General features: G+C 34.6%; 87 protein-coding genes, 4 pseudogenes and 1 riboswitch (1 of these 92 cut by a window edge). Of the genes and pseudogenes, 80 read left to right on the top strand and 11 right to left on the bottom strand.

All coding sequences use genetic code 11. The features are described from left to right. Positions 1 to 1,805, bottom strand: the 5' portion of a protein-coding gene (locus JHK62_RS00835; protein ID WP_199574793.1) for a sulfatase-like hydrolase/transferase. It extends 361 nt beyond the left edge of the window; 1,805 of the gene's 2,166 nt are visible here — the first part of the coding sequence; its start codon is at positions 1,803 to 1,805; its stop codon lies beyond the left edge, outside the window. Between the two features lie 236 nt (positions 1,806 to 2,041). On the opposite strand from JHK62_RS00835, the gene JHK62_RS00840 reads away from it, so the two are divergent. The 18 genes and pseudogenes from JHK62_RS00840 to JHK62_RS00930 all read left to right on the top strand — a co-directional run bounded on the left by JHK62_RS00840 (position 2,042) and on the right by JHK62_RS00930 (position 18,299). After that, a complete protein-coding gene (locus tag JHK62_RS00840; RefSeq protein ID WP_199574794.1) occupies positions 2,042 to 3,205 on the top strand; it encodes a class I SAM-dependent rRNA methyltransferase in 1,164 nt (387 codons plus the stop codon). Then, a complete protein-coding gene (gene aroD, locus JHK62_RS00845; RefSeq protein WP_199574795.1) occupies positions 3,202 to 3,879 on the top strand; it encodes a type I 3-dehydroquinate dehydratase in 678 nt (225 codons plus the stop codon). Before JHK62_RS00840 ends, aroD begins: the two co-directional genes overlap by 4 nt. Further along, the gene (aroE, locus tag JHK62_RS00850; protein WP_199574796.1) at positions 3,869 to 4,741 is read left to right on the top strand and encodes a shikimate dehydrogenase; all 873 of its coding nucleotides are present in this window, start codon (positions 3,869 to 3,871) and stop codon (positions 4,739 to 4,741) included. The genes aroD and aroE overlap by 11 nt, the downstream gene beginning before the upstream one ends. A gap of 11 nt (positions 4,742 to 4,752) precedes the next feature. After that, positions 4,753 to 5,823: a 3-dehydroquinate synthase gene (aroB, locus tag JHK62_RS00855; protein ID WP_199574797.1), complete on the top strand. Its 1,071-nt coding sequence runs from the start codon at positions 4,753 to 4,755 to the stop codon at positions 5,821 to 5,823. Next, the gene (gene aroC / locus JHK62_RS00860) at positions 5,820 to 6,986 is read left to right on the top strand and encodes a chorismate synthase (protein WP_199574798.1); all 1,167 of its coding nucleotides are present in this window, start codon (positions 5,820 to 5,822) and stop codon (positions 6,984 to 6,986) included. The genes aroB and aroC overlap by 4 nt, the downstream gene beginning before the upstream one ends. A gap of 134 nt (positions 6,987 to 7,120) precedes the next feature. Next, positions 7,121 to 7,462 (top strand): YlbF/YmcA family competence regulator, encoded by a 342-nt coding sequence (locus tag JHK62_RS00865; RefSeq protein WP_199574799.1) that lies wholly within the window; start codon positions 7,121 to 7,123, stop codon positions 7,460 to 7,462. Positions 7,463 to 7,585: 123 nt separating this feature from the next. Further along, on the top strand, positions 7,586 to 8,869 hold the full coding sequence (gene aroA, locus JHK62_RS00870; protein ID WP_199574800.1) for a 3-phosphoshikimate 1-carboxyvinyltransferase: 1,284 nt from the start codon (positions 7,586 to 7,588) through the stop codon (positions 8,867 to 8,869). Then, on the top strand, positions 8,862 to 9,344 hold the full coding sequence (locus JHK62_RS00875; protein WP_199574801.1) for a shikimate kinase: 483 nt from the start codon (positions 8,862 to 8,864) through the stop codon (positions 9,342 to 9,344). Before aroA ends, JHK62_RS00875 begins: the two co-directional genes overlap by 8 nt. 165 nt (positions 9,345 to 9,509) lie before the next feature. Next, on the top strand, positions 9,510 to 10,994 hold the full coding sequence (locus JHK62_RS00880; protein WP_199574802.1) for an LCP family protein: 1,485 nt from the start codon (positions 9,510 to 9,512) through the stop codon (positions 10,992 to 10,994). A 77-nt stretch (positions 10,995 to 11,071) separates the two neighbouring features. After that, complete coding sequence (rlmD, locus tag JHK62_RS00885; protein WP_199574803.1) at positions 11,072 to 12,427, top strand: 23S rRNA (uracil(1939)-C(5))-methyltransferase RlmD; 1,356 nt, start codon at positions 11,072 to 11,074, stop codon at positions 12,425 to 12,427. 316 nt (positions 12,428 to 12,743) lie between these two features. Continuing rightward, a pseudogene (locus JHK62_RS00890) lies at positions 12,744 to 12,932 on the top strand (replication initiator protein A); the annotation flags it as partial. Positions 12,933 to 12,978: 46 nt separating this feature from the next. Beyond that, positions 12,979 to 13,333: pseudogene (locus JHK62_RS08010) on the top strand (DNA-binding protein); the annotation flags it as partial. Positions 13,334 to 13,501: 168 nt separating this feature from the next. Further along, a pseudogene (locus JHK62_RS08015) lies at positions 13,502 to 13,615 on the top strand (DNA-binding protein); the annotation flags it as partial. A 148-nt stretch (positions 13,616 to 13,763) separates the two neighbouring features. After that, positions 13,764 to 13,979 carry a helix-turn-helix domain-containing protein gene (locus tag JHK62_RS00910; protein WP_199575231.1) on the top strand — a complete coding sequence of 72 codons (216 nt, stop codon included), beginning with the start codon at positions 13,764 to 13,766 and terminating at the stop codon, positions 13,977 to 13,979. Then, positions 13,963 to 15,459 (top strand): Eco57I restriction-modification methylase domain-containing protein, encoded by a 1,497-nt coding sequence (locus JHK62_RS00915; protein WP_199574804.1) that lies wholly within the window; start codon positions 13,963 to 13,965, stop codon positions 15,457 to 15,459. The genes JHK62_RS00910 and JHK62_RS00915 overlap by 17 nt, the downstream gene beginning before the upstream one ends. Beyond that, positions 15,452 to 16,372 (top strand): BsuBI/PstI family type II restriction endonuclease, encoded by a 921-nt coding sequence (locus JHK62_RS00920; RefSeq protein WP_199574805.1) that lies wholly within the window; start codon positions 15,452 to 15,454, stop codon positions 16,370 to 16,372. Before JHK62_RS00915 ends, JHK62_RS00920 begins: the two co-directional genes overlap by 8 nt. A 7-nt stretch (positions 16,373 to 16,379) precedes the next feature. After that, the gene (locus JHK62_RS00925) at positions 16,380 to 17,801 is read left to right on the top strand and encodes an SIR2 family protein (RefSeq protein WP_199574806.1); all 1,422 of its coding nucleotides are present in this window, start codon (positions 16,380 to 16,382) and stop codon (positions 17,799 to 17,801) included. After that, positions 17,802 to 18,299 carry a TIR domain-containing protein gene (locus JHK62_RS00930; RefSeq protein WP_199574807.1) on the top strand — a complete coding sequence of 166 codons (498 nt, stop codon included), beginning with the start codon at positions 17,802 to 17,804 and terminating at the stop codon, positions 18,297 to 18,299. Between the two features lie 165 nt (positions 18,300 to 18,464). Here JHK62_RS00930 and JHK62_RS00935 read toward each other — a convergent pair. The 4 genes and pseudogenes from JHK62_RS00935 to JHK62_RS00950 form a co-directional block, all read right to left on the bottom strand. After that, positions 18,465 to 19,768 (bottom strand): ISL3 family transposase gene (locus tag JHK62_RS00935; protein WP_213087383.1). Its coding sequence is split into 2 segments (ribosomal slippage): positions 18,465 to 19,402 and positions 19,402 to 19,768, totalling 1,305 coding nucleotides; the frame shifts between segments, so codons are not numbered across the junction. Positions 19,769 to 20,172: 404 nt separating this feature from the next. Next, positions 20,173 to 22,029 carry an AAA family ATPase gene (locus JHK62_RS00940; protein ID WP_199574808.1) on the bottom strand — a complete coding sequence of 619 codons (1,857 nt, stop codon included), beginning with the start codon at positions 22,027 to 22,029 and terminating at the stop codon, positions 20,173 to 20,175. 3 nt (positions 22,030 to 22,032) lie between these two features. After that, positions 22,033 to 22,965 (bottom strand): HNH endonuclease, encoded by a 933-nt coding sequence (locus JHK62_RS00945; RefSeq protein WP_213087384.1) that lies wholly within the window; start codon positions 22,963 to 22,965, stop codon positions 22,033 to 22,035. Positions 22,966 to 23,107: 142 nt separating this feature from the next. Then, a pseudogene (locus JHK62_RS00950) lies at positions 23,108 to 24,213 on the bottom strand (IS3 family transposase). Positions 24,214 to 24,320: 107 nt separating this feature from the next. Here JHK62_RS00950 and JHK62_RS00955 point away from each other — a divergent pair. The 23 genes from JHK62_RS00955 (at position 24,321) to buk (ending at position 60,697) form a co-directional block, all read left to right on the top strand. Next, complete coding sequence (locus tag JHK62_RS00955; protein ID WP_199574809.1) at positions 24,321 to 24,614, top strand: hypothetical protein; 294 nt, start codon at positions 24,321 to 24,323, stop codon at positions 24,612 to 24,614. A 312-nt stretch (positions 24,615 to 24,926) separates the two neighbouring features. Beyond that, the gene (locus tag JHK62_RS00960) at positions 24,927 to 31,328 is read left to right on the top strand and encodes a ZmpA/ZmpB/ZmpC family metallo-endopeptidase (protein ID WP_199574810.1); all 6,402 of its coding nucleotides are present in this window, start codon (positions 24,927 to 24,929) and stop codon (positions 31,326 to 31,328) included. A gap of 551 nt (positions 31,329 to 31,879) precedes the next feature. Further along, on the top strand, positions 31,880 to 32,599 hold the full coding sequence (locus JHK62_RS00965) for a pseudouridine synthase (RefSeq protein WP_199575234.1): 720 nt from the start codon (positions 31,880 to 31,882) through the stop codon (positions 32,597 to 32,599). A gap of 696 nt (positions 32,600 to 33,295) precedes the next feature. Next, the gene (locus JHK62_RS00970; protein WP_199574811.1) at positions 33,296 to 34,591 is read left to right on the top strand and encodes a DUF7834 domain-containing protein; all 1,296 of its coding nucleotides are present in this window, start codon (positions 33,296 to 33,298) and stop codon (positions 34,589 to 34,591) included. Between the two features lie 2 nt (positions 34,592 to 34,593). Next, complete coding sequence (locus JHK62_RS00975) at positions 34,594 to 36,387, top strand: DUF262 domain-containing protein (RefSeq protein ID WP_199574812.1); 1,794 nt, start codon at positions 34,594 to 34,596, stop codon at positions 36,385 to 36,387. Between the two features lie 150 nt (positions 36,388 to 36,537). Next, positions 36,538 to 37,362 (top strand): hypothetical protein, encoded by an 825-nt coding sequence (locus JHK62_RS00980; protein ID WP_199574813.1) that lies wholly within the window; start codon positions 36,538 to 36,540, stop codon positions 37,360 to 37,362. A gap of 217 nt (positions 37,363 to 37,579) precedes the next feature. Further along, positions 37,580 to 38,401: a hypothetical protein gene (locus tag JHK62_RS00985; RefSeq protein WP_199574814.1), complete on the top strand. Its 822-nt coding sequence runs from the start codon at positions 37,580 to 37,582 to the stop codon at positions 38,399 to 38,401. Next, positions 38,398 to 38,826 carry a hypothetical protein gene (locus JHK62_RS00990; protein WP_199574815.1) on the top strand — a complete coding sequence of 143 codons (429 nt, stop codon included), beginning with the start codon at positions 38,398 to 38,400 and terminating at the stop codon, positions 38,824 to 38,826. Before JHK62_RS00985 ends, JHK62_RS00990 begins: the two co-directional genes overlap by 4 nt. Before the next feature lie 366 nt (positions 38,827 to 39,192). After that, positions 39,193 to 39,822, top strand: coding sequence for a hypothetical protein (locus tag JHK62_RS00995; protein WP_199574816.1), 630 nt, complete (start codon positions 39,193 to 39,195; stop codon positions 39,820 to 39,822). A 13-nt stretch (positions 39,823 to 39,835) separates the two neighbouring features. Further along, the gene (locus tag JHK62_RS01000; protein ID WP_199574817.1) at positions 39,836 to 40,873 is read left to right on the top strand and encodes a hypothetical protein; all 1,038 of its coding nucleotides are present in this window, start codon (positions 39,836 to 39,838) and stop codon (positions 40,871 to 40,873) included. 9 nt (positions 40,874 to 40,882) lie between these two features. After that, positions 40,883 to 42,277: an AAA family ATPase gene (locus JHK62_RS01005; RefSeq protein ID WP_199574818.1), complete on the top strand. Its 1,395-nt coding sequence runs from the start codon at positions 40,883 to 40,885 to the stop codon at positions 42,275 to 42,277. Between the two features lie 988 nt (positions 42,278 to 43,265). Beyond that, positions 43,266 to 45,893, top strand: coding sequence for a pyruvate, phosphate dikinase (gene ppdK, locus JHK62_RS01010; protein ID WP_199574819.1), 2,628 nt, complete (start codon positions 43,266 to 43,268; stop codon positions 45,891 to 45,893). A gap of 353 nt (positions 45,894 to 46,246) precedes the next feature. Next, entirely contained in the window at positions 46,247 to 48,706 is a 2,460-nt protein-coding gene (locus JHK62_RS01015; protein WP_199574820.1) for an FAD-dependent oxidoreductase, read from the top strand. Positions 48,707 to 48,877: 171 nt separating this feature from the next. After that, entirely contained in the window at positions 48,878 to 49,282 is a 405-nt protein-coding gene (locus JHK62_RS01020) for an arsenate reductase ArsC (RefSeq protein ID WP_199574821.1), read from the top strand. A gap of 67 nt (positions 49,283 to 49,349) precedes the next feature. Then, complete coding sequence (locus JHK62_RS01025) at positions 49,350 to 49,760, top strand: PaaI family thioesterase (protein WP_199574822.1); 411 nt, start codon at positions 49,350 to 49,352, stop codon at positions 49,758 to 49,760. A gap of 348 nt (positions 49,761 to 50,108) precedes the next feature. Continuing rightward, on the top strand, positions 50,109 to 52,388 hold the full coding sequence (locus tag JHK62_RS01030) for a C69 family dipeptidase (RefSeq protein WP_199574823.1): 2,280 nt from the start codon (positions 50,109 to 50,111) through the stop codon (positions 52,386 to 52,388). A gap of 348 nt (positions 52,389 to 52,736) precedes the next feature. Further along, on the top strand, positions 52,737 to 53,834 hold the full coding sequence (locus JHK62_RS01035; protein ID WP_199574824.1) for a thiamine pyrophosphate-dependent dehydrogenase E1 component subunit alpha: 1,098 nt from the start codon (positions 52,737 to 52,739) through the stop codon (positions 53,832 to 53,834). Position 53,835: 1 nt separating this feature from the next. Then, positions 53,836 to 54,813 (top strand): alpha-ketoacid dehydrogenase subunit beta, encoded by a 978-nt coding sequence (locus JHK62_RS01040; RefSeq protein ID WP_199574825.1) that lies wholly within the window; start codon positions 53,836 to 53,838, stop codon positions 54,811 to 54,813. Between the two features lie 11 nt (positions 54,814 to 54,824). Then, complete coding sequence (locus JHK62_RS01045) at positions 54,825 to 56,159, top strand: dihydrolipoamide acetyltransferase family protein (RefSeq protein ID WP_199574826.1); 1,335 nt, start codon at positions 54,825 to 54,827, stop codon at positions 56,157 to 56,159. Between the two features lie 4 nt (positions 56,160 to 56,163). After that, entirely contained in the window at positions 56,164 to 57,576 is a 1,413-nt protein-coding gene (lpdA, locus tag JHK62_RS01050; RefSeq protein ID WP_199574827.1) for a dihydrolipoyl dehydrogenase, read from the top strand. Between the two features lie 9 nt (positions 57,577 to 57,585). Next, complete coding sequence (locus tag JHK62_RS01055; protein ID WP_199574828.1) at positions 57,586 to 58,635, top strand: PTS sugar transporter subunit IIC; 1,050 nt, start codon at positions 57,586 to 57,588, stop codon at positions 58,633 to 58,635. A gap of 73 nt (positions 58,636 to 58,708) precedes the next feature. Next, positions 58,709 to 59,620 carry a phosphate acyltransferase gene (locus JHK62_RS01060; protein WP_199574829.1) on the top strand — a complete coding sequence of 304 codons (912 nt, stop codon included), beginning with the start codon at positions 58,709 to 58,711 and terminating at the stop codon, positions 59,618 to 59,620. Positions 59,621 to 59,638: 18 nt separating this feature from the next. After that, complete coding sequence (gene buk / locus JHK62_RS01065) at positions 59,639 to 60,697, top strand: butyrate kinase (RefSeq protein WP_199574830.1); 1,059 nt, start codon at positions 59,639 to 59,641, stop codon at positions 60,695 to 60,697. Position 60,698: 1 nt separating this feature from the next. On the opposite strand, the gene JHK62_RS01070 is transcribed toward buk, so the two are convergent. Continuing rightward, entirely contained in the window at positions 60,699 to 61,586 is an 888-nt protein-coding gene (locus JHK62_RS01070; protein ID WP_199574831.1) for a LysR family transcriptional regulator, read from the bottom strand. Between the two features lie 81 nt (positions 61,587 to 61,667). Here JHK62_RS01070 and JHK62_RS01075 point away from each other — a divergent pair, with 81 nt between their 5' ends. The 8 genes from JHK62_RS01075 to JHK62_RS01110 all read left to right on the top strand — a co-directional run bounded on the left by JHK62_RS01075 (position 61,668) and on the right by JHK62_RS01110 (position 69,715). Further along, entirely contained in the window at positions 61,668 to 62,720 is a 1,053-nt protein-coding gene (locus JHK62_RS01075; protein ID WP_199574832.1) for a serine hydrolase domain-containing protein, read from the top strand. Between the two features lie 9 nt (positions 62,721 to 62,729). After that, positions 62,730 to 63,029 (top strand): hypothetical protein, encoded by a 300-nt coding sequence (locus tag JHK62_RS01080; RefSeq protein WP_199574833.1) that lies wholly within the window; start codon positions 62,730 to 62,732, stop codon positions 63,027 to 63,029. Positions 63,030 to 63,529: 500 nt separating this feature from the next. Beyond that, entirely contained in the window at positions 63,530 to 65,266 is a 1,737-nt protein-coding gene (gene spxB, locus JHK62_RS01085) for a pyruvate oxidase (RefSeq protein WP_199574834.1), read from the top strand. A gap of 117 nt (positions 65,267 to 65,383) precedes the next feature. After that, positions 65,384 to 66,043 carry an oxygen-insensitive NAD(P)H nitroreductase gene (gene nfsB, locus JHK62_RS01090; protein ID WP_199574835.1) on the top strand — a complete coding sequence of 220 codons (660 nt, stop codon included), beginning with the start codon at positions 65,384 to 65,386 and terminating at the stop codon, positions 66,041 to 66,043. A gap of 109 nt (positions 66,044 to 66,152) precedes the next feature. Continuing rightward, positions 66,153 to 67,319 carry a MalY/PatB family protein gene (locus JHK62_RS01095; RefSeq protein WP_199574836.1) on the top strand — a complete coding sequence of 389 codons (1,167 nt, stop codon included), beginning with the start codon at positions 66,153 to 66,155 and terminating at the stop codon, positions 67,317 to 67,319. Between the two features lie 85 nt (positions 67,320 to 67,404). Continuing rightward, positions 67,405 to 68,946, top strand: a complete 1,542-nt coding sequence (locus tag JHK62_RS01100) for an ABC-F family ATP-binding cassette domain-containing protein (RefSeq protein WP_199574837.1) — start codon at positions 67,405 to 67,407, stop codon at positions 68,944 to 68,946. A 268-nt stretch (positions 68,947 to 69,214) separates the two neighbouring features. After that, the gene (locus tag JHK62_RS01105) at positions 69,215 to 69,424 is read left to right on the top strand and encodes a (4Fe-4S)-binding protein (RefSeq protein ID WP_199574838.1); all 210 of its coding nucleotides are present in this window, start codon (positions 69,215 to 69,217) and stop codon (positions 69,422 to 69,424) included. Between the two features lie 15 nt (positions 69,425 to 69,439). Beyond that, positions 69,440 to 69,715 (top strand): GNAT family N-acetyltransferase, encoded by a 276-nt coding sequence (locus JHK62_RS01110; protein ID WP_199567023.1) that lies wholly within the window; start codon positions 69,440 to 69,442, stop codon positions 69,713 to 69,715. 123 nt (positions 69,716 to 69,838) lie between these two features. Here the strand turns inward: JHK62_RS01110 and JHK62_RS01115 are convergent, their stop codons facing one another. Further along, a complete protein-coding gene (locus tag JHK62_RS01115; RefSeq protein WP_199574839.1) occupies positions 69,839 to 70,360 on the bottom strand; it encodes a Gx transporter family protein in 522 nt (173 codons plus the stop codon). Between the two features lie 230 nt (positions 70,361 to 70,590). Between JHK62_RS01115 and JHK62_RS01120 the strand changes: the two genes are divergently transcribed. The 9 genes from JHK62_RS01120 (at position 70,591) to JHK62_RS07950 (ending at position 84,057) form a co-directional block, all read left to right on the top strand. Then, on the top strand, positions 70,591 to 72,489 hold the full coding sequence (locus tag JHK62_RS01120) for an NAD(P)/FAD-dependent oxidoreductase (protein ID WP_199574840.1): 1,899 nt from the start codon (positions 70,591 to 70,593) through the stop codon (positions 72,487 to 72,489). Between the two features lie 98 nt (positions 72,490 to 72,587). After that, positions 72,588 to 73,589, top strand: coding sequence for a polyprenyl synthetase family protein (locus JHK62_RS01125; RefSeq protein ID WP_199574841.1), 1,002 nt, complete (start codon positions 72,588 to 72,590; stop codon positions 73,587 to 73,589). Between the two features lie 92 nt (positions 73,590 to 73,681). Then, positions 73,682 to 74,209, top strand: coding sequence for an FMN-binding protein (locus JHK62_RS01130; RefSeq protein ID WP_199574842.1), 528 nt, complete (start codon positions 73,682 to 73,684; stop codon positions 74,207 to 74,209). Positions 74,210 to 74,304: 95 nt separating this feature from the next. Further along, positions 74,305 to 75,363, top strand: a complete 1,059-nt coding sequence (locus JHK62_RS01135) for an FAD:protein FMN transferase (protein WP_199574843.1) — start codon at positions 74,305 to 74,307, stop codon at positions 75,361 to 75,363. Then, positions 75,353 to 76,303 carry a 1,4-dihydroxy-2-naphthoate polyprenyltransferase gene (locus JHK62_RS01140; RefSeq protein ID WP_199574844.1) on the top strand — a complete coding sequence of 317 codons (951 nt, stop codon included), beginning with the start codon at positions 75,353 to 75,355 and terminating at the stop codon, positions 76,301 to 76,303. Before JHK62_RS01135 ends, JHK62_RS01140 begins: the two co-directional genes overlap by 11 nt. A 250-nt stretch (positions 76,304 to 76,553) precedes the next feature. After that, positions 76,554 to 77,108: a DivIVA domain-containing protein gene (locus JHK62_RS01145; protein ID WP_199574845.1), complete on the top strand. Its 555-nt coding sequence runs from the start codon at positions 76,554 to 76,556 to the stop codon at positions 77,106 to 77,108. Between the two features lie 13 nt (positions 77,109 to 77,121). Next, the gene (locus JHK62_RS01150; protein ID WP_199574846.1) at positions 77,122 to 77,559 is read left to right on the top strand and encodes a hypothetical protein; all 438 of its coding nucleotides are present in this window, start codon (positions 77,122 to 77,124) and stop codon (positions 77,557 to 77,559) included. Positions 77,560 to 77,584: 25 nt separating this feature from the next. Continuing rightward, a complete protein-coding gene (locus JHK62_RS01155) occupies positions 77,585 to 83,206 on the top strand; it encodes a putative Ig domain-containing protein (RefSeq protein WP_199574847.1) in 5,622 nt (1,873 codons plus the stop codon). Positions 83,207 to 83,499: 293 nt separating this feature from the next. Beyond that, a complete protein-coding gene (locus JHK62_RS07950) occupies positions 83,500 to 84,057 on the top strand; it encodes an LPXTG cell wall anchor domain-containing protein (protein ID WP_199574848.1) in 558 nt (185 codons plus the stop codon). A 145-nt stretch (positions 84,058 to 84,202) separates the two neighbouring features. On the opposite strand, the gene JHK62_RS01165 is transcribed toward JHK62_RS07950, so the two are convergent. Both JHK62_RS01165 and JHK62_RS01170 read right to left on the bottom strand, forming a co-directional pair. After that, the gene (locus JHK62_RS01165; RefSeq protein WP_199574849.1) at positions 84,203 to 84,628 is read right to left on the bottom strand and encodes a NusG domain II-containing protein; all 426 of its coding nucleotides are present in this window, start codon (positions 84,626 to 84,628) and stop codon (positions 84,203 to 84,205) included. A gap of 55 nt (positions 84,629 to 84,683) precedes the next feature. Then, complete coding sequence (locus JHK62_RS01170) at positions 84,684 to 85,529, bottom strand: AraC family transcriptional regulator (RefSeq protein WP_199574850.1); 846 nt, start codon at positions 85,527 to 85,529, stop codon at positions 84,684 to 84,686. A gap of 222 nt (positions 85,530 to 85,751) precedes the next feature. Here JHK62_RS01170 and JHK62_RS01175 point away from each other — a divergent pair, with 222 nt between their 5' ends. From JHK62_RS01175 to JHK62_RS01265, 19 genes are all read left to right on the top strand, one after another. Then, complete coding sequence (locus JHK62_RS01175; RefSeq protein ID WP_199574851.1) at positions 85,752 to 87,026, top strand: ABC transporter substrate-binding protein; 1,275 nt, start codon at positions 85,752 to 85,754, stop codon at positions 87,024 to 87,026. A gap of 83 nt (positions 87,027 to 87,109) precedes the next feature. After that, a complete protein-coding gene (locus JHK62_RS01180) occupies positions 87,110 to 88,000 on the top strand; it encodes a carbohydrate ABC transporter permease (protein WP_199574852.1) in 891 nt (296 codons plus the stop codon). A gap of 10 nt (positions 88,001 to 88,010) precedes the next feature. Further along, positions 88,011 to 88,838, top strand: a complete 828-nt coding sequence (locus JHK62_RS01185) for a carbohydrate ABC transporter permease (RefSeq protein WP_199574853.1) — start codon at positions 88,011 to 88,013, stop codon at positions 88,836 to 88,838. 9 nt (positions 88,839 to 88,847) lie between these two features. Continuing rightward, on the top strand, positions 88,848 to 91,070 hold the full coding sequence (locus tag JHK62_RS01190; RefSeq protein WP_199574854.1) for an alpha-galactosidase: 2,223 nt from the start codon (positions 88,848 to 88,850) through the stop codon (positions 91,068 to 91,070). After that, on the top strand, positions 91,051 to 92,163 hold the full coding sequence (locus JHK62_RS01195; protein WP_199575235.1) for an ABC transporter ATP-binding protein: 1,113 nt from the start codon (positions 91,051 to 91,053) through the stop codon (positions 92,161 to 92,163). Before JHK62_RS01190 ends, JHK62_RS01195 begins: the two co-directional genes overlap by 20 nt. A gap of 138 nt (positions 92,164 to 92,301) precedes the next feature. Continuing rightward, positions 92,302 to 93,981: an acetolactate synthase AlsS gene (gene alsS / locus JHK62_RS01200; protein ID WP_199574855.1), complete on the top strand. Its 1,680-nt coding sequence runs from the start codon at positions 92,302 to 92,304 to the stop codon at positions 93,979 to 93,981. Between the two features lie 13 nt (positions 93,982 to 93,994). After that, positions 93,995 to 94,711, top strand: a complete 717-nt coding sequence (gene budA, locus JHK62_RS01205; protein WP_199575236.1) for an acetolactate decarboxylase — start codon at positions 93,995 to 93,997, stop codon at positions 94,709 to 94,711. A gap of 215 nt (positions 94,712 to 94,926) precedes the next feature. Then, positions 94,927 to 96,330 (top strand): glycoside hydrolase family 1 protein, encoded by a 1,404-nt coding sequence (locus JHK62_RS01210; protein WP_199574856.1) that lies wholly within the window; start codon positions 94,927 to 94,929, stop codon positions 96,328 to 96,330. Positions 96,331 to 96,346: 16 nt separating this feature from the next. Beyond that, positions 96,347 to 97,441, top strand: coding sequence for a DUF871 domain-containing protein (locus JHK62_RS01215; RefSeq protein ID WP_199574857.1), 1,095 nt, complete (start codon positions 96,347 to 96,349; stop codon positions 97,439 to 97,441). A 110-nt stretch (positions 97,442 to 97,551) separates the two neighbouring features. Next, positions 97,552 to 99,546, top strand: coding sequence for a BglG family transcription antiterminator (locus JHK62_RS01220; RefSeq protein ID WP_199574858.1), 1,995 nt, complete (start codon positions 97,552 to 97,554; stop codon positions 99,544 to 99,546). Positions 99,547 to 99,557: 11 nt separating this feature from the next. After that, positions 99,558 to 99,872: a PTS sugar transporter subunit IIB gene (locus JHK62_RS01225; RefSeq protein ID WP_199574859.1), complete on the top strand. Its 315-nt coding sequence runs from the start codon at positions 99,558 to 99,560 to the stop codon at positions 99,870 to 99,872. Then, on the top strand, positions 99,872 to 100,195 hold the full coding sequence (locus JHK62_RS01230) for a PTS sugar transporter subunit IIA (protein WP_199574860.1): 324 nt from the start codon (positions 99,872 to 99,874) through the stop codon (positions 100,193 to 100,195). The genes JHK62_RS01225 and JHK62_RS01230 overlap by 1 nt, the downstream gene beginning before the upstream one ends. A gap of 9 nt (positions 100,196 to 100,204) precedes the next feature. After that, positions 100,205 to 100,654: a DUF3284 domain-containing protein gene (locus JHK62_RS01235; protein WP_199574861.1), complete on the top strand. Its 450-nt coding sequence runs from the start codon at positions 100,205 to 100,207 to the stop codon at positions 100,652 to 100,654. Positions 100,655 to 100,710: 56 nt separating this feature from the next. Continuing rightward, entirely contained in the window at positions 100,711 to 102,084 is a 1,374-nt protein-coding gene (locus JHK62_RS01240; RefSeq protein WP_199574862.1) for a PTS sugar transporter subunit IIC, read from the top strand. A 1-nt stretch (position 102,085) separates the two neighbouring features. Next, positions 102,086 to 102,235 (top strand): hypothetical protein, encoded by a 150-nt coding sequence (locus JHK62_RS01245; RefSeq protein ID WP_199574863.1) that lies wholly within the window; start codon positions 102,086 to 102,088, stop codon positions 102,233 to 102,235. Positions 102,236 to 102,406: 171 nt separating this feature from the next. Continuing rightward, positions 102,407 to 103,105, top strand: coding sequence for a DUF6287 domain-containing protein (locus JHK62_RS01250; protein ID WP_199574864.1), 699 nt, complete (start codon positions 102,407 to 102,409; stop codon positions 103,103 to 103,105). A gap of 14 nt (positions 103,106 to 103,119) precedes the next feature. Next, positions 103,120 to 103,539, top strand: coding sequence for a hypothetical protein (locus JHK62_RS01255; RefSeq protein WP_199574865.1), 420 nt, complete (start codon positions 103,120 to 103,122; stop codon positions 103,537 to 103,539). Between the two features lie 160 nt (positions 103,540 to 103,699). After that, on the top strand, positions 103,700 to 104,662 hold the full coding sequence (locus JHK62_RS01260) for a hypothetical protein (protein ID WP_199574866.1): 963 nt from the start codon (positions 103,700 to 103,702) through the stop codon (positions 104,660 to 104,662). 78 nt (positions 104,663 to 104,740) lie between these two features. Continuing rightward, positions 104,741 to 105,163 (top strand): hypothetical protein, encoded by a 423-nt coding sequence (locus JHK62_RS01265; RefSeq protein WP_199574867.1) that lies wholly within the window; start codon positions 104,741 to 104,743, stop codon positions 105,161 to 105,163. A gap of 29 nt (positions 105,164 to 105,192) precedes the next feature. Here the strand turns inward: JHK62_RS01265 and JHK62_RS01270 are convergent, their stop codons facing one another. Continuing rightward, entirely contained in the window at positions 105,193 to 106,410 is a 1,218-nt protein-coding gene (locus JHK62_RS01270) for an ABC transporter permease (protein ID WP_199574868.1), read from the bottom strand. Further along, positions 106,407 to 107,300 (bottom strand): ABC transporter ATP-binding protein, encoded by an 894-nt coding sequence (locus JHK62_RS01275; RefSeq protein ID WP_199574869.1) that lies wholly within the window; start codon positions 107,298 to 107,300, stop codon positions 106,407 to 106,409. Before JHK62_RS01275 ends, JHK62_RS01270 begins: the two co-directional genes overlap by 4 nt. Positions 107,301 to 107,483: 183 nt before the next feature. Next, positions 107,484 to 107,579: riboswitch (purine riboswitch) on the top strand. A 103-nt stretch (positions 107,580 to 107,682) separates the two neighbouring features. On the opposite strand from JHK62_RS01275, the gene JHK62_RS01280 reads away from it, so the two are divergent. The 3 genes from JHK62_RS01280 (at position 107,683) to JHK62_RS01290 (ending at position 115,296) form a co-directional block, all read left to right on the top strand. Beyond that, entirely contained in the window at positions 107,683 to 108,264 is a 582-nt protein-coding gene (locus JHK62_RS01280) for a xanthine phosphoribosyltransferase (protein WP_199574870.1), read from the top strand. Continuing rightward, positions 108,265 to 109,533, top strand: coding sequence for a nucleobase:cation symporter-2 family protein (locus JHK62_RS01285; RefSeq protein ID WP_199574871.1), 1,269 nt, complete (start codon positions 108,265 to 108,267; stop codon positions 109,531 to 109,533). Positions 109,534 to 109,821: 288 nt separating this feature from the next. Next, a complete protein-coding gene (locus JHK62_RS01290; protein ID WP_199574872.1) occupies positions 109,822 to 115,296 on the top strand; it encodes a beta-N-acetylglucosaminidase domain-containing protein in 5,475 nt (1,824 codons plus the stop codon). Positions 115,297 to 115,343: the final 47 nt, after the last annotated feature.

Here is a 115,343-nt window from a genome sequence, read left to right on the forward strand (position 1 = left end):
GTGATAGTATTATAAAGTCTACCACCATAGCTGGTATAGTGTGGTGTGATAAAGTAACCAGACGTTCTTAGAGCAACAATTTGACTGTTGTCTTTTGAAAGTAAGTCTTGTCCCAATTGGATGTATTGTTTAGTATCAATCCCTAATAAGTGAAGTAGGGTTGGCAAATTATCAACTTCACCACCGTAAGTTTCACTGATAAAGCCTTTATCAGTTCCCGGAACATGAATCATATAAGGAACTCTTTGAAGCATGGCATTATCATATTCAGACCAAGTTTCTGAATCTTTGCCCAGTAATTCAGCAAGACTTGGATTACGGGAATTAGAAATACCATAATGATCGCCATATAATAAAATGATGGAATTATCATAGAGACCACTTGCTTTTAAATAGTCAAAGAAACTTTTAACAGCAGAGTCAAGGTAATTGGCTGTAGCAAAATAGCCGTTAATGGTTTCATCATCTGTTTGAGCAAGTGGGAAGCCAACTTCATCACCGGAAAGATTTTGATAAGGATAATGATTAGACACGGTAATAAATTTGGTATAAAAAGGTTGCTGCATGTGTTCTAAGTATTTAATGGAGTCAGAAAACATGATTTTATCATTTAAGCCGTATTGGAAAGAATTTTCATCGGTTGCTTTTGACATGTAAGACTGATCAAAAAAGTAGTCATAATCAAGCGCTTTATAGACATTATTTCTATTCCAAAAAGTGGCGATGTTACCGTGAAAAACAGCGCTAGTATAGTTCCCATTTTCAGCTAAAATATGAGGCGCAGCCTGTTGTGTGTTATCTCCTCCGTACTGAACAAAAAACGACCCTTGGTTGAGACCAAATAAAGAGGTTTCCATCAAGGTTTCAGCATCAGAAGTTTTTCCAGCTTTTACTTGATGAAAGAAATTAGCAAATGAAAAAGTCTGATTCGAGTGGTATAAAGAGTTGATAAAAGGGGTCACTTCGTACTCTTTATCATCTACATTTAGCTTATAATCAATTAAGAATTGTTGAAAACTTTCAAGGTGAATGATAATCACATTACGCCCTTTAGCAATTCCAAAATAGTTAGGGTCTGGTGTCGCATAGTGTTGATCAACATACGCTTTAACATCTTCAATTTCTTCTGGTTTTGCTTCTGCTCTTACTTTTTGAGTTTGATAGGTTTGGTTGGCATCATAACCCAAAAAGGCATTGATACCAAGCGCTCTAACCACATAAGTATTTGAAAAACCACGTGATAGGAGTTCTGGTCTATCAATTTCGGCTAGAAAAAGATTGATTGAAAACAATAAAGCTGATAAAGCAGTTACTGCAAAGCTAGCTCTCTTATTGAAGGGGCGTGAGTCTAAGGTAATATGTTTTCTTACAAATAAGAAGATTAGTAAAAAAACATCTAATAGATATACCAAATCCCATGGACGCAAGAGATTGATGGCAGAGTCACCAAGCCCTGCTGATACTTTACTAGTTGCAAGCATGGTATTGATGGTAATGAAATCAGAAAATTCTCTAAAGTAGATAGCATTAGCAATTAAAAGCAAGTTGATTAGAGTATATATGATTAAGGTGAGACTATAAAATAGTTTAGTATTTTTAATATAAAGTGCCAATCCAATAAGTAGTAAACTAATAGGAATTGGATTGATAAAGGTTAAAAAGAGTTGATAAGGATTTTCTAATCCAAGGTCAAAATCTGCAGTATTTGCCCACATTGTTTTTAACCAGTAAAAAACAATTAATGTGAAGATAAACCCCAATCTAGTACTCATGATGTTTAAAATATTTTTTTTCATTTTTTTCACAAAATTATTTCCTCGTTCGATCTATTCATAAAAGAGTTTCACTCTAAATTATAACATAAATGAGAATAGTTGAAAAAGGAAAACCATTTCTTAGCATTCTGTCATCATTTTGTCATTATTTAGAAGTGTTATAGAATAGTTTGAAAAATCAAACTATTGCCGTTTTATAGGGATTTCAACAGGAAGTCAAGAATTTTTTGTAGGAAAAATATTAAATTTCTGTTATAATATAGAGTATGAATAAACTGATTGTTAACACTTTTATTGAGAAAAAAATTAACAATGGCATTCAACTCTTGGATGGACATGATTTTAAAGACTTATCAATTGATAATCAATTAGTTGAAGTGTTTTCAAAAACACAACATTTTCTTGGGATGGCTTATCTTTCTAAGCAAAACAAAGGGATTGGTTGGTTCCTTTCTCATCAGAAAATTACTCTTGATGAAACCTATTTTAAAGTGCTTTTTGACAAAGCCAAAAAAGAGCGGAGCTACTATTTTCAATCTGATTTAACAACGGCTTTTCGTGTCTTTAATCAAGATGGTGATAATTTTGGTGGTTTAACCGTTGATTTATATGATGATTATGCTGTTTTTTCTTGGTACAATCTATTTGTTTATCAGATAAGAGAACAGATAGTCGCAGCGTTTAAAGAAATCTTTCCTGAAATCAAGGGAGCCTATGAAAAAATTCGCTTTAAAGGCATTGATTATCAATCAGCCCATCTTTACGGTCAAGAAGCACCTGAAACATTTACTATTTTAGAAAATGGCGTCAGCTACCAAGTCTTTTTAAATAAGGGCTTGATGACTGGTATCTTCTTAGATCAGCATGAGGTGAGAGAAGCGCTAATCAGTCATCTCTCTAGTGGCAAAAAAATATTAAACCTCTTTTCTTATACGGCAGCTTTTTCTGTTGCTGCTAGTATGGGTGGTGCTGTTGAGACAACATCAGTTGATTTGGCTAATCGTTCTAAGGAAATGTCTATAGCGCATTTTAAAGCCAATCATTTCGAGCTAGTGAATCATCGGTTTATTGTGATGGACGTGTTTGACTTTTTCAAGTACGCGAAACGACATCAACTCACTTATGATGTTGTTATTATAGACCCGCCTAGCTTTGCTAAAAATAAAAAAAAGGTTTTTTCTGTCGCCAAAGATTATCACCAACTTATTAGTCAGTCGCTGCCATTATTAAATGAGCAAGGCCTAATTATTGCTTCAACTAATGCTGCTAATCTTAGCTTGACACAATTTAAAAAAGAATTAGAAAAAGGGTTTGGTGCTCAAAAACATAGTTATGAGACCCTCTACCAACTTCCATCTGATTTTAAAATAAACAAAAATGATGAAAGAAGTAATTATTTAAAAGTATTTACAATAAAGGTGAACAAATGAAAACAGTAGTAACAATTACCCCAAAAGGGTTTGAAGAAGTCCAGCAAATGGACATTGAAAAATTCTCAGGAGCAGATGTTATTGAGTGGCGAGCAGATTTTATATCAAAAGACAGTGTTCTTGATGTTGCTCCTGCAATTTTTGAAAAATTTTCAGGCTTTGAAATTCTTTTTACCTTACGAACTCAAAAAGAAGGTGGAATGGTAAATCTTTCACCTGAAGAGTATGTTGCCATTTTAAAAGAAATTCAAGCGCTTTATTCACCGGATTATATCGACTTTGAGTATTTCTCTTATAAGGAAATCTTTGAAGAGATGTTAGAGTTTTCAAATCTGGTCTTGTCTTATCATAATTATGAAGAAACACCAGAAAACATTATGGAATTGTTTTCCGAGCTAACAACCTTAGGTCCACGAATGGTTAAGATTGCTGTTACTCCTAAGAGTGAGCAAGATGTTTTAGATCTTATGAATCTGACAAGAGGGTTTAAAACTCTAAATCCTGAACAAGATTATGTAACGATTTCAATGGGAAAATTAGGGCAACTAACGCGTTTGGCTGGTCATTTGACAGGAAGTTCTTGGACATTTACCTTTATGGATGCTCAAACCGCTTCTGGTCAAATCTCACTTATTCATTATAAAAAAATTAGGGAGATGTTAGATGCTGATTGATGGGAAAACCCGTCTAGCTGCAGTGATAGGAAATCCTATAAAACATTCCTTATCACCTTTCATTCATAATCTCAGCTTTCAAAAGACAGGTATTAATGGGATGTACCTTGCTTTTGAATTGCTTTCTTCTGATATTGAAATAACATTAGAAACCATCAAACGCTTTGATATGTTTGGTTTAAATGTTTCTATGCCTTATAAGCAGGCAGTTCTTCCTTTTCTTGACAGTATTTCTAATGAAGCACAATTAATGGGTGCTGTGAATACGATTTGTTTAAAAGAGGGACAGCTGATTGGTTATAATACAGATGGTTTAGGTTTTTTAAAAAGCCTAGAAGATCAGGTTCATTTCCTTATTAAAGAAAAAACAATGGTTATAATAGGTAGCGGTAGCGCAGCTACCGCTATTATTGTGCAAGCAGCTATTGAGGGTGTGACAAAAATTATTATTTTTACCAAGGAGTCTTACCTGGATGAAACAAAACAAAGGATGACGTTACTGGCTAAAAAGACAAAAACAACCATTTTAACCTACTCTTTAGCTGAAAAAGAATTATTTGAAGAGATTATTTTAAGTGCTGATTTATTGGTCAATGCTACTCGTATAGGTATGGATGGTAAAAGCTTAGCGCTCCCAAGTCATAAAATGCGATTGCCCAAAAAACTCTTGGTGGCTGATGTTATCTATCATCCACTAGAAACCCCGTTAATTGCTTATGCAAAACAACAAGGGTTAACAACTTTAAATGGTTTAGGAATGCTGTTATATCAGGCGGCCCTTTCTTTTGAATTATGGACGGGGGGAAAAATGCCTGTAGAAGAGATTTGGCCCTTATTAGAAAGTCATTGTCAAACACATTAAGGAGTCTGCATATGAAAATAGAGGTAAATCTTCCTAGTCATCCTTATGAGATTCTCATTGAACGAAATGGTCTTTACCGTGTGGGTGAATGGGTGAAAACACTATGGGATAAACAAAAAATTGTCATTATTTCAGATAATCGTGTGGCTAGTCTCTATGCTGAACATGTGAAACTACAGTTGGAAAGTCAGGGATTTCAAGTCGCTGTTTTTGATTTTTTAGCTGGTGAACAGCAAAAAAATCTCACTACCGTTGAGAAGATTTATGACTTTTTATCTCGTTTTGGCATGACTAGAACTGATGGCATTATTGCTCTTGGTGGCGGTGTTGTTGGCGATATCGCAGGATTTGTTGCGTCAACTTATATGAGAGGACTTCATTTTTTACAAATTCCAACCAGTCTTATCGCTCAAGTTGATGCTTCTATTGGTGGTAAAACGGGTGTCAATACAAAAAATGCAAAAAATTTACTGGGCACTTTTTACCAACCTGATGGGGTTTTCATTGACCCAGAAGTTTTAAACACTCTAGGTGAGCGTGAATTGGTTGAAGGAATGGGTGAAGTCATTAAGTGTGCCTTGATAGCTGATACCACATTGTGGCAATTATTAGAGGAAATGTCGGGGACAAGAGAAGACATCTTAGAAGCATCTGACCAATTGATTTATCATTCCTGTTTAGTTAAAAAAGAATTGGTACTGGCTGATGAATACGACACTGGATTAAGACACTTGCTTAATTTTGGTCATACAATCGGTCATGCTTTAGAACAAACGGCCGGGTATGGTGAGATTTATCACGGTGAGGCTGTTGCGTTAGGGATGATACAGGTCACTAGAATAGCAGAAAAAAAAGGACTGGCAGCAACGGGGCTTAGTGAAGAAATTGAAGCCATGTGTCATAAATTTGGCTTACCACTTGTGACATCCAATTGGGATCAAGAAACCCTTTATCAAGCCATCACGCATGATAAAAAAGTTTCTGGTAATCGGTTGAAACTGGTTGTCGTCCCAGAAATAGGTCAGGCAAGGATTGAGTCAATGGCAATAGAAGAAGTTAGAGACTATTTGGAGAGAAGATGAGATATTTTACAGCAGGTGAGTCTCATGGCCCACGTTTAACTGCAATTATTGAAGGGATTCCTTCGGGACTTTCATTGAGTGTTGCTGATATTAATAAGGAATTAAAAAGACGGCAAAAGGGCTATGGTAGAGGCGCTCGAATGTTGATTGAGTCTGATCAGATTGAAATCACATCTGGTGTTAGGCATGGTCTTACCTTGGGAAGCCCAATCACTTTAACCTTGACTAATAAGGATTTTGACCATTGGTCTGAGGTCATGGCTATTCATGAGATTGATGAACGTAAAAAGCACTTACGTCAGTTAACCAAGCCTCGACCTGGTCATGCTGACTTAGTCGGCGGGATGAAGTATGGTTTTTCTGATTTAAGAAATACACTAGAGCGTTCTAGTGCGCGTGAAACAGCGATGAGAGTGGCGATTGGTGCGGTAGCTAAACGCCTTTTAGAAGAATTGTCAATAACGGTATTTCATCATGTTACTGTTTTTGGAGGGATCACGATTGACCTTTCAGATGACTTGACCTATCAAGAGATAAAAACCCAGGCAAGACAATCAGACCTATCCATCACTAATCCTGATTATGAAACCACTATTAAAGACCATATTGACAAGATCAAGAAAAAAGGCGACACTCTTGGTGGTGTTATTGAAACCATTGTTTTAGGTGCACCAGCTGGACTTGGTTCTTATGTTCAGTGGGACCGAAAACTAGATGGGAAAATAGCACAGGCAGTACTCTCGATTAATGCCTTTAAAGGGGTGGCATTTGGGCTTGGTTTTGAAACCGCTCATCTCACTGGTAGTCAGGTAATGGATGAGATTATTTGGGAAAAAGAAACCGGTTATCGCCGTAAAACCAATCGCTTGGGTGGTTTTGAAGGTGGAATGACTAATGGTCAACCCTTAATTATAAAGGGAGTGATGAAACCTATTCCAACCCTTTATAAGCCCCTAATGACAGTTGATATCGACACCCATGAACCTTATAAGGCCAGTGTTGAACGAAGTGATACAACGGCACTACCAGCGGCTGGAGTGGTTATGGAAAATGTCATTGCAACCGTTCTTGCCACTGAAATTTTAGAACAATTTTCTTCCGATAATATGACAGCATTAAAGAAGGCCTTTAAATGCTATCAAGATGGCTTAACATCATTTTAAAGGGATGATGACGATAAAAAATGAAAATAATCACTAAAAACCGAATGAAATCGGTTAAAATGGTATGTTTATGATATAATGGAGACAGATTATTAATCATTTGATTAATCAGACTTATCATAAAGGAGAACAACATGTCAGTAAATATTTATGACCTTGCTAATTCGCTTGAGAGAGGTATTCGTGATTTAGACGAATACAAAGCAGTCGTTGCTGCAAAAAAAGAAGTGGATGCTAATGCAGATGCTAAAGCGCTATGGGAAGAATTTTTAGAAGCCCAACAAAAAATTCAAGCCATGATGACAACTGGTCAAATGCCTGGTGAAGAAGAGCAAAAGGCTATGCAAGAATTAGGAGAAAGAATTGAAAAAAATGATCTCCTTAAAAACTTCTTTGACAATCAACAACGATTATCTGTTTATATTCAAGACATTGAAAAAATTATCTTTAAACCATTACAAGAATTAGCAGAATAAAAAAGACATGAAAACATCTTAATGTTTGAGTTTTTCTCTCACATTTTAGGTGTTTTTGTTTATCATCTCCAAAATAGTAAGTAAAAAAGATAAGTCATCTTAAATAACAACAAGGAAATAGCGATGAAATTAAAAACAAATGTTTTATCTTTAAAAGGGAACTTGAGCGTTCCTGGTGATAAATCAATCAGTCACAGAGCCATTATGTTTGGAAGCATCAGTCATGGGACAACGCTTGTTAAAGGATTATTAGAAAGTGAAGATGTGTTAGCAACCATCAAAGCCTTTCAAGAGATGGGAGTTTCTATCATTAAAGAAGGTCAACTCATCAAGATTATTGGTAACGGTTTTGAAAGTTTGAAACAACCTGATGTTTCATTAGATATGGGCAATTCAGGAACATCCATGCGTCTAATCGCTGGAATTTTAGCTGGTTCTCCTTTTGAGGTTGACTTGGTTGGAGATGAGAGTTTATCGAGACGTCCGATGGATAGAATTGTGACCCCATTAAAGCAAATGGGAGTTTCTATCTCTGGTCATGAAAAAAAACAGTTTCCTCCTTTGACCCTTAAAGGGTCAAGAAATCTCTCCAAGATAACCTATCACTTGCCAGTTGCCTCTGCCCAAGTCAAATCAGCCCTGATTTTTGCTGCTCTTCAAGCCCAAGGTGAGAGTGTGATTGTTGAAAAAGAACTGACGAGAAATCACACGGAGGAGATGTTACAGCAATTTGGTGGCAGAATTGATTGTGAGGGGAAAACTATTCGTGTCTATGGTAAAGAGAAACTAAAAGGACAAGAAGTAACAATACCTGGTGATATTTCAAGTGCGGCATTTTGGTTGGTAGCGGGTTTAATTGTTCCAAATAGTCAAATCAGATTAGACAATGTTGGGATTAACCCAACAAGAACGGGTATTTTGGATGTTATTAAAGATATGGGTGGCAAGCTCTTTATCTCACATCATGATGAGAAAAATCAATCTGCAAGCCTAACAGTTTCATCCTCATCGTTAATAGCCACCACTATTTCTGGAGCCATCATTCCACGTTTGATTGATGAATTGCCAATTATTGCATTATTGGCAACTCAAGCCCAGGGGCAAACGATTATTAAAGATGCAAAAGAACTAAAAGTCAAAGAGAGTAATCGCCTTGCACTTATTGTCTCTTCTTTGAAAGCTCTGGGAGCTGATATTTATGCCACTGATGATGGTATGGTGATTAATGGTCCAACAGCTTTACATGGTGCGACACTTGATAGCCATAAAGACCACCGGATTGCCATGATGATTGTGATTGCTACTTTGATTGTTTCATCTGGACAGGTTCATTTAACAGGAGAAGATGCTATTAAAACCAGCTATCCTAATTTTTTCAATGATTTGGAGGGTTTAATTGATGGCTAAGTTTTTAATTGGTTTTATGGGATCGGGAAAAACAACCCTAGCTAAAGCTTGGTCAAAAGATGCTATTGACATGGATGATTATCTGGAAGAAAGATATGGACGTCCTATTTGTGATTACTTTGATCAAGGAGAAGAAGACCTATTTAGACAAAGAGAATCAGAAATCCTACAAGAATTGTTAACAACAGATCAGATTATTGCTACTGGTGGCGGAATTGTTGAAAAAGCCATTAATCGAAAACTTTTAAAACAGGCAGAGGCTGTTATTTTTCTACGATTAGATTTTGAATCCCTTTATGACCGTTTAAAACAAGATAGTAAGACTAATCGTCCTTTATTTTTATCACTGAAAAAAGAAGAGCTTTATCATCTCTTTTTAAAAAGACAAGCCTTATATGAAGAGGTGGCAACGACGATTATTGAGGTGGGAGGTAGAATGCCTAGTCAATTAATCAAGGATTTTCTTAGTCAATAAATGATACTTAAAAAGAAAAATCTGTCAAAAACCTTTTAGAAATCGCCTATTTTACTGTGAATAGTTGACAGTTGCTTAAAATCAGTATAAAATTTTAGATGATTGTGTGATAAAGAATATCACAAATGATTTGTTACAGAAAAAAAGTACAGATAGGAAAAAGCAATGGCAAGAAAAAGAGATATTGGCTTGACCCACCATGAAGAACTGCGCTATCAGTACCTCTTAAAAAATATTCATTATTTAAATCAAAGAGAAGAAGAGGAATTTAATTATCTTCATAGTAAATTCCAAACTTATAGAGCACAAAGTGGCAGTTCTAATCAATTTACACAGGAACGTCAAGCACCACAACGAACATCAAGAAGAAGACAAGACGCCTACAGACCTTCTGAGTATGATAGGAGTTCTCAGTACGCTAGACAAAGACATTTCGAGCAAGATGACTATAATCAATACGATGATTATGACAATGATAATCATTACGATAGTTATGAGGATGTTGAAGATGATAACTACGTGATTGATGGCTTACCCAAATATCGCGCCAGTGAAAAGAGACGCTCAAGAAAACAAAAGCGACTTGTACAACGGGATATGGTTGAACCTACTGCACCACTTGCTAAGAAAAAACCAAGGAGACGTCGTTTTCGTTTTAAGACCTTTCTTAAACTCCTTTTAGCCCTCATTTTTTTAACTTTTATCGGCATGGTCATCATGTTTTTTAAAGGCATGAATGATGTCTCTTCTGATAGTGCCAACTTTAGTCCTGCAGTAGAAGAATTTTTTGATGGGCAGGACACTTTTGATGGTACCAATATCTTAGTTTTAGGTAGTGATAGACGTGTTAGTCAAGGGTCTGATGAAGCAAGAACCGACACGATTATGGTGGTTAATATTGGTAATGAATCAGGTCAGGTTAAGATGGTCAGCTTCATGCGTGATATTTTGGTCAATATTGAAGGCGTTAGCTATGATGACTATAGTTATGATAGCAAGCTCAATTCAGCTTTTGCGATTGGTGAACAAAATGACAATCAAGGTGCTGAGTTTATGCGTCAGACGCTCAAACGTAATTTTGATATTGATATCAAATATTATGTCATGATTGACTTTGAAACCTTCGCAGAAGCGATTGACACGCTCTTTCCTAATGGTGTTGCCATCGATGCTCAATTTTCTACTATTAATGGTGAAGTCGTTGAGTCTGTTGATGTGCCTGATGATTTAAGGATGGAAAATGGAATTGTTCCAGACCAGACGATTGCTGTTGGAAAACAACGGATGGACGGTAGAACCCTCCTCAACTATGCCCGTTTTCGTAAAGATGATGAAGGGGATTTTGGGAGAACGAAACGTCAGCAACAAGTGATGGCTGCTGTCATAGACCAAATCAAAGATCCGACGAAACTATTTACAGGGTCTGCTGCCATAGGAAAAATCTATGCCCTCACCTCAACCAATGTCTCTTATCCTTTCCTTATTAGTAATGGTCTATCTGTTGTGACTAGTGGTAAGGAAGGCATCCAACAAGAAACCATACCTGAGTTTGGAGATTGGATTGACGACTATGACATGTATGGGGGCCAAGGCTTAGCCATTGATTTTGATAAGTACCAAAATCGTCTTTCTGAATTAGGTTTACGATAATATGATATAATAGAGTGGCTTGCCACTCTTTTTTTTTGTGGAATGAAAGAAATGCTTAAAAGAAAGTAGTCTTAATAATGTTGAAAAAAAATGATTTAGTTGATGTGGAAATAGTTGATTTAAGCCATCAGGGAGAAGGTATCGCTAAACACGATGGTCTTGTCTTTTTTGTTGAAAATGCTCTACCTGGTGAAAAAATCACCATGCGTGTCTTAAAAATGACTAAAAAAATAGGTTATGGTAAGGTTGAAAGCTATCAAACATACTCGCCTCATCGCAAAAAAAATATTCAGGTTGATTATTTAAGAACTGGCATTGCTGATTTGGCCCATCTGTCGTATGAAGAGCAATTAAAGTTCAAGCAAAAACAGGTGGCAGATAATCTTCACAAGATAGCTAAACTTCCGGATGTTCCAGTTTTTGAAACCCTTGGTATGAACAACCCCAAGCACTATCGTAACAAGGCACAAATCCCTGTTCGTCGTATTGCTGGTCAAATCGAAACTGGTTTTTTTAGGAAACAGTCTCACGACCTAGTGCCGATTTCTGATTATTTCATCCAAGAGCCAGAGATTGACAAGCTTATCAATTATTTAAGAGATTTGTTTAGACGATTTGAGTTGACACCATACGATGAAACGAGTCAAACAGGTTTGATACGTCACATTCTCATTCGTCGAGGGCACTATACGGGTGAAATGATGCTTGTTCTTGTCACCACACGCCCTAAGATTTTTAGGATTGAACAAGTGATTGATGCGATTGTTTCAGAATTTCCTCAGGTTAAGTCCATTATTCAAAATATTAATGATCAAAAAGGCAATGCCATCCTTGGCAAAACCTATAAAACGCTTTATGGCAAGGACACGATTACAGATACCATGCTAGGACATGAGTTTTCGATATCAGCACCGGCCTTTTATCAGGTCAATACAGAAATGGCTGAAAAACTCTATCAGATTGCCATTGATTTTTCTGATTTGTCTCCTGATGATGTGGTGATTGATGCCTACTCTGGCATTGGGACAATTGGTTTGTCTGTGGCCAATCACGTCAAGCACGTTTATGGCGTTGAAGTGATAAAAGAAGCCGTCAAAGATGCGCAAACTAACGCCAAAAAAAATGGCATTACAAACACCACCTATGTCTGTGATAGCGCAGAAAATGCCATGGCCAAATGGGTGGCAGAAGGGATTAAGCCAGATGTGATTATGGTCGATCCACCAAGAAAAGGCTTGGCAGAGAGCTTTATCGAAGCCAGCGCCAAAACAAAAGCTCGTAAAATCACCTACATCTCATGTAACCCGAGCACCATGGCGCGTGATGTCAAACGTTATGAAGAATTAGGCTATCACCTTGAAAAAGTGCAACCGGTGGACTTGTTCCCACAAACGCACCACGTGGAGTGTGTTGGAGTGTTGGTGAGGGAGTAGAATTTAAAAAAATAAACTTTAAATGATTGATGTATTATGGAAAAGGAATCTGTTAATGATTATGTGTATCGTTGTTGGGAATGTATCATTGTTTCAAAAGGATTTTTCAATAGGCATGGAAGCATTCATATTACGATTCTTGTTAAGCTAACATGGAATACCGATGGTTGGATTCATAATTATAGCTTTTTTACGAGATATCAACGCAGCAATAAAATCAATTTTAAAAATTTTATAAAAATGGTTACCAAAGGCGATAGGAGAAAAATCTATCGTCTTTTTCTTTGCAAATATTTAAGGAGGGAGGTGATTTTATATGGACTTTGACTATTTCAATAATCGTGAAGCAGAACGATTTAATTTTTTGAAAGTGCCAGAGGTATTGGTGGACGGAGAAGAATTTAAAGGACTGTCTGCTGAAGCAATTATTTATTTTATGCTTTTGAAACGAACAGGAATCTCATTTAATAATAATCGGTTAGATAAGGAAAGTAGAGTATTCCTATGATCCTGAAACAGAGCATATCAAAGATGGACATTCATACTGTAAAGAGTGTCATGAAAAAAATGACACAATAAATTTACTTTATGAGGTATTTGATTATATGATTGATGATTTGATGGATCAGGGACAGATAAAAAATCTGCCATATGTTCAGGAAGAAAAGGATATTCTTATCAATATAGTGGGAAATATCGTTGGAGAGGTCGATGTAGCTCTCCGGAAAAAAAGGAATGGAGAAGTCTTTAAGGTGGCGAATTTTTCTGTAGTATTTAAAGATAACGAAGGAAATAAGATGTGTCATCATTGCTCGGCTTATGGAGAAAAAAGTGATATTCCAAAGGACTTTAAGCAAGGAGCATAGCAATGTAAGGATACTATTTTCAAAGCTCTTAAAAGTAAAATAACAGATGAAAAGTCAAGATAAAAGTCAAGAGATTGCTAAACTCAAAAGTGAGATAACAGAAAGAGAAAAAGATTTATATTATGCAGATTCATGGGAACAATCCGGACAAATTTGAGCAGATATTGAGAGAATGGAAGCTAAATTAAATTCTTTAATCCACTCTGAAAAAGGTCAAGAAAATGGTAAAAAATCCATAATAGGTGCTATAAAAGAATATCAGGCAGAAGATAAGCAAAAGCCTAAAGAAAAGAAAGACACAAGCAAAGAAGCTGAGAGATAATATTATAGTCGGTGTGGTCTTAGGACTGCACCGACTCTTTTTTTGCTTTTAGAAAGAAAAATGTTTGCGCAAAAGGAAGTTTGTGATGAAAAAAGTGAATAAATATGATATAATAATAAAAAAAGATTATGAAGATGGGAGGTTAGTTATGTCGAAAATAAGTTATAAAAAGCTATTTAAAAAAATGATAGATTTAGATATGAAAAATTCTGAGTTAATGGAAAAGGCAGAAGTTAGTCGAAGTACTTTTTATAAAATGAAGAACAGTGAAAATATTACTACTGATGTGATTATCAGAATATGCGATAGTTTGAATTGCGGTATAAATGAAATCATGGAGTTGGTGGATGATGAAAATAATTGATTATGTAATAGAATCGACAAATAAATACATTGAACAGATGCCAAAAGAAATTCGCAAGAAAAATGGGCAATTTTTCACAAGCAAAGAAACAGCTCTTTTTATGGCATCATTATTTGATTTATCAGCGTTTTCAAAAGAAATTTCTATACTTGATCCGGGAGCGGGTTCAGGGATACTGACGGCAGCTCTTATTCAAAGAATTATTGATACTGATAAGATTAAAAAAATAAAAATAACTTGTTATGAAACCAATGATGACATTTTAGAACTCTTAAATGCAAATTTAGCATGGATAAGTGAGAATACATCGCTAAAAATTGAATACAAAGTGATTAAAGATAATTACATAACAAGTCAAACGCTTGAATATAACAATATGCTGGGTGCATGTACTGAACCTGAAAAATACGATGTAATTATAGGAAATCCACCTTATTTAAAGATTGGGAAAATGGCTAATGAAGCTTTATCTATGCCTGATGTTTGCTATGGATCGCCGAACTTGTATTTTCTTTTTATGGAGATGGCAAGTTTTAATTTAGTTGATAATGGAGAATTGGTATTCATTGTTCCAAGATCATGGACTTCTGGAGCTTATTTTAAAAAGTTTCGTGAGAAGTTTTTGAGCGAAGTGGCTTTAAAACATATTCATTTATTTGTAAGCAGGGATAAAGTTTTTGATAAAGAGTCTGTTTTGCAAGAAACCATAATTATTAAGGCTACGAAAGAAACAATTAAGTCTAAGAATATTATTATAACAACAACAAACACTAATTTTGATTTCGATAGCAAGACTGTTTTTAAAGCTCCTTATGATATGGTTGTTTCTGGAGAACATAAATATGTTTTTTTGATAACTGATAAAGAAGAAGCCAATACGATTGAAAAAGTAAATGAATGGAAAGACACCCTACCAACCCTTGGTTTAAAAATGAAAACAGGCTTGACAGTTGATTTTAGAAATCGAGAAGCTCTAAGAGATGATGCGGTGGAAAAAGCAGTTCCCTTATTTTATTCACAACATATAAAAGATGGTGAAGTGATTTTTCCTATTGGAAAAGATAATGAGTATATATTAACGGAGCAAAAAGGACTATTGCAAGAGAACACGAATTACTTATTTGTAAAAAGATTTACAGCGAAGGAAGAGAAGCGTAGATTGCAATGTGGCGTTTATTTAGCAAAAAAATATCCAACATACAAAGTAATTAGTACACAGAATAAAATAAATTTTATTACAGGGTTACAAGGAATATCAGATTGTTTGGTTTATGGTTTGTATGTTGTAATGAACTCTACACTTTATGATAATTACTACAGGATTTTAAATGGATCAACTCAAGTTAATGCTACTGAAATTAACTCGATGCCAATCCCACCACTGAGTTGTATTGAGAATATGGGGAAAGAACTGATTAAATTAAAGGATATGTCTGAAGAAAAGTGTGATGAAATATTAGGGAGATTTATGTATGTCTAAATTAGAAGAAGCAAAGAATATTTTAAAGGAGCTGAAAGTTCCACAAAAACAGCAGTCGGATCTATGTGGATATGTTATTTTGGCAATGGCAGATATCAAAAAGAATGATAAATGGGCTCATGCAACTAATAAATGGATAAGAATACATGATGTTATTGCTTTTATTAGAGAGTTTTATGAAGTTTCATATGCAGAGAATAGTAGAGAAACAATCCGTAAGCAGGCAATGCATCATTTTAGAAATGCAGCATTTATTGAAGATAATGGAAAAGCAACAAATAGCCCTAATTATAGGTATCGATTAACTGATGAAATGTTAATATTAGTAAAAACATTTCAATCAAATCTTTGGGAAGAACATAGAAATAAATTTTTGGAATCTCATCAGAACTTAATTGATTTATATAGCTCTAAAAAGACGGTAAGAAAGATGCCTGTTAAAATAAACGGTGACGATTTCACATTTTCTCCCGGAAAACACAATCAATTACAGAAATTTATTATTGAAGAATTTGCTCCACGATTCGCTGAGAACTCTGAATGTTTGTATGTTGGTGATACAATTCAAAAGGATTTGGTGAAGAATGAGGAGAAACTAAAAGAACTCGGCTTTGAGATAACACTACATGACAAAATGCCGGATGTTGTTTTATATTCAGAAGATAAGAACTGGATTTACTTTATCGAGTCTGTAACTTCTGTGGGTGCAATGGAGCCAAAGCGAATAAAAGAAATTGAAGAAATGACGGAAAATGTTTCAGCTGGAAAAATATATGTAACAGCATTTTTAGACTTTAAAACATTTAAAAAATTCTCAGAGTCTTTAGCTTGGGAAACGGAAGTATGGATTGCGGATATGCCAGACCATATGATTCATTTAAACGGAGATAAATTTCTAGGACCAAGAAGATAAAGGGGAGGTGATTATTATTAAAGGTGAAGTATCAAGAAAAGATTTGATTAGAGAAATTGAAAAAGCTATTAAAAGTGATGAATTAGGAGCATTTATTGGAGCAGGATTATCAATTCCTGCTGGATTTTGTAGTTGGAAAGAACTTCTAAGAGAACCTGCAGAAGAAATTGGATTAGATGTTGAAAAAGAAAACGATTTAGTCAACTTAGCTCAGTATTATTCTAATTCAAAAAAGAGAACATCGATAGATGACTTAATCAAAGGTCAATTTTCTAAATTAGTAAATCCTACTGAAAATCATAAACTATTATCGCAGCTGCCTATTTCAACTTTTTGGACAACAAATTATGATAAGTTAATAGAAAAAGCTTTAGAAAATAATATGAAAAAGCCTTATGTAAAAGCAAAGGATGAACAATTAAGAGGTACAAATCATAATTTTGATGCGATAGTATATAAGCTGCATGGTGATGTAGAAACTCCTGAAGATGCAGTAATAACAAGAAGTGATTATGAAGAGTTTGGATATAACAAAAGAAAATTATTTAGAGAGGTTTTAGAGGGAGACCTGCTTACTAAAACATTTCTATTTTTGGGGTTCAGCTTTGAAGATCCAAATTTTAACTATGTAATTGGAAGGTTAAGGGTATTACTTGACGAAAAAAATACAAGAAAGCATTATTGTATTATGAAAAGAGTTAAAGATACAGATAATAACTCAGAATACGAAACAGTAAGGCAAGAACTACAAATTGAAGATTTGAATAGGTATGGTATTTTTACTTGCTTGGTTAATGACTATAATGAAATTACTGAAATATTAAGTACACTTGTAGATAGATATAGAAGAAAAACAATATTTATATCGGGCAGTGCATCTAGTTATCCGGGCTATTCTAATAAAATCGCTCAAAATTTTATTCATAAACTTTCTTTTGAATTATCGAAGAATGGTTATCATATTGAGAATGGATATGGTAAAGGTGTAGGTGAATTTATATTAAATGGTGTTGCTGATTATTGCTTGACTCACAATTCTAAAATAAACGACTTTTTAACACTTATGCCTTTTCCTCAAGAGAGTTCGTTGGGTATAGATTTGGATACATTGTATAAAGAGAACAGAGAACAGATGATTGAAAATTGTGGCATAGCAATATTTGTTTTTGGAAATAATGAAACAGAAAATATTGCAAGTGGAGTTATGGACGAATATGAGTTATCTAAAGAGCATGGATTAGTATGTTTGCCTATTGAATATACTGGTGGAGCAGCTAAAGAAATATATAATAAAACAACTAAAGAAGTTTCAGATGAAATTACAATAAGTGCAATTGAACAGGCAAATAAACAATGCGATGGAGATATCGATAAGTCTGTTAAAAACATAGTACAAGCAATCAAAATATTAAATAAGGAGGATTTTTAAATGACAAAAAGACAAGTATTTTTCAGTTTTCATTATGACAATGATAATTGGAGAGCAGGACAGGTACGCAATATGGGAAAGGTAGATAGTAGCTCTACTTTTTCTGATAATGATTGGGAGGAAGTAAAGGAAAAAACAGATAGTAAAATCAAAGCTTGGATTGATGAACAATTAAATAAGCGTTCATGTTTAGTTGTTTTGATTGGAGAAAAAACAGCGAACAGAAAATGGATAAATTATGAAATAAAAAAAGCATATGAGTTAAATAAAGGTATTGTGGGAATTTATATCCACAAGTTGGAGAATTCAATGGGAGAGCAAGATGATAAGGGTAATAATCCTTTTGATTATTTAACATTAGAAGGTGAAAAACTTTCAAAGTATGTTAAATGTTTTGATTCCAGCTATTCATCAAGTAAATATGTTTATAGCGATATTAAAGATAATATTGAAGATTTAATTGAGTATGGAATAAATCATAAACCATCAACTTGGTAATAAATGATTATGGAGAGAAACTATCTCTCCATCTCCTTACCCATATAGATACCATAGTTTTTTCGTATTTGGTAAAGCCCGTCCATTGTAGTTTTTGAAGAAGAATATTCTTGCATTAGGGTATTCTTTTTTGGCTCTTTGTCAACTGTAGTGGGTGACTAGTCATCAAGTTCGGGAGAGAATCAATTTGATTCTCTCCCTTTTAATGTTCAAAGCGATGAGAATTTTTGTTTTAAAGTTGTTAAAGTTTCTAAAACCAAACGCTTGTCTCTTGATATCTTTGATTAATTTATTTGTCGCTTCTAGTTTAGCGTTCGAATAAGGAAACTCAAGTGCATTTGCGATGTATTCCTTATATTTTTTAAACGTTCTAAAGATTGTTTTGAAGGCATGATTGACCAAGTGGTAGTTGTCTTCTATCAATGCCATAAACTGGTGAGTATTCTTCTGTTGGAAATGAAAGAGTAAGAGTTGATAAAGATTGTAGTAATAACGAAGCTCATCAGAGAACTGGAGAGTCTTATGTACAATTTCTTTAGGCGTTAAGGTTTGTCTAAAGGTTCTTGAGTAAAACAGTTTAAGAGATAGTTTTCTGCTGTCTTTATGAAGGATACGCCAATGATTTTTCATGGCACGATAAGGTAGAGACTTCTTGTCATATCTCTTCATAATGGCGATTCTAGTTGACATCATGGCACGGTTTAGGTGTTGAATGATATGAAAGCGATCCAAGACAATTTTAGCCTTTGGAAAGAGTTGCTTGATAAGTGGAATATAACTTCCCGACATATCTACAGTCACCACCTTGACGAATTCTCGGACCTTTCTAGGGTATTTGTAGAAATAGTTCTTGATAGTTATTTTTCTATTGTTTTCTAGAATAGTGACAATTTTCTTAGTGTTATAGTCCTGAGCAATAAAAGCTAGTTTTCCTTTATTTCGAGCAAATTCGTCCCAAGATAAGACTTGAGGAAGATGGTGATATCTTTCTTTGAAAGTAAACTGAGTTAGTTTTCTTTGTACAGTAGAGACAGAGATGTGAAGTTGATTAGCGATATCAGAGTTGGTTAGTTTTTGGGTATGAGCTTGTGTTATTTTTTTCAGACCGGTTCAGAAATTTGACAGTTTTTCTTAACGAGAGATGTTCTAGCCACTGATACTTTATGACAGTCTTTACATTGAAACCGTCTCTTTTTTAATTTAAGAAGAGTAGGCATTCCTTGGACATCAAGGATAGGGATAGTGGAAGTTTTTTGGAAATCATATTTGATCATTTTTCCATGACAATGAGGACATAAAGGGGGCTGATAATCTAGTTTGGCCCGTATTTCAATATGAGACTGATGTTTGAGAACAAGTAATATAGTGATATTTGGGTCTTTTATTCCTAATAATTTTGTGGTATCCCTTAAGATGTTCCATATGATTCTTTCTAATGAGTGGTTTTGTCGCTTTTCATTATAAGTCATATGGGACTTTTTGTTTACATTGAAAAAGCCCTATAACATCTGTCGTGGACTTACCCACTACAGATATTATAGAGTCGTTTATTTTCAGTTGAGCATTTCTAATTCTATTTGCCATGTTTGTTACTTCCTTTCATAAAATCTGGGGTCTTAGGGTACTCCCTAACAAGCTAAAATTGATAAAAAAAGAAGCAACTCCACGAGGGGCTGCTTCATCGATTTTTCGTAAGTGGGTACACACTTACTGTACTTGCTACATAAGAATGATTTGTAAAACAAGCGTTAAGTGAGATATAAGTTTGTATCTTAATTATACCAAGCATAGAAGATAATGTCAGCGTATTTAAGAAACTATTTCTAAAAAAATTGAAATAGTTATTGAGTTTAGTTTCTATTCTGATGTTTTGCTACTGTGATAAGCTATCTTTTAGTAATGCAAGTTCCTCATCTGTTAGATTAGAAATCAATAAGTTGACTTTCTCGTTAGGTGAAACTTTTTCAAATAGCATCTGATTGAGTTTGTTACGTATTAATGGTTCATTAATAGTTTGTATTTCAATCTTAGTTTTTTCTATTAATGTAGTGGAGATAGATGGTAGATTAAGAATATTTACGATTTTATTTAACTTATTCTGAGCAAAATTTCCATAGATATCACCAGTATCCATTTCATCATATATTATTCGCTGTATGTTTTTAGCGAAGGTATTAACTTGCTTCGAAATCACCTTTCCGTGTTTTTCTTTTAGAGAAATTACATTTTGATTTTTTATATCAGATAAAATAAATGGGGAATGGGTTGTAATAATAAACTGAAAAGTTGGATTTTGGTAGGAAGAATTTTCGACATCCAAAAAGTAAGTACAGCATACACTTAGGAGTTGAACTATCTTATTTGACCAAGAGGGGTGAAATGATTCATCTACTTCATCTATTAAGATTATATGGTTCCCACTTTCAGCATTTGAAATTAACTCAATTAATTGTCCTAAAAATTGAATTAAATTTTCTTCTCCTGTAGACGATAGTTCATGTAGCTTAAAAAATAAATTATCTTCAGGAAATACAACGATACCTTTAGAGTTTATTTTATTACAATGAAGGAGCTGTCTATATCCCATTAGAAAATCGTTAATCTCTATTGTTTCTGATGAAAAATCAATAATGAATGAGTTATGATCAACTTCTAAGTAATCAGATGTTTTCCATAATAATTGCATAGCTTCTATTGAAAAATTAATAAAATCAGTAATTTGGTGGTTGTTATTTTCATCTATTTTAGACTGTTCATTTTTAAAATATTCTTTTAAATTTTGAGAAGTTTCATCAGTTTTATGATATAAAATATCTATTCGAATATTTTGAAAGTTTAAAGCTAAATATTCAAGAATTTGATTTAAAAGTAGCTCCTCAATATCTTCGTTCCAAAAAATATATCTTTCCTTTAAGGTAAGCATAAAATTTATAAGAAAAGCAACTATTTGATTAGTAAACTGGTGTGGTAAAGAATTGTCACTATTTTTGGAGGAAAGACCGAGTAATGTCAAAATATTTTCGTTATAGATAGATTTTTCTAATAACAAAGTTAGCATCTCATCATAAGACCAATATGAAATTCTATATTTCATTATTTTATTTGAGGAGAAGAAAGCATTTATTTTTAGAAATCTAAACGCTTGAATAACATTATAATTAGAAGGAACTTGACATAAGTATCTAGTAATCCAATTTTTGCCAAATAATGTGTCAAATTTGTCATTATTTTCACTAAAACTATATTGGTGATATTTTTTGAAAATGTAGTTTATGCTTCCGTTAGGAGCACTATTAGTAATTTGATAAGTGTTTTCTTCTTTTTTGAGTAATACGGTTTTAATATCTCCGATAAGATTGTCACTAGTTTTTATAATCTGATTATTAAAAATTATTTGTTTTATTGCATGATTATTATTAAATTCAATGAAAATTGATTCATCCATTTCATAGAAAATAAAGTATTCATATTTATCTAGAAATTCTTTTCGCTCTGAGAATTTAAAACCAATAAAGTTCAGTAAAGATGTTTTTCCAACACCATTTATTCCTACAATTGCCGTGATATTTGTGACATTTCCTCCATAAAAATCGGCAATGTAGTGTGGATTTTTATGGATTGTTATCGTTTCATTCCAATCGAAGTTTATAGTGTACTCATCTGAAAAATGAAAAATTTGCTTGCTTATTAAATTTTCATAATCACGTATAATTAATCCTAAAAGTTTCATTTTCTACCTTTCTAAATGATTTAATTCAACGTATATATCTGAAATTAATTTTGATAGAGGTCTTTTATGGTAATCTTTTTCATCAGTATACACACCAGTAAATAGTCTATTGGTGTCGCTGTCAGATAATGGAATTATATTATTTATTTCGTTCAAATAATATTCTGGAATAAAAATTTTCTTCAAAATTATATCCAAAATGAGATCACTGTGTATTTGATATAGATTTTGTAAATCTAATAAATCAAAATCATTTTTGAAATCTTTATGAGTTTTTGAAGAGATATATATAGAATCACGATTGAACAAAAAATTACCATCTAAGGGATACCAACTAAATCTTAATCGTTGATTTGATGAAATCTTAACATTGTATGGGGATAATAAAAACGTTTCAGTACCTTTATTCCTGTTACAACTTGGACAAGAAGGGATTAAATTATAAAAAGAGGCTACAAAAATAGGGAATTGTGATTTATTCCAAAAATGGTCTAATTCACAGGTGTTTTTATTGGTGGAAGAATTCATAAAATTTCGATTACAGTAGGGACATACTGATAAATGAGTTATAGATAGAATTTTTTTGCGCCGACTGTCTTTACTAATTGCATTATATACATTATTGATTAGATAATCTTTAATTGATATCAATCTATTTCCTTTTATTCTTCTATTGCTTTTTATACTGAATTTGTAATCTAAATTAATGACTGTTGGGTCTGCAACAAGCTTTTCAAGTTCATCATAAGAAAGTAGCATAATATCTAAAAATGGTTTATCTGATAAATCTCTATCAAGGATTCTCTGAAATATTGATGATACTTTTGTTAAACACCACTTATCTAAATTTTTTCTATAAGCTTCCTTCATATGTATATAAACATTTTCACACAGTACCTTAACTTCTTCGTCATTTATTTGATTAATTGTTATCATTTAAGACCTCTTTAGATTTTCTATTTGGTAATATTATAACAAATTAATTAATGAAATAGAACATTCGGAAGATAAGGAATCCCAAATTGTAAAATTAAGTGAAAAGGCAACACTTTTCTGTACAAATTTTATAAAGTGTTTTTTAGGCGATGACTCGCTTAGTTATAGGGGCTTGATAATTAAGAATGCTGTGTAGACGGTGATGATTCCACCAGTGCACATAGTCTTTGGTCTTAAGAGTTAGCTCTTCTAGCGACTGAAATGTCTCTTGGTTAATAAACTCAATTTTAAAGGAACGATAGGTACTCTCAGCGACGGCATTATCGTAAGGACAACCAGCTTGACTAAGTGAACGAGTAATATCAAAGGCTTCCAACATCTCATCTATCAGTTGATTATCAAACTCTTTGCCACGATCATAATGGAATAACTTGACTTTAGTAAGGGCATAAGGCACGCTTTGAATAGCCTGCTTCACGAGTTCTGCTGTCTTGTGCCAACCTAGAAATACACCTATGATTTCACGATTGAAGAGATCAATAATCAAGCAGACCTAAGCCCAACGCTTATTGACACGAACATAAGTCAAGTCCGTCACAATTACTTCAAGAGGCTCTTGTTGGTGGAATTGTCGAGACAAGCGATTTGGAATTGGAGCATTATTCTTTCCTTTTGAATATGGTTTAAATGACGCTTTCTGGTAAACAGAAACCAAATGTAGTCTCTTCATGATACGACGAATCCGTCGTCTAGATAGTATGATTCCTTTAGACTCCAGTCGTTTCTTAATTTTTCTAGCACGGTATCTAGATTTGCTTTCAAGAAAGATCATTTTAATATTTTCATCAAGAGCCGTCTCAGACACAGCCTCTACCGCTTGATAGTAATAGCTAGAACGCGGAATGTTCAGCCAACGACACATAGCCGAAATACTGTATTTATCCTTATTAGCAGTAATTATTTTCCTTTTTGTGCCATAATCACTGCCGTTTGCTTTAGGATATCTTATTGCATTTCTAGTTCTTTATTGCGTTTTCTAAGGGCTATCAGCTCACGCTGTTCATCTGTTAGATTATCAACAGGTTTGAAGGAACCAGTTGTTTTGGATTATCTAATCCACTTATCGAAAGTTGAAGGGGTTAAGTCATATTCTTTGATAAGTTCATTACGTTTTTTCCCAGCATTATGAAGGTCAACGATTTGTTGTTTAAAATCATCAGTGAAGTGACGATAGACTTTTCTAGACATCTATTTTTATCCTGTTTTTTTATCTGTATAGAACACTTTATAAATTCTGTCTAGTTAAGTATAACCTTTTCATTTCATTCCATAAAAACGAAATGAGGTAGGCTGAAATGAAAAAAACTTATGTAAAAGACTTTACTTCTTCATATATTATTGATGGTGAAGAAATTGTTGTGACATCACCTGCAAGATTTGATTCTGACACTCATGAAATTTTATATGATATAGAATTGGATAATATTGCGGTTATTAAGGCAGATGAAATCTATAGAAGTAAATTTAATATTGTTCGTGCTGAACAGATTAAAAACTTCCGAAAAGAATTGAATATCAGTTTGAAAGATTTAGGTGAAGCATTACATATTGACGAAGAGGTACTTGAAGGTTATTTTACTTTTATCTGATAAGAGAACCTTTTGAAACTTTGTATTTTCTTCAAATCAAATTTAAAGCATTCTTTCAGTGGTTTTTAACAATATGATAGTGAGTTTCAATAGTATGTTAAATATTGAATATTTTTGTGATATACGAGTCATGATTATCTTCTTTTTGAGTAGTTGTCTTGATACTTATCCCATCAAGTTTTTTATTTTTTCTGGTTTTTTCTCGTTTCAAGTGTAATGGTGCAGATTATACAAAATTATTGGTTAAATCAACTGTTTTCTTCTTATATTTATGATAGAATACATAATATTATTATTTTTTTTGGAGGCAAAATGAAAGCACCTTTTAACCGTGAGAAAAGGCAGAAATTTTCCTTTCGTAAACTAACGATTGGATTTTTGTCTGTTGCAATCGCGAGCTTATTTGTAGGATTTTCTGATGGACCAGCACAAATTGTTTCGGCCGATCAGTTAACATCTAGTACAAAAGCTCTCAAAACAATATCCTACCACTATGTTACTGATTCCGAATTGACAAAGAAAGAGTATGATCAAATCATAAAAGGATTTCCTTCACAAATTGAAGAAAATGATACCGACTATTATTTTATCTATAAACCTCAAGAAAAAATAGTATCAGATTCTCAAAATAAAACTCTACCTAAAACAGGTCAACAAACATCTGATTTCAGTACTTTGATAGCATCTGGTTTAATACTTGTTGCCATTGTTATTATAAAAAAGAAACATAAAAAAGAAGTTATAGTTAGTCTTTTGTTATTGACAGCTGGCGGAATAACAATGAGTTCACAAGAAGTTTTAGCATTAAAAAATGATGTTTTATCTCAGTTTAATCAAACATTTCAGATTGAATCAACACAATTTTTACCAAAGCCAGTCACTATCAATGGCTATGATTATATTGGTTATTTTAAAATCCCTAAAGATAATACCAAAGATGTTGAGATAGACAGTTCGACATCGTCTAACATCGTAAAAGTTCCTGAAACAGCACCTAGACAAGCTGATCCAAAAGAGGCAAGAGTTGAGAGTCGACTAGAAACAACAACATCTATTATTCCATTTACTGAAGAAACGCAAGACAGTGATGAGCTTTTTGTTGGAGAATCAAAAGTCATTCAGGAAGGTGAAACAGGACTACGCACCATCACTACCAAAATTGATACAATTGATGGTAGTGTGATTAGTACCGAAGAAATCTCAAACGAAGTCAGTCAATCACCAGTCAATCGAATTGTTGCTATAGGCACAAAGATTAAAGAGAGCAATGTTCCTGAAACAGCACCTACACAACCAGACTCAAAAGAGGCAAGAGTTGAGAGTCGACTAGAAACCACAACATCAATTATTCCATTTACTGAAGAAACGCAAGACAGTGATGAGCTTTTTGTTGGAGAATCAAAAGTCATTCAGGAAGGTGTAACAGGACAACGCACCATCACTACCAAAATTGATACAATTGATGGCAGTGTGATTAGTACCGAAGAAATCTCAAACGAAATCAGCCAATCACCAGTCAATCGAATTGTTGCTATAGGCACAAAGGTCAAAGAGAGTAAAGTCCCCGAAACAGCTCCTACGCAGCCAGATGCAAAAGAGGCAACCGTTGAGAGTCGATTAGAAACTACAACGACAACTATTCCATTTACCGAAGAAAGGCAAGACAGTGATGCGCTTTTTGTTGGAGAATCTAAAGTCATTCAAGAAGGTGTAACAGGAATACGTACTATCACCACAAAAATTGATACTATTGATGGCAGTGTGATCAGCACTGAAGAAATCTCAAACGAAATCAGCCAATTCCCAGTCAATCGAATTGTTGCCATTGGCACAAAGGTCAAAGAGATTAAAGTTCCTGAAACTGCCCCTACTCAACCAGATACAAAAGAGGCAACCGTTGACAGTCGACTAGAAACCACAACATCTACTATTCCATTTACGGAAGAAACGCAAGATAGTGATGCGCTTTTTGTTGGAGAATCAAAAGTTATTCAAGAAGGTGTAACAGGAGTACGCACCATCACCACAAAAATTGATACTATTGATGGTAGTGTGATCAGCACTGAAGAAATCTCAAATGAAGTCAGCCAATCTCCGGTCAATCGAATTGTTGCTATAGGCACAAAGGTTAAAGAGAGTAAAGTTCCTGAAACAGCACCTAGACAAGCAGACAATGTAGCTGAAGTTATTTATAAAATTGAGACAGAAATTGAAGACATTGATTTTAATCATGTAGTGGTTAACGATGCTGACAAATATGAAGATGAGGAAGCTGACATACGTCCTGGAGTCAAAGGTAAGCGCGAAATCGTTAGGCGTATCCATCTCATTGATGGTCAAACTATTAAAACAGAAGAAATATCGTCTACACAAACGTTAGCTCCTGTTGATCAAATCACCACCATTGGTATAAAAGTAGATAAGCGACAACTCCAAGCAGAATATGATGATAAAGACATTGTTAAACAGGATTTGTTATATCTACTAGCAGAAAATTTTAAAAAGAATGCTTATGATCAAGCACTTTCCAATGCTTATGCTGTTTTGAATGATAAAGATGCCAATAAAACAAATGTCAAAAAAGCACTTGATGATCTAAAAGCTGCACGTCAAGCTTTAAATGGTCAATTAAAAAATGTCCCAACTTTGGCTATTAAAACAATCACTAAAAATGAAGAACGTAAAGAAGCTACTGTAACATTTACTTTGAATGATCTAGACCAAGCTTCTCTTTCATCTAAACTTTATCTCTATCAAGGCTCTAATCTTCTTAGAGAACTCGAAATCACAACTATCGATAATCCTTTAACCATATCAAACCTTGATTATTATACTGACTACACTATTAAAACTGAACTTCAGTATAATATTGGTAATGGCAATATCACTAAGCTTTCGGATGAGACTGAAACATTCCGACTTGACTATAAGAAAATTGAATTAAAAGATGTTGATGAGATAGAAATTTATGAAAAAGAAGGGCAAAACTTTAAACGCTTAATGACATTTACTGAAAAGCCTACGCAATTAGATAATTTCTTCATTAAAATTAAATCAGATCGCTTTAAAGAGAAGTTATTGCCTATTTCATCTATTTCAGAAGATGCTAATCATCCAAATGCTTATAAAGTATCAGTGATGTTTGATGAACTAGTACAAGATAAAAAGACAACAACAGATACACAATATCAATCAGGTTTCCACTTTTTTGTGGCTAAACCTAAAACAGACAATACTGTCTATACAGATTTTAAGGCATTGATAGATGCTATTAAACTTAATCCAAGTGGTTCTTATACAATAGGTGCCCATTTAATTGCTAATGATCTTGACGTTGCACAAAATGGTAGCTCATATGTCGAAGAATTTAGTGGTACTTTAACTGCAGAACATAATGGCAATAAGTATGCCATCTATGATTTAAGAAAACCATTGTTCAATACGCTAAAAAAAGCTACTATAACGCATCTTGATCTCAAAAATGTCTCCATTGCGGTAGCAACATCAGAGCTTGGTGCCTTAGCCAATACTGTTAGTAACAGTCACTTAGAAGACATTGCTGCCACAGGATCTATCACAGGACCTAACGTTGTCGGTGGTATCATAGGTGCTGGGATTGAAAATAGTACTATTCAAAATGTTAGCTTTGAAGGAACGGTTAATAGTTCTGCCAACTGGCAAACTAGCTACATGGTTGGAGGAATTGCTGGTCTATTAAATAGAGCCAGTCTAACTTCTGCTTCAACTAATGTGACATTGAATTTACCAACCACTGGTCAGACACATCGTGGTGGTGGACTAGTTGGTTTGATGGACAATAATGCTCGTTTATCAAAAGCCATTGCTAGAGGAACAATCAATTATTCTGGAAATAGTCAAGTTGGTGGAATTGTTGGTTCAACATGGGTTAACGGTCAAGTTAATGATGTCATTAGTGATATTGACGTTCAAAATGGTAATCTTATCCACGGGGATACTGCTCATAAAAATGCTAATATCCGTCAAGCATATGCTGTCCCAACAGACAATAAAGGACGAGTAGATCAGTGGACAACACGGATTACACCAGCTGACATCGCTAATAAATTAACCAGTTATAATATTACGGCAACGATTACTGATAGTAAAAATCAACTAGAACGTCATGAAAATTTAGATTATACAGTGCTTAAAAATGCTGTTTCTGATCGTTCTACTGCCTATTATAATGTGGAAAAACTCATTCCATTTTATAATAAAGAATGGATTATCCATCAAGGGAATAAAATATCTACTAGCGATAAGCTATATCAAACTAAGCTTCTTGATGTAGTTCCAATGAAGGACTCTGAAGTTATTATTGATCTTTCTAGTCAAAAGAATGAGATTAATAGACTAATGCTTCATTATGCTGATGGGACTATCAACTATCGACCATTAAACTTTATTGGTCAGTTTAAAAATACAGATGTCTTTGAATATCAACTAGCTGGTACAGATCTTATCTATACACCGGAAGAATTTATTTCAGATTATACCGATGTTATAAATCAAGTGCTACCTGAACTGAGTGCTGTTGTTTTTTCTGAGGAAAGTTTAAAAACGACTCTTAAAATGACAGATAATGATAAGTTGTACGAATTGTTCCTTGAAGAAAGTTTTGCAGAGATAAAAAATGATTTACCGAGTCAAATCAGAAAAATATTAACCATGAACCAGTCTATCAACACAAAAGGTAAGAGTGTTAAAGACTATCTGATAAACACTATTAAAGAGAATAAAGAAGCTCTCTTATTAGGTTTAGCTTATATGAATCGTTGGTACGACATTAATTATGATGATCTAAATACAAAAGATTTAACGGCGTTCAAGCATGACTTCTTTGGTTCTCAAGATAGTAATAGTTTAGATGTCATCATAAATATTGGGAAATCTGGCTTTGAACAGTTGAAAGGTAAAAATACCGTTTTGACCTATAGCAAACTATTGGCATATCCTAAACAACAAAATACGGTCTTTAACTTATTGGAAACTTATCGTCAACTCTTTTTACCAAACAAATCAAATAGTCTTTGGTTCAAAGATAATAGTAAGGCATACATTGTTGAAATGTTGTCTGACATTCCGGAGGTTAGATCTAAACAAGAAACTGCCTCACGTGATGATAAATTTGCCATTGGATTGTATGATAAATTAACGCAAAATAGTTGGTCATTTAAAAATATGGTTCTTCCTTTATTGACTATGAAAGAAGAAAGTCTTTATATTATTTCAACCCTTTCAACTATTTCCTTTGGTGGTTATGAAAGATATCTCTATAATAATCAAGCACCAAATGGGGAAGACTATAAGACATATATGCACAAACTAGTTGATACAACAGCTAAATGGCATCGCGATCATTTTGATTTTTGGTATAAAATATTAAATCCAGAATCACGTGAAAAATTAGCAAATAGTATCCTCAATTATGATGGATTTAACTATCGAAATAGTGCTAATAGATCTAGTTGGAGAACTTTAGAATCCAAGGATGCCTCTATTAGAGATTTCTTTGGACCTGTTGGAAAATGGTATATCAATAATGGTGCTGGTGCTTATGCAACTGGTCATGATGTTAGTTTTGTTTTTTATCGTATTTTAGATAGAGTTGGTGGCTCTACTATGACACACGAAATGGTTCATAATTTTGATGGTAATATTTATTTCGAAGGAAATGGTAGACGAACAGGACTTGGTGCAGAGCTATTTGCCTTAGGGTTACTACAATCTCCTGATAATATTGATGAAGCAACAATGACAATCAATCACATTTTCAATGATTATCCTGATTCTGATACAAGAATGCATACTATTTCTCCTAAAACAAGATTTAATAATGCTGATGATTTACAACAATATATCAGAGGGATGTTTGATGTTGTCTATAGCTTAGAATATTTAGAAGCTCAAAGTGTTTTAAAAGCAACTCCAGAAGTTAAAAAAGCATGGTACCGCACGATTGAAAATTATTATGTTACTGATGAAAAAACAGGTAAGGAGACACATGCTGGAAATACTGTCCGTGAACTAACCGATGAAGAAGTTGCCAGATTGACTGATTTTAATAGTCTTATTGATAATAACATTCTTAATAGACGTGATTATAGAGAAGGAAAACGTGGTCGTAACGGCTATTATACGACTAGCCTCCACTCTCCTATCTATGCTGCTTTAGATAATCAAAAAGGCGCACCAGGAGATGTCATGTTCAGACGTATTGCTTTTGAATTATTAGCAGAAAAAGGCTACCAAAACGGATTCATTCCTTATGTATCAAATCAATTGGGTGATGTTGCTACTGCTGAAAATTCATTAACTTGGTCTAGCTGGTTTAATAGAAATGTACCATTGATTACAGACCAACATGTCCTACAACATATCTTTAATGGAAAATATGAAAGCTGGGCAGCCTTTAAGAAAGCAATGTATCAAGAAAGAATTGATAAATTGCAAACTCTTAAACCAATCACTATACAATATGAATTAGGAAATCCTCAAAGTACTAAAACGATTACTATCAGTAGTCTCAGTCAATTACAAGAACTTATGGATGCTGCTGCTCGGAAAGATTTTGACAACTTACCACGAGCTACTAATCATACTCCAGCAAGCTGGGTTAACTTGTTGAAAAAGAAAATTTATAATGCTTATCTGCGTGAGACAGATGAGTTTAGACAATCTATTTTTAATTGATAAAAATTTTCTATCACTTCAATCCAACACTATATTAACTCATTGTCAACTGTAGTAGGTGATTAGTAAACAAGTTCGAGAGAGAATCATTTGATTCTCTCTCTTTTTATGCTTAAGCCGATGATAATTTTTATTTTAAATTGCCGAATCTAAAGCTTGTGCCTTGATAGCTTTGATGGGTTTATTAGTCATTTTTAGTTTTGCGTTTAAATAAGGAAGTATAATTGCATTTGAGATATTTTTTTAAATATTCTTAGAAGAGTTGAAAAACAGGGTTAATAAAGAGGCAGTTATTGTTTATCATCACATAAAATGGTAAGTTTTTTAAGAAGAAGTTGCTTTTTTGTATTAATAATAAAATAATAATGATATAAAGGTTAAACAACGATTAGCATCAGATCGACAATTGACATTAATAGATATTGCTTAAGTGAAGGTCAACAATAAGAGAGATACAGCCATGTTTAACATTGATCCGGGAGACTCCCATGGACAATATGATAATACATAACAGTAGTACAAAAGAATCAAAAAAATGTTACACTATTATTATGAGATTAGACAAATTATTGGATGAATTGGGTTACGGGTCCAGAAATCAGGTTAAGAAAATGATCAAAATGAAGCAAGTCACTGTTGATAATGAAATTGTGCTCGATACTAGTCGCAACGTTGACCCGAGTATTCAGGAGGTTAGGGTTGGGAGTGAGCCAATCGCTTATCACCAAACGGTTTATTATCTGATGAACAAACCTCAGGGTGTCGTCACAGCAAAAAAAGATAACAAATTTCAAACGGTGCTTGACCTTCTGAAAGAAACGGATAAGCGAGCAGATATTTATCCTATTGGTCGTTTGGATCGTGATACCGAAGGATTAATCCTCCTCACCAATAATGGCCCTCTAGGCTATCGGATGCTTCATCCTAGTCATCATGTTGACAAAACCTACCGAGTTACCGTTAATGGTTTTCTTGATGAAGATGCTATCTCTTTCTTCCAAGCTGGTGTCGTCTTTTTAGATGGGACGGTTTGTAAACCAGCAGACTTAACGATTTTATCGTCATCAGAAAATGAAAGCGAGGCTTTAGTAACGATTAGAGAAGGGCGTTTCCACCAAATCAAAAAAATGTTTTTGAGTTATGGGCTCAAAGTCATCTCACTTAAACGAATTTCCTTTGGACCATTTACTATTGAGGATTCTCTTTTACCAGGCGATTATCGCTTGTTGACAGTAGAAGAAAAAGAAAAATTAAAACAATTTTTGGATTAGAAGAAGTGGTATTAAGCCTGAAAGAATAATCTAAGTGATTGGTTCCATATAACAATAAAATAAAAGAGGTGTATAGAATGATAGAATTTCTATTTTTAATTATCTTCAGTTTCCTAATTTTAATAAGTTTAATAATAATCTCACAGGTGTTTTTATCAAAAATTAAGAATAAATGGTTTGGGTTACTTCTACCAATCTTAAGCTTTATACACTCATTAGTTAGGCTTTTCGATTATATTAGATTTGGTAATAGTGAGTTTACGGTTATTATAGATATAATCTTTTGGGGCAATATACCCACTATTGTTTTGTTAGCTATTTATTTATTAATAAGAAGAAAAATGAAAAAATCTTCTGAAACTAATGAAGTAACTAGTAACGATTTATAGGCAAAAACGTCATTTTTAATATTTTTTAAAGCTGAAGTAGTAGAATAAAAATTCTTTGACTAACGAAAGTTATTTAATACTTGTTATGATGTGTTCTACTAATTTGAAAATGCTTATACAAAGAGAATTAAAAATAATCAATCAATTTGTTATTAATCTTATATAACAGAGTGAGTTTGAAAAGTATCAACTGTTCACGAGTTATCGTGAGCTTTTTATTTTTTGTAAATAAAATCTGGTAAAGTATTATTTTATAAAGTTAGTCGTGCTATAATATAATTATTAATTTTGAATGGGGTTTAGAATTGTGACATTAATTGAAGGTGAATTAAAGATTGTTAAGGTAAAAGAATTGCTTGAACAAAAATTAACTATTCCAGAGTATCAAAGGCCATATAGGTGGTCTGAAAAATCAACCAATACGTTATTTACTGATACTTATAATGCTTTTAAATCAGATATTAATGAGTATCGATTGGGTTCTGTTATTCTCCATAAAAATTTCCCAAATGAGGACTATCGGATTGTTGATGGGCAGCAGAGAACAACAACGCTATCACTGTTACTCTATGCTTTAGGTGAAGACTCCCAAACACTTTTGAAACAGAAGTATCAATCCTCATCTTATGAGGCTATTAATAATAATTTTGCTCTCCTTAAGAAACGTTGTTTGGAACTTTCCGATGATGAGAGCAAAAAGTATAAAGAATATCTACAAGAAAAATGCACTGTTGTTCAGATTGTGACGGATAGTGAGCAAGAAGCTTTTCAGTTTTTTGATTCGCAAAATTCTCGTGGCAAAGCTCTCAAACCACACGACTTGTTAAAGTCCTATCATTTACGTGAAATGAATCATGATCCAGAACAGATCAAGCAGCAATTGATTTCTGCTTGGGAAGAAACAGACCAAAATGCCTTGGAAGATCTCTTTCGAAACTATTTGTACCCAGTAATTCGTTGGTTTAAGCACAAGGATGGTTTGTATTATTCTAGTGATAAGATTCATGATTTTAAGGGCATTAAACAGTCTAACACTTACAATTATGCAACTTATCATAAGGCAAGTAATATTTTTATCGAGCAAATTAATGCTAGTGGTTCAAGAGAACTACTGAGTTCTGAGGAATTAAATCAGTTTCAGCTGACTCAACCGATTATGGCAGGGAAACGTTTCTTTGCTTGGACCTTGCATTATGCAAACTTACTAGATAAGGTTAAGCATAAAATTGAAGATTACCATCAGCCTGAACAAATACCAAGTCAGAGAACTGGCGATATTTATATCAAACAACTTTATGAAGCTTCGTTGCTGTTTTTTGCGGATCGATTTAGTTTTGAAGCGATAGATGACTCGGTCATGCATCAATTATACACTTGGTGTTATTCATTACGCTTGAAAATGAAGGCAGTTTATCCGCAAACCATCAACAAGTATGCTTGTGGTAGACATGAACGTATCAATGAAAACAAAGATTTATTTACACAAATGAGTGAAATGATTGATGCTCAAGACTTAAAAATCTTATTAATGGATAAGATTGAAGACCCAAATGATAACTATAAAGCAGTCTATGATGCATTAAAAGAATGGAACGGGTGGTAAGCATGAGTGAAACACTAAAATTGATAAAAGTATCAGAAATATTTTCCAACGTTTCTTATGAAGTTCCCATTTATCAGAGAAATTATGCTTGGGGAATAGATCAAATTGAACAATTGATAGATGATATTGAGACAGCTAATTCTGACTATTTTATTGGTAATTTAATTGTCAATCAAAAAGACAATAATGTTTATGAGGTGATTGACGGGCAACAACGTCTGACAACCTTATTCTTACTCGAAAGGTACTTAGGAATGACCTTTAGTAAAGATGCTTTACGATTTGAAGCAAGAGAAAAATCAAATCGAACGCTAGCAGCTTTACCAGATATGACGCAATTGATTGAGGAACTACAATCTGATGAAATCAAAGAAGGTTATAAAATTATTTCTGACTATTTTAAGAAGACAGGTCTAGATAAAACGAAATTTATTGAGCGATTACATCATGTTAATATCATCCGTGTGCAAGTACCGGCTAAGATTGATTTGAATCATTATTTTGAAATCATGAACACACGCGGGGAGCAATTAGAACTTCATGAAATTGCCAAGGCTAATCTGATGGGGCAGTTGACATCACCAAGAGCTAAAAAAATCGCCAAAGATATTTGGGAATATTGTTCCAATATGGATGCTTATGTGCAGATGAATTTTCCATCAGATAAAAGAAAGCAGATTTTTACAGAGGATTGGTCGGATTTATCACCTAAAATAAACAGTTTTAAAGCTTTAGAAGATAGTTATGATGAGACATCTGATAAAGAAGAGGCTAGGTCACTACAAGATATTATTGATAATAAACCAACAGCAACAATTGAAAAACAGGATGAAACTGATGAAAATGAACGATTTGAAGCCATTGTTTCTTTTCCTAATTTCTTATTACAAGTTAATGAAGCAATCACAAGAACAAATAATGATGATGATGCTAGTTTAGACGATAAAAATCTTTTGGCTAATCTGGCAAGGAATTGGGAAAGTGAACAGGTAGCAAAAGACTTCTTTTTTACCTTGTTAAAGGCTCGAGTGATTTTTGACAAATATGTTTTAAAACGTGAGTACGCTAGAGACTATAAGGAAACTGGGAAATGGTCCTTGCAACAACTTAAAAAATATGTTGATCATAAAAACAGTGCAAAACCACAATACCTTTCAACCTTTGGGGAAGAAGCAGATAAAGATAATACTAATGCTAGTATTAGTAATAAGCAGCTTCGTACCTTGCAATCGGCTTTGCGTATTACCTATACTTCACCAAAAACAATGCACTGGATTTCACTTATTTTAGCCAATTATCTGAAAAACGAAGAGTATGATATTCTAAAAAGTCTTGAACAGTATGCTGCATCTAAAGTCAAAGATTCTCAATATAAAATAAAATCAGGCTTTGGATTTGACAGAATTGTTTTCACTTACTTGGATTATTTATTGTATAGAGAAGGCTTCAGTTATCAGGGTGAAACAATCGTCACACCTTTAGCTGATGACTGGCAATTTCAATTTAGAAGTTCGATTGAACATTTCTATCCCCAACACCCATCAGAACAAGCCAAATGGCCAGATGCTAGTTTAAATAGCTTTGGTAACCTAGCCTTGATTACTGTTTCAGGTAATTCTACCTTCAGCAATGCCATGCCAATTGGTAAAGCAAGCACAAACCCTGGAATAATCGAACAAAGTTTGAAACTACGAATTATGGCAGCAATGATGCGAAAAAATAATAGCCAATGGACTGAAGACTTAGCAAAAGAACATCAAGCTAAAATGTTTGATATTCTTAGTGAGAATATTTGAAAAGGGAAGCGTTTTTAATCAGCCAGAAACTCTGCTAGTATTTCATTAAGGAGGGTGATGAGCTATCAAGTGTTAGAAACTGGGAGTGATGGGATAAAATTTATTTAGAATTTTTTATTTCAGTTATTATATAAGAAAGGATGGATACTTATGCGCAATTTTGAGAAGGATTCTGATTTAGATGCATGGCGCTCATATTTGATTAACTATAGATTTTTAGAAAATCCAACAATAAAGAATTTTAAATCAGTTGGTAATAGACTATTTTATAAATATAAAAATAATAAGGAAGTTGAAATTACTCTTTCGGGAGATTGTTCGTTTAATTTTAATGAAAAAAAGAAAAAACTTTTTGAAGACATAATCCGTCATTATGAAGATAAGACAGGGGTAAAACAAAGCGACACTCGTAATAAATTGTTAGCTTGTTGTAGTAATCATCATCAGGAATGTAATTTTGCATTGATGCCTGTTGTAGGAGGAATGAACAATGTAAAAGGAAAAATTAAAATATCTAATGGTAAAGTTAAAGTTCATCAATTGGGTCGACAGCCTAATAATTTATTTGATAGATTAGATAGTTTTCTTTCTCTTTTAAATGAATTTTATAATTTTAGAAAAAAGTGTAACGAATTTAATTGCAGTTTAAAAGAAATTGGAGAATATTATAGCGAATCAATTTTTTTAGAGTCTTTAAAATCAGAAAATTTCACAATTTTGTATGATTTTTTGGAAAAATTCACAGATATAAATGAATATGTCGAAACATTTTATCCATGGATAAAAGAAGATTTTTTAATAAAATTATTAAAATCTGGTGCAGACGATATAGAAACAATTGAAGACTTAGAAAAGTATATGACTTTAGCTCAAGAGTATTGGCAATTATATGATGATTACAATAAAAAGGTGAAAGATACTAAAGATGTTGAGGGTATTATAGAGGCTATTAAAAAAGAATTGAAACTTTCATAAAAATGATTAATAATCCATTAATCACTTCAAATTATCAATTTTTCATTATAAAATTGGTAAATGTATAACAAAAAAGTGTATGGATATTATAGAATCAAAATATTCGATGTTAATTTTATTTTATTAAACTGTTACTGAGTGATTGACTGATAAATCCTTACTTGATATACTTAAGTAAGAATTTTTCATTATTGTATTTATAAATTTAGGAGTTGTTATGTCAGAGTTTTTAGTGCATACTAAGGGTGAAGTGGTACATTCTAATGAAAAGAAACATACCTATGTTATAGAAGCTGATAGCTTGGAAGAGGCTCAGAAAATTGGTAGGGAAGTATTTTTGGAAGAGTATGGAGAAAATATATCTTCTGAAATTATCGTAAATACAAAAAAGTTTAATAGAACAATGTTAATATTGTTGAGTTTATTTTTAATGTCTGCAGCAATCTTTTTATCATTTATTCCGTGGTTTACAGAGAATTCCCATACACCTATAATAATAAGTCCTGATTTAACTAGTATTATATTTTCAGTTTTATTCTATGTTGCATTTTTACTAAGATTTAAAGGGATTGCAAACATAGAGCCTCTTAAAGATTTTTTACTATCAGCAGTTTTTATCTTACTTTTTTCAAGTTTTATTAATATTATTCTGGTAAATAAGACATTTACTATTTTGAATTTTGAGTTATCTGTGGATTCAAGAACAATAATGATTATTGCAGTGATATTGTCTTGGATTGGGTTAAAATCTAGTAGTGCAATTTGTATGTTATTCATTATTGGACTAGGCTTATTAAATCTTAATAATCTAAGTGAAGCAATGAAAATATATGGCGTATTATATGGTATGTTGTCATTTTTTGGCATTTTCTCATATGCTTTAGCCGAACCTTCAATCATTGATTCTATACCAATATTACAAGAATCCATGTTTAAAAATAGCAGGGTAATTAAGAGTAATGTTAAAAAATTAAAAAAAGATTCTATTAGTGTTAGAAATAAAATTCAATTGTTTAAAAATAATAGGAGAGAGAGATGAAGAAAATAGGTGTATTAATTTTATCTGTTGTTATTTTGATTGGTGCTGGATTATTTATATATAATACTTTTTTTCAAACATCATCAGTTGTGAGTAATAAAACAGCTGAAGCAAAAGAGAATGATGTAAGAACACTGACAATTATAAATAATACTGGAGAAATCATTAATGAAATTCGTATTATGATTGATAAAGGTACTGAAGTAGTTGAACCTATAAAAAATCCAGATGAAAAAAGTATTAGTGTAGAGATTCCACAAGAATATGAAGAGCATACTAAATTTAAAATTATAGTTATTGATCGTTATAAGAATGAGTACGAGATTAATAAAACAATAAAAAAACCGAAAGGTCGTTTTGAGATAGAAATAACTGAAGAAAATCTTACAAAAAAAGGTAGTTTTTTAGGTAATCTATTTAATTAAATCAACTTTATAAAGAATAGTGAATGCGATAAATATAATTAGTTTATCGTAGTTATTAATCTATCTCACTTTACCGAATTTAAGATATTAAAAGGAGAGTCATTTTTATTATTTTAAAAAGCGACTAAGGATTTAAAATCCTAGTCGTTTTTGTTGTATTTGAGGACTTCATAAGTGTAAAAAATAATAGTATGATTTTGTATAAGTAATAGTTTCTTTGAGTTCCTTATGATATACTATTATGGAAAAGAAATTTAATATATTATTTTAAAAATTAGTGACTAGTTTTAGTAAAATGATTTTTTTTATTTTGACTTTGAAGATAATCATTTACTAATTTAAATGGTTTAAGAAAAGAGGAGTAACATGAAGTCTCGTGAGTTTATAACAACCACTGTTTTAAATCTTGGTGATGAAAATTATGAAATATTAAAGCAAGCTCTTTTGGGTAAATTTATTTCTTTTGTTATTATTGAGGATTCTGCAATAACAAAAGATCTTTTAGCTGAAAAATTATGTGATTATTTTGAAAAACTTGAATTGAAAACTAATAAGTCATTTGATTTTTTCCTTAAAAACTATATGAACAATCTTGATGAAATTGTTAGAACTAGAATAGCAAAAACAACCGCCCCTAAAAAAGGAGAAAATACTACTGTAATTGTTCCTAGGGCTAGAAGATATTATGAAAAAGCTCTAAAGTTAAAAGATAGCCGTAAGGTAACTTTTAATAAGCTATATGATTATACAAGAATTATGCTAAGTCTTTATTCTGCTATTATTGAAAATAATTATAAGGAAATTCATAATATCAATTATTCTATAGAAGTCATCAATTCTCATAAGATCATAACTTCAATGAAAAATGAGAAGGAAGAGGTTTTCCTACAAGGAAAAAAACCAAAATTCAATTTAAAAGATTTATATTCGGCTTCTTCTTGTACATTTATCATTGTTAATATCTTATTAAACAAAATGCTTGAAGATAAATTTTAAGGAGATAATAGTTATGAATGGCACGTTATTTATAGATTCATTAGAAAAACTGAAACCTTTCTTAAATGATGAGAACATTATTGAAATTGTTGTTCGTCAAGGCAATAAAAAAATTAAAACCTTTCAAAAGATTGCATTAAATGGTTTTCAACAACCAGAAGTTAAAGAATTGGCTAGCAAGGTTATTAAATCAATGAGTAAGAATAATCGCTTAGTTCAGAAAAATTTAAAATTGACGCGTCAAGTTGCCAATATGCAACAATTGGACTTGGTTCTTAATGGTGCAAATCTTGCGGCTACAGCAGTGACTTTTGCTATTCTTTATGAAAAATTAAACAGCATTAGCGCTGAAATTAATCAACAAATCAATCAACTACACCAGACAGTAAAGCAAGGATATGATATCCAGACTGGCTTTGAATTTAACAAAGTATTAGCAGACCATACGGATATGCTTGATAGTCGTAGAAGAAAGCAACCTTATCCAGAAGATAAAATGAGAGAATTAGTGGATAGAGAATTTAATGTCCTAACTCTTTTGATAAAAGCCTTTCAAAAGGATATTGCTGCAGATAATGAGGCGCTTATTGTTTCAATTTTCTCATTACTAGCTATGTTTACTGTATCTTTACGTTATTTTGATGAACTATATTATTTTAATAATCATGATGTTTTGGGTGATCAAGAAGTGTGGCATTCTTCACATGGAAAATGGATGAGCATTTACGAGACTTTGTCTTCTGAGTGGTTTGTTGAGAGACTGCAAGACCATGGCGTTTTTAATACAAACATGACTACAAGTGAAGTAGATGTTTACTATACTGAGCTTTTAAATCAGGTTAGAGATTTGCGTGAAGAAGTTGAGGATAACCAAGCATTAATTTTAGCCATTGGTGACTTGGAATTATTGAACAGTCTTCGTGAAAATAGCTCACGTCAAGTGAAAGAAACCATAGATGAGGCAATAAAGGAAGCATTGAATGGTCAAGAATCTCCTGAATCTAAAAAAATAATGGATGAAGCGACTAAACAAGTAGCACTATTAGCTTAGAGGTTTATTATGAATATAGATGTAAAAAATGCAATAGATAAACTGCTACTTGCTTGTAAATCGGCACAATCGGTCTTAACGTCAGACAAAAAAATGGCTGATCTTATTGAAATGGTTGTTCAGGATATTATATCTTTCATTACAATTATTTCAATTTCAGAAGCTGAAGATCGAGTAAAGCATTTCAAGGAAACTTACTTAGATACCTCACTTAGAGAAATCAAGATACCTAACAAAGTAAATCAGTTTCCTAGTTCCTTTGAAATACTTTGCCTCGCTGACAAAACTCTATTAACAAAAAAAGATATTCAATTGTCACCACTTTATATTGAAACGATTATCGAATTGGGAAAATATTATTCTTTCAGCAAATACGATAAAAAACAGATAGATGTCAAAAAATTCAAAGACTATCTCAAAGGATTGAATGATTATCTATCTCAAACCGTTACAAATATAGAATCTACTTCAGAAAGACAAAAACAAAATACTGACAGTAATGAACAAAAAGTTTTTTTCGAAGAATCATCAGTTAATTTATCAAGTAGTTCTCATCAATCTGAAATTCCAGAGGAGAAAGAAGAAACTATCGAAGAATTATTAGAAAACCTTAATCAACTGATTGGACTATCAGAAGTAAAACAAGAAGTTAACACACTCGTTAATCTATTGAAAATCAAAAAAATACGTGAGGAGAGAGGGTTTAAAACAGCAAACATCTCCAAACATCTGGTTTTTTTAGGAAATCCTGGAACGGGGAAAACAACTATTGCCAGACTTATTTCTAAAATTTACAAGCAATTAGGAATTTTGGACAAAGGTCAATTAGTTGAAGTTGATCGTGCTGGTTTAGTAGCTGGTTATGTTGGACAAACGGCTTTAAAAACAAAAGAAAAAATAGATGAGGCTATGGGTGGAATTCTGTTTATTGATGAAGCTTACACTTTGATAAAAGGTGGTTCTGATTTTGGTCAAGAAGCTATTGATACTATTTTAAAAGCCATGGAAGATAACCGAGAAAACTTTGTTGTCATTGTTGCTGGTTATCCTGAACCGATGGCAGAATTTTTAGAATCCAACCCTGGTTTAAAATCGAGATTTAATAAAACGATTTCTTTTGAAGATTATAACGAAGAAGAATTGTTTGAAATTTTTGAATTGTTTTGTCGTTCAAATGATATGAGACTCGCAAACAATGCTATTGAAAGTTTTAAAGAATATCTAAAACAATTAAATGAAAATAAACCTAAAAATTTTGCCAATGGACGTACAATGAGAAATCTTTTTGAAAGAGCAGTGTCTAATCAGGCAAACAGACTCGCTCAACTTGTTGAGATAACTGACAATGAATTAAATGAAATGACAATCGAAGATCTTGATTTAACTCATATAATTATCAACTAGACTATTTTTCTTAAAAGAAAGATAGTCTTTTGTTTTAAAAGTATTTAAAAGAATGTGATTCAGTCAGTTACATTTTAACAGTAAATGTTTGAACAATTTTTCAACAAAATAATAATGTTTGATGGAGAATTTTAAAAAAACATATGATATAATGCGGATGTAATGTGATTGTCAATGACTGTTTGAAAAAGAAACTTTAGTACGTTCAAAAAGTGAGTGATTAGTAATAGAGAATTGATAAAACTTTATGATTTCTATTGTCTATTTAAGTCTAAAACACCTATCAATTTGAACGAATGGTCAAAAACTAGCAGTCATTTATTGTTTATTGACAATGATGAACTAGGGCAAGAAAATTGTCGCATTAATCAAACGCTTCAATAAATCTTTTATATGAACAAATGTAAACGGTTACAAAATAGTTATTTACATACAATATTTTTTGAAACTTCGAAGCTTACCTCTTAACATCAATTAGGTCGTTTAGAGGGAAAGGGGGTGGTTAAGATCTTTATTGCTTCGCAAATCATTATGGTAAAAAAGAACGTTGACTAAAAACTAAAAAAGTAATACACATAAACAGATTATGAAACGAGTTGTTTTGATTTTAATAAAAATGATGACCAGTTTCAAAAAAAAAACGAGCATAGAGGAGGTAACAGTAGTAAACTTTCAATAATTGATAATTTTCAGTAACATGAGCTAATTGATAATTAAAATAGGAGCTATCAATTCTAATATATTAATGAAATTTTAGAAAAATGGTTCTTATTCTAATAATTTTTGGGTGTCATCAACCACTACTCAAAATTTGACAAAGCGTTAAACAATTAAACAATAAGCATCCCTGTCTTTATTTGCGAGCAATGGATATCAAAGCGTCATAAGATTAACAATTTAACTTATTTTCTAGTCATTAAATAACACCTATCGTCACTTTCATTTCATTAGTTTTATAATGATTAAGGAGTTTTTTGGAGGTTAAACTATGAGTAAGAAATGGATATATCTCTTTAAGGAAGGAGACACGAGTATGAAAAATCTTCTCGGAGGAAAAGGTGCCAACCTTGCCGAGATGACCAAACTCGATCTTCCAGTGCCTCAAGGGTTTACTATTACCACTGAAGCATGTACGCAATATTATAAAGATGGAAGAAAACTTAGTGATGACATGTATGCACAAATTCTAGATTACATCGTTAAGTTAGAAGAAATAACAGGGAAAAAATTTGGGGATCCTGATAATCCTTTACTGGTTTCGGTTCGATCTGGTGGAAGAGTATCAATGCCTGGTATGATGGATACTATTCTTAACCTAGGGTTAAATGATGCTGTTGTTGAAAAACTGGCAGAAAAGTTTGGAAATCCTCGCTGGGCATGGGATTCTTATAGAAGATTTATTCAGATGTATTCTGATGTGGTAATGATGGTTGATAAAAAAATTTTTGAGACTCTTATTGATGACATAAAAACCAAAAAGGGAGTAAAAGAAGATGTTGAGTTAAGTGCTGAGGATTTAAAAGAACTTACTCAGCAATTTAAAGCGACTTACAAGTCAAAAATTGGTTCAGATTTTCCAAGTGATCCTAAAGAACAACTCGTTGACGCTATCAAAGCTGTTTTTCGTTCATGGGACAATCCAAGGGCAGTTGTTTATCGTCGTGATAACGATATTCCTTATTCTTGGGGGACAGCCGTCAACGTGCAGATGATGGTTTTTGGCAATATGGGTGAGACTTCGGGTACTGGAGTGGCATTTACAAGGGATCCTGCTACTGGTGAAAAGCATCTCATGGGGGAATTTCTTCTTAATGCACAAGGAGAGGATGTTGTGGCAGGGATACGTACGCCTCAACCTATTGAACAATTAAAAGAGATGATGCCTGAAGTGTATGCTGATTTCATCAGAATTTGCCAAACGCTTGAAAATCATTACAAAAATATGCAGGATATGGAGTTTACAATAGAGGATAATCATCTCTATATGCTGCAAACAAGAAGTGGGCAAAGAACAGCATTTGCTGCTTTAAAGATAGCCTGTGATTTTGTTGATGAAGGCTTGATTTCAAAGGAACAAGCTATCACAATGATTAATCCAAGAAATTTAAATACACTTTTACATCCAGCTTTTGATGCAAAAGTACTAGAAAAGACAAAACCGATTGCAACAGCACTTGCAGCTTCACCTGGTGCAGCTAGTGGTCAAATTGTATTTACAGCTGAAGATGCTAAAAAATGGGGGGAATTAGGAAAAGCTGTCATTCTTGTGAGGTTAGAAACGTCACCAGAAGATATAGAAGGAATGAAAGCTGCCAAAGGATTTCTCACTGTTCGTGGTGGCATGACTTCTCATGCGGCCGTAGTTGCGCGTGGTATGGGAAAATGTTGTGTTTCTGGCTGTTCTGACATTATTATGGATGAGGACAATAAGGTATTTAGACTTGCCGGAAAAGAATTTCATGAAGGCGATGTGATTTCTCTAGATGGCACAACTGGTAAAATCTATGAGGGTCAAATTCCGACCAAAGAAGCAGAAATTGTCGATGAATTTGAAAGAATTATGGAATGGGCGGATGAATTTAGAGTTCTTAGAGTTCGTACAAATGCAGACACCCCAAAAGATGTTCAAAAAGGAAGAGAACTAGGGGCTGAGGGTCTAGGGTTATGTCGAACAGAACATATGTTCTTTGAACAAAGTAGAATTGACGCCTTTCGTGAAATGATTTGCTCAGATACCCTTGAAGAAAGAGAAGAGGCACTTGCTAAACTTCTTCCTCTTCAACAACGAGACTTTGAGGAAATATTTGAGGCATTAGAAGGAAATCCGGCTACTATTCGATTCCTTGACCCACCGCTTCATGAATTTGTGCCTACTTCTGAAGAAGATATTAAAAAACTTGCAAAAACAAAAGGTAAGTCTGTTAATGATATCAAAGATATTATCAATTCGTTACATGAGTTTAATCCAATGATGGGCCATAGAGGCTGTCGTCTTGCTGTTACCTATCCTGAAATTGCTAAAATGCAGACTTCAGCGGTTATCAGAGCGGCAATCACCGTCAAAAAAGCGCATTCAGACTGGAAGATAAAGCCTGAAATCATGATTCCATTGGTATCTGAGATTAAGGAACTTAAAGTGGTTAAGGATATTGTTGTTAAAACCGCAGATGATGAGATTGCAGCAGCAGGCATTGATCTGAAATATGAAGTTGGTACGATGATAGAGTTGCCAAGAGCTTGTTTAACCGCTAATGAAATTGCAAAAGAAGCAGATTTCTTCTGTTTTGGGACAAATGACTTAACACAGATGACGTTTGGTTTTTCAAGAGACGATGCTGCTAAGTTTTTAGGGGCTTACTATGAGGATAATATTCTTGAAAGTGATCCTTTTGTAAAAGTCGATCAAAAAGGTGTGGGACAACTGATTGAAATGGCTGTTAAGTTGGGAAGAAAAAACAATTCTTCTCTTCATGTAGGTGTTTGTGGCGAACATGGTGGCGAGCCTTCTTCCATTGCGTTTTTCCATAAGCTTGGTCTTGATTATGTCTCTTGTTCACCATATAGAGTTCCTATCGCAAGACTTGCAGCAGCACAAGCAGCTATACTAAATAAATAATATTTAAAAACTCAAATAAAGATTAAACGGTAAGAATCTTTTCTTTAGATTGCAACGCTTATCTGTGAAGGGTTATGTTTTGTACTTGCTACAGAATATAACCCTTTTTTGTGCACAAGAAATGTCACGTTTAGTTTTCAACAAAATCTCAGAAGTTGTTAACATTAGTTTTAATTGAGAAATAGACAACTAATACCCTAATCTGATCAGAGTCACTTTTTTAAATCTTATTTGACAAATCGGTTTCTGATATGCTATATTTTAGATACCCAGAGGGGTATATAGTAATGCAATAATAGAAATTGTAAAAGAATTTTCTATTTTATCAAAACCAAAAATGTTTGGAGGAACAAATGGCTAAAATAGTAATTATTGGTGGTGTTGCTGGTGGTGCTACTGCTGCAACAAGGTTGAGACGTTTAAATGAAAAGGATGAGATTATTTTATTTGAAAAGGGAGAATATATTTCTTTTGCCAACTGTGGGCTTCCTTATCATGTTGGTAATGTCATTAAAGACCGTGACAATCTTTTGTTGCAAACTGTCGAAGGAATGAGTAGTCAATACGGAATTGATATTAGACATTTATCAGAAGTCATTGACATCAATCCAGATGAAAAAACAGTTACTGTTTATGATGCCAAAAATAATCGTGAGTATGTCGAAACTTTTGATCATTTAATTATCTCAACAGGTGCTAAGCCAATTGTCCCACCTATTAAGGGCTTAGAGAGCGCAAACAATATTTTCACTCTCAGAAATATTCCCGATATGGATTTAATTAAAGACTATATTGCAACTCACTCCATTCAAACAGCAACTGTTGTTGGAGGAGGCTTTATTGGTCTTGAGATGATGGAAAACCTTGTTGAATTAGGGATTCAGGTCAATTTGGTTGAAATGGCAAATCAAGTCATGCCAAACCTTGATTTTGAAATGGCTCAACAATTACACGCGCAAATTAATTTGCATAAAGTCAATCTCATTCTTTCAGATGGTGTGACTGAAATCAAAGAGTCTGGTCAAAAACTAATCCTATCTAGTGGTCAAGAATTAGCCACAGAAATGATTATTTTAGCGATTGGTGTTGTTCCTGAAAATAGTCTTGCTAAAAAAGCTGGTTTGGAACTAGGGTTTAAAGGTGGCATCAAGGTAAGCAACCGTTTAGAAACCTCTGCCAAAGCTATTTATGCCATTGGTGATGCTATTGAAGTTGTCAATAAGGTCACAAAAGAAGCGACTAATATTCCTCTTGCTTGGCCTGCCAATCGTCAAGGACGTTTAGTGGCTGATATTATTAATGGTATTGATACCAGCTACCCAGGCACCCAAGGAACATCCGTTGCTAAAGTATTTGAATTAACAGCAGCAAGTACTGGAAACAATGAAAAACAATTAAAAGCAGCAGGCATTGATTATGATGTCATTCACATTCACCCTAATTCACACGCTGGTTATTATCCTGGTGCCTCTCCGATAGCCTTAAAAATTCTTTTTACAAAAGAAGGTAAAATCTTGGGTGCACAAGCCATTGGTACTGAAGGAGTAGAAAAACGAATAGATGTTATCGCAACAGCAATGACATTTGGTGCTAAAGTAGAAGAATTGGCAAGTATTGAATTAGCCTATGCCCCACCTTATTCTTCTGCTAAAGATCCTGTCAATCTCCTTGGCTACACAGCTGATAATATAAAAAGAGAACTGGTTGAGACATTCCAGTGGCACGAAGTTGATCAACTTTTAGCTTCTGGTGCTTATTTCTTAGATATTAGAGAAGCATTTGAATTAGCAACGGGCAGTCTTGAAGGCAGTCAGCATATTCCTTTGAACCAACTAAGAAATCGACTGGACGAAATACCAAAAGATGTGACCATTCATGTCTACTGTCAAGTAGGGCAACGTGGCTATAATGCGGCTAGAATTTTAAAACAAACTGGTTTTGAGGTTAAAAACCTAGATGGTGGCTACAAGACTTATAAGCAATCAAAATATCAATTGGTTTCTTTTAAACAAGAAGCGATTCCAGTAAAGAAAGAAGAAAAAATGCCCACTGTTTCAGAGAATTTAGATGCTATTACTCTTGATGCTTGTGGTTTACAATGTCCCGGTCCCATCTTAAAAGTTAAAGAGTCAGTGGATGATATGTCTGATGGCCAAATCCTTAATATCCAAGCGAGTGATTTTGGGTTTAGTGCTGATATTGAGAATTGGGCTAAAAACACGGGGAATACGATAGTTGATAATAGAATTGAGGGCAATAAAGTTCTCGTTAGCTTAGTCAAAGGAAAAGACATTCCCAATGAAAAGGAACCAAATTCTCTTTTAGCTCAAGAAGGAGTCTTGCAAGAAACCAAAGATGGCATGACTATGGTTGTCTTTAGTGGTGACTTGGATAAGGCGCTAGCATCAATGATTATTGCCTCAGGCGCCGCAGCTTATGGCAAAAAAGTGACCATCTTCTTTACTTTCTGGGGCTTATCAATGCTGAAAAAACAAAAAGTGAAGAAATCTGGTTTAGCAAAACTATTTGACATTTTCCTTCCTTCAAAAGCAAATGATATGCCCCTTTCAAGAATGAATATGGGTGGTATGGGACGTCAAATGATTAAACACATCATGAAAGAAAAAAATGTGGATTCTTTGCCAGATATGATTGAACAAGCCCATCAATTAGGTGTAAAATTTGTTGCTTGTACAATGAGTATGGATCTAATGGGGATAGAAAAAGAAGAATTATTTGATTTCGTTGAGTATGGAGGCGTTGCAACCTTTATTGGTGATAGTGAAAATGCCAATATGCAACTGTTTATCTAATACTTTCAATTATTCAAGATAAAAAGAGGACTAACGAAGTCCTCTTTTTATAATGGTTGTATCATTTTTGGGCTTTCAATCACTAAAAACCAACCTTTTTAATTTTTGCTCATTATAGTGTATACTAGAAGTCAGATGTTACTTATTATAAAAAAGTAAAAGAGGTTAGCTATGAAAAAGAAAAAAGTGGCGTTTTTGTGTGTCCATAATTCCTGTCGCAGTCAGATTGCGGAAGCTTTGATGAAAAAATACGGCTCACACCTTGCTGAGGTTTATTCGGCAGGGACAGCACTTAAAAGTCAAATCAATCCAGATGCGGTGAGGCTTATGAAAGTGCTCTATGGCATTGATATGGAAGAGTCTCAAACGCCTAAGTTATTAACAGATATTCCAGCAGTTGAACAAGTTATTACTATGGGTTGCAATGTCACATGTCCAAGTCTCCCTTATCAGTATGATACTGAAGATTGGGGTTTGGACGATCCAACAGGGAAATCCGATCAAGCCTTTATTGCGATTATTTCTGAGATTGATGAAAGAGTGAGAAAGCTTATCCAACAATTAGAACAATCGTAATGATTTTCAGGCGCTTATTTTTGTAGTATAATAGGGTCTGTTTGATTTAAAGGAGAATAGAAAACTAATGCAAGACATTCATTTTAAGGAACTAAGAATTTTTGAAAATTATCATATGGAGACAGTTGAAGAAGGGCATGTGGTAATGACCACTAAGGTGACTCCCTCTTCACTCAACTACTACGGCAACACTCATGGTGGCTATTTGTTTGCCTTGTCTGATCAGGTCAGTGGGTTGGTTGTGAGGACTACTGGCTTTGAATCGGTGACTTTACAGTCTAATATTAACTATTTAAAAGCCGGTCATTTAGATGATACCTTATCGATTGAAGGAAAGGTTGTTCATAATGGTAGGACAACAAAGGTTATTGATGTTGTGATTCGTAATGAGAAGAAAAACGTCTTAACAAAGGCTAGCTTTACCATGTTTATCACAGGTAAAAGAGAGATGTTAGAAAAAGATGAAGACAATAGCTAATGAGTCGTTAGTACTAAAAACTCAGTAAAGGGCATATAACCTTTTACTGAGTTTTTTAGTTTTCTCCAGATGTTTTAATCGCTTAGCTATATGCTTTTCTTGGTTTTCAGAAAACAACGAAAAACAAGACATAATTTCATTGAAAATCAAGGAGTATTTCTGTTTTATTTATCTAACAAAGCTGTAACATTCAAGGGATTTTTCAAGTATTTTTCAAAGTTTAAAAATTTTTGTAAGCGCTTCAAAAAAATGCCTATTTTTAATTGATTTTAGTGCAGGCAATGGGTATAATACGAGTGAAAGGGGGGATAACCTATGAAGAAATTCTTCTATTTCATAGGAGTTATCATGTTGTGTTTTGTCTTTTTTAGTTTTACTATGACAGTTGATGCCTGTACAGGCTTTATTGTTGGTAGTGATTTAACTGAAGATGGCAAAGCTTATTTCGGTCGAACTGAAGATCTTGAGGTAAATCATAATAAGGTCTATCAAGTTCATGAAGCTGGTGAATACAAAGCTGGCGATAAAATTGTTGATGTTTCAACCAGTGAAGACGGCGGTTATGAGTATGTCATGGAAAAAGACTCTAACCAATTCACTTCAGTGAGTGATACCACACCAGAGTACGGTATCTTTGATGAAGCAGGGTTCAATGATAAGGGCTTAATAGTTGACATGACCGTTTCTGCCAGCTATAGAGATGAAATTGAGACAGCTGACGCTTATGTTGAAAAAGGCGTTACTGAAGCAGTTCTTCCTACTGTTGTATTAGCAAATGCTGATACGGCAGATCAAGCAGTTGAACTCATCGCCAATGAAGTAGCCACTAAAGGGGCTTCAGAAGGTAATGATCTTGTTGTTGCCGATCATAACGACACTTGGTATATGGAAATTTATAGTGGCCATCAATTTGTTGCTATGAGATACCCTAAGAATAAATTCTCAGTAATGCCAAATACTTTCTGGCTCAATGAAGTGACATTAGATATTGGTCAAGAATTTGACAATTATATCGTTTCTAATAATGGTCAATTCCTCTATTCTAAAGGGATCTTTGATGTGGCTAAAAAAGCTGGCACCTTTAAGGGTGATGAGAAAAAACGTGTGATTGACTTAGCTGGCTCTTATGCTCCTGAGAAATTAGTGGAATCAAATCGTTCTCGTGTGTATTCTGGTATTAAACACCTCAATCCAGATGCTAATGTGAGCTTAGAAGATCAATACTACAATTTCCTACAAGATGCTCCAGAAAAAAGTATTAGCCTACAAGATTTAATGGCTCTTACTAGAAATCGTATGGAGCACATTGGTTTAGTAGCTGATGAATTAGGTGATCCTAGTCTTTATCCAATTGGAAATCGCAATACCATGGAAGCACATATCTTCCAACTTGATCATGAAAAAATGACTGATACTTATCCTGGTGTGATGTGGCTTGCTATGGGTTCTCCATTAGTATCTCCTTATGTGCCATACTATCCAAATCAAACAACAGGAATTGCAGCCATTCAAAACCAAACGAATGCCTTTTCTGAAGATTCAATGTACTGGGTAGCAATGGATATTTTACACATGGTGGAAACAAACCGTGACGAATTCATGAAGATTGTTAATGACAAATTAACACCAGCTCAACAAGAAATCATGAATCAAGCTGTTTTAGATGGCCCTCAAACCAGTGAAGCAGCAACTGCAAACAATAATGAATTAGCTGAGAAAGCTTTTGCGACAATGAAAGAAATTCGTGAGGAATTAATGGTCGCTCACGCTAAATACCTTGCTGAAAATGATTATGTCGTTAACTATCGTATTAATAGAAGAACCAGAGATTTTGCAGGCACAACCCTTACCGTTGAAAAAGGAACCTCAGATAAGAAAATTCTCTTGGCGATTAATGGCGCTGGTCAAATAAAAGCAACAGACGTTTATGGTAATGAGTTACCTGAGCTAAATAAAGAGTTGACCTACTCTATTGCTAAGAAAGCTATTGACAATCCTATTTTCTATGATGACCAAAACAAGGTGATTGCTTATGATCTAGTGAATGACTTCTATGTCTTTAAGACTAAAGCGACAAACATCACCTTTAAAAAAGCCGTTGAGTATAAGATTGTTGAGGGAGCTAATCAAACTTGGCAATCTGATGACTCAAAAGACTTAACCATTGTTTCTGATGGTGATATGGCTAAATTCCTTAACCTAACCATTGATGGGCAAGTGGTTGATGCTAATAACTATGATATTTCAGAAGGATCAACTAAGATTACTTTGAAAGCTGATTATCTTAAGACACTAGCAACTAGTGAGGATAAAGAACATGACATCACCCTCAACTTTAATGATGGCTATGCAAGCACTAAATTGACTGTCACTAAACTTTCAAACAATGTGACTCCACCATCTAAAGATAATGAGTCTAAAGATCCTAAAAAAGATGACGTCAGCTCACCAAAAGATACTAAAACCACTCAAGAAAATGCTCAATTGCCTAAGAAAATGGCAACTAATCAAAAAGACTTGCCTAAAACAGGCGACTCTACCAATACGGCAGTGACTGGTACCTTAGTGGCACTATCCTCACTAGCTTTATATGGCTATGGCCGTAAAAAACGTGAAGGTGAGATGTAACAGGTAACACTCGCTTTTGTAAAAAATTGTAGTCTAAACGATTGCTAGAGAATATTTTTTAGAGAGAACGCTCAGCGTTCTCTCTTTTTTAGTGATTATTATAAGAGTAGGTAAGCTAATGATCGCAGTTCAAAATCAAAAAAGATAAAAAGTTTCATAAAACAAGTGATTTTAACTGGAAAAACAAACAAATAAACGTGCTGGGAAAAATTTTAATTATCCCCTCTAAACAGATTTTTTCAAAACTTTTCTGATATCAAATAATTCTTCTTATAGCACTATAAGAAATAAGAAGTTTACGGAATAAAAAGAAAGCGCTATCATTTAAGTAACAGAAAGGAGACTGCTATGAAAATTAGTAACGCAACATTTACTGAATTAACTGCATCTTATGGAGATGCATTTCCTATGTTTCAAGTACTAGATGAAAAGGGAAATGTCGTTGACAAAGATGCCATGGATAGTTTAACAGATGAAGAACTTGTTAACCTAATGGAAACTATTACTTGGGGACGAGCAATGGATGAACGTGTCATTCTTTTGAATCGTCAAGGAGCCCTTAGTAACTATGCTCCAGGTGGAGGACAAGAAGCTAGCCAATATGGCAGTGTTTTGGCACTTGATAAAAATGATGTTTTTGCGCCAACTTATCGTGATGTTTTTGTTGGTGTTAAATTTGGTATGACCCTAACCCAAGCTTTCCTTTGGTATAAAGGTCATTTTGCTGCCAATCAATACCCAGATGATCTTCATATGTATTCACCTAATGTTATCGTTGGTGGTAGTGCCATCCAAGCACTTGGCAATGGGATTGCAAAACGTATGAAAGGTGAAAAACAGGTTGCCCTTGCCCTTACTGGGGACTCTTCTACTTCTCAAGGTGATTTTTATGAAGCCCTTAATTTTGGTGGGGTATTCGATGCACAATTAATTATTGTTGTCCAAAACAATGGTTATGGTATTTCCGTTCCAACCTCTAAACAAACAAAAGCAACGACTCTAGCACAAAAGGCTGTTGCAGCAGGAATACCAGCTATTCGTGTTGATGGGATGGACCCAGTAGCTGTGTATTATGCTACTAAACAGGCGCGTGACTATGCTATTGAAAATGGTACGATTCTTATTGAAACTATGACCTATCGTTATGGACCACATACCATGTCAGACGATCCAAAACGTTATAGAGAAGATGCTGAAGTAGAAGAATGGCTTAAAAAAGATCCAATCATTAGATTGGGTAACTACTTAACAGAAAAGAAATTGTGGAGCCAAGAAAAAGCTGATGCTATTTATGAAGATGTCAAAAATCAAGCGAAAGAGGCTCTTGCTGAAATGGCTAAGACTCCTTCTCAAAAAGTATCTGACTTTTTGAAAATGATGTATGACCAACAACCACAAAATATTAAAGAGCAAATTGCTTACTATGAAGCTAAGGAGGAAAACTAATATGCCAGTTCTTACATTAGCACAAGCTGTCACTGAGGGCTTGAAAGAAGCCATGAAAAAACATGATAATACTTTAATTTTTGGCGAAGATGTCGGTAAAAATGGTGGGGTTTTCCGTGTTACAGCAGGTTTACAAGATGAATTTGGAGAAAACCGTGTGTTTGATACTCCATTAGCTGAATCTGGCATTCTTCATATGTCAGTGGGTCTTGCTCAAGAAGGATTTATTCCTATTCCAGAAATTCAGTTTTCAGCATTCGTGGTTGAAGCTATGGATGCATTGATTGTACAACTGTCACGTCAACGTTATCGTTCAGGAGGGACTCGTAATGCTCAAGTAGTGATAAGAGCACCTTATGGTGGTGGTGTTCACACCCCAGAAGTACACTCAGATAGTTTAGAGGGCATGTTTGCTCAAATTCCAGGCTTGCGAGTGGTGATTCCTTCATCAGCTTATGATGCCAAGGGCTTATTGATTTCTGCTATCGAGTCTGAAGATCCTGTCTTCTTCTTAGAACATCTTCGTCTCTATCGTACTGTTAAAGATGAAGTGCCAGAAGGTTATTATACTGTACCTCTTGACAAGGCAAATGTGGTTCGTGAAGGAACAGACGTGACCTTGATTGGTTATGGTTTAATGATTCCGCTTGCTGTTCAAGCAGCTGAACAATTGGAAAAAGAAGGCATTAGTGCAGAAGTTATCGATTTAAGAACGGTATCGCCAGTTGATTATGAAACCATTGAACAATCCGTTGCTAAGACTCACCGTGTTATTGTTCTCCAAGAATCACAACGTCAAGCAGGAACAGCAGGCCAAGTGATGTCTGAAATCGCTGAGCGTCAATTCATGAACTTAGATGCTCCAGTTGCTCGTGTGACAGCACCAGATACAGTATTTCCATTTGGTCTTGCAGAAGAGGCTTGGATGCCAAATGCAGAAGATATTGTTGTAAAAGCAAAAGAAATCGTAGAATTTTAGGAGGGCACGCAATGTATCAATATATTTTGCCTGATTCAGGCGAAGGCACACATGAAAGTGTTGTCATGTCATGGGCTGTTGGTGTTGGTGAAAAAATCAACGAAGACGATACTCTCTTAGAAATTGAAAGTGATAAGGCTGTTGTTGAATTACCAAGTCCAATCACTGGTTATTTAGCGAAAATTTACGTTGAAGCTGGAGACACTGGTATTGTTGGTGAACCTATTGCTGATATAGCAGAATCTGAAGAAGAGTTAAAAGCCTATCAATCTGGAGGAGAAACACCTACACCTGAAACGAAAAAAGAAGAACCAGTTGTTGAAGAAGTGACAACAACAAAACAAACTGTGGCATCACCAGTAACAAAAGAACTAGATGAAAGTGTTGACGTTAGAACACTTGCTGTTCCTCGTGTGCGTCGTTATGCTCGTAGTAAAGGCGTTGATATTCGTTTAATTGAGGGGACAGGTAATCATGGTAAGGTAACGATTGAAGATATTGATCGTTTTGTTGAAAATCCAACCGCTGTGGCAGCAAGTCCAGTTGAAGCTAGTCCGGTTGAAAAAGATGAAACACAAGATCAAATGGTAGCAACTGTTGAAAAAACAGCTCCAAAAGTTACTTCAGGTGACGAATTCCCAGAAACAATTGAAAAATTACCATCTATCCGTCGTACCATTGCAGACGCACTATCTAAGAGTAGTAGTGAAGTCGCACAAGTGACTGTATTTGATCAAGTTGAAGTAGATGCTCTAGTTGCACACAGAAATAAAATGAAAGTATTAGCAGCTGATAGAGATATCAAGTTGACCTTCACACCTTATCTTGTGAAAGCTTTAGTTGGTGTTTTAAAACACTTCCCAGATCTTAATGTGTCACTAGATATGGCTAATAACGAAATTATTCGTCATCATTATTACAATATTGGTGTTGCAACTGATACTCCAAGAGGTTTAATGGTACCAATGATTCGCAATGCAGAACGCAAGAGTCTCTTTGATATTGCTCAAGAAATTGCTGACATTTCTCAAAAAGCCCGTGATGGTAAATTAGCTACTTCTGATATGGGTAAAGGGTCTATGTCAGTGACTAATGTTGGAGCAGCAGCTACTGCCGGCGTTTGGTCAACACCAATTATTAATCTTCCAGAGATTGCCATCTTAAATGTTGGTCGTATTGATAAGGTCTTTCTTCCAGATGAAGAGGGTAATCCTGTTCTCAAACAAGTGATGAAAATCTCATTTGCATTTGATCACCGAGCAATTGATGGTGTTTATGCTCAAAAAGCAATCAACCTTCTCAAGAGCTATCTCAGTGACCCAGACTTATTATTAGCAGAGGGGTGATGACATGGTAGTAGGTGGATTTACAAATGAAGTGGACACTATTGTTATCGGTTCGGGACCTGGCGGTTATGTTGCAGCTATCAGAGCATCTCAACTCGGACAAAAAGTAGTTATTGTTGAAAAAGAGTCAGTGGGTGGTGTTTGTTTGAACGTTGGCTGTATACCTTCAAAGGCGCTTATACATGTTGGTCACGAATATGCTAATAGCCAAAAATCTCATCCATTTGGTTTAACAATTGGTAAGAGTCAATTGGATTTTAAAAAAGCACAAGAATGGAAAAACACAGAAGTTGTTGCTAAGCTTACGACTGGTGTAAAAACTTTGTTAAAGAAAAACAAGGTGACCATTGTTGAAGGGGAAGCTCATTTTGTTGCAAAAGATACGGTTTTTGTCACTCCAAAAGATGGTCTTGGTGAAGCTTATCGCTTTAAAAATGCCATTTTAGCAGTTGGTAGTCGTCCAATCGAATTAAAAGCTTTTCCATTTGGCGAAGATATACTGGACTCAACAGGACTTTTAAATTTATCAGAAGTTCCTAAAGAATTAGCTGTCATTGGTGGTGGTTACATTGGTATGGAACTTGCCATGGCTTATGCTAATTTAGGCAGTCATGTCACAATTTTAGAAGGACAAGACAGTGTCTTAAATGGTTTTGAAAAAGACTTAATCAAACCAGTCTTAGATGAGGCAGAAAAATTAAAGATGACAATCATCACTAATGCCAAAGCATCTCGCTATGAAAAAGACAAAAAAGGCCTTCATCTTTTCTATGAGATTGGAGGAAAAGAAGAAGAAGTTATTGCTGATAAGATTGCTGTTTTAGTTGGTCGTAGACCTAATACAGATATGATGAGTGTTGAATTATCAGGTCTTGAATTAGATGAAAAAGGTTTGATTCCAGTTAATCAACAAATGCAGACAAATCAAAAACACATCTATGCGATTGGCGATATTACAAAAGGTCCAGCTCTAGCTCATAAAGCTTCATATGAAGGAAAAGTAGCAGCCGAAGCTATTTCACAAGTTGCGGGAGTCGCAGCAGATTATCTTGTGATTCCAACCGTGGCTTATACCCAACCAGAAATTGCAACCGTTGGTTTGACAAAAGAAAAAGCTAAAGAAAATGGTATCACGCCAAAAGTTGCGACCTTCAGATTTGCAAGTAATGGTAGGGCCTTATCAATGAACCAGGCAGAAGGTTTTGTCCGTTTGGTTTCTGATAAAGAGACTAACCAATTAGTTGGTGCACAATTAGTAGGGCCAGGTGCTAGTGAGTTAATCGGTGAAATAACCTTAGCGATTGAAAACTTACTAACAGCAGAAGATATTACATTAACCATTCACAACCATCCAAGTCTATCAGAAACTATTATGGATGCAAGTGAAGTCTTATTAGGCCACGGCATTCATCAGTAAAGGAGACATATGGAAAATAAATTATCGGCAAAAGCATTTGCCATGAACGTACTAAATGGTATTGCAACTGGATCAGTAGTAGTTTTAATTCCAGGAGCACTCCTTTCAGAACTCGTTAAACTTTTAATTCCTAGTATGCCATTTTTGACGCCATTAGCATGGGGACTGTCAATGTCAAATGCAACAATGGGTTTGGTTTGTGGCTTCATGGTAGGATTGAATTTCAAATTTAATCCTATCCAGTCAGCCTCATTAGGATTAGCAACCTTATTTGCTTCTGGCTCAGTCATGATGAAAGATGGTGTCCTCATGATGGCCGGAGCAGGAGATATCATTAACATGTTGATTACATCAGCCATTGGTGCGGCTCTTATTCTACTAGTAGGTAATGGTTTAAAAGCCTATACTATTTTAGTTATTCCACCAATGTTAATGTTAGTTGTCGGTTTATTTGGGCGCTTTATTCTCCCTTATGTAGCTAAGATTACAGAAATTGTCGGTTTAGGAGTTGCGCAATTACTACAATTGCAACCTCTCATCATGTGTATACTGATAGCTATTATTTTTGGTGTCCTAATTGTGTCACCAATTACAACAGTTGGTATTGCCTTAGCCATCTCATTATCTGGGGTTGGCTCAGGTGCGGCTAACATTGGTATTTGTGCTACTGGTTTTGCATTTGCCATTTTAGGATGGTCTGTTAATACTCGCGGGACATCTGTTGCGCATTTTATCGGATCTCCGAAAATTTCAATGCCAAATGTGGTTAAAAATCCTAAAGTGTTATTACCAATAATGGCTTCTGGTGCTTGTTCTGGGGTATTAGCTTATTTGTTTAATATTCAAGGGACACCAATGAGTGCAGGTTTTGGTTTTAGTGGGTTAGTTGGACCAATTAATCATCTCAATCTCGTCAATGGTGGTTGGTCTGTCACCAATATCTTAATTACTTTGTTGGTATTTGCAGGTGGACCAATACTCTTTGGATTATTATTTAAATACTTGTTTATGAATGTTCTTGGGATTGTTACTCCAGAAGATTATCGTCTAAATATTTAAAGGTTGAGGGTATGTCTTACTTGAGGCTTCGGTAGCAAGAAAGGACATACCCTTTTAGTTAGGAAGTGATAGAATGTCGTTATTAATTGATAAATTATTAGAAGCTAGACCAGAAATTAAAACAGCAACAACTAGAATGAATTTAGTGGTTGTTAAAGCAGCCGATGATGAGGTCTTGTCTAGTGTTGAAAAAGCGATTGCTGAAAAAAGGATTTACGCTTACTTAATCGATGATGAAAAGGCACTAAAAGAAAAATTGAGTCATTATGATATAGATGACTCTGCTTTTGAAATCATTAATATAGCTGATGAACAAGCAGCTTCTTTTAAAGCTGTTGAACTTATTCGACAAGGAAAAGGAGATGCCATTTTAAAGGGTCATCTTCCAACAGGTAAACTATTAAAAGAAGTGGTTAATAGAGACACTGGGATTAAAAAAGCAGAAACACTATCACATGTTGCTGTTCTTTCAATGCCATCCCTTAATCAGTTGATTGCAGTGACTGATGGTGGGCTTATTTTACAGGCAGATAAAGATAATCTTAAAGTGATTATTAAAAATGCTCAAACGGTGATGTCTGCCTTGAAAGTATCTCCTATTAAGGTGTCCTTATTATCAGCAGCTGAAAATGTTATTCCTAAATTACCTTCTTCAGTAATGGAAGATGAGATTGCCAAAGAGTATCAAGAACAAAAAGATATTATTGTTGAAGGACCTCTTTCTATTGACTTATCCTTATCACAAGAAAGTGCCAAAGAAAAAGGGTATGAAGGAAGAATTCAAGGGGATGCCAACATTTTAGTCGCTCCTGATATTGTCACAGGAAACGTCTTTTCAAAATCGCTCACTTTATTTGGTGGGTCAGAGATGGCTGGTATTATTATGGGAGCCCAAGTACCTGTCATCATTACTTCTAGAAGTTCAAGCTTTGAAGAAAAATATGCATCCATTTTACTGGCACAAGTAGTGATGTCAGATAAATAGAAAGAATAGGAGAGCTAGATGAAAACAATTATTGCTATTAATCCTGGTGCAACATCTACTAAAATTGCCCTCTACCAAGATGAAGAGCTACTATGGAAAGAAGATATTTTATACACCCCTGAAGACTTGGAGCCCTATGCTAAAGTATTTGATCAGTTTGATCGTCGTTTAAAAGATATTGAAGCAATATTATCAAAACATCACGTTGAAACTATTGATGTAGCCGTTGGTCGTGGCGGTTTGATTGGGCCTGTTAAACCAGGAGCTATCTTAGTGACTGATGACTTAATCAATCACTTAGAATATCATCCTGTTTTGGAACACCCTTCCAATCTTGGCGCAAAACTAGCTAAGTTTATTATGGCAGATTATGGCAATGATAAACCAGCTTATGTTTATGATCCAGTTACTGTCGATTCAATGCGGGATGTCTCAAGATTAACAGGGATTAAAGGGGTAGAGCGTACGTCTACTGGTCATCATCTCAATATGAGAGCAGTAGCACGAAAAGTGGCTGAAGATTTAGGGAAATCTTACGATGATTTAAATATCGTGATTGCCCACCTTGGTGGAGGCTCCACAGCAAGTGCTCATGAAAAAGGTGCTATCGTTGATTTTGTTTCTGACGATGAAATCATGTTTTCAGCCGAAAGATCTGGTGGCATACCTTTAAAAGCAGTTATCAGTAAGATTAAAGAGATGGGTATTGATGATTTCAACTATCTTGCAAGAAAAAAAGCTGGCCTACAATCGCATTGTAAGACAGCGGATTTACGAGATGTTGAAAAAAGAATGGCCGACGGTGACAAAGAAGCTTCCCTTGTCTTTGATGCTCTTGCTCTAGGCATTGCTAAAACATTAGCAGTGCTAGCTGTTAGTATTAATGGCCCTGTTGATATGGTTTGTATAACCGGTGGTATGGCTTATTCCAAAGCACTTTGCGAGGCTGTAAAAGAACGTACTAGCTTTATAGGTCCTTTTAAAGCTTATCCAGGAGAGTTTGAGCTAGAAGCACTTGCACTTGGTGGGCTAAGAGTCTCTAATCAAGAAGAAGATTATCAAGAGTTAACCTTTTAATTTAATGATGTTTAATAGCATCAATGAATTGTGTAATAGCAAGAGAATTATGACTCATATCTTTGCGATAGGCTAATCCTTGTTTGTATTCACTATGAACATCATGTAGAGGAATCCACACCAGATTTTCTACGAGGCTAAGATCTTTTAACTCCCCAGGAAGTATTGTAACAGCATTTAATTTATGAAGGCTATGTAAGAGTATTTCAAAATCATCATGTGTTAGAATAACCTGATTGAGAATGCCAAGTTCACGACAGCGTTTTTTGGTCAATTCGCCTAAGGCAAAGTGATCACTAAGACTGGCAATGTAGGAGTCTTTTAAATCTTTGAAAACAACTTTCTTTTTAGAAGCAAGTGGGTGATTATCTGGCACAACCAGGTAAGTAGAATAACTAGAGTGGTTGATAGCGACTGGATCAATAATAATGTTGTGTTCCACTTGTGGAAAAGAGAGAATGCCAACATCAATTTTTTCTTGCGCTAAAAGGTGTTGTAGCTTAATCGACCCTTCTTGAACAATACGCACATCAATAGTGGGATTTTGACGAATAAAGCGAGAAATTTGATCAATAAATTGTAACATGGTTAAAAAGGTAACACCAATAGTAAGACTTTTTCTTTCATTTTCTGATTTATTTTGGAGATCAAAAATGAGTTGATTAAAATCACGTACCAAAGGCTCTCCTTTTTCTAGTAGCAATTGGCCGCTTTCTGTTAAATGGAGTTTATGATTATGATAGATAAACAATTGTGTGTTCAACTCATCTTCCATTTTTGAAATGGATTGTTTCAAGGCAGGCTGCGAAATAAATAAACTCTTTGCCGCGTGCGAATAGTTTTGGGTTTTTGCAATAGCTAGAAAATAAGAAATTTGACGAATATCCATAAACAAAACCACTTTCTTTTAAAAACTTATCCTAACAAGAACTCTTTACTAATAATGCAAGAAAAATGAGAGGAAGGTAATATGCAATATGTCAATTTAGAACGTATTTTTAATAAATTTGTTCAAACCAATGAATTGCCTCGAGCAATAATACGCCTCCAAAAGCGTCATAGCGATGACTTTGTTCAGCTATCCCAAGGAGACATCAATGAAGACACCCCTTTTGTTTTAGCTAGTGTCACTAAGTTATGGATCACAACTATTCTTCTTCAATTAATTGATCAAAAAAAATTGGATTATGACTCTATTATATCGAATTTTCTACCAAAAGAAAAGTTGGAGAACTTGCATTCTTATGCAGGAAAAGACCAAACAAAATATATCACAATTGCTGATTTATTGTTTCAAACCAGTGGTTTACCCAATGTCTTTTATGAGGAACCGATTTTACTTAAAAATAGGATAAAACAAGAAGATTTCTCCTATAGTTTTTCAGACATGCTATACTGGGTTAAAAAAACACCAGCGCATTTTCTTCCGGGTAGTAAAGAAGCCTATTATGCTGACATTAACTATATGCTTCTTGGAAAAATCATTGAAAGTGTTACTCATCAGTCCTTAGATGCGTGTATTGAGAAAACCATTTTAAGACCTTTAGGAATGGCGCACTCTTTTTTAACAAGTAGTGAATTTGCTACTATTCCCCCTATCTACACAGGCAAGGATTATTTGGTGCGACCAAAACTCATCTCTAGTGCCCAAGGAGCTGGTGGTGGGATTTCAACCACAGCTGATTTGATGAGCTTTATTCAACCATTTGTTGAAGGACAATTATTTGAGGATAATCATTGGCAAAAAATGGCACATTACTTGCCCCTTCAAGGAGATTATGCTCCTGTTGAATATGGTGGTGGTCACATGAAGTTGACCATGGGCCAATATGAAAAAGAAGATAGACTTTCTTTTTATGGACATTCGGGTTTATCAGGTGCTTTTGCCTTTTATTGCCCACAACTTGACGTTTATTTGACAGGGACAACCGATAACGCAGGACGTTCAGAATTATGTATTCAATTGATTTATCTCATTCTTTTTGAATTGGAGAGAGAAGAAAAACTAAGAAAGGAAGCATAGAGTTTTGGAATGTTAGATAGAGAAATAGAGCAATTGCAGGTTTTACTTTCAGAAGATGGTTATTTGGTTGGCAAAACAATGCAAGCTGATATTATGTTTAAGTACACTGTACCCATTAGTGTTGAAGAAAAATTATCTTTAACCGTTTTTAATGCCAATCTTCCTAAGCAAACAATAGTCGTTTTAAACCCATCAGGAGTACTTTATTCCTATGAATGGGTAAATGGGATTAAAGATCAAATAACTGATATTCCAAATGACGGTACTGTTGCTGGCCTCTTTCAAACTATTAAAGATGTTCTAAAGTAATCGTTTGAACAAGTTTAAAGACTCTTATCATTTAAGCAAATTATAGTCTTATAAAGATAATCATCTTGACTATGATCTGCTTGAAACAATGATAAGAGTTTTTATTTTGTAAAAATGGGCTGAATTAAGACGAAACAAGAGTACTCTAAATCCTTGATTTTAAAGGATTGTTTCAAGATCAAAAATAGTCCGGTTCAATTAATTGATATTTTTAACAAAGAGCAGTATGATATTGCTATTAGCTAGTACAGTTCCTTTTAAGAGATTATTTTAATTTATCTAAGTGTGCGTTTTCTTGTTAGAGGGTAGCTAAACAAGCGTGTCGCTTACCAAATATTTTCTTTCAAAACTCAACTGTTCTAACAAAAGTAAACTGACAAACTTATTAGTTGAAAGAGTGAACAATTCAACAAATCCTAAGAGGCCTAGTCATCTCTAAGAATTGAGGAGGTCACTTTATCGTTAAATGGTTTTGTCTCATATCACAAGGAGGAGTCGCAATGACAAAAATTAATGCTTCAGATGCCATGATTAAAGTTATTGAATCATGGGGTGTTAAAAATATCTACGGTTTACCTGGAGGATCTTTTGATTCAACCATGAATGCTCTTCATAACCGTAAGGATACTATCAATTATGTACAAGTTCGCCATGAAGAAGCGGGTGCTTTGGCAGCTGTTGGTGAAGCTAAAGTGACTGGTCGTATTGGTGTCACATTTGGTTCTGCAGGACCTGGTGCCGTTCATCTTTTAAATGGTCTTTATGATGCGAAACATGATGGTATTCCACTTCTTGCCCTTATTGGTCAAGTGCCTACTTTCAACATGAACAAATCATACTTCCAAGAACTTAATGAAAATCCAATGTTCGAAGATGTATCTGTTTATAACAGAACAGTGATGACTGCTGAACAAATGCCTTATGTGGTTGATGAAGCGATTCGTCAAGCTTATGCTCATAGAGGTGTTGCTGTTGTTACTATTCCTAAAGATTTGGGATGGCAAGAAATTGAAGATAACTATATCTCTACAGCAGCAAACTATCAAAAACCAATTATGCCAGAACCTGCCAAAGATCTTGTTGATAAAGCTCTAGAAATGCTTCAAGCTGCCAAACGTCCTTTAATTTATATTGGTTTAGGAACAAGAGGTGCGCGTGAAGATATTATGAAGTTGGCCTTACAATTGAAAGCACCAATTCTTAGCTCAGCCCCTGCAAAAGGGATTGTTCCTGATAATTTTGAACTTTACATGGGGGCAGCCGGTCGTGTCTCTACAAAACCTGGTATTGAAATGCTTCAAGAAGCAGATACTATTATCACTTTTGGTACAGATATGCCTTTCCAAAATCATTTTGCTAAACCAGAAGCCACTTATATCCAAGTGGATATTGATGGTACTAAGTTTGGACGTCGTCATAGAGTTGACCTTGCCATCTTAGCAGACGCTAAAAAGACTATTAAAGCCCTTATTGAAAAGGGAAAAGACATGCCAGAAACTGACTGGTACAAAGTTGCAATTGCTAATAAACAAAACTGGGTTGACTGGATTGCTAGCTTTGAAGATGACGATTCTGAACCACTTCGTGTAGAACCAGTCTTTAAAGAAATCAATGCTATGGCAACAGACGATGCAGTCTTCCAAGTTGATGTCGGTAATGTGACCATTGATGGGTTAAGATTCCTTAAAATCAATGACAAACAAGCCTTCACAACAAGTGCTTGGTATGCGACAATGGGTTATGCGCTTCCAGCAGCAATTGGTGCTCAAGCTGAGTATCCAAAACGTCAAGTCTGGTCTATTTCAGGTGACGGTGGATGGACAATGAACATGCAAGACATTGCAACTGCTGTTAAATACCGTATGCCAATCATCAATGTTATCTTGACCAATGAAAGTCTTGGTTTCATCGAAGCTGAACAAGATGACATGCCACAACCTCACTCAGGAATTGATTTGATTGACTTAGACTTTGGTGATGCCGCTTCTGCAATGGGTGCAACTGGCTTTGAAGTAAGAACCCTTAAAGAATTGAGAGAAGCATTTGCTAAAGCGAAAGAAGCAACTGGACCAGTTGTCATCGACGTTAAAATCGCAAATGACCGTCCAATTCCAGTAGAACAACTAAAAATCGATACTGAAAAATTCAGCGAAGCAGAAGTCAAAGCATTCGTTGAAGAATATCAAGCAGAAGGTCTTATCCCATTTAGAAAATTGTTAGAAGACGTTCAAAAATAATAAAATAACAAAAGAAAACCTGTTCTCTGTGAACAGGTTTTTTGTTTTCCAAAAGAAAATGGTTTCAAAAAAGTGTATAATAATATTAAGTGAATAAACCATTAGGAGGGAAAAGTCATGTTAACTATCAAAGAAGCAATGAACTGGCGCTATGCCACCAAAAAATTTAATCCGGATAAAAAAATATCTCAAGAGGATTTTAGTCAATTAGAAGCTATTTTACAATTAGCACCAACAAGTACCAACATACAGCCAACCTATTTTATTGTGGCTGATAATGAAGAGGGGAAAAAGAGAATTGCCAAAGGTGCCATTGGTCCTTTTGCTTATAATCGCCCTAAAATTATGAATGCCTCTCATGTCATCGTTTTTACCAGCAAGAAATATGTTGATGATGACCACTTATCAGCTGTTTTAGAAAAAGAAGATGAGGATGGTCGTTTTAGTGATGAACAATGGAAAGAAAATCAAGACACCGGTCGCCGTTCTTATTTAAGGATTCATCGATTAGAATTACAAGACGAGGCACACTGGCATGCTAAACAATGTTATTTAGCGGTAGGCGCACTTTTATTAGGTGCAGCTTCAATGGCAATTGATGCCGTGCCAATGGAAGGGATTGATTTGGATATCATTAATCAAGAATTTGACCTTAATGCTCAAAACATCAGTGCACAGATGGTGGTCGCATTAGGTTATCGTCAAGAAAAAGAGGACTATAATACCAAACTTCCAAAGTCTCGTTTGGATAAAAACTTACGAATCATTAAAGCGTGATTATTCAAAAAAGAGTTGCTGATATTTATTGAGAATATGTTTAAGACTTTTATTTTCTCTCATGATTTTGTTACAATAAAGTCATAAAAGTACGGTATAGGAGAGTATTATGGTACCCTTTGATTTTAATGAAAATGCTAAAAGAATCGGTCAAAACTCCATTAAATGGCAGTTAGCTGAGAAGAATCAAGAGATTATTCCTGCTTGGGTTGCTGATATGGATTTTAAGGTTTTTCCAGGTCTGAGAGAGGCAATAAAAACCTATTCTGAAAAAGATTTTTACGGTTATGGCTATCCTAATCAAACCTTAACTGATACTGTAATGTCTTGGGAGAAAGATGAGCACAACTATACTTTTAGTCGTTCATCTCTTCTTTTTCTCAATGATGTCCTCTCAGGTATCGCAACAGCTCTGCAAGTCTTTACTCAAGAAGGTGATGCAATTCTTATCAATGACCCAGTGTATCCAGCCTTTAGAAATATTATCACTCATAATAAACGCCAGCTAGTGACAAATACTTTGGTGGAAAAAGAGGGGCAATTTGTTTTTGATTTTAAGCAATTTGAAGCAGATATTATAGCTCATCAGGTAAAACTCTTTGTCTTATGTAATCCTCATAATCCTGGAGGACGGGTTTGGGACAAAGAAACTCTGTTAAGCATTGGCAAGATTTGTCAAAAACATGGTGTTCTAGTTGTTTCAGATGAAATTCATCAAGATTTAACCTTGTTTGGTCATAAGCACCATTCTTTTAATACTGTTGATGATAGCTTTAAAGAATTTTCGATTATTCTTTCTAGTCCTTCTAAAACCTTCAATATGGCAGCTTTTAAAATAGCTTTTGCTATTATTGAAAATAGAACCTTGCGAAAAGCTTTTCAAGAAAAAATATTAGCCAACCATCAGTCCATTTCAACTATTGCCTATGAAGTAACTGAAACGGTTTATAGAGACGGTAAGGATTGGCTAGTTGCTTTAAGATCAACCTTGGAAGAAAATATCACTGATGTGATCGATTATTTTGCCAAACACGCGCCTAAAATTAAGGTCATGCCTTCTCAAGGAACCTATCTTCTTTGGATTGATTTTTCTAACTATTCATTAAGTGAAAAAGACCTTTATAGGATTTTAAAAGATGAAGCTAAGGTTATTTTAAATGAAGGCTTAGCCTATGGTCAGATGGGTAAGAGTCACGCGCGTTTAAATGTTGCGACTTCAAAGAAACTTTTGCAAGAAATAGTCAAGCGCATAGCAACTAGTCTTGAAAACCTTTAAAATGACTGAATACTCCCTAGTGAAGGGAGTATTTTTTTGTTATAATAGCAGTTAGTATTAAGAATGGTAATGAAAAGGAAATAAAATGAGTATTTTAGAAGTTAAAAATTTGAGTCATGGCTTTGGTGATCGTGCCATTTTTGAAAATGTCTCTTTTCGTCTATTAAAAGGTGAACATATTGGCCTTGTTGGAGCAAATGGTGAAGGGAAGTCAACCTTTATGAGTATTGTCACCAACCGTTTGCAGCCTGATGAAGGAAAAATTGAGTGGTCTAAGTATGTGACGGCAGGTTATCTGGATCAGCACGCTGTATTAGAAAAAGGACAAACTGTCCGTGATGTCTTGCGAACCGCTTTTGATGACTTGTTTAAGACAGAAGCTAGAATTAATGATATTTATCTTAGCATGGCAGAAGAAGGTGCTGACATAGACCTTTTGATGGAAGAAGTTGGGGAATTACAAGACCGTTTAGAAAGTCGTGATTTCTATACACTAGATGCTAAAATTGATGAGGTGGCAAGAGCCCTTGGCGTCATGGCTTATGGCATGGATACTGATGTTACAGAATTATCTGGTGGCCAAAGGACAAAAATACTACTGGCGAAACTCTTGCTTGAAAAACCAGATATCTTACTACTTGATGAGCCTACCAATTATTTGGATGCTGAACACATTGACTGGCTAAAACGTTACCTGCAAAACTATGAAAATGCCTTTGTTTTGATTTCTCATGATATTCCTTTTTTAAACGATGTGATCAATATTGTTTATCATGTTGAAAATCAGGACTTGGTCAGATATACTGGTGACTATGAGCAGTTTAAAGAAGTTTATGCCATGAAAAAAGCACAACTAGAAGCTGCCTATGAACGTCAACAAAAAGAAATTGCTGATTTGCAAGATTTTGTCAATCGTAATAAAGCGCGTGTTGCCACTCGTAATATGGCTATGTCACGTCAGAAAAAACTAGATAAAATGGAAAAAATTGAGCTTCAGTCTGAGAAGCCAAAACCATCTTTCGAGTTTAAAATGGCTAGAACGCCAGGACGCTTTATTTTCCAAGCCAAAGATTTAGAAATTGGCTATGATCGTCCCTTAACCAAACCCTTGCAATTAAGCTTTGAACGTAATCAAAAAATTGCCATCATCGGCGCTAACGGTATTGGGAAAACAACCCTTCTAAAGAGTTTATTAGGCATTATTCCCCCAATTACTGGCCAAGTAGAACGTGGTGATTATATTGAACTAGGCTACTTTGAACAAGAAGTTAAAAGTAGTAAACAAACACCTTTAGAAGCCGTTTGGGATGCTTTCCCCTCTTTAAATCAGGCTGAAGTGCGTGCTGCTCTTGCGCGTTGTGGCTTAACGTCAAAACATATAGAGAGTCAAATTCAAGTTCTCTCTGGTGGTGAACAAGCTAAAGTGCGTTTTTGTCTGCTCATGAATCGTGAAAATAATGTGTTGGTTTTAGATGAGCCAACCAATCATCTTGACGTTGATGCAAAAGAAGAATTAAAACGTGCTTTAAAAGCCTATCCCGGTTCAATTTTAATGGTTTGTCATGAACCTGAATTTTATGAGGGATGGGTTAATGATGTCTGGGATTTTAATCATTTAACTTCATAATCGTTAGTATTATTATAGAAATTAAAAATAAGAGTAAGCAAGATGACAATAAACTTGTTTACTCTTATTTTAGTTAAATGACTTATCAAACGACTACGAATTAAATCGTTTACAAATTAAAAAATAAGGTATAAAATAATAATGATTACAATTTAGAATAAGAAGGTGGTTACTTCATTAAGTAAATAGTAGTGTTATAATGGATTTTCTCTATACATCTAATAGAGAAGAGTTGCTAAAGTTCTATGAATGAATTAGAGGAGAAAAAATGATTGAAAAAACTTATGAAAAAGATGATTTAATTATCTACTGGCGTCCAGAAATGTGTGAGCACGCAGCAGAATGCGTTAAAGGATCTCCAAAAGTGTTTGATGTTAAAAGAAGACCATGGATTGACCCAAGTCAAGATAGCACAGAACATATTATGGAAGTTATTGATCGTTGCCCATCACGCGCCTTAAGCTATAAGAGAAAATAAGGAGAGTTAAAAAATATGATAACTATTCGTTATGAAGAAGAAAATGATCGTTCAGCTGCTTATGATGGTGAAAAAGAAATTGGTGAGTGTACTTATTTTTTAACCAATAGAAAATGGGTGATTAACCACACATTTGTGGATGAGAATTATGGTGGTCAAGGGATTGCCAAGAAATTAGTGGCAGAAATTGTTGACCAAGCTAGACAACAAGGTATTAAAATTATTCCGTTATGCCCTTTTGCAAAAAGAGAGTTTGAACTAAGAGCTGAATACGCAGATGTCAAAGCTTAATATTATTTGTTTAGACTATAAAAAGAGTTCATGTGAACTCTTTTTTTGATAGATTAAATTTTTTGAAATCAAATAAACAACACGCTAATCAATTTTAAAATTAATCAGCAATTCTAAATTGCTTTAATAATTGCTCAGTTGTTTAAAATGAGGAACTTTGGATAAAATATAGTTGCCTGAAAGGCCAACAAGTAATCCTGATAAAATACCACTAAATGACAAAATAGGGAGATAGTTTAAGACAACAAATGATTGGGCGATAAAAGAAAAAACAAGTAATTGACCAATATTATGAATGACACCGCCAAAAATAGAGATGCCAATGACACTAACACGTTTTGGACCTAATTGTTTTGCAAAAATCATGGCTATAAAACTAAGTACACTACCAGCAGTACTATACAAAAAAGTTGAAAATGTCCCACTTAAAAAAGTAGTGATAAATAATCTCAGACCAATCACTTTTGCACTATCTTTTGTTGAAAGATTAAAAAGGGCAATAATTGTCACTAGATTTCCAAGCCCCAATTTTGCTCCTGGTGCGAAGGCAAAAGGAGTTGGAATTAATCGTTCAACCAATGAAATAACAACTGCTTGAGAGGCAAGCATTGTAATAAAAATCAGTTTGTAGTATTTTGAAGTCATTATTTTTTGTCACCATTATTAGAGTTATATCCTCATCATACAGTTTTTTAAAAGGCATGACAAGTATTTTTTATATTTTTTGTTACTGGGAATTTTGATAAGGATAATTACTTTTTAACCATCAAAAAACGTAGCTTATTTTTATAGTTAAAAAATAGTTTGTTTATCTTGTCTATGGTTTCAAAACATAGTATAATAAATTGAGATTAAATCAGTAAAGGAGAAGTATTTTGACTAAAGATATTGTTATCATTGGTGCTGGCTATGCTGGTATTTCGGCAGCTCAAACTTTGGCAAAAACATTTAAGAAAAATGATGAGGTAACGATTACACTCATCGATAAAAATTCTTTCCATACTTACATGACGGAATTGCATGAGGTTGCAGCAGGGCGTATTGAGCCTGAAGCGATTAAATATGACTTACAACGCATTTTTAGTAAGTATCCAAAAGTAACACTTGTAACAGATAAGGTGCTTTCTGTTGACTATGATCAAAAGAAGGTATTTGCTGAACATACAACATTATCATTTGATTATCTTATTTTAGCAATGGGTGCAGAAGCTAATGACTTTGGTGTTCCAGATGTTAAAGAAAATGGTTTTACGCTCTGGTCAATTGAGGCAGCTGAACGTTTGCATGATCATATGATTGATTGTGCATACCGTGCCATGAGAGAACATGACGTTGAAAAAAGAAAAGCCCTCTTAACATTTACTGTTATTGGTGCTGGTTTTACCGGTGTTGAAATGATTGGGGAGTTGATTGATTGGGTACCAATTATTGCTAACCAATTCAAATTAGACCCTAATGAATTTTCATTAAAACTGGTTGAAGCAACGCCAACCGTTCTTCAAATGGTGACTAAAAAAGAACAAGAAAAAACCATTAAATACCTTAATAAGAAAAAGGTAGAAGTGCTTTTAAATGATGCTGTTACTGAAATCAATAAAGAAAGTCTTGTGCTTTCTTCTGGACGTTCGATTCCAACACATACTTCTATTTGGACATCAGGTATTAAAGCTAATACCGATACCAAAGATTACGGTATGGAACAAGCTCGTGCAGGTAGATTAGTAGCTAATGAGTATATGGAAGCTAAGGACAAGCCAGGTGTTTATGTCGCTGGTGACTTAGTTTATTACGAAGATCCTAATAATGGCAATGCACCAACCCCACAAATCGTTCAAGCAGCTGAACAAACAGGTCATACTGCAGCCCAAAACATTATTGCTGAGATTACTGGTGGTCAAAAGCATGCCTTTAAAGGAAAATATGATGGTTTCATGGTTTCTATTGGTTCTAGGTATGGTGTTGCATACATCATGAATAAATACCATATGACTGGTTTCTTTGCGATGTTAATGAAACACATTGTCAACCTTATTTATTTCCTTACCATTAGAAGTTTTTACAACATAGGTGCTTACATCCGCCACGAGTTCTTTGACATTAAACACAAACGTAATATCTTTGGTGGTCATCTATCAAGTAAAGGAAATAACCTTTGGCTTGTTCCACTTCGTGTGTTTTATGGGTCTGTTTGGCTTTATGAAGGTATTAAAAAAGCCTTTGGTCTTTTTGGAACAACCTCATGGTTTGGAAATGATGTTGTTTTTCCATTCCCTTGGTTACAAGAAGCCGTTTCAGGAGCTTCTGAAGCTGCAGATGCTACAACAAGTGCTTCTCAAGCAGCAGATGCGGGTGCCCAAGCAGCAGAGCAAGTCTTTAGTTTAAACTATACTTACGGTGAAGAACCAATGCAAGTCTTAAAAGGGATGCCAGATTGGTTTGCTTCAATTATGAAGTTTATGATGCCAAATCAAGATGTTGCTCTTTTCATGCAAAAAATGATGACCTTACTTGAAATTGGTATCGGTTTAGCCTTAATTGGTGGCGCTTTTGTCTGGTTGGTGAGTGCTTTGACAGTTGGTCTTGTAGCAATGTTTTCTCTTTCAGGAATGTTCTTCTGGGTTAACATGTGGTTTGTGCCAACAGCGATTGCCTTAATGGCTGGTGCAGGACGTGCCTTTGGTCTTGACTACTGGATTATGCCTTGGATTGGTAAACGATTAGATCGACTGATTTATGGTAAAGTCAACCATATTTATGGTTTTGATAAAAAATAATCATTCTTAAGAAAATTAAAAATAAAACGCCCATCGGTAATTCTTAATAAAATGACTTATCATGGGTGCTTTTATTTATAGTAGAGCTGGTGAATAAAATGATACATACATTGTGGGAAAATTATCCTGATATCAATGACGCTTTGGAAGACGTTAAAGAGATTATGTTAAGTAATATCTCAGTGATTCATCCTGAAGTGAAACAAAAAATAACAGATTATATTAATGCTTCTGGTAAGTATGTCAGAGCAGGTCTTTTAGTGATGCTAGCAAAAGCAACTGATGGTAAAATCAAAATAGGGAAACTTTATTTGGCAGCCTCTGTTGAAATATTACATCTTGCGACACTAATACACGATGACGTCATTGATCAAGCTGGAACGAGAAGAGGGATTGAGACCCTACACCAAACTTTTTCCAATAAAATTGCCATCTATGCTGGTGATTATCTTCTATCTTATGCCTCAAAACTAGCACTTAAGGGATTTGAAGATATTCTAAAAGGAAGTAAGGACTTACATTATTCAAAAAACAATTACCGTATCATTGAAAGAGTCTTATCTGGTGAATTATCACAACTAATGAATAGTTTTAATGAAGATATTTCAGCAAAAGCCTATCTTAAGCAAATTCGTGGAAAGACAGCCTTTCTTTTTGGTATGGCAACAAAAATGGGTGTTTTAACTCCTCATCGAAGTGTTAAAGAACTTAACCTTGCTTTTAATGTTGGTCAATCTATTGGTATGGCTTTTCAGCTAACGGATGATTTGATTGATTTTAAGAAACCTCAAGAAAGTTCTGGGAAACCTCAACTGCAAGATGTTCAAAATGGTATTTACACCTACCCACTTATTATTGCTAAGTCTGAGAATAAACAGATTCAAGACTTTCTTTCCAAGAAAAAAAGGGAAAACTGGTCTCAAGAAGACCTCATTTATCTTCAAAATCTTATTGAGAAAACAGGCGGTTTTTTAGCAACAGAGCAGTTAATCAATCGTTATATCGCCAAATCAATTAAACAATTGGCTCTGTTATTACCTGAAGAAAAAATGACTGAAATAGTTTCTTTAATCAAAAAATTGTTCACGACATCTCTCTAACAAGGAATGTTAAGAAAAACACAAAAAAGACTAGATTTTTTTAAAAAAATATTATATGATATAGTTGAAAAAAATAAAAAGGAGCCCTTAAAATGAAAAAAGGTACATTATTAAAATCTCTTGCACTTTTAGGTGCTGCAACTCTTCTTGTTGCATGTAGCAACAACTCAAGCGACACAAAATCTGACGCTAAGGAAACTACTACAACAACAATGGAGAAAAAAGATGATTCACAAAAAGAAATGATGATGGATCTTCAAGATGGTACATACACTGCTGAATCAGATTTTGATGAACATGATTACAAAGTGATGCACACTATTGTTGTAAAAGATGGAAAAATCACTGAGTCTGACTTTGATTACTACAGCAAAGACGGCAACATGAGAAAAAGTGAAAACGAAGAATACAACAAAAACATGAAAGAAAAATCAGGTACTTCTTCTAAAGAAGCTATTGACAAATTAAATCAAGAATTAGTTGATGGCCAAATGGCTGAAGTTGAAGTTGTTTCTGGTGCAACACATACTTCTGAAAACTTCGTGAAGAGTACTGAAGCATTGTTAAAAGCAGCAAGCGAAGGAAATACAGAAACTGTTTCAATTGACTTAGGTAAATAATATCTTAGATTGAAAAATAACTTAGAATGAGGAGTAGAGAAAAATCTCGCTCCTTATTTCTATTTAACTATCACATAAAGTAAAGAGATGAGTCTATGAAATTAAAGTATTTTTTATTAATACTAGTATTACCAATATTATTGATTGGCTGTGCTAAAACGACTAGTAAGGATGAAACAACAGCAACAAATTTGCCAATTGTTAAAACACCTACTGAGAGAAATGAACCACTACTTCATACAGTAGTGCAAATAAGCATCTATCATGATAATCAAAAAAAGGTACTTGATGAAGCAATTGATTATATTAAAGAAATGGAAAGACTTCTTTCAACTAACGAAGAAGGTTCAGATGTTTATCGTATTAATCATGCTAAGGGTGAGCCAACCAAGGTTGATGACCGTACTTTTGAGTTAATCAAACAAGCGCTAGAGATGTCAAAAGAAAGTGAAGGTAAGTTTGATGTTAGTATTGGAGCAGTTACCAATTTATGGCAAATCGGTTCTGAAAATGCGCGTGTTCCAAGTGATGAGGAAATCAAACAAGCTTTACCGATGATTAATTATCATGATATTGTTTTAAACGACTCTGATAAAACTGTTCAAATCAAAGAAGGAATGACACTTGAACTAGGTGGGATTTCAAAAGGATATATCGCAGACCGTGTCAAAGAATTTTTAGCTAGTAAAGGTGTTACAACGGCTATTATTAATCTAGGAGGTAACGTTGTTGTTATGGGAACTTCCCCTAATAACGCTAAAGGATGGAAAGTTGGTATTCAAGATCCAGACAAGGCAAGAGGTGTCACTGTAGGATCTGTCTATCAGGAGGATTCATCCATTGTTACTTCAGGTATTTATGAGCGTTATCTAGAAGAAAATGGTAAGAGGTACCATCATATTCTTGATCCTAAAACGGGTTATCCTATTGAAAATCAAATTTCAGGAGTCACTGTTTTTACAAAGACATCTACTCAAGGAGACGGTCTATCAACGTCATTATTTTTACTTGGGATTGATAAAGGATTAGAATTGGTCAATCAAACAGATGGTGTCGAAGCTGTTTTTATTGATAAAGACCACGGAATTCATCTTAGTGATGGTCTTAGGGAATCATTTGAACTAACACATGGAGATTATTACATTGCAAAATAAAAATTTATCGTTAGCTTCTTTTATAGAATTTGTAGAGTTAAGAACAAAGGTTGCCAGTGTTTTTCCGATGACGATTGGTTTTTTATGGTCACAATACTACCACCATACATTTAACGTGTTAAATAGTATCATTTTTATCATAGCTGTTATTAGTTTTGATATGTGTACAACAGCTATCAATAATACGGTAGATTTTCATAAGGCTATTGACGCATCTTACAAAGTAGAAGAAAATGTGATTGGTAAATATCAATTAAATCTCAAACAGATGGTTAAGATTATCTTTTTATTACTGGGCATTTCTATAGTCTTTTCTATCGTTCTGGTTTTTTTGACGGATATCATGCTTTTACCTATGGGTATCATCTGCTTTTTGATCGGAATTTTTTACACTTATGGCCCTAAACCACTATCAAGACTGCCTCTTGGAGAAATTTTTTCTGGCGTTACGATGGGCTTTGGTATTTTTTTTCTGGCACTTTATATTCAACTTCCCAAGAGAATGTTGAGCACTCAAATTGATTGGTCAAGTCTCACTATTTCTTGGCATATTGGTGAAATAGCACTTGTCTTTTTGATGAGTCTTCCATTGGTAACACTGATTGCTAATATCATGTTGGCCAATAATCTTTCTGATTACGAACAAGACATTAAAAATAAGCGCTTTACCCTTGTCCATTATATTGGTAAAAATAATGCTGTCACATTATATACCGTGCTTAATCTTTTTCCTTGGTTTGTTTGGCTGGTATTTATACTCGGTCAATTCGTTCCCTGGTATGGTTTAGTGATTTATCTGTTCTTTCCACTTAATTGGAAGAGTCTTAAACGATTTAGAAAAGAGCAAATCAAATCAAAAACATTTATTGAAGCGATTAAAAGTTTTGTGCTTTTTTCAGGATTATATGTCTTAACGTTATTACTAGGAATACTATTTTAAACCTTAGATGACCTCATCTAAGGTTTTTTATTTTCTTCTCATAAATAATTCATAAATAAAAATTTATATGTAAGATTTTAGCAAAATAAAAAAGTCTAAATATGGTGCAAATTCATTGACAATATGCGATAAATCAATATAATAATATATATAATAATAATAGATATTATATGAAAAAAAAGTAACTTTCATAATCTGAGAAATAGTGTGGAAGCTCTTTTTTTTCTGGGTAGCTTTAGAAGGGAGAAACATGTTTTTTAAAAAACAATTATTTGGTTACAATAAAGCAGATGTTGATCAAATAATTAACAAATTGACTGAAGACAATCAACGATTAAAAAATATGATTGTAGATCAAGAAAAAAATATCAATGAATTATCTGATGCCCTTTCTCAAATGAAAGAGAAAGAAAATGATATTCAGAAATCCTTAATGGATGCCAAAAATATTGCTGAAGAGATTATCAATGAAGCAGAAGTATATGCAAGCAATAAAAAGGAGGAAGCCAAGAAGAATTCAAGTCGAATCTTTAATAATTTTGAAAAAAACTTCAATGAGATAGTGGCAATAAAACGTGAAATTGTTGACCTGGAACTTAAAATGAAAGAAGAAATCAGAGAAAAGGTTAATTTCTATCTTAATCAACTTGATGATATTGATGTCTTTGGTGAACAGTTAGATGCAAAATTTATTCAAATTGAAGATCGTTTTGAACAGATTAAACTTGAATTGCCTGATGATAAAGAATATCAAAAAGAGGCAGAAGTTGAAGAGATACCTGTCTATACGTTTCATACAGATTAAAAAGGAGAACTGAATGGATAAAGTGAATGAAAGTTTTCAAAGAACACTTGCCAAAAAACAGTTTTTTTTAAAAATTGTTGAAAAACCTTCTGAGTGGCACTATAAAGGAAAGTTTTCAGTTAGTGAAAAGCACTTGATTGATTTTGGAATATCAATTACAAAAGGCCAATCAAAAGGTATTGGTCAAATAATCTATCAAAATATTGCTTATTGCTCTGATAAAGACTCCCGTTTGGAGTGGTTAGAATTTATTAACAACTTGAATCGTCAGTTAGGTATTTATTACTATTTTTGTCTAGAGGATAATGGCTATGTCTACATGAGACATATCCGAGATGTTACAACTGAATTAGAAGATTTTTTTAATACGATAATCCAAGCACCTAGTTTAATCAGAAAAGTTTTAGTGATGTTTGAAGAACGCTTTGGAAGTCGCAGTGTGTTTAAATAATTAGATTTTATAATGAGGGAGAAAAATGAAAACAAATCTATTTAACAAAAAAGAATTTTACTCTATTAGAAAATATAAAGCTTATGGAACAACTTCTGCATTGATTGGAACTGCTATGTTAATGGGATTAACTGCTCAAACAGTCAGTGCCAATGAAACAACTGTTCAAGTAGTTTCTGAACCTACTGTGGTTGAAGTCTCTCAACCATCTCAAGATTTTACTCAAGAATTCGATGAGAACAAAGAAGCGAAAACACAACCTATTGTGACGACAGATCCAATTGAAGAGTATAGCATTTTAGAAGAACATAATACACCATCAACTGAAACATTAGATACTATAAACAGTCAAGAGACACACGAATCAGCAGAAGTTATTATTCCATCATCTAGTATTGAAACGCCAGAAGAAGTAGCCAATGAAAAAGATTCTGTTCTGTTACTTGAAGAAGAAAATCTTACAAAAACTTCTCAGAGTGGTTTTAGAAAAGCAGTTGATGCCCCTTATGCAGCTTTTCGATCAGTAGATAACTCTAAACCTTACATGACTCTTGAAAGGTACTTTGGTGATGGTAATCGCGCTAATATTAACTATAGTATTGTTAGAGAAGGACAAACAGTAGATATTTCCTACAAGGTTGGTTTAACAAGAATCACACCAGAAGAAGTCGAGTTGACTCCAGATGCTCGAGCTTTAAATTTGGTGTATGATAAGAATTCTGGGTATATCAAAGGAACAATTGTTCTTTCTGATAACTTTCCATTGAAGGAATATTTGATTGGATTGCAGTCAAAAACTGACCCTCAAAATACTAAGGTGACGGCCACTTTAAATATTTATGGCAAAGAAAATATCAATGAATATGGTTTTATCACTATATATACTAGACTTGATGAGCAAAGAAGTAAAAACAAATCTGATTTTGATGATATCATGACTGCCCCTAAACATACAATTTATCCTTTTGTATCGTCAGATACAAATGCAAAGGAGACGTCAAGTACTGTTATTTTTCCTCTTCAAGATGGTAACATTATGGTTACAATGCCAGTAACTCCGTTTGGTTATTTGCTAGATAAAACTAGAGAGGAAAATTATGACTCACATATTTACCCTCAAACCATTGAAGATGCAACGTCAGATAGCAAACAATACACAAATAATATTTATTTAATGAGTCTTGATAATAGTCAAGATGGCGCTAAACAATTAGTGACTATTAAAAGTGTAGAACAGGTTGATGCCAGTCCAGGAATTGAAACCAAGTTTTTTATTGATAAAACACCAACACTACTTAATACAACATTGGATAGAAATCGCTCGGTAGATAATAGGAATTTTCCAACATACCGCCTTCAATTTACCAATCTTCCAGCAACAGCAGGTCGTTATTTTGCAGATTTTAAAGTTGTTGATAGTATTGGAAGAGAAAAAAAACATCATCTAGAAATTTTAACTTATGAACAATCTCAAACAGTTATTAATGAGATTAAACCAGGTTATGATGAAGTTTCTTCTCTAATTATCACTCATGCTGATGTTAAGTTGGAACCAAATAAACAATATGATATCAATAATCAAACTGTTTTACCATCTGAATCTGATGAACAAGAAGTTGGGATTATTAGATTAAATAAAGAAAATGCAAGCATTGAGATTGTTAACAAGCCTGAAGGTATTGAAATAAACACGGCAACTGGTAGAATTACCAAAAAGGCTGGTGTCCTTTTACAGTCAGGCACTTATACCATTGAAACTAAAGCTATTGATGGGCACTTTGGGAATTCTGCGCCAACTAGACTACTCAAGTTTGAAGTGGTAGATGCCCCAAATCCTATCCAACATCAAGTTTGGAAAGAATGGCAAGAGATTACTCCGATTAACGTCTCAATGAAAAACAATTCGAAGATTGAAAGTATTGAGATTGTTGAAAGTGATGCTAACCACGTTAATCTAAGAGGAGATGGCTCAACGGTTAAAGGAACAACCTTAGAAGCAACTAATGGTCAAAAAACAGTCTTTTTAAAAATCAATTATCTCACTAAAGATAATGAGGTAAAAAGTGTCAAGACTAGCTTCACCTATGAAGTCCAAGCCGACCCAGAAAATCAATTAAGTCTAAATATTACTAATGCTGATCAAACTGTTTATGAAAATCAAGCAATTTCAACGATGACAATAACCACTAATTCAAGTGAAGAATTAGTCGTTGACACAGATTCATTGCCTTTTGGTGTCGTTTATCATCCTGAAACAAAAACGATTACCGGAACACCAAAGTATGAAGGACGTTATCAAGCAGTTGTTACAGCAAGTAGAAATGGTAAGAAATTATCAAAAACGATTACTATTACTGTTAATCCAAGTAGTTTTACAATCCCACCTATTACAAAAGATTTAGTAGCAGGTTCAGAAATCGAACCTATTGAAATTAATTTACCCGCTAATGCAACTAAGGAATTTAGTAGTCTTAACTTGCCACAAGGTCTAACAATAAGTGAAGATGGTCGTAGGATTACAGGTACACCATTGGTTGTCGGAAACTATACAATACAACCAAGATATAGTCGAAGAACTTCTGCTGGGAACTACCAATCAGCTACAGCAAACATTACTTTACGTATTACAAATGCTCCAATCTCCTTAGCAATTTCTAATCAACGTCAAACAGTAACTGTTTTAGACGCTATTGAGGACATGGTTGTTGACGCACCTAGTGGCGCTAAATTAGCAGTTCAATCAGGAAAATTACCAACAGGAGTCACTTTTGACAGCACTAGACGCGTTATTTCTGGTACTCCTACAGAAGTTGGGACTTTTACAGCAACTTTCAGTGCAGAATTTGCTAATATTTACGGTGGTAGAAAAGCGACAGCTGATGTTACTATTGTAGTGAGAAATCGTGAAGCACAGTTGCAAATTGCTAATAATGATCAAACAAAACAGGTATTAACACCTTTAGATGATATTATTTTAAGTACTGATGATAAAGCGACTATCACTTTAGATTCAAGTAAACTTCCAGCAGGTGTGACATATAATCAACAAACAAAAACTATTAGTGGCACTCCATCTGTTGCTGGTACTTATAATATTCCTGTAACGGCAACCTTTAATCAAATGGCTAATCAGCCTAGTGAAACAAAAAATCTTCTTATCAACGTTACAAATTTACCGGCAACTATTAATATTACAAATAATAATCAAGAAATAACATTGGGACAATCTATTAAAGATATTGTGATTGAGCATAATCAAAAAGCAAGTCTTTTAGGGCAATATCTCAGCCTTACTTTCCCAGAATCAGATATTGCTTCTTATCTCGATGAGAGATTAGGCCTTAACTATAACCCAGATACCAATACTATTTCAGGGCAACCAAAACAAACTGGCGTTTACAAGATAAGATTTAAAGCGATGAATCCACATGCTTTAGGTGGAGAAAGTGCTGAAGGGATTCTAACACTTACGGTTACTCGTGACGAGTTATCCCTAGATGTTTCCAAAGATAATCAAATTGTTATTTTAGGAAATGCTATTCGCCCGATTACATTAAAAGCTACCGATGGCGCAACAATTGAGGTTGAACAATCAAGTTTACCGGATGGAGTGACTTATAACTCTTCTCAAAAAACAATTTCTGGGGAACCAACTCAAACTGGTAAATATGATATTGTTGTAAAAGCTTCAAAAAATTCAGGTAAATCATCAGTTCAAAAAGTAGTAAGTATTGATGTTATTGATATTACCTCAGGTAAAGACGGTAACTCTGTTCACTCTGGTGTTACTGAACCAAGAAGCCAACTTGGAAAAGCAGGTGATATCTATATTGATACAAGAACTGGAAACACTTATAAGAAGGTGGGAAGTCAATGGTCACTTACAGGAAATCTAAAAGGACCTCAAGGTGAACGAGGTCTTCAAGGTGAACGAGGTCTTCAAGGTGAACGAGGTCTTCAAGGCCCTCCAGGTAAACGTGGTGAACAAGGCTTTCAAGGAATACCTGGTGAACGAGGTCTTCAAGGAATACCTGGTGAACGAGGTTTTCAGGGCCCTCCAGGCAAACGTGGTGAACAAGGTTTTCAAGGTATTCCAGGTGAGCGCGGATTAAGAGGTGAACGAGGTCCTAGAGGTGAACGAGGCCTTCAAGGAAGAGCCGGTCGTGATGGTCGTGATGGTAGCTCAGTCAGCATAGCAGAGGTTAGAAAAGACGGTTCAGGTAATACCGTCATAAGCTTCTCAGATGGCAAAGAAGTGACGATAGAAAAAGGTGATAAAGGAGATCGAGGCGAACGAGGTCTCCAAGGCGCAACCGGTCAAGCCGGTCGTGATGGACGTGACGGTAGCTCAGTAAATATCACCGACGTCAGAAAAGATGGTTCAGGTAATACTGTCATCACCTTCTCAGATGGTAAAGAAGTCACTGTAGACAAAGGTGACAAGGGAGTCCGAGGTGAGCAAGGTCTTCAAGGCGCAACCGGTCAAGCCGGTCGTGATGGACGTGATGGTAGCTCAGTAAGCATCACCGACGTCAGAAAAGATGGTTCAGGTAATACCGTCATCACCTTCTCAGATGGTAAAGAAGTGACTGTGGATAAAGGTGATAAAGGAGACCGAGGCGAAAAAGGTCTTCAAGGGACAGCTGGACGCGACGGTAACTCAGTAAGTATCACTGATGTTAGAAAAGATGGTTCAGGTAATACTGTCATCACCTTCTCAGATGGTAAAGAAGTGACTGTAGACAAAGGTGACAAGGGAGATCGCGGCGAACAAGGTCTTCAAGGTGCAACCGGTCAAGCCGGTCGTGACGGTAGCTCAGTAAGTATCACCGACGTCAGAAAAGACGGTTCAGGCAATACCGTCATCACCTTCTCAGATGGTAAAGAAGTGACTGTAGACAAAGGTGACAAGGGAGACCGAGGTGAGCAAGGTCTTCAAGGTGCAACCGGTCAAGCAGGCCGTGATGGTAACTCAGTAAGTATCACCGATGTTAGAAAAGATGGTTCGGGCAATACTGTCATCACCTTCTCAGATGGTAAAGAAGTCACTGTAGACAAAGGTGACAAGGGAGACCGCGGCGAACAAGGTCTTCAAGGTGCAACCGGTCAAGCCGGTCGTGATGGACGCGACGGTAGCTCAGTAAGTATCACCGACGTCAGAAAAGATGGTTCAGGCAATACTGTCATCACCTTCTCAGATGGTAAAGAAGTGACTGTAGACAAAGGTGACAAGGGAGACCGAGGTGAGCAAGGTCTTCAAGGTGCAACCGGTCAAGCTGGTCGTGATGGTAGCTCAGTAAGTATCACTGACGTCAGAAAAGATGGTTCAGGTAATACTGTCATCACCTTCTCAGATGGTAAAGAAGTCACTGTAGACAAAGGTGACAAGGGAGAGCGTGGCGAACAAGGTCTACAAGGTGCAACTGGTCAAGCTGGTCGTGATGGTAGCTCAGTAAGTATCACTGACGTCAGAAAAGATGGTTCAGGTAATACCGTCATCACCTTCTCAGATGGTAAAGAAGTCACTGTAGAAAAAGGTGATAAGGGAGATCGCGGTGAACAAGGTCTTCAAGGTGCAACTGGTCAAGCAGGCCGTGATGGCCGTGACGGTAACTCCCCTTCTCAGATGGTAAAGAAGTCACTGTAGAAAAAGGTGATAAGGGAGATCGCGGTGAACAAGGTCTTCAAGGTGCAACTGGTCAAGCAGGCCGTGATGGCCGTGACGGTAACTCAGTAAGTATCACCGATGTTAGAAAAGATGGTTCAGGTAATACTGTCATCACCTTCTCAGATGGTAAAGAAGTCACTGTAGACAAGGGTGATAAAGGTGACCGAGGTGAGCAAGGTCTTCAAGGTGCAACCGGTCAAGCTGGTCGTGATGGACTCGACGGTAGCTCAGTAAGTATCACCGAGGTCAGAAAAGATGGTTCAGGCAATACAGTGATTACCTTCTCAGATGGTAAAGAAGTCACTGTAGACAAAGGTGAACGCGGAGAACGTGGTCCACAAGGTGAGTCAGGAAATGCTGGCAACCAAGGTGGCAACAACGCTCAAGATGGAAACGACAATCAAGGCGGCAATAGCAACCAAGGTGGCAACAACGCTCAAGATGGAAACGACAATCAAGGCGGCAATAGCAACCAAGGTGGCAACAACGTTCAAGATGGAAGTGACAATCAAGGTGGCAATGGCAACCAAGGTGGCAACAACGTTCAAGATGGAAGTGACAATCAAGGCGGCAATGGCAACCAAGGTGATGACAACAACCAAAATATTGTCCCTCCAAAAACTAATATTTCATTTGTTCCTATTCAATCTATTCATGAAGTAACCTCACAATCATTAGGTATTATTAAAAAGCCATCTAATAATAAAAGTCTTCCAAACACTGGAGATACTAATAAAGATACCTTTGTTCTAGCAGGTATAGCAAGTGTTGCAGGGTTAGGAATGATGTCTGCTTATTCTTCAAGAAGAAAATATGGTAAAAATTATTGATATCACTGATGATTTGGTTCTTGATAGAAGTTGAATAACTGATATTGATGACAAAATTTATTAGTTAAAAAAAGGAAGAATCCTAGGATTCTTCCTTTTTATCTTATTTATCGGTTTTAAATCGTGATAGAAATAATACTTATAATTATTGTAATGGTAAAATAATCTCATCTTCAGGATTTGAGTTTGGTGCTTCTTGTCCTGAAATCTCAATAATAAGTTGATGTGGTAAGCAGACTAGTATTTGCCCACTTTTTTCAATCCAGCCAGATTTAACAGCAATTTGGTCTGGACTATTGTCTTCTTTGACCCTTATTTTATTTTGGTTTACTTCGATGATGTTGTACTGTCCTTCATGAGGGTAGTAAGTTTTTGTTTTGTGAGGACCATCAGGACTTAATTCATAAGTATCAACAACTTGACCGTCTATTTTAACAGTGGCAATTAACTGAGAATTATCCATATGATCAACTGTTAAATAAGTATACGTAAAAGGGATGAAGGATATTAAAACAGCAATGATGGTCAAAATATAATCAAAAGGTTTTAATTGTTTTAAAATACTTTTCATAGAACTCCTCTACACATGGTTGGTTTATATTTTTCAACCAACATTAAATGAATATTTATCTTAAAGATTTATCGTAATTTTTACGCCAAGTATTTGGAGATTGACCAAAGAAACGTTTAAAGGCAATGGAAAAATTAAATTGATTTGAGTAGCCAATTGCTTCTGCAATTTCTTGTAGGTTCCACTTTGTGTTTTTTAGTAATTCACAGGCTTTAGATAAACGGTAAGTAATTAAAAACTGTTGTGGCGTTATGGACATTTGTTCTTTAAAGAGACGACTAAAATAAGAACGATTTAAATTACAATGTTTTGCAATATCATCAACAGTAATTGAAGACTGATAATTTCTTTCTATAAAATTAATAGCTTCTCGAATGTATATTTCCTTAACCTCTTCATGTTCTGTCTTAGTAGTTATTATTGATTCATTAATTAAGGCATCAGCAAAAAGGTAGGTGTGAGCTAAAATATTGAGACTACTGGTTTTGTAGTTTTCTATAATGTAATTCATCTCATTGTAAACAGCATTTTTAATATTATGATTTCGAGAGGAAAAAATAAGATTTTCAAAGGTAAGTCCCGCTCTTTTTAAAAAGTGCTCCGCTTTTAAACCATTAAACTCTAACCAGATATAAGTCCAAGGATCACTAAAATCGGCTTCATAACTAGATAAGTGATTCGGGGGAATTAAAAATCCTTGACCAGCTCTTAGACGATATTCTTTTTGGTTCTTTGTATCAAAAAAGGTACCCTTACCTGAAATAATATAGTGGAACAAGAAGTGTTTGCGTTTTGATGGTCCAAAAGAGTGAAGTGGTTCACAAATCTCTTTTCCGAATTGAATAGGATATAAATCGACATAAGAACGATTATCAAAAAAATGAAATTCAGCCGTAGTCATTTAAATCTCCTTTGGTTTTTATAGAGAATTATCATATTAATTATAACATATGATTTATATATGATAAAGTGACTTTGTTTTATTAAATAGTTACAAAAAATAAAGAAATCATATAGCAAAGGTCACTCAAAAGAATAGAAATGTAAGCGCTATCTTGGTATTATATAATCATCAATAAGTAAAATACTTATAATATCTATTTTTAAAAAAGGAGTTAGTATCATGAAAAAAATTGGTTATTATCTAGGCTTAACAGCTTCTTTGTTTGCTCTAGCCGCATGTGGTAATAGTGGTTCATCATCCTCAGACAACACTAATAATCAATCAGATAAGGTTGAAATTTCATATGCTATCTGGGATTCTGGACAAGAGCCAGGTATTCGTCAAATTGCTGATAAATTTGAAGAAGAAAATCCTAATATCAAAATTGATATTCAGGTGGTTTCTTGGGACGCTTATTGGACAATGCTAGAAGCTGGTGCAACGGGAGGTTCCTTACCAGATACATTTTGGATGCACTCAAATGAAATTTATCGTTATGGTTCAAACGAAATGTTGCTAGACCTAACAGATTATATTTCTAAAAGTGATGCTATTGACCTAGAGAATTATCCTGAAGGGTTAACGCAAATTTATAATATCAATAAAAAACAGTATGCTGTTCCAAAAGATTATGACACTATTGGTCTTTGGTACAACAAAAAAATGTTTGATGAAGCAGGTATTGCATACCCTGATGATAGCTGGGATTGGGATACCTTAAAAGAAACTGCCCAAAAATTAACAAAATCTGATGGTAGTCAATATGGTTTTCTAGCCCCACTAATTAACCAAGAAGGCTATTATAATTTTGTTTATCAAAATGGTGGTACTATTATCACCGATGATAAAGTCTCAGGCTATGATGATCCTAAATCTATTGAAGCTTTAGATTATTACTTTAGCTTTGTAAAAGATAAAATATCTCCAGCAATTACTGAAGATCAAAAGAGGGTAGAAGCCTTTCAAAATGGTCAAGTTGCTATGGCACTCTTTGGTTCATGGAATTTATCAGGTTTTGCCAGCAATGATTATATTCGTGAAAATACGGATGTAGCTGTTTTGCCAAAGGCAAAAGATGGTACTCGTTCAACTATTTTCAATGGCTTAGGTAATGCAATTGCAGCAAATACTGAACATAAAGATGAAGCGTGGAAATGGGTTGAATTTCTAGGTTCTAAAGAAGGTCAAGAAATGCAAGCAGAATTAGGTGTTGCTATTTCAGCCTACAAAGGAACTGATCAAAAATGGATAGAATCAAATAAAGATTTTTCTATTAAAAATTATGTTGATATGGTAGAATACGCACAAATTCGTCCATATTCTAATACGACTTCTAAATGGGAAGATAGAGCTTATGAATTGTTAAAACCGGCCTATCTAGGAGAAGAAACTGTAGAAAAAGCTGCTAAAGAAACAGCAAAAATGATGAATGAAGAATTGGCATCCGAAAAATAATGCCTAATTTAGGACTGGAGAAGGTTGCTTAAAAGATAGCAATATTCTCCAGTTTTTCATTTATAACGCTACGAGGTACAATTATGAATAATCAAAAAAAATGGAATGAGTATTTTTGGGCATGGCTATTTGTTGCTCCAACAATGATTGGATTAATTGTTTTAAATATTATTCCTATTTTTGAAACAGTTCGATTAAGTTTTTATAAAAGTGGAGATTTTGGACAAAATGATATTTTTGTTGGATTGGCTAATTACCAAAGATTAGTTAATGATCCACAAGTTTGGCAAGCGACGTGGAATACTCTTAAATATACGTTATTAGTTGTTCCAATCACAATTATTCTTGCTATTATTTTAGCCGTTTTATTAAATGCTAATATCAAAGGAAAGCATCTTTATCGAACCATTTATTTTCTTCCTATGGTAGCTGCTCCGGCAGCAGTAACGATGGTTTGGAAATGGTTGTATAATACAGATTTTGGGTTGATTAACTTTATTTTAGGAAAGATTGGTATTTCTCCAGTTAATTGGATAGAAGATCCTAGAATTGCTCTTTATTCTATTGCCATTATTGGTATTTGGAGTACAGTTGGCTATAGTATGATTCTCATTTTAGCAGGACTTCAAGAAATTCCAAATGATTATTATGAAGCTGCAACGATAGATGGTGCTAGTGGCATAAAACAATTTTTTAGGATTACTTTACCACTCTTATCACCAACCTTATTCTTTGTTGTTGTGACAAGTATTATTCAGTCCATGCAAGTTTTTGATGCCATTTATTTGATGGAAGGGATTACAAGCCCAGCTTATAATAAAACAGTTTCGTTAGTTTACTTATTTTATAATAATTCCTTTAAGTATTCTGACAAAGGTTATGGTTCCACCATCGTCATGTTATTGTTAGTTATTATTTTATTAATAACTTTGATTCAAATGAAAATTCAAAAAAAATGGGTTCACTACGGCTAGGAGGAGAAATATGAAAAAACAATTAAAATCAAATCTATGGATACATGTGTTTCTTATTCTGACAGCCTTAGGGATGCTATTACCTTTTATCTGGATGGTTTTAACATCATTTAAATCGGTGACAGAATCTACTCAAATGAATCCTTTTAGTTTTTTACCATCTGTTTGGCATTTTGAAAATTATTCTGAAGTGATTCGTAACAATAATTTTGTTATTCTATATTTTAATACCATAATGATGATGTTGTGGCGCATTGTGAGTTCTGTCTTGTTTTCAGCTATGGCAGCATATGCTTTTGCACGTTTGGAATTTCCTGGTAAAAGAATACTATTTGGGTTAGTGTTATTTCAAATGATGGTACCACCTCAATTATTTGTCATTCCTCAATATTTAATGATTAATGAGTTAGGAATGAGAAATACAATCTTTGCATTAGTTTTCCCAGGTTTAGTTAGTGCTTTTGGAACTTTTTTACTAAGACAATTTTTTATTAGTCTACCAAAAGATTTAGAAGAAGCTGCAAAATTAGATGGTTGTAATATTGGTCAGACATTCTTTAAAATTATGCTACCTTTAGCTAAATCAGGATTAATTGCCTTAGGTATTTTCACAGCTTTGTTTGCCTTCAAAGATTTATTATGGCCATTAATCGTTAATTCAGAAGCAGATGCTGCAACACTTTCAAGTGCCCTATCAAAAATACAAGGAGCCTATTCAATTAATTATCCTCAATTGATGGCTGCTAGTGTTTTAGCTATTTGGCCGATGGTTTTAATTTACATTTTATTTCAAAAACAATTTATTCAAGGAATTGCAACATCAGGTGGCAAATTGTAGGAGAAAGCAATGGCGATTATTTTTAATGAGACAACAAAAGAATTTCATTTATTCAATGACTACCTTAGTTACGTGCTATGTGTTTTACCAAATGGACATCTTGGACAATTATACTATGGTAAAAGAGTTTCTGAGCAATCATCTTACACCTATTTATTAGAAAAGAGACAACGTCCATTAACCGCTTATGTTTTTGAAGACGATGAGTCTTTTTCATTACAACACACAAGGCAAGAATATGCCAGCTATGGTACAGGGGATTTTTCTCAACCTGCTTTTGAAATCATCTCAAGCGATGGTAGTCGTTTATCAGACTTTAAATTTGAATCTTATCGTATTGTTGACGGGAAACCAAATTTAAAAGGGTTACCTCATGTTTACGTGGAAAAAGATAATGAAGCTCAAACACTAGAAATTTTATTAAAGGACGTCGTTTCAGAAACACAACTATGCTTGTCTTATACGTTGTTTTCTAATAAACCAGTTATCACAAGAAATGCTAGGTTTACACAATTCGGTCAAGAGAAAATCAGACTATCTAGAGCACTTAGCATGACGCTTGATTTACCAGATAGTGACTATGATTGGATACACTTAGACGGTGCTTGGGGGAGAGAAAGACACATTAGTATTAGTCCTCTTCATAAAGGAATTCAATCCATTTATAGTTTAAAGGGATCAAGTAGTTCTGAACATAACCCATTTATTGCTTTGAAACGACCTCAAGCCGATGAACATCAAGGAGAGGTTATTGGATTTTCACTTGTTTATAGTGGCAATTTTTTGGCACAAGTTGATGTGACTCCCTTTGAACAAACAAGAATTTCGATGGGGATTCACCCTGAAGGATTTGAGTGGCAATTAGATAATGGAGAGACTTTTCAAACACCAGAAATTGTTATGGTTTATAGCGACCGTGGTTTAAATGGAATGAGTCAGGAGTTTCATATGTTATATAATAAGCGATTAGTGAGAGGGGTTTGGCGAGATAAAAAAAGACCTATACTTCTCAATAATTGGGAAGCTATGACATTTGATTTTAATGAAGATAAAATTCTAGCCTTAGCAGAAAAAGCAAAGACTGTTGGAGTTGAGTTATTTGTCATGGATGATGGTTGGTTTGGAGAGAGAAATCATGATCATGCAGGACTTGGAGACTGGTTTGTTAATCAAGAAAAATTGCCAAGTGGCATCAATGGCATCGCGTCAAAAATTCATGAGCTGGATATGATGTTTGGTCTTTGGATAGAACCTGAAATGGTTAATAAAGACAGTAATCTTTATCGTCAGCATCCTGATTGGCTATTACATCATCCAAAACGCAGTCAATCTCATTCAAGACATCAATTCACTTTGGATTTATCACGTGAAGACGTTTATCAAAATATTTATCAACAAATCCACAGACTGCTTTCTGAAAATGCAATCGATTATATTAAGTGGGATATGAACCGCTACATGACAGAAGCATTTAGTGTTTATTATTCGAAAAATCATCAGGGTGAAATTTTTCATCGTTATATCTTAAATGTCTATCGCCTTTATGAAGCTTTAATAACAGAATTTCCTCATATCTTGTTTGAATCATGTTCAAGTGGAGGAGGACGTTTTGACCCAGGGATGCTATATTATGCACCTCAAACTTGGACAAGTGATAATACTGATGCTATCGAACGTTTGAAAATTCAATATGGCACATCATTAGTATATCCTTTAAAAAGTATGGGTTGTCATGTTTCAGATGTTCCTAATCAACAAGTTAAACGACTAACTAGCCTTGATACAAGAGCAAATGTTGCTTATTTTGGTAGTTTTGGGTATGAATTGGACTTAATAAAAGCTACATCAGATGAATTAGAAAAAATTAAACAACAAATTACGTTTTATCAAAATTTTAGACACGTTTTCCAAGAGGGGAATTTCACAAGATTGTTAAGTCCATTTCAAAATAATCTTGTTGCTTGGCAAGTCATTTCAGAAGATGAAAAAACTATTATTGTTGGTATATATCATCTTTTGATTCAGGCAAATGGTGTCGCTAGCAGAATACAATTAAAAGGATTAGTTCCTGATGCTACTTACCTTCTTAATGGAAAAATTTATCGAGGAAATGAGTTAATGTCCATTGGCATTCTTATTAAAGAAGAGCTACAGGAGAATTATAAGGATTTTGTATCACATGTATTCGTATTAGAAAGGAAAGATGAAAAAGATGGCAACTTTGAGACTTGAGAATATCGGGAAACGTTATGATAATGGTTTTGAAGCCGTTAAAAATTTTAATTTAGACGTTTCTGATAAGGAATTTATAGCACTTGTTGGCTCATCTGGATGTGGTAAATCAACAACATTACGAATGATAGCAGGATTAGAAGATATCACAAGCGGTGATTTTTACATTGATGATAAATTAATGAATAATGTCTCCGCAAAAAATCGTGATATTGCAATGGTTTTTCAATCTTATGCTTTATATCCACACATGTCAGTTTATGATAATATGGCATTTGCTTTAAAGATGCAAAAAATGCCAAAAGATCAAATTGACCAAAAAGTGAAAGAAACAGCTACTATTCTAGGATTAACAGAGTTACTAAATCGTAAACCCAAGGCATTATCAGGTGGTCAAAGACAACGTGTTGCGTTAGGAAGGGCTATTGTTCGATCTCCTAAAGTATTCTTAATGGATGAACCTCTTTCTAATTTAGATGCTAAATTGCGTTCGAATATGAGATCAGAAATTATACGTATTCATAAGCAATTAGGAGCAACAACAATATATGTTACTCATGACCAAACAGAAGCTATGACAATGGCAGACCGTATTGTTGTAATGAGTAAGGGAGTTGTTCAACAAATTGGTGCACCAAAGGAAATTTATGAAAATCCTAAAAATTTATTTGTTGCGGGCTTCATCGGATCCCCGACAATGAACTTTATCAAAGGCTATATAAAAGAAAACTATTTTATAGTAAATAACGATATAAAATTAAAAATCCCTGCAGGAATAGTAAATGCATTAAAAGAAAAAGATTATCTTAACAAAACTATTATTTTAGGAATTAGACCTGAAAACATATCAAATGATCCTATGATTCTAAGTACTTATCCAGAAGCTTCCTTCGAGGCAAACATTAAAATAGCTGAACTTTTAGGAGCCGAGTATATTCTTCATACCTTTATGGGAGAAGAAGAGATGAAAGCTATTGTTCATAGTAGGCAAGATGTTAAATCAGACCAAACAATGACACTTGCTTTTGATATGAACAGAGCACACTTCTTTGATGTTGATACTGAGGAAAACATCTTATTTAGAATCGATTAAAAAACTATTGGCTTTAACAGGCCAATAGCTTTTTAGTTTATAAATGTTTTTATTGAGAATACGCTTTCAAGTTCAAAAAACAAAGGTAAATCCCTCATCTGTGTTATAATATTTTCATATCGGAAAAGAGGTGTTTTTATGGTTGACTCAACAACCAATCATTATGGGGCTGATCTTGTGGTAGATAGTCTCATCAATCATAAAGTTAAATATGTTTTTGGTATTCCAGGAGCAAAAATTGATAAGGTTTTTGATACCTTAGAAGACAAGGGACCACAGTTAATTGTGTCTCGTCATGAGCAAAATGCTGCTTTTATGGCACAAGGAATTGGTCGTATTACTGGGGAGCCTGGCGTTGTTATTGCTACTAGTGGCCCTGGGATTTCTAACCTAGCAACTGGACTTGTAACAGCGACTGCTGAAGGAGATCCTGTCTTAGCTATTGGTGGTCAGGTTAAACGGGCAGACCTATTAAAGCGTGCTCATCAATCAATGGATAATGTTGCCATGCTTAGTCCGATTACAAAATATTCTGCTGAAATTCATGATGGTAACACGATTTCTGAAACAATTGCTAATGCTTATCGTCGTGCAAAATCAGGAAAACCAGGAGCTAGCTTCATTTCAATCCCTCAAGATGTTAACGATGCAAAAGTTTCTGTCAAAGCAATAAAACCTTTAACTGATCCAAAGCTTGGTACAGCATCCGTTAATGATATTAATTACTTGGCCCAAGCCATCAAAAATTCAGTTCTTCCTGTCTTATTACTAGGAAATGGTGCATCACATGAAAAGGTAACAAAAGCCATTCGTCAACTTTTAGAAGCGGTTAAATTACCAGTTGTTGAAACCTTTCAAGGAGCTGGAATTGTATCGAGAGAATTAGAAGAAGAAAGCTTTTTTGGCCGTGTTGGTTTGTTTAGAAATCAGCCTGGTGACATGCTTTTGAAAAAAGCTGACCTTGTTATTGCAATAGGTTATGACCCTATTGAGTATGAAGCAAGAAACTGGAATGCAGAAATTTCTGCACGTACAATTGTTATTGATGTGGTGCCTGCTGAAATCGATACTTATTTCCAACCCGAGCGTGAATTGATTGGTGATATTGCAGATACCATTGATTTACTTCTACCAGCCATCAAAGGCTATGCTCTTTCTGAGGGTTCAATAGAATACCTACAAAATCTCAAAAAAAATATGTCTGGTGATGTTAAGTTTGATCGTCACAGTAAAAAAGGTCTTGTTCACCCACTTGATGTGATTGATAGTTTACAAAATCAAGTCACTGATGATATGACTGTGACGGTTGATGTGGGAAGTCACTATATTTGGATGGCTCGCTACTTTAAATCTTATGAAGCACGTCACCTGCTCTTTTCAAATGGGATGCAAACACTTGGTGTAGCGTTACCATGGGCAATTTCTGCAGCACTGGTAAGACCAAATACTACCATTATTTCTGTTTCTGGTGATGGCGGTTTCTTATTCTCTGCACAGGAATTAGAGGTTGCTTCACGTCTTCATTTACCTATTGTTCACATTATCTGGAATGATGGTAGGTATAACATGGTTGAATTCCAAGAGGAAATGAAATATGGTCGTTCATCTGGTGTTCAACTAGGAAATGTTGATTTTGTAAAATATGCTGAAAGCTTTGGTGCTAAAGGTTACCGAGTTGACAGCAAGGAAAGTTTTGATGATACTTTGAAAAAAGCGATTAGTGAAGCAAAATCAGGACCTGTTTTAATCGATATTCCAATTGATTATAAAGATAATATTAAACTTGGAGAAACAATCTTACCTGACGAATTTTATTAAGGAGGAAAAGATGATGGCAAAAACAATTTTATTTCAACACAACACTTTAGCTTCTTTGATGGCAGGGATATACGAAGGAACGATGTCAGTTGAAGAGTTGTTAAAGCATGGTAACTTTGGTGTTGGAACCGTTGATAGTGTTGACGGTGAATTGATTGTTCTTGATGGAAAAGTTTATCAGGCTACAGGAACAAACGATGAGTTTAAGGTGAAAGAAGTACCAAGCCATGTTTTAGTGCCATATGCTGCTGTTGTCCATCATACTACAACAAAGTCATGGAAAGAAGACAACCCTATTGATTCAGAAAATCTCAAAAAGACCATTGAGGAAAAACTTGATAGTCACAATCTTTTCTACTCAGTTAAAATCAAGGGTACATTTTCCAAAATGCATGTACGAATGATTCCAAAATCAAAGACAGGGGAACGATTTGCTGAAGTTGCTAAGAACCAACCAGAGTTTACGCAGGAAAATATCTCAGGAACCTTAATAGGTATCTGGACGCCAGAACTCTTCCACGGTGTTAGTGTCGCAGGTTTTCACCTTCACTTTCTAGCAGATGATTTACACTTTGGTGGTCATGTTATGGATTTTGTTATGCAAGATGGCAATATTGAAATAGGTCGCATCGATCAGCTAGAACAGAATTTCCCAGTGGATAATAAAACTTTTTTAGAAAAATCCTTTGATGTGCTTGCTCTTAGAAGTGATATAGAAGCTTCGGAATAATTAAATATTAAATATCAAATCCTATTAAGATAATAGGATTTTTTTGTTACTCAATATGATAATCATTCAATACAATCAGAAAAAAACGATGCATTATTTTCCACTGTGATAAGGAAATAGTTGGTTTTTGAAAGGGTTTACAACGATGGCTATATTTTTTATAATGCCAGTAGAGAGGATGTCGCACTTAACGTAATAAAAAGAAAGGAATTAAGATGACTGAAACAAGTAAAAAAGAATATGTTTTTCCAAAAGGCTTTTTGTGGGGGAGCTCTACCTCAGGCCCACAAAGTGAAGGCAGTGTAGCTGGTGATGGTAAAGGAATGAATAACTGGGATTACTGGTATAGTATTGCACCAGAAAAATTCCACAATGGCATTGGCCCAGAAAAAACATCCACCTTCTATACCAACTATAAAACAGATATCGAATTGCTGAAAAAAACGGGTCATAATGTATTTCGACCCTCTATTCAGTGGTCAAGATTATTTCCAAACGGTACTGGTGATGTCAATCCTGGAGCTATTATTTTTTATCGAGATGTGTTTCAGCGGATTATAAATGCCGGTGTTAAACCTATTGTTAATCTGTATCATTTTGATTTACCTTATGCTCTTCAAGAAAAAGGAGGTTGGGAAAACAAGGAAACGGTCTGGGCTTATGAACAATACGCTAGAACCTGTTTTGATGCTTTTGGTGATCTTGTTGATACTTGGATAACTTTCAACGAACCCATCGTTCCCGTTGAATGTGGTTATCTTGGAGAACTTCATTACCCTTGTAAAGTAGATGCCAAAGCAGCAGTACAAGTGGCTTATAACACACAATTAGCAAGTGCCCTAGCTATAAAAGCTTGTCATGAGTTGAATCCTTCTCATAAAATAAGTATTGTTTTAAATCTGACACCAGCCTACCCAAGAAGTCAATCAAAAGAAGATGTCGATGCAGCCCGCATTGCTGGTTTATTCCAAACCAAGAGTTTCCTTGACCCATCAGTACTTGGTGTTTACCCTCAAGAACTGGTTGATATCATTAAAAAACATGGGTTAATCCCTGATTATACTAGTGAAGAGTTAGCAATTATCAAAGAAAATACCGTTGACTTTTTAGGAGTTAATTATTATCAGCCTTTACGCGTCAAAGCACCTAAACAAACACCTAAGCCAACCCAACCTTTTATGCCTAGTTACTATTTTGAGCACTACGACATGCCAGGAAAAAAAATCAATCCTCATCGTGGTTGGGAAATTTATGAGCAGGGGCTTTATGACATTGCAATGAACATCAAAGAAGAATATGGCAATATTGAGTGGCTTGTCACTGAAAACGGTATGGGGGTAGAAGGCGAAGAAAAATTTAAAGTAGATGGTATCATCCAGGATGACTATCGTATTGACTTCATCAAAGATCATTTGATTGAACTTCACCGTGCCATTTCAGATGGTGCCAACTGTAAAGGTTATATGCTTTGGACATTCATTGATTGTTGGTCATGGTTAAACGCCTATAAGAATCGGTATGGTTTAGTTGAACTCAATTTAGAAACACAAGAACGCATTATTAAAAAATCAGGATACTGGTTTAAAGAGTTAAGTTTAACCAACCGTTTTACCAGATAGAAAAAGAAGGTGTCTTATGCCACAACTAGGTTTTTCACTTTACCCAGAAACTCATTCGATCAAAGAAATCTATGATTATATCGACTTGCTTTATCGCTATGGTGCTAAGAGACTCTTTATGAGTTGGCTACAAAATGCTGACAATCAAAAAGAGACGTTTAAAAATTATCAAAAAATAATTCACTACGCTAATGAGCGCGATATAAGTGTTGTCTTAGATATTAGTCCACAAGTTATCAAAAATAGTGGTTGGGAAAATCAACTGCTTACGATTGCTTATCAACTTGGGCTTTCTGGTTTACGTCTCGATGAAGCACTCCCTTTAGAGGAAATTGTGACACTTACTCATAATCCTTACGATATTAAGATTGAACTAAATATGAGTACAGACAAGACCTTGTTGACTGAATTATTAGCAAAAAAAGCCAATTTGTCCAATATCATTGCTTGTCACAATTTTTACCCACATGAATTTACAGGCTTATCTTTAGATTATTTTATCGAAATGACACAGTTTTATAAGTCTCATGGGATAAAAACAGCTGCCTTTGTGTCAGCCCAATCAGCAGATGAAGGGCCTTGGCCCTTGTCAGAAGGGCTTCCAACCTTAGAAAAGGATCGTCATTTGCCAATACGTTCGCAGATAAAATTTATGAAGGCAACAGGATTGATTGATGATATTATTATCGCTAACCAGTTTATTTCTGAAGCTGAACTAGAAACCTGTGTCGCTATTTTGAAAGAGGAGCATTTAACACTTGATATTATCCCACTTGTTTCTCTAACAGCTGTTGAAAAAGCTATTCTTGAATTCCCTCACTATTATCGGGGTGATCTATCTGACTATGTGATTCGCTCTACCCAACCTCGGATAAACTTTCAAAAAGAGACCATCGTAGCGAGAACACAAGACAGACATGTTAAACGTGGAAGCATTATTATTGATAATGATCTTTATATGCGTTATAAGGGAGAGTTGCAAATTGCTTTGAGGCCATTTACGATTAGTGAAAAAGCAAATCTTGTTGCTCAAATTACACCTGAAGATAATGTGTTATTGTCTTATTTAAAACCTTGGCAAGATTTTCGTCTACATTTACTGTCTGATTAAGGAAAATTTCTCTATCGATAAGGAAAAAAGAAAATCCCTTTCTAAGTTAAATTTTGATAAAATAGACTTATAAGAAACCGCTTACTTTATTGAGATTAAGGGAGATGGAGATGTTATCAAAAAAAGAAATTGCTCTAATGAGTGTTTTATTACAACAAAAAAATTCCTATGTCTCAAGTAAAGCTTTGGCAGAGGAAATTAAAACGAGTGACCGGACTGCTAGAAAATATCTTAATCAGTTGGCTCAATCTATCAAAAACCAAGGCGCAACCATCACATCAAAACAAGGACAGGGATACCTTTTAACCATTGAGAGACCAATTGAATTTGAAGTATTTTGGCAGGAAGTCTTAGCATCGAAAAAAAAGATGACAGATATCACACAAGTTGAAGAAGCTGATGATAGACAACATTATGTTTTGAATAAATTATTTTTTGAGGACCCTCAACAATCTTTTCACCAGTTAACGAGTGATTTGTTTGTCAGTAAGACAACCCTCTCAAGTGTTTTAACTGAGATCAAAAAACGCATTAAACCTTATGGGCTAACATTAGAAACTAGTCACAAAAGTATCTGGGTTAATGGGAAAGAAGAAGCGATTCGCCATTTTATCATGGATTACTTCTTTCTTGACAGTTTTGATGAGTCGATGTTTGCTGTTGTTGGCGAAACGCTGCTAGATAAAATCAATTTTGCAGAACTAACCATTTTTGTACTAGACGAGTGTCGTGATGCCAACCTACGTCTATCAGATTTTGTCATTCATAATTTAGTGCTACATATAGCTTTAATGATAAAACGTATTCGCTCTGGCTACCCACTTGATGTTTTCCCTATTTCTAAAGAAATTGAAAAATCACTTGAATATGAAGTGGCGACAAGAATTTTAAGGCGCGTGGAAAGTGCGCTAGCCATCACTTTTCCAAAAGAAGAAGCTAATTATATCGCTCTTCACCTTAAGGTAAAACACTCAGCCACTAATCTATCAGAATTAAGCACTTCAAAAGATCAACTCGTCAATCATCTTAAAGAAAAATTAAATGAGATTGCAAAAGCAACAAAGATGCCATTAGATCAAGATTCGAATCTTATTAACGGACTCTTAGCTCATTTTAATCCGCTCTTGATTCGTGTGAAAAATAAAATTCAATTAGCTAATCCTTTAATTGACGATGTAAAAGCACATTATCCAGACACTTTTTATCTGACGAAAAAAATCTTTAAAACGATGCCAGAACTTGTCCAATATGATGTGGGTGATGATGAATGGGCCTATATTGCCCTTCACATCATGGCTGCGATTGAAAGATACTCTAACCGTCACAAACTACAAGTTTTGGTAGTATGTGCGACCGGTTATGGTAGTGCCATGATGCTAAAAAATCGTCTTGAAAAAGAATTTTCAGGCAGTATTAAAATCGCTGATGTGGTTAGCTATTATGAGATTAATGAAGAACGACTCGAAAATATTGATTTGATCATTTCTTCCATTAGTTTAAACCATTTACTATTTTTAACACCAATTATTCACGTGAGTGTTCTTTTAACGAAGGATGATGTTAATCAAATTCGTCAGTTTATTGGAGAACAATCGCATTTCAAAAATGGTGAGTCCTTAAAATCATCCCATGATCTTAACAAGGCAAAAGAGATTGCAAGTGCTGTTTTTTCACCAGACAAACTCATCTACTTTAAAGAACCAATCACAAAACAACAAGCTTTAGAACAGCTGGTCAAGCAATTAAATGAGGCTGTTGAACCAGATTTCGTTCATCAATTTTTAGATCAGATAAGCCTAAGAGAAAGTTACAGTCCATTAGTTTTTGGAGAAAGCTTAGCTTTTCCTCACCCTGCAATACCAATGACTTATTCAGAACAGATTGTTGTAGGGATTTTAAAACATCCCATTACTTGGGATGATAAACATCAGGCTATTCGATTCATCTTTTTACTATCACCATCAAAAGGTAGAAATCACTATTTGAAATTTGTTTCACCAAGTTTAGTAGCCTTTGTTGACGACAAACAACTACAAACGACTCTCTTAGAAACACCAACTTATGAATCATTAATTAATACATTTGCCCAACTAATTGAGGGCTAAAGGAGGAAAAAATGAAAAATATTATGTTAGTATGTAATGCCGGTATGTCAACAAGTATGCTTGTCACTAAAATGTCTTCAGCTGCCAAAGAAAAAGGAGTTGACGCAGCCATTTGGGCTGTTCCTGTTTCTGAAGTTGACAACGAAGTCTCAGGTAAAGACATTGATGCTATTTTAGTAGGGCCACAAGTTAAATTCATGCTTAATGAATACAAAGAAAAATTCGAACCAACTATCAAAGTGGCTGATATCAATATGGTCGATTACGGTACCATGAATGGTGAGAATGTCTTAAACTTTGCTTTAGAGATGATGGGAGAAGATTAATGACAGAACCAGCAAATCTAGAAGCAGTCATGGGCCTCATCATGCATGGTGGTGATGCCAAAGGAAAAGCCGTTGAAGCCATTCGAAAGGCTAAAGCCGGAGATTTTCTTGAAGCGCACGACTTAATCAAACAAGCCAATGACGCCTTAAATATCGCACACAGATCACAAACAGATTTGTTAACGCAAGAAGCATCAGGTGATAATGTCGAGCTGTCTTTATTATTAATTCACGGACAAGACCATTTGATGACGGCTTTAACTTTTATTGACATGGCAAAAGAAGTTATTGCACTTTATGAAAAAATTGATAGTTCTCACTAAGGAGTTCATATGATTGTTAAAAAACAGGGAGATGTTTCTCAAAAAGCCTTATTTGAAGCGATTGTGGCGTCATTAAAAAAAGACTATTATGAAAGTACGAAAACAGTGTTAGTTGATAGTGATATCAAAGTTGGATTATCTTATATCAAAACTTTTGGTTCGAAAAATCAACACCAAGTTCGCATTACCTTGGATCGATTTGAGTCACCTAATGTTTATGGTGTTATCTTTAGTTCAAATCGAGGAAAACAACATATTTCATACTTTTTAGAAGAGACCTCACCTCAGTCAACCTTAATCACCTATCAGCAAGAAAATGAAATTAATGATATCTTTCAAAAAGCCAATCAATTTCTCATGGAAAAAATCTTGAAAAAAAGCCTAGAGAGGCAAATTAATGCTCAGTTATCAGGAATGATTAAATATGTTAAAGAAAACAATCAACTAGTAGATCATTAATACCTGTGTTGCCAAGTAATAAAAAATGTAAAAATAAAAAAAAGAGGAGATTTGAAATGTCAAATTTATCGACTAAATTTATGGAGATTTCAGGGAAAATCGGATCGCAAAGACATCTAGTGGCTATCCGTGATTCCTTTGTTGCAATGATGCCTATCACAATGGCTGGTGCCGTTGCAGTATTATTAAATGTCTTTTTAAGAGACATTCCAACAAACATGGGGATGACAGGATTTGTCGAAGCCATGCAACCAATCATCAATATTAATGGTTATGTTTATTTTGGAACCATTGGTATTATGGCACTTGTCTTTTCATTTGCCTTAGGACATAATCTAGCTGTTATGAATAAAGTGAATCCTCTAGCAGGTGGTCTTATTTCAATTGCAGCTTTTATTGCAACACTACCTCAATCATTAACCATTACAACTGCCTTAGAAGGGGTAGACTCATCAGTAGTTAATGCCTTAAAAGATTTGGGTCTAACAATTGTTTCATCAGATGGTGTCTCTTCACTTGAAGTGAGTGAGTGGGGAGCTATTGCCTTAAAATATGCAGGAGCAACCGGATTATTTACAGCTTTAATTACAGGCTTCATTGCTTCCTTTGTTTATGCAGCTCTTACTAAACGAAACATTACTATTAAATTACCAGATAGTGTTCCACCAGCAGTAAACAAAGCATTTGTTGCCATTATTCCTGGTGCAGCAGCCATTTATGCCACTTCAATTATTGCCTACTTAACGTTTGCTTTATCAGGTTTAGCAATGAGTGATCTTATTTCTGATTATATTCAAAAACCGTTAATGGGTCTGTCACAAGGTCTTGGTTCTGTTGTTCTTTTAAGTTTCTTAGTTCAACTATTCTGGTTCTTTGGACTTCATGGTCACAATGTTCTTGGTCCTATTTTAGATGGTATCTATATCCCAGCCCTTAATGAAAACACAGCTGTTTATGAAGCTACACATAGTGTTGCTAATCTTCCTTGGACTTGGACACGTGGCTCATTTGATGCCTTTGCTCAAATGGGAGGTTCTGGAGTCACATTAGCACTTATTATTGCAATCTTTATCTTCTCAAAACGTGAAGAACACAAAGCAGTTGCTAAACTATCAGCTCCAATGGGACTATTTAATATCAATGAACCAATTACTTTTGGTATTCCAATGGTTCTAAACCCAATCTTTGCTATTCCATGGTTAATTATTCCACCAATTTGTGTCACTATTGCCTACTTAGCAACGGCTTCTGGTTTAATTCCTCCAGTCTTTCTAGCAGTTCCATGGATTACACCTCCAGGATTGTATGCTTATCTTGCAACAGGTGGCAATATTATGGCAGCCTTAGTATCACTCTTTAATCTATTTGTTGCCTTTCTTATCTGGACACCATTTGTTATCTCAGCAAATAAAGTAAAAGCAGGCGAATAAAATGACACAAAAAAATGGTGCAACATTTTTAATGGCTTTTGGATTTTTCCTTATTGCTATTAGTCCCACAATGGGAAATAAGTATCTTAATATCCTATCAGGCCTAAGCTTAGTCTTACTTGGATTCTATCTAATGAAGAAAAAGAAATAAAGAAAATCACCGTTAAGGTGATTTTTGTTTAGCAAAAAATACTTTCTAAAAATTAAAAGGTATAATGTTATCAAATGATTACAAAATATTACTAAAATGTTACATAAATATTTGCATTAGATGTCAAAGAGAGATATAATACCCTTAGAAAAGATATTAAGGAGACCAATCATGAAAAAATCAGCTATTATTTTTAGTTCAGTCATCGGGTTGATCATTTTAGTCCTATTTGTCCTCTTTTTATTGACCCCCTCAAAAACCAATAAACAAGAAGCAAAAAAAGTTGCTGATAAAACTGTTTTGACGACTAAACAAAAAGATAAAGAGTCAAAAGTGACAACGAAAGAACCAACACCTAATGACAACACAGCAACCCAAGTTACAGAGCAAAGTCCTGTAGCACAACAACCACAAAAAGATGGAGAAGAAAAAGCTAATCCCAATCAAAATACTTCTACCATTAACTTAGAGGCTATTTCAAATGGTGATTTTTCAAGTATTGCTGGAACATGGGAAAATTATAGTGGCCAAGGTATTATCTTTGATAACAAGGGCGTAGTGGCAATCATATATTATAATAATGATGGTAAGAAAATTGTTAATGATACTTATGACATTCAAATTTCTAGAATAGAAAATAATATATTAAAAGCTGGTATTTATTCAAGGGAGTCACTGATAGGAGGGGCTAGTTTAGCCATTGTTCCTACTGGCATAAAGACACCTGGAGAAAAAGTTATTTATGAAAAAGATGTCATTCTTATTGGTCAGAGTACTAAGGCCGATTATGAGCCTTACTACAAAATCTCTGACGATACTACAGCTCCAGAATCTGTTGTTACTACTGAGGAAATTGAGCAAGAAGAATAAGGGAGAAGTACCATATGGCAATCTTATTGCTTAGAAAAAAAGAAGATGTTAATTCAGAAGCTCCCTTAGATGTGATTATTAATGGTCAGTCTGTAGAAGAATTTAAAGAATATCATCGTGAACAATTTTATGAACTACCATCAAAAGAGGCTACCTTACAAATCAGAGATTTTAAAACAGGTTTAAAGAGTTCTACCATCACTGTTTATGATGGCGATGAAATCAAAATAAAAGAGAGTGTTTATCTAAAATATCGCTGGCTATTCTTACTATTTTTTTATTTGATTCTTTATTACCCTTCATCAACTTTCGCCTATACATTATCTTTTCCTTTCAAAATTCTTTTTGGTATAGTTTTAATAGTTATCATAGTGTTTATTGATTATTTCTTAAAGAAATTTTCTCATTATAGTTTTGAAAGAATAGACAATTAATAGAGAGATTACGATTAGAAACCTTGAGAGAGTTATTCTAAAGGTCTATCAAATAATGTTATCAATACATTAAAAATATTACAAAAAGATTACATAAATGTTTGTATTTGATGACATAAAGAGATATAATAGTATTATCAAAGAGATTAGGAGACTTATCATGAAAAAAAGACGTCTTTTATTAGTAGGCATTGTTACCTTAGGACTACTATTAAGTGTTTTATTCATTTTTTCAACTCGTAGCAATCAAAAAGAATCATTGTCAAATTCCTTTAATAATAAAGTGAAACAAACGACAAAAGCAAGTTCAGATAATATAAAATCAAAAGTAAATAAGTCCGCAGTAAAGAATAATACTGGTAAATCTGCACAAACAGTGAAAGAAGTAGTCAAAGAAACTGAAAAACAAGTGTCGCAAGAAAATAATGCAGTTTCAACCTCTACAAGTGTTTTTCCAGAAGCATTATTAGGCCAGTGGAAAATAAATGATCCTTTCTTAAACTATATCATCACCTTTAATTCTGATGGGACTGTGACTAGGGAACTTGATGGCAAGGTTTACACGACAAAAATTGATAAGCTGGTTTCATTGGGAAATCAATTATATCGCTATGAAATCGCTTCTGGTACTGATACTACAGCACTTCATTATTCTGGGTACGGCGGTCATTACGTTAAATATGATATTGGTATCTTAATTGATGGTGATGTGATTTACCCTCAAGTATGGTCAGTTAGTGCTGATAAAGAGTTTGACTATGCACCAAGTTATAATATGAAGGCAACAAGACCAAACAAAACATCTTCTTTAAAGGATAATCCAGTAAAAGAGACAGATTTATTAGAAAAAACCAGTTTAACAGCAGAAAAAACCATTAGCTGGATAAAAGCATTATACTTGACAGAAAATGTTGATAATATTGTTTTTGAAGAAGATTATTTAAATTCATTCTATGAAGGTGATGACGGTCTTGTTTATGTGAGCATACGTCAAAATGATGATTCGGTTTCTAACAGTGATTCAGTTACTGGTCTTTATAGAATTAATGATTCAGATTATCTTGAAAAAAAAGATGACACCTCTGGGACATGGCAAGTGATCAGCAACACCTACTTTGAGTAATAACAAGACATAAGGCTAGAGAAAATCTAGCCTTTTAGTATGATATAATAAAGAAAAGATTGTAAAGAGGAGACTGTTATGGCAGTAACACTGACTCGAAGAAGATTTCATTCGGCTATGTCGGATTTAGCATTTAAAGTTTATCTAGATGGTGAGATTGTCGCAAAGATTTATGAAGAGGAAACCATAACAATTCCCCTTACTAAGTCACAAGCAATCCTGACAGTAAAACCACTTTTTGAGAGAAAAGTTTCTTTTAAAGTTACAGATGGTGATGACCTTGTTTTGGTAGCCACTCGTTTTAATAAAATTATTTACCGGTATTTTAATTTTTATTGGATCTTTTTGATATTATCTAATTTTGTTCCAATACTCGATGTTTCATCTAATTTTTTTTCAATCATTTTGCTTGTGCTCTTGTTATCATGTTTTTTAGTTCCTATTTTTGAATTTCAAAAAATAGAAGCCTCTCAAGAAAACAATCCTATCAAAATAGAGTAAGACAATTGTCTTACTCTATTTTTGCGCTTTTATTTTTTAGAAAAACTACGTTTAATATTCTTAATAAATCCTAGGTCATCCGTTTGAAGGATAAGTCCTGAGTAGGATTTACCGATATAAATGATTAATCCAGCAGTTGAAATCACTAATATCATCAAAGAAATAATGCTTTCCATTGTTGATGCATAGCCATTGATTAATCTGATAGGCATAAAGAATGAAGATAAAAATGGAATATAAGACCCAATTTTTAAAAGAATCTGGTCAGAGCCTTGTTGTCCCAAAGATAATGCTCCAAAGAATCCGGCAATAACAAGATAGATAGCGGGTTGAACAGCTTTTGAAGCATCTTCTACACGAACAATCAGAGAGCCACAAAGTGCGGCTAGTATCACGTAAATAAAGATTCCTAAAACAGCAAATAAAACGATGGACCAATCAAGATGTCCAAAGACACTTGTTAGAAGAGGTTTAATATCTGCGACCATTTCTTTTGTCCCAGAAAACTGAGATAGGCCAAGATAGCTAAGATAACCACCAACTACATAGATACCGACATGAGTGATGATAACGCCTAAAAAGCCTATGATACGCCCGTAAAAGTAGAGGTTTGCTGGAATACTTGAAAAGATAACCTCCATAATTTTAGTGCCTTTTTCATTAGCAATTTCTTGAGCTGTCGTACTAGCATAAGTAATAATGATAATATACATCACCATGACTAGTCCAAAAAAGGCAATTTGCTTACCACTATTTTCCAGTTGTGCGCCTTCTTTAATGTCCTCTTGTAGCTGTGGTTCAGTGGCTAGAAGAGCCAGTTGTTCATCTGATAGTTGGGCGGTTACAATATTTTTGCTTTGTTGAAAGCTAGCTAGAAGTTGAGTAATAGAGCCTTTTTCAAAATCAGATAAAGGATTATTCCCATGATAAGTGGCCTTCACTTGTGGCTCACTTGTATCTACCTCTAAATAACCAGCAATGTCTTCATCATCCAATGCTTTTTGTGCTTTTTTGGTGTCAGTGTAATCATTAATATAATCTAACTGGCTAAGAAAGGGTTTTTCAATCGCTTTATCTTCAGTAACAATGGCAATTTGAGTTCCCCTCATTGCACTACTAGCACCGATATACCCCATAACTGAAGAAAAGATGATAAAGATAAAGGGTGAAATCACCATGAAAAAGAAGGCCCAGGATTTGACTTGTCTAAAATAAGATTCTTTAGCGACTAATAGTAATTGTTTCATAGTGCAACCCCCGATTTCATTTTAAAGATTTCATCAATAGTAGGAGCTTGTTGGTCAAATGTTGCCACATATTGTCCTTTGGTAATTAGTTGGAATAATTCTTGCCCAGCTTTTTCGTCATCTAAAACTAAACGCCATGTCCCTTGATTAGTATGATTAACAGAAACGACATGAGGTAAACCTTCCAATAGTTCTTTATCAAGATCATCAGAAACAAAGAGTCGTGTTTTACCAAATTGATTTCGAATGGACTGGATGCTACCGTTTAAAACAAGACTGCCTTCACTAATCATGATGAGTTCATCACATAATTCTTCAACATTTGTCATAACATGGTCAGAAAAAATAATACTTGCCCCGCGTTTTTTCTCTTCAAGAATGATTTTTTTAAGAAGAGCAGTATTAACTGGATCAAGTCCAGAAAAAGGCTCATCGAGGATAATGAAGTCGGGTTCATGAATTAAGGTGATAATCAATTGGATTTTTTGTTGATTTCCTTTAGACAAACTTTTAATTTTATCTGTTAGTTTTCCCTTAACTTCTAAACGTTCCATCCAAATTGGTAATTTCTTAGCAACATCTTTTGTTGACATACCTTTTAAAGTAGCTAAATAACGCACTTGCTCAAAGACAGTTAGCTTGGGCATTAGACTGCGTTCTTCTGGAAGATAGCCAATATGTTTATAATCTTTTGTTGTCAAGGGATGATTATCTAAATGGATTTTACCCTCATAAGTCACAAAATTTAAAATGGAATGAAAAAGTGTTGTTTTCCCTGACCCATTTTTACCAATCAAGCCACAAATAATACCAGAAGGGATATCAAATGAGATATCTTTTAAGACCTGGTTGTCACCATAGCTTTTGGATAACTGTGAAATTGAAATCATTTCTAATCCTCCTTTAATAAGGTTCTTATTAATCAGTGAAGCTAATTAAAAATGTATAGCTTACTTTACAAAATAAGTATAGTTCACTTTACATTTATTGTCAAGTCATTTTATTTTTTTTTCAAATTTTTTTATTTTGATATTCCCAATTGACGAAGATTTTGTTAGAATAGTTGTATTAAAAAAGAATAAAAACGTTTAACTTATTTATGCTGTGAATTGGCACAGCGTTTCTACAAGGCACCGTAATGTCTAACAATAAGTGGGCTTTGAGCTTGCTGAGATATTTCATTAACCAATGAAACTCACTAAGGCTGTAGACTCTTTTTGAGTACCTTCAGACCTTTAAGCAGGCTCTTTTTTTATCTAAAAAGGAGAAGAAATGAAATTACTAGAAGATCGTATCTTAACAGACGGTCACGTTATCGGAAAAGGTATTTTAAAAGTGGATAGTTTTCTGACTCACCAAGTGGATTATGAATTAATGGATCAGATTGGTAAACGTTTTGCTAAACACTATGAAAACTCAGGTATTACAAAGGTAGTGACGATTGAGGCTTCAGGAATTGTTCCAGCAATATATACTGCTCAAGCCCTTGGTGTTCCAATGATATTTGCAAAGAAAGCCAAAAACATTACTATGAATGAAGGTGTTTTAACGGCAGAAGTCTTTTCATTTACCAAACAAGTCAAGAGTACAGTATCAATTGCTAGTAAATTTTTAAATCCAGACGATGTTGTTTTAGTCATTGATGACTTTTTGGCACATGGTCAAGCAGCTAAGGGGCTTCTTAACATTATTGGACAAACAGGAGCAAGTGTTGCTGGGGTTGGCATTGTGATTGAAAAATCTTTCCAAGATGGTCGACAATTACTAGAAGATCTTGGAGTTCCTGTGACGTCTTTAGCGCGAATTAAAGCATTTGAAAATGGAAAAGTGATCTTTAAGGAGGCAGATATCTAAATGGAATTTAATGAACAAAAACATTCGCAAGCAGCGATTCTAGGGTTGCAGCACCTATTAGCCATGTACGCTGGATCGATTCTAGTACCCATCATGATTGCCAGTGCGTTAGGCTATTCATCAGAACAATTGACTTATCTTATTTCCACTGATATCTTTATGTGTGGTGTAGCGACGTTTCTCCAATTACAATTAAGAAAACAATTTGGTGTTGGTCTTCCAGTCGTTTTGGGCTGTGCCTTTCAATCAGTTGCGCCATTATCGATTATTGGTGCACAACAAGGTACCGGCTACATGTTTGGTGCCCTTATCGCTTCAGGAATTTATGTCATTCTTGTAGCGGGTATTTTCTCGAAAATTGCTAATTTCTTTCCACCAATTGTCACTGGTTCAGTCATTACGACGATTGGATTAACCTTGATACCAGTTGCAATGGGCAATATGGGTGATAATTCCCCTGAACCAACTGCTCAATCAATGATTTTAGCCTTGGTAACAATTGCCATTATTTTGGTGATTAATACTTTTGCTAAAGGGTTTATTAAATCCATCTCTATCTTAATCGGATTAATTGGTGGGACAATCATTGCAGCCTTTATGGGAATAGTTGATACTTCAGTAGTAGGACAGGCACCATTATTACATGTGCCTCAACCATTTTACTTTGGGGCACCACAATTTGAAATTACCTCAATCATTATGATGTGTATCATTGCTACTGTATCAATGGTTGAATCAACTGGGGTTTACTTGGCTCTTTCTGACTTAACCAATGATCAATTAGACAGCCAACGTTTAAGAAATGGTTACCGCTCTGAAGGATTTGCAGTTTTACTTGGTGGGATCTTCAATACTTTCCCTTATACTGGTTTTTCACAAAATGTTGGTTTAGTCCAATTATCAGGAATTAAAACGAGACGTCCTATTTATTACACTGCACTCTTTCTAGTGATTTTAGGGTTAGTGCCCAAATTTGGTGCTATGGCACAAATGATTCCAAGCCCCGTTCTTGGTGGTGCAATGTTAGTGTTGTTCGGCATGGTTGCCCTACAAGGGATGCAGATGCTAAATGCTGTTGATTTTAAAAATAATGAAAATAATTTTATTATTGCTGCCGTCTCCATCGCAGCAGGTGTTGGCTTTAACGGCACTAATATCTTTCATAGCTTACCCAATACCCTTCAAATGTTTTTAACCAATGGGATTGTGATTGTGACACTCTTTGCAGTGGTGTTAAATCTCCTCTTAAATGGGAAAAAACAAGACTAAATAATTCTTTTAATCAAGCTAAAAATAGTTTTTCAATTTTGAAAAGCTATTTTTTTGGTGTTTTGAAAGGCAATTCGTTGTTTTAAGATGGTAAAAAAAGTCACTTTTATTATGTTTTTTATTCTTAGACAGAAATAAAAAGAAAAAACGATAAAATTCCATTAAATCTGAGATTTAGTCTAGAAAAAAACAAGATAATATGTTAATATAACAATAATAAAACGCTTACAATTATTATTGTTAATAAGGACTATTATAAAGAAGGTTAAACATTAAAGGGAGGTTTTTATGGCGTTTAATAGACAATATAAAGGTGAGAGAAGTTTTCACTATTCCATTAGAAAAACATCTATTGGCGTAGGCTCAGTTGTTGTAGGAATGTTGCTGTTTGGAACATCACCACTAACCGTTTTAGCAGAAGAAAACCAAGACAATATGGTGATGACTAATGAAGTTGTTGGTGATCAGGAAAGAACAGTTGAAACAGGAATTGCAGCTGACAGCGAAAGTTCAAACGACACGACAAATTCCACAGAAGTAGCTTCTCATCAAGGGGTAACAGTTACTGAAGAGATTGACTCAGCTGATACTGAAATTCCAATGCTTTCAACAGCACTTGAAGATGGTGCCAACCCAAAAGAGTTAGTGAGTTCTGATAAGGAAGTTGCTCCTGATGGCACAATCGCTTTAGATAATCAATACACAGCAACACCAGATTTTTCTAAAGAAGCAGTAGATGCCGCTGTCACAGACCAAGCTTATCTTGAAAAAGAGTATGTTATTTATCCAACTCCTCAAAAAATAACATACGGTGATGGTCTTTTACGCTTGGACCAGACAGTTAATTTAGTCGTTGGTCAAGATGTTGATATCTACACCAGCAATCGTGCTAAAGAAATTCTTCAAGCTAACCAAATTTCTTATACAACATCAAGTGAAGTGGCTACAACAACACCAAATATCTTATTGGGTATTCGTGGGAAAGATACTTTAGCAAGTCAACACCAAGCATCGTCACAAATAGATTCAGCCTTATTTGACAAAATTGATGCCTATTCAATTGTCATCAAAGATAATACCATATCAGTCCTTGGTAAGGACACAGATGCTGTCTTTTATGGTTTAACTAGTTTGAAACATATGTTGAAAGATAGTGATGTGCCCGTTCTACGTGAACTCGTTGTTGAAGATTACGCTGATATTAAAAATCGTAGTTTCATTGAAGGTTATTACGGTAATCCTTGGTCAAATGAGGATCGTGCAGAATTGATGCGTTATGGTGGCGATCTTAAAATGACCCAATATGTTTTTGCACCAAAAGATGACCCTTATCATAATAGCAAGTGGAGAGAACTCTATCCAGATGATAAGCTCGAAGAAATCAAGATGTTGGCGCGTGTTGGGAACCAATCAAAAACTCGCTATGTTTGGACCATTCATCCATTCATGTCAAACCCTGTTCGTTTTGACAAAGATGGACAAGGCAATTACCGTTTCTACGAAGATGACCTAAAAATTATCAAAGCTAAATTCACACAACTATTAAACGTTGGTGTCAGAGAATTTGGTATCCTAGCTGATGATGCAGCCACTCCAGTTGGTGGTGCTGCTAGCTATAATAAATTAATGACTGACTTAACCCAGTGGTTAACAGAAAAACAAGCTGAATATACCGGATTAAGAAAAGAAATGATTTTTGTTCCTCATGAATATTGGGGTAACGGAACAGAAGCAGAACTACGTTCTTTAAATAATGGTTTACCAGAAACGTCTTCATTAACCTTGACAGGTGGACGTATTTGGGGACAAGTAACCAATCAGTTCCTTAATAATTTAAAAACAAACCTATCAGCAAACGGCGCCACTTATCGTCCTGTTCAACTCTGGATTAACTGGCCAACAACAGATAACTCTAAACAACACCTCATTTTAGGTGGTGGTGAGCAATTCTTACAACCAAATGTTGATCCAAGTCTTATTGCTGGGATTATGTTAAACCCAATGCAACAATCAGAACCTTCTAAGATTGCATTATTCTCAGCAGCAGAATACACATGGAAGATTTGGAAATCAGTGGCACAAGCAAAAAGCGTTAATGACATGGCCTTTAATTTTGCTGAAAATGGTACATTTAAACCATCTGAAACTGCTAACGCCTTTAGAGAATTAGGAAAACACATGATTAACCAAAATATGGATACTCGTGTTGTTAAACTAGAAGAGTCTGTTGAACTAGCACCAAAACTCACACGCTTTATCACTAAATTAAAAGCTGGCGAAGATATTTCAGCAGAAAGAGACGAATTACGTCAAGAATTTACTAAGTTAAAAACAGCAGCTGAAACATATAAAGCTAATGGTTATAGTCGTATGAAAGATCAGATTATCTACTGGTTAGATAATACTATCGATCAAATGAATGCCTTAGATAAATTGCTTACAGCTACTGAATACATTAAAACAGATAACACAACAGGACTCTGGGAAAATTATAAGGCTGGACTTGATTTTTATAACACTTCAAAAACTCATCGCTTCTGGTATGTTAGTGGTTATCAAAATGCAGAACTAGGTGTTCAGCATATTAGACCATTTATTTTGACACTTTTAGATGAATTATCAAAAGAAGTAGAAAATTCATTAGACCCTAGCCAAGTGCAACAATCATTTATTACAAATCGTGCGATTGCAAGTGGGGATCTCAATAGTATTTTAGATGGTGATTTATCGACTAAAATTCTTAGCACAACACCAAATAGTATTGCTGTTGGTGATTATGTTGGCCTTGAATTTAGTAAAGCTCAAGTGATTAAAAATCTTATCTTTGCTATGGGTACAAAAGAAAATCTTCGGGATACCTTTAGCCGTGCCAAAGTAGAATACCTTAATGAAACTGATGAATGGTTGACAATTGAAAAAGAAGGACTTGTTGGTAATGAACAACTTATCGAGTTTGACAACTTAGCAATTAATGCGAAAGCCGTTCGATTGATTGCTACTGCAGCTAAGGGGAATACTTGGCTAGGTGTGCGTGAGATTGCTGTTAATCGTCCATTAGAAGCAAGTAAAAATAATGCAGACCTAGAACTGACTGTGACACACAGTAACAATCTCATCTATAAAATTGGTAGAAATCAAAACTATATTTTAGATAACGATCCAAATACGGAAGCAATGCTTGCTAATGCCAATAATCAAGACAATACACCGCAAGGTGCATGGGTTCAAGTGAGTGTTGAAAAACCAACAGAGATTACCAAAGTGACGATTACACAAGGACAAGGTGATAAGATTGCTAGAGGAGTGATTGAGTACTCTGATGATCTTGTGACATGGCATAAACTAAGAGATGTCAATGGTGAGAGAAAAATTGAAATAAACACTGGCATTGTTGCAAAAGCTATTCGCATCACTAATCATCAGGCTATGAGCAAATGGTGGCGTATCTCACAATTTATGCTAGAAAGTCATTCAGGAACTCTTGAATATACTGACACCAATGTGGAGTCATTAAAAAATAGCAAGACTTACGTAGAAGATAATCAATACAAGCTTATTCTAGAAGGCCAACATCAACTAGCTGCTGGTGACTATGTTGGTTTGCGTTTAGAACGCCTTCATGAATTACAAGACATTGCCTTAGAAACACCTGCTGGCGAAACAATTAATACGCCGTTAAGTCTCCTTTATTCACCAAACAATGTTGAATGGTTTAGTAAAGAACAAATCACAGATCACAATCTAGTCAGATACCTTCGCCTGGTTAACCAAACGAATGACACACAATCACTGGAAGATTACCACTTGATTTTAGAAACAGTTGAAGTTTTACCTAATAGCTTAGAATCGACTACAATGGGAATTAATAGCTATTACGGAGCAAATGATGTTCGTAATATTAATAATCTATCAGATCTTTTTGATGGTAAATTGGATCGTCATGTAGAATTCAGCGATTTCCAAAGACGTGACGGTGAGGTTGTTATCAAACTTGGGACAACAAGAAACATTAAGAAGATAAGAGGCTATATCCAAGACGGTACTCAAAATTACTTGCGTGATGGTAAAATTCAAGTTAGTACAGATGGTACTAACTGGGTTGATGTGGTAACGATTGGTGATGGGATTACAAATCCTACCCGTGATAGTTCACTTGATGATGGATGGACCCATGATTCAGAAAATCCTGGCAATCGTTTCATCGAAGGAACTCTTGCATCACCAGTAGAAGCTAATTATCTAAGAATACTATTTACAGCTGATTATCTACAACGTTTCATGGCCTTTACTGAACTTGTGATTAACGATGGCGAATTTGTTAAAACAGTTAATGACCCAACGGTTGAAACCAAAAATAGTGAGACAAGTCAGTCGCTGGCCAATAATATTGTTGATGGTAAAATTTTGACAACCTATCATTTAGATAAAGAAGCAGGTAAGTTAATCTATCATCTTTCTGAAGAAACTAATCACAATCACATTACCATTCTTTCAACAGCCAGCTCAAAAGCTCCAATCATGGTACGTGCTAGAGTTGCTGAAAGTAGTAAGGACTATGATCAAAATGTCGCAAGTCATTGGATAACTCTTGGTAATCTACAATCAAGCTTTGCTAAGGTGATACTTCCAAGTAGTGTGAAACATCTTCTGGATCTGGAGTTGTCATGGGATAATCACCCAATTGACATTTATGAAGTGAAGACTTACTATGACACTGTTAAGAAGGAACAAATTGTTAAAAATGGTAAAGGTGTCTTTGTAGAAGATTTGCCAGAATTTACCGGAGTTCTTGAGGAAAAAGTACCAGATAATTTCCCTGTTAATGAATTACCAGAATCGGACTTTGTCCCAGATACAAAAGTACCAGAGACAGCTCCAAGCTATGAACTGCCTGAATCAGACTTCGTCCCAGAAACTAAAGTTCCTGATAACTACCCAAGTTATGAACTCCCTGATTCTGATTTTGTCCCAGAGACTAAAATTCCTGATACTTATCCAAACTATGATTTACCTGAAATGCCTGTACCATTAGAAAGCCAGGTTCCAAAAACTGCTCCTACGGTTGAAGAATTACCAAGTATTGTTTTTGAAACAGGCAAAGCGACAACTCATCAATTAGAAGAACTGACTTTCCTACAAGATTCTAAAGAGATAGTGGACGCCAAAACAGGTGTTCGTATCCAGTTGGAAAAAGGGGAATTAGCTCTTATCACTGGTGCAAAAGTTAATCACAAAGAAACCTTGGATAAAGAGACCCCTCAAGTTCTTAAAGGGCTTGACTATGATCTTTATGACATTGAATTATTAGATGATGCTGGTCAAGTTATTAGCCCATTAAAAGATAGTCTTGTCATTTTGCCGATAGATGAAGGCAAAGAAGTAGGTGAGGTGATTTATCTACCAAATAGTAATGAAGCTGAACGTTTAGCATTTACTTCAACGACATATACTGATGAAAAAGGCCAAAATCACACTGGAATTGTCTTTGTTGCCAAACATTTTAGTGAGTACGGTATTGTTTATAAAACACTTCAACACAAAAATGAATCCACTGCCAAAGATAACCAGAAAGAAAAAGTCCTTTTAATGACAGATAGTCCTTCAAATACAAGTAAAGAAATATTTGCAAAAGGAAATTCAAAAAATTCAAATGAATTACCAAAAACAGGGGATACTAATACATTAAGTGTTCTTGGAAGTCTCTCTTTACTTTCTGCTTTGAGCCTATATGGCTATGGTCAAAAGAAAAAAGAATTCGACTAATTGTTAGAGCGATAGCTATTGCTAGATAATTTAACGAGAGTATAGAG

Source organism: Streptococcus pacificus, assembly GCF_016481305.1.
Classification (GTDB): Bacteria; Bacillota; Bacilli; order Lactobacillales; family Streptococcaceae; genus Streptococcus; species Streptococcus pacificus.

Bases quoted from the DNA above. Each gene is read 5' to 3' on its own strand.
- JHK62_RS00840 (WP_199574794.1), top strand. From the start codon at position 2,042: ATGAATAAACTGATTGTTAACACTTTTATTGAGAAAAAAATTAACAAT.
- aroD (WP_199574795.1), top strand. From the start codon at position 3,202: ATGAAAACAGTAGTAACAATTACCCCAAAAGGGTTTGAAGAAGTCCAG.
- aroE (WP_199574796.1), top strand. From the start codon at position 3,869: ATGCTGATTGATGGGAAAACCCGTCTAGCTGCAGTGATAGGAAATCCT.
- aroB (WP_199574797.1), top strand. From the start codon at position 4,753: ATGAAAATAGAGGTAAATCTTCCTAGTCATCCTTATGAGATTCTCATT.
- aroC (WP_199574798.1), top strand. From the start codon at position 5,820: ATGAGATATTTTACAGCAGGTGAGTCTCATGGCCCACGTTTAACTGCA.
- JHK62_RS00865 (WP_199574799.1), top strand. From the start codon at position 7,121: ATGTCAGTAAATATTTATGACCTTGCTAATTCGCTTGAGAGAGGTATT.
- aroA (WP_199574800.1), top strand. From the start codon at position 7,586: ATGAAATTAAAAACAAATGTTTTATCTTTAAAAGGGAACTTGAGCGTT.
- JHK62_RS00875 (WP_199574801.1), top strand. From the start codon at position 8,862: ATGGCTAAGTTTTTAATTGGTTTTATGGGATCGGGAAAAACAACCCTA.
- JHK62_RS00880 (WP_199574802.1), top strand. From the start codon at position 9,510: ATGGCAAGAAAAAGAGATATTGGCTTGACCCACCATGAAGAACTGCGC.
- rlmD (WP_199574803.1), top strand. From the start codon at position 11,072: ATGTTGAAAAAAAATGATTTAGTTGATGTGGAAATAGTTGATTTAAGC.
- JHK62_RS00910 (WP_199575231.1), top strand. From the start codon at position 13,764: ATGTCGAAAATAAGTTATAAAAAGCTATTTAAAAAAATGATAGATTTA.
- JHK62_RS00915 (WP_199574804.1), top strand. From the start codon at position 13,963: ATGATGAAAATAATTGATTATGTAATAGAATCGACAAATAAATACATT.
- JHK62_RS00920 (WP_199574805.1), top strand. From the start codon at position 15,452: ATGTCTAAATTAGAAGAAGCAAAGAATATTTTAAAGGAGCTGAAAGTT.
- JHK62_RS00930 (WP_199574807.1), top strand. From the start codon at position 17,802: ATGACAAAAAGACAAGTATTTTTCAGTTTTCATTATGACAATGATAAT.
- JHK62_RS00940 (WP_199574808.1), bottom strand. From the start codon at position 22,029: ATGAAACTTTTAGGATTAATTATACGTGATTATGAAAATTTAATAAGC.
- JHK62_RS00945 (WP_213087384.1), bottom strand. From the start codon at position 22,965: ATGATAACAATTAATCAAATAAATGACGAAGAAGTTAAGGTACTGTGT.
- JHK62_RS00955 (WP_199574809.1), top strand. From the start codon at position 24,321: ATGAAAAAAACTTATGTAAAAGACTTTACTTCTTCATATATTATTGAT.
- JHK62_RS00960 (WP_199574810.1), top strand. From the start codon at position 24,927: ATGAAAGCACCTTTTAACCGTGAGAAAAGGCAGAAATTTTCCTTTCGT.
- JHK62_RS00965 (WP_199575234.1), top strand. From the start codon at position 31,880: ATGAGATTAGACAAATTATTGGATGAATTGGGTTACGGGTCCAGAAAT.
- JHK62_RS00975 (WP_199574812.1), top strand. From the start codon at position 34,594: ATGAGTGAAACACTAAAATTGATAAAAGTATCAGAAATATTTTCCAAC.
- JHK62_RS00980 (WP_199574813.1), top strand. From the start codon at position 36,538: ATGCGCAATTTTGAGAAGGATTCTGATTTAGATGCATGGCGCTCATAT.
- JHK62_RS00985 (WP_199574814.1), top strand. From the start codon at position 37,580: ATGTCAGAGTTTTTAGTGCATACTAAGGGTGAAGTGGTACATTCTAAT.
- JHK62_RS00990 (WP_199574815.1), top strand. From the start codon at position 38,398: ATGAAGAAAATAGGTGTATTAATTTTATCTGTTGTTATTTTGATTGGT.
- JHK62_RS00995 (WP_199574816.1), top strand. From the start codon at position 39,193: ATGAAGTCTCGTGAGTTTATAACAACCACTGTTTTAAATCTTGGTGAT.
- JHK62_RS01000 (WP_199574817.1), top strand. From the start codon at position 39,836: ATGAATGGCACGTTATTTATAGATTCATTAGAAAAACTGAAACCTTTC.
- JHK62_RS01005 (WP_199574818.1), top strand. From the start codon at position 40,883: ATGAATATAGATGTAAAAAATGCAATAGATAAACTGCTACTTGCTTGT.
- ppdK (WP_199574819.1), top strand. From the start codon at position 43,266: ATGAGTAAGAAATGGATATATCTCTTTAAGGAAGGAGACACGAGTATG.
- JHK62_RS01015 (WP_199574820.1), top strand. From the start codon at position 46,247: ATGGCTAAAATAGTAATTATTGGTGGTGTTGCTGGTGGTGCTACTGCT.
- JHK62_RS01020 (WP_199574821.1), top strand. From the start codon at position 48,878: ATGAAAAAGAAAAAAGTGGCGTTTTTGTGTGTCCATAATTCCTGTCGC.
- JHK62_RS01025 (WP_199574822.1), top strand. From the start codon at position 49,350: ATGCAAGACATTCATTTTAAGGAACTAAGAATTTTTGAAAATTATCAT.
- JHK62_RS01030 (WP_199574823.1), top strand. From the start codon at position 50,109: ATGTTGTGTTTTGTCTTTTTTAGTTTTACTATGACAGTTGATGCCTGT.
- JHK62_RS01035 (WP_199574824.1), top strand. From the start codon at position 52,737: ATGAAAATTAGTAACGCAACATTTACTGAATTAACTGCATCTTATGGA.
- JHK62_RS01040 (WP_199574825.1), top strand. From the start codon at position 53,836: ATGCCAGTTCTTACATTAGCACAAGCTGTCACTGAGGGCTTGAAAGAA.
- JHK62_RS01045 (WP_199574826.1), top strand. From the start codon at position 54,825: ATGTATCAATATATTTTGCCTGATTCAGGCGAAGGCACACATGAAAGT.
- lpdA (WP_199574827.1), top strand. From the start codon at position 56,164: ATGGTAGTAGGTGGATTTACAAATGAAGTGGACACTATTGTTATCGGT.
- JHK62_RS01055 (WP_199574828.1), top strand. From the start codon at position 57,586: ATGGAAAATAAATTATCGGCAAAAGCATTTGCCATGAACGTACTAAAT.
- JHK62_RS01060 (WP_199574829.1), top strand. From the start codon at position 58,709: ATGTCGTTATTAATTGATAAATTATTAGAAGCTAGACCAGAAATTAAA.
- buk (WP_199574830.1), top strand. From the start codon at position 59,639: ATGAAAACAATTATTGCTATTAATCCTGGTGCAACATCTACTAAAATT.
- JHK62_RS01070 (WP_199574831.1), bottom strand. From the start codon at position 61,586: ATGGATATTCGTCAAATTTCTTATTTTCTAGCTATTGCAAAAACCCAA.
- JHK62_RS01075 (WP_199574832.1), top strand. From the start codon at position 61,668: ATGCAATATGTCAATTTAGAACGTATTTTTAATAAATTTGTTCAAACC.
- JHK62_RS01080 (WP_199574833.1), top strand. From the start codon at position 62,730: ATGTTAGATAGAGAAATAGAGCAATTGCAGGTTTTACTTTCAGAAGAT.
- spxB (WP_199574834.1), top strand. From the start codon at position 63,530: ATGACAAAAATTAATGCTTCAGATGCCATGATTAAAGTTATTGAATCA.
- nfsB (WP_199574835.1), top strand. From the start codon at position 65,384: ATGTTAACTATCAAAGAAGCAATGAACTGGCGCTATGCCACCAAAAAA.
- JHK62_RS01095 (WP_199574836.1), top strand. From the start codon at position 66,153: ATGGTACCCTTTGATTTTAATGAAAATGCTAAAAGAATCGGTCAAAAC.
- JHK62_RS01100 (WP_199574837.1), top strand. From the start codon at position 67,405: ATGAGTATTTTAGAAGTTAAAAATTTGAGTCATGGCTTTGGTGATCGT.
- JHK62_RS01105 (WP_199574838.1), top strand. From the start codon at position 69,215: ATGATTGAAAAAACTTATGAAAAAGATGATTTAATTATCTACTGGCGT.
- JHK62_RS01110 (WP_199567023.1), top strand. From the start codon at position 69,440: ATGATAACTATTCGTTATGAAGAAGAAAATGATCGTTCAGCTGCTTAT.
- JHK62_RS01115 (WP_199574839.1), bottom strand. From the start codon at position 70,360: ATGACTTCAAAATACTACAAACTGATTTTTATTACAATGCTTGCCTCT.
- JHK62_RS01125 (WP_199574841.1), top strand. From the start codon at position 72,588: ATGATACATACATTGTGGGAAAATTATCCTGATATCAATGACGCTTTG.
- JHK62_RS01130 (WP_199574842.1), top strand. From the start codon at position 73,682: ATGAAAAAAGGTACATTATTAAAATCTCTTGCACTTTTAGGTGCTGCA.
- JHK62_RS01135 (WP_199574843.1), top strand. From the start codon at position 74,305: ATGAAATTAAAGTATTTTTTATTAATACTAGTATTACCAATATTATTG.
- JHK62_RS01145 (WP_199574845.1), top strand. From the start codon at position 76,554: ATGTTTTTTAAAAAACAATTATTTGGTTACAATAAAGCAGATGTTGAT.
- JHK62_RS01150 (WP_199574846.1), top strand. From the start codon at position 77,122: ATGGATAAAGTGAATGAAAGTTTTCAAAGAACACTTGCCAAAAAACAG.
- JHK62_RS01155 (WP_199574847.1), top strand. From the start codon at position 77,585: ATGAAAACAAATCTATTTAACAAAAAAGAATTTTACTCTATTAGAAAA.
- JHK62_RS01165 (WP_199574849.1), bottom strand. From the start codon at position 84,628: ATGAAAAGTATTTTAAAACAATTAAAACCTTTTGATTATATTTTGACC.
- JHK62_RS01170 (WP_199574850.1), bottom strand. From the start codon at position 85,529: ATGACTACGGCTGAATTTCATTTTTTTGATAATCGTTCTTATGTCGAT.
- JHK62_RS01175 (WP_199574851.1), top strand. From the start codon at position 85,752: ATGAAAAAAATTGGTTATTATCTAGGCTTAACAGCTTCTTTGTTTGCT.
- JHK62_RS01180 (WP_199574852.1), top strand. From the start codon at position 87,110: ATGAATAATCAAAAAAAATGGAATGAGTATTTTTGGGCATGGCTATTT.
- JHK62_RS01185 (WP_199574853.1), top strand. From the start codon at position 88,011: ATGAAAAAACAATTAAAATCAAATCTATGGATACATGTGTTTCTTATT.
- JHK62_RS01190 (WP_199574854.1), top strand. From the start codon at position 88,848: ATGGCGATTATTTTTAATGAGACAACAAAAGAATTTCATTTATTCAAT.
- JHK62_RS01195 (WP_199575235.1), top strand. From the start codon at position 91,051: ATGGCAACTTTGAGACTTGAGAATATCGGGAAACGTTATGATAATGGT.
- alsS (WP_199574855.1), top strand. From the start codon at position 92,302: ATGGTTGACTCAACAACCAATCATTATGGGGCTGATCTTGTGGTAGAT.
- budA (WP_199575236.1), top strand. From the start codon at position 93,995: ATGGCAAAAACAATTTTATTTCAACACAACACTTTAGCTTCTTTGATG.
- JHK62_RS01210 (WP_199574856.1), top strand. From the start codon at position 94,927: ATGACTGAAACAAGTAAAAAAGAATATGTTTTTCCAAAAGGCTTTTTG.
- JHK62_RS01215 (WP_199574857.1), top strand. From the start codon at position 96,347: ATGCCACAACTAGGTTTTTCACTTTACCCAGAAACTCATTCGATCAAA.
- JHK62_RS01220 (WP_199574858.1), top strand. From the start codon at position 97,552: ATGTTATCAAAAAAAGAAATTGCTCTAATGAGTGTTTTATTACAACAA.
- JHK62_RS01225 (WP_199574859.1), top strand. From the start codon at position 99,558: ATGAAAAATATTATGTTAGTATGTAATGCCGGTATGTCAACAAGTATG.
- JHK62_RS01230 (WP_199574860.1), top strand. From the start codon at position 99,872: ATGACAGAACCAGCAAATCTAGAAGCAGTCATGGGCCTCATCATGCAT.
- JHK62_RS01235 (WP_199574861.1), top strand. From the start codon at position 100,205: ATGATTGTTAAAAAACAGGGAGATGTTTCTCAAAAAGCCTTATTTGAA.
- JHK62_RS01240 (WP_199574862.1), top strand. From the start codon at position 100,711: ATGTCAAATTTATCGACTAAATTTATGGAGATTTCAGGGAAAATCGGA.
- JHK62_RS01245 (WP_199574863.1), top strand. From the start codon at position 102,086: ATGACACAAAAAAATGGTGCAACATTTTTAATGGCTTTTGGATTTTTC.
- JHK62_RS01250 (WP_199574864.1), top strand. From the start codon at position 102,407: ATGAAAAAATCAGCTATTATTTTTAGTTCAGTCATCGGGTTGATCATT.
- JHK62_RS01255 (WP_199574865.1), top strand. From the start codon at position 103,120: ATGGCAATCTTATTGCTTAGAAAAAAAGAAGATGTTAATTCAGAAGCT.
- JHK62_RS01260 (WP_199574866.1), top strand. From the start codon at position 103,700: ATGAAAAAAAGACGTCTTTTATTAGTAGGCATTGTTACCTTAGGACTA.
- JHK62_RS01265 (WP_199574867.1), top strand. From the start codon at position 104,741: ATGGCAGTAACACTGACTCGAAGAAGATTTCATTCGGCTATGTCGGAT.
- JHK62_RS01270 (WP_199574868.1), bottom strand. From the start codon at position 106,410: ATGAAACAATTACTATTAGTCGCTAAAGAATCTTATTTTAGACAAGTC.
- JHK62_RS01275 (WP_199574869.1), bottom strand. From the start codon at position 107,300: ATGATTTCAATTTCACAGTTATCCAAAAGCTATGGTGACAACCAGGTC.
- JHK62_RS01280 (WP_199574870.1), top strand. From the start codon at position 107,683: ATGAAATTACTAGAAGATCGTATCTTAACAGACGGTCACGTTATCGGA.
- JHK62_RS01285 (WP_199574871.1), top strand. From the start codon at position 108,265: ATGGAATTTAATGAACAAAAACATTCGCAAGCAGCGATTCTAGGGTTG.
- JHK62_RS01290 (WP_199574872.1), top strand. From the start codon at position 109,822: ATGGCGTTTAATAGACAATATAAAGGTGAGAGAAGTTTTCACTATTCC.